This window comes from Natrialba asiatica DSM 12278, assembly GCF_000337555.1.
Taxonomy (GTDB): domain Archaea; phylum Halobacteriota; class Halobacteria; order Halobacteriales; family Natrialbaceae; genus Natrialba; species Natrialba asiatica.
In genome coordinates this window covers 1-115343 of the sequence record NZ_AOIO01000007.1, presented here as the reverse complement: position 1 = coordinate 115343, position 115343 = coordinate 1, and the positions used below count along the sequence as shown (strand labels likewise).

Here is a 115343-nt window from a genome sequence, read left to right as displayed (position 1 = left end):
GCCGTTCGCGTGAACAGGATATAGAGCACGAGCAGCGTTGCGATCGCAGCCCCCGCTAACAGCACCCGGTACAGCGAGTACGAATAGGAACCGTAACTGATCGCGCCGAACGGCGTCGAAACCTGATCGATCGAGTTCCCGAACAGTATCCGGGTCAGTTGCACTAGTACGAGGCTAATCCCGAATGTGGCAACCATCGAGTCGAGCAACCGGCCGTAGAGACGGCGAATAATCGTTCGCTCGAGAACGATCCCGAAGATCGTCGTCGCCACGACCCCGACGAGCATCGCGACCGGGAGCGGGAGCCCCTGATGGGCGGACAACGTCGTCGCGTACGCACCCACGAGGATGAACTCGCCGTGAGCGAGATTGATGATGCCCATCATCCCGAAAATGACGGCCAACCCGACGGTCGCCAGAACGATAAACGCGAAACTCTCGAGGAACTGGAACGTGACGTTTAGTAGTTCGTAGCCGTTCATATTAGATCTCGTCGTAGAACTCGTCCGGTTCGTACTGGGTCTGTTCCGGGTCATCGGGCAGATTACAGCCTACCTCGTGGAGGAACGACGGTTCGATGTACTGTTCGTCACTGAACGTAACCTCGTGCTCCCCGTCAGCGCGACCGATCCGCATATGATGAGTCATGTGATGTGTTTCGGGATCGAGTTCAACGTCGCCTTCCGGCGCTTCGACTTCGATACCGTCCTCGAGTTCGGCGATGACGGTCTCCTGGTCGAAGGTGCCAGCTGCCTCGACGGCCTCGGCCCACATGTGGATCGAGAAGTAATTGTTCTGCGCTTCCTGGTTGAGGTAGTCGGCGTCGGGGAATTGCTCGTAGAAGGCGTCGACGAACGCCGCGTTGCGGTCGGTCTCGAGTTCCTCCATGTAATTGACGCCGACGTACATATCCTCGAGTGCCGGCGGGTCGAGCCGTCGATGTTCGTATCCCTGGGCCATCGTCGTCGACGAGGCCATCGGAACGTCCAGTTCGTTGTCGGCACGCTGTTCGTAGAAATTGGCGTGACCGTTGCCGACGAGCATCGAGGCGATGAAGTCGGGGTCCTCGCCCTGGATTGCGTTGATCGTCGACCCGAAATCCGTCTCGCCGAGCAGGATGAACTCTTCGCCGACGACCTCGGCGTCGTGTTCGTCGGCGAGCAGTCGGACCCAGTCGCCCGAGATCTGTCCGAAGTTGTAGTCGGCGGCGATGGTGTAGATTCGGGGGCCGTACTCCTCGATCATGTACGGGATCACCGCGCCGAGTTGCTGGCGAGCGGTGGCACCCATCGCGAAGGTGGTCCGATCACAGACGCCGCCCTCGTACTGGGTGGTATAGAAGTACAGTTGCTCTTCCTCGTTGACGATCGGGCGGATCGCTTCGCGGGTCGCGCTCGAGTAGCCCGCCCAGAGCGCGTCGACGCCCTCGCGATTGAGGGCTTCACGTGTGAGTTCCTGATAGCGCTGGTTATCCGACTGCGGATCGGGATCGTACACGTCGAGTTCTTCGCCGAGGACGCCACCGTCCGCGTTGAGTTCTTCGACGGCGAGAAGCGACGCCTGCCACTTGGCCGTCCCGTTGAGCGCGAACTCGCCCGAGCGGTCCTCGAGAACGCCGATCATCGGCCCGTCGGAGCCGCCCGAGCCGTTGAGAATCCCGCCCTCGGAAAGGCAGCCGCCGATCGCGGCCAGTCCGCTAGCGACACCGCCAGCGAGTGCTGAGCGACGGGAGATCGAGCGCCGAGTCACTCGCGGTCACCCCTGCCGGTTCCGCCACCCAATAGTTGTACAGTAGGGAACGCTACCACGGAAACTAGCAATGAACGTCCAAACATCGTCTACACGCTGCGAATCCCGATCTAATATAAAAGTATTCCCTACAGATACTACAAATTCTATCCTGTATCAGAGGGGTGACTAACCAGATAGTGTCTCATTTCCCCTCCTAGTATAATCGGTGAATGTCTACCATACTGTCGAATAGATAGCGGTATTTATATTCTCGATCAGCGTCGCGCTCACGGTGTGGCTCGAAAAGGGCGCGCTATCACGGTAGTAGCTAGTGGACGATTGTGAATCGAGGTGAAAGCCGCGGATCGACACGCGGTTGTTCGACGCCGAAGCAACGGCCCCTATTATTAATCCAAATCAACGGTTAACTACGCAAGTATTGTCGATCACGGGAATGCTTACGTTGATTGTCCCGATACTACGCGATATAATGGTCGATACTAAACGACGTCTCGTCATCCGGTGGGAACACGGTATCGGAGCGATCAGCGAATGACCGCGTTCGTCCCGGGCGAGATACTTCCGGCCGACGAGCCGCTACTGATAAACGACGGGCGACCGACGGCGACCGTTACGGTCGAAAATACCGGCGACCGGCCCGTCCAGGTCGGCTCGCACTTTCACTTCTTCGAGGTTAACCCGGGCCTCGCGTTCGACCGGGAAACCGCCTACGGAATGCGACTCGACATCCCCGCGGGGACGGCCATCAGATTCGAACCGGGCTGCGAACGCGACGTCGACCTCGTCGACATCGGCGGTGATCGAATCGTCCACGGCATGGGCGGCCTGGTCGACGGTGAACTCGACGACGAGGACGTGAAAGCAACGGCGCTCGAGCGCGCCCGAGAACGAGGGTATCTATCCGCGGAGGGGAGACAGTGAGTCGAGAACTCCCGCGAGAAGAGTACACGGAACTGTTCGGGCCGACCGAAGGGGATCGAGTTCGGCTCGGCGATACGAATCTGCTGGCGAGGATCGAAACCGATCACGCCGTCCCCGGCGAAGAAGCGGTCTTTGGCGGCGGAAAGACGATGCGCGACGGGATGGGGATGCAATCGGGTACGACGCAGGCCGACGGAGCTCTCGACTGGGTCTTTACGAACGTCGTGCTCATCGATCCCGTACTGGGCGTTCGAAAGGGCGACATCGGCGTCCGAAACGGGAAAATCGCCGGCGTCGGGAAGGCCGGCAACCCCGATACGATGGACGGCGTCGACATGGTGATCGGTCCGAGCACGGACACGATTCCGGCGGACGGGTTGATTGCGACGCCGGGGGCACTCGACATCCACGTTCACTTCAACAGTCCGCAACTGGTCGAACACGCGCTCGCGTCGGGAATTACGACCATGCTCGGCGGTGGCTTCGGCGGCGGCGCGACGACCTGTACCCCCGGGCCGCAAAACGTGCAGCGGTTTCTCCAGGCCGCCGAGGACTGGCCGGTTAACGTCGGCTTCTACGGAAAGGGGAACAGTAGCAAGCCCGAGGCGCTCGTCGAACAGATCGAGGCCGGTGCGGCCGGGCTCAAACTCCACGAGGACTGGGGGTCGACCCCCGCCGCGATCGACACCTGTCTCGAGGTCGCCGACGAGGAAGACGTGCAGGTCTGTATCCACACGGATACGTTAAACGAGTCGGGGTTCGTCGAAGATACCTTCGCAGCGATCGACGGCCGCGCGATTCATACGTTCCACATCGAGGGTGCCGGGGGTGGCCACGCGCCCGACGTGCTCGAATTGATCGGCCACGAGCACATGCTCCCGTCGTCGACGAACCCTTCGATGCCCTACACCGAGAACACGTTCGACGAACACCTGGACATGGTGATGGTCTGTCACCACCTCAATCCCGACGTTCCCGAAGACGTCGCCTTCGCCGAATCGCGCATTCGCGCGGAGACGATCGGCGCGGAGGACGTGCTACACGACACCGGCGCGATTTCGATGATGACGACGGACTCCCAGGCGATGGGTCGGATGGCCGAACTGATCTGTCGTACCTGGCAGACCGCCCACAAGATGAAGGCACAGCGGGGTGCGCTCGAGTCGGACGAAGGGACCGACGCCGACAACGCTCGCATCAAACGGTACATCGCCAAGTACACGATCAACCCCGCGATCACCGCGGGGATCGACGACTACGTCGGCTCGCTCGAACCGGGCAAACTGGCGGACATCGCCCTGTGGGATCCGGCCTTCTTCGGCATTAAGCCCAAGACCGTCATCAAGGGCGGCTTCCCGGTCTGGTCCCAGATGGGCGAAGCCAACGGCTCGCTGATGACCTGCGAACCCGTCGTGGGCCGCGAACGCGCCGGCGCACAGGGCCGAGCGAAACACGACCTCTCGCTCACCTTCGTGAGCGAGGCCGCGTACGAGAACGACGTCGGCGACACGTATGATCTCAAAACGCCGGTCCGGCCCGTTAGCGGTACACGTTCCGTCGGGAAATCGGACATGCTTCACAACGATCGCTGCCCCGACGACATCGACATCGACGCCCAGACCTTCGAAGTAGCGGTCGACGGCGAACACGTCACCTGCGACCCCGCCGAGGAAATCCCCCTCGCACAGCGGTACCTGCTCTGAATCAATGATTGCCACCCACACACTGACACCGACGATTACACCGGCACCGACGACGATCACGACCGCATCGACGACGCAATCAGTCCCCGCGACACGATCGGAACCCGCGACTCGACGAGTTCAGTCGCCGACCCAGGCGGAGGTGCGTCGTCGCCGATGAACCTCTCGCCGAAGGAGATGGAGCGTCTGACGGTCTTCATGGCTGCCGAACTCGCCCGGCGGCGCAAGGACCGCGGCGTGAAGCTCAACCATCCGGAGTCGGTCGCCTACATTTCGGACTGGGCCTGCGAGGCCGCCCGCGACGGCAAGTCCGTCTCACAGATTCGCACTGAGGCGGCCCGACTGCTTACACGCGAGGACGTCATGGACGGCGTTCCCGAGATGATCGAGATGATTCAGGTCGAACCAGTCTTCCCGGACGGCACCAAGCTCGTCACCGTTCACGATCCGATCCGGGCCGACAGTCCCGAGCAACTCGAGATGGACCGTCCGCGACCGGGCGAAGAACGGGAGCCAGCCGACGAGCGCAGCGCGAGAGACCGAGAGACGCCAGAAACCGGTGGCACTGGTACGCCACGGGGGGAACGCTGATGGGCTACCGCGATGTCGCAAAAGTCGGACTCGGTGGCCCCGTCGGCTCGGGCAAAACTGCGATGGTTCGCCGGCTCGTCCCTGAACTCGTCGAGCGCGACTACGAGGTCGGCGTCATCGCCAACGACATCATGACCCAGGAGGACGCCGACGTGTTTCGGGAATCCTTCGACGGACTGATCCCGGACGAACTCGTCGAGGGCGTCGAAACCGGCGCCTGCCCGCACACGGGTATCCGCGAGGACCCGTCGATGAACCTCGCGACGATCGACGAGTTCACCGAGCGCCATCCGGAGTTGGACGTGGTGCTGATCGAGAGCGGCGGCGACAACCTGGCTGCGACCTTCAATCCGGAACTGGCCGATTACTTCCTGTTCGTCATCTCGGTTGCAGAGGGAGAGGACATTCCGCGAAAGCGGGGACCGGGCGTCACGCAGGCCGATCTGCTGGTCGTCAACAAGACGGACCTTGCGCCCCACGTCGATGCCGATCTAGACGTGATCGACGAGGACGCCGCAGCGGTCCGGGGTGAGGACCCGTTCGTCTTCACGAACTGCAAGGACGGGGAGGGGGTCGATGCGGTGCTCGAGCACGTCGAGCGGGAGGTGTTGTTCGCGTGAGGGCGGGCGGGTCGAGCGTGGGGACGGTCGACTCGGCGCGACTCCCTCCGGCGTTCGAGGACTACGCCGACGAATCTCTCGCGCAGGCACCCGCCGGCGGGCCGGGAAAGAACGGCCTGCTCGAGGCGACGGTCGCCCGCGCCGGCGACGGGCCGACGCGGCTAATTCGGGACCGCGTGAAGGTGCCGTATCATCTGACCGGCACCCTCGACACCGATCCGGCACCGGGGCTCGCAACGCTGATCGCGCAGGAGCCAACCGGCGGCGTCGCACAGGGGGACCGCCACCGAATGGCTATCGACGCACACCCCGGCGCTCGTGTGCACGTAACGACCCAGAGTGCGACGAAGGTCCACAGCATGGCGGCAAACTACGCCCACCTCGACGCCTCGCTCCGAGCGGCGGCGGGAAGTTACCTCGAGTACATCCCGGGACCGACGATCGTCAACGAAGACGCCCGCTGCCTCCAGACGGTGACGGTCGATCTCGCCGACGAGGCGGTAGTCGTCGTCGCGGACGTGCTCGTTCCGGACGGCTTAACCGATCACGAATCGTTCGGCTTCGATCACTACCACGCGCGCGTCGAGGCCGAACACGACGGCCGTCTGGTCTGCGCCGACGCCGTCGATCTTCGGCCGGCCGAGCGCGACCCGCGGGATCCGGCCAGTATCGGCGAGTTCAGCGTCGTCGGGTCGCTGTACGTTTTCGCGCCGAGCGAGGACGGGACTGCTACCGAGCAGGCCGCCGAAACGGCTGCCGATACGCATCGGCCGGCCCTCGAACCGCTCGTCGACGCACTCCGTGAGCGAATCGGCGACCGCGAGCGCGTTCGGGCCGGCGTATCGCGGCTGCCAGCGGACGCCGGCGCAATTGTTCGCCTCCTCGGCCACCGGGAAGCGGACGTCACCGAACTCCTCCGCGAAGCCCGGGACGAAATCAGACACCGGACACTCGGCGTCGGCGTACCCGCCGACCGGCGATACTGATGGAGCGCATCGACACCATCGTCGGCAACGTCCACGCCGATGACGAACTCGCGACGCTTCGTGCGACCCACGAGGAGAACGGGACCCTCGAACGGGTCGTCATCGACGCCGAAAACCGCCGTCGATCCCGGTTCCGAGCGACGACCGATGGGGGAACCGATCTCGGCGTCGTCGTCGACGCCCCGACAGTGGCGGCCGGGGACGTGCTGCTCGTCGAAGACGATCGAATGATCGTCATCGCGTTCGAGCCCCGCGAGGCGATCGGGATTTCGCTTCCCGAAGCCTCTCCGGAGGCGGTATCGACGGCGATCGAACTCGGGCATCGGCTCGGAAACCGCCACTGGGGTCTTGCCGTCACAGACGGAGTAGCCTACGTCCCGCTGGAGGCGGATCAGCACATCATCGAGCGCGTCATCACCGATGTTGCTCCCGATGCGGACATCCGGAAGACGACGGTCGACGCCGACCTGTTCGTGACGGACCGCGAGGAAGGAAACGACGGTCACGCTCACGGCGGCGAGCACGACCACGAGCATACTCACGATGGAGGCCACCAGCATAAGCGCGGGCTTGGTCACACCAGTCACGATACCGATCACCAGCACAGTCATACCAGAGACCACCAGCACGGCACCGAGCACGACTACGAACACGACGGGAACACTGACACGCATGACACCTGATCCCAGTTCGTTTCTGACTGCACTCCGGCTCTCGGACTCGTTTCTTCCGGTCGGGGGGTACACGGCCTCCTACGGGGTTGAGCAGTATCTCAACGAGGATCGGCTCGAAGACGGCGAGGACCTTCAAGCGTTGCTCGCGGCCTACCTCCGGCGCGTGGTCGGACCCTGTGAAACCGTCGCGCTGGCGAACGCCCACGCTGCGGCCGCTGCGGGCGATATCGAACGACTGTTCGCGGTCGACGAGCGCCTGCACGCGGTGACGATGCCGCGCGAGTTCCGCGAGAGTTCGACGAAGGCGGGGGCGAAGCTCTGTGAACTCTTCGGGGCGACGACCGCGACTGGCCCGTCTGCAGATGGGCGCGAGGATCTGTCAGCCGAAACGGGGTCGTCGGTCGCCGAGGACGGTGATCTCGTGGTCCCGTTTGCCGACGCAATCGACAGCGACGCGACGCCGGGGAACTATCCGGTCGTCTTCGGCGTCGTCGCCGCGGCCCGCGGTCTCCCGCAACTGTCGGCCTGCCTCGCGCACGCATATTCGTTTGTTACGGGACTGCTCGGGGCGGCACAGCGACTCGGTCGGTTCAGTCACACCGAGATACAGTCGGTGCTCGAATCGCTAGAACCGGTGATTACCGACGTTTGCGAGCGCCACGTCGACGACGACGTGACGACGATGGCCGCGTTCGCACCGATGGCCGAGATCATGGGTATGCGTCACGAACGGGCCGGTAGACGGCTGTTTATGAGCTAACCGACGCCCGGCTCTCGGTCGCGGAGTCGCGGTCGAACAGGAGGGCGTCGAGGCTGTACCGCCCGCTGCCGTACGCGATGAGGGCGAGAAACGCTGCGGTGTAAAGCAAGCCGAGTTCGCCGCCGTTCTGGATGGGAACGACCCCTTCCGGGAGGTGTTCGAGGACCTGAGCGACGGCCATCTGTCCGGCCGTCACGACGGCGACGACTCGAGTGAGGACACCGAGGGCGATGAGCAGGCCGCCGAGCAGTTCGACGACGCCGGCGACACCGTACATGCTGGCTAGCGAGGCGGTCGCGCCGCTGCCGTCGACGCCGCCGAACAGCCCGAGCAGTTTCTGTGCGCCGTGCTGGAAAAAGAGGAGTCCGACGAGAACGCGGAAGACGGCGTATACCGGTTGTTCGTACGCTTCTGGAGGAGGTGTGAGTGAGTCGTTCATATCCGTAGTACCCCAGCTCCGCTATTCAATGTCGGGACAGCGGACTGTATTGCCAACAGTGATGATCATTGTTGATAGAACGACGGGGCCGTCGTGCACCGGGTGTCGCATTAACTCGCTCGGTGGCGTATCCGGACTATGCCACGCGAGGACATCGCACAGTTTACGATCCGGTCCGTGCAGGTGCTCGCCGAGGACGGGACGGTCGACGAGGACTTGGCTCCGTCGCTCTCCGACGACGAACTGCTCGACTGTTACGAAGCGATGAAACGCGCCCGCCGACTCGACGAGCGCGCGATTTCGTTGCAACGCCGCGGTGAACTCGGGACGTACGCCCCCGCGATCGGCCAGGAAGCGGCGCAGGTCGGCAGCGCGTTCGCGATGGACGAAGACGACTGGATCGTCCCCTCGTTTCGCGAGCAATCGGCGCTCATGGTTCGCGAAACGCCACCGCAGCGGATCCTCGAGTACGCGATGGGAATGGAGGAAGGGGCCGAGATTCCGGCCGACGAGCACGCGCTTCCGCCGGCGATTCCCGTCGGGACCCAGCCGCTTCACGCCGCCGGCGTCGGCTGGGGCGAGGCGATCCAGGATAGCCCGAACGTCGCACTCACGTACTTCGGCGACGGCGCGACCAGCGAGGGAGACGTCTACGAGGCGCTCAACTTCGCCGGTGTTTACGGCGCGCAGACGGTCTTTCTCTGTCAGAACAACCGGTACGCGATCTCGACCAGACTCGAGGATCAGACCGCGGCGGAGACGCTCGCCCAGAAGGCGATCGCGGCGGGTATCGACGGCATTCGAGTCGACGGCAACGACGTCCTGGGCGTCTACCGCGTCGTCTCCGAGGCGATCGAGCGGGCGCGAGACGGTGACCCGACCCTCGTCGAGGCGCTGACCTACCGCCGGTCGATGCATACGACCTCCGACGACCCGTCCGTCTACCGCGAGGCTGCCGAGGAGGACGAGTGGGAGGCCCGCGACCCGATCGTACGCTTCCAGGTGTACTTAGAGAACCGGGGGCTGCTCGACCAGGAGACGAAGGCGACGATCGACGAGCGGGTGGAATCGGAAATCGCCGACGCGATCGACCGGGCGAACGCGGCCCGCGACGAACTCGATCCCGCGGACATGTTCCGGCACGTCTACGCCGAGCAACCGCCCGAACTCGAGCGACAGGCCGCGGCGTTCGAGAGGAAGGGTGATCGCGATGGCTGATCGACTCCGGATGGTCGAGGCAGTTCGCGAGACGCTCCGCGCCGAACTCGAACGCGACGACAGCGTCGTCGTCTACGGCGAGGACATCGGTCGCGCCGGCGGCGTCTTCCGAGCGACCGAGGGGCTGTTGGAAGCGTATCCGGACCGCGTCTTCGACTCGCCTGTCGCGGAGGCGGGCATCGTCGGCGTCGGCGTCGGACTCGCCGCCACGGGACTCCGTCCGGTCGCCGAAATTCAGTTCCAAAGCTTTCTCTATCAGGGGTTTCACCAGCTCGCCCAGCACGTCGCCCGAATCCGAAGCCGAACGCGGGGTACGGTCACCTGTCCGATGACGATCCGGACGCCCTACGGCGGCGGCATCCACGCTTTGGAACTGCACTCCGAGAGCTTCGAGGCCGGATTCGCCCACGTTCCCGGCCTCACGGTCGTCGTGCCCGCTTCCCCGGCCGAAACCGCCGGTTTGCTCACCGCCGCCGTTCGCTCTCCCGATCCAGTCATCTTCCTGGAGCCGACGCGACTGTACCGATCGTTCCGCGAGGAAGTTCCGGCCGATGACGAACTCCCGCTAGGCGAGGCGCGGATCGTCGACTCCGGCGAGGATCTCACCATCGTCGCCTGGGGGTCGATGCTTCGCGAAACGCTCGCGGCCACCGCTGAACTCGACGCCGATATCGAAGTGATCGATCCGCGGACGATCTACCCGCTGGACACGGAGACGATCGTCGAGTCAGTCCGAAAGACCGGCCGCTGCGTCGTCGTCCACGAAGCCCCGCGAACGTCCGGAATGGCCGGCGAGATCATCGCGCGTATCACCGAGGACGCGTTTTACTATCTCGAGACACCAGTCGAACGAATCACCGGCTACGACGTCCCTGTCCCGCTGTTCGCTCGCGAAGACGCGTACCTCCCCGACGCGGATCGAATCGAGGCGGGAATCAGGCGAGTACTCGATCGAAATTGAAGGCCGATCGCTACACAGGAGATGTAAGCCCGTTTGCCAGAACGGAAATCATCGTCTCCTGAATGTGTTCGTAATAGCCCTCGTCTATCATTTCGAGTTCAGCCTCGTACTGCTTGTACTCCGCTTTGTGAACCATCAACCAGCCGAGCGAGGCGGACATGAGCCCGTTGATCGTGAGCAGATCCATCTCGGTAAGCGGACCGTTACACCGTTCTTGGAGGTCTTCGATCAGCGGGATTAACTCCGACCACATCTCCTGTTGAATGTCGTCGAGTGTGTCCCACGAGCCATCGCCGATGATATCCTGGTAGTTCCCCTCGATGACTAGTTGCTGGATAAACGGGTTTTCCTCACCGAACTCGACGTAACACCAGAACAGTCGTTCGAGCCCCTTCTGCGGATCCTCGACCCCGTCCAGAGCGTCGTGTACGTTTTCGATAAACGTCCGGCTCTCTCGCTCGAGGATGACGAGATAAAGGTCCGCTTTGGCGTCGAAGAACTGGTAGAACGTCGGTTTGGCGATCCCGACCGGGTCAGTGATGTCTTTGACGGTCGTTTTCGTCGGGCCGTACGTAAGCACCAGTTCCTGTCCGGTCTGGATGAGCTGCTCTCGTATTTGCTCTCGCTCTTCGTCACTGAATGTACGCATGTCTATACAACCGCGCTACAAACCCATAACCAAATCGGTTTTCAGTTATTACTCCATAACCGAAAACGGTATTTAGTTATAGCCCCTCTGAACGCGTATGGCGACGATTGAAGTGACGGATCTGACGAAGGATTACGGAAGCGTTCTCGGCGTCGACTCCGTCTCGTTCACCGTCGAACGGGGGGAGATATTCGGCTTTCTCGGGCCTAACGGGGCCGGAAAGACGACGACGATCCGAACGCTTCTAGGATTGCTCGCCCCGACCGCCGGAACCGCGACGGTACTCGGTGCAGACGTTCGCGATGACGGCGCGTTCATCGACGCAAAACAACGAATCGGGTACCTCCCGGCACAGTTGGGGTTCAACGAGGAAGTGACCGGCGAACAGGTCCTCGACTACCACGCGTCGGTCAAAGGCGATCGTCGCCGCGACGAACTCCTCGAGATATTCACGCCGCCCGTCGAGCGTCCGATTCGAGAGTACTCGACCGGGAACGAGCGAATGCTCGGCATCGTCCAGGCGTTCATGCACGATCCCGAACTCGTGATCATGGACGAACCGACCGCCGGGCTCGACCCCCTCAAACAAGAAGAGTTCAACGAGTTCGTTCGCAGCGAACGCGAGCGCGGAACGACGATTTTCTTCTCGTCGCACGTCCTGAGCGAGGTGCGACGCGTCTGCGATCGCGTCGGCATCCTCCGCGACGGTGAACTCGTCGGACTGGAGGATATCGAGACGTTACTCGACCAGGGTGGCAAGCGGGTCCAGGTCGAGACGACCGACGACCTCGAGTCGGCGCTGCCGGCTCTCGACGGAGTCGTCGACGTGAACTCGTTCGCCGACGGCGTGCAGTTCATCTACACCGGCGATTACAACACGCTACTCCGCGAGCTTGCGGCCCACGACGTTCGCGAGATAGAGATCAGTGAGCCGCCGCTCGAAGACGTGTTCATGCACTATTACGGCGACGGCGAACCGGCGCAGAGCGGCCAGGAGGTAGAATCCAATGTTTGAGACGACGCGGTACGAGGCGAGTCGGCGGGTGCGAGGAACGGCGATCCTCACGATCGCGATCAGCCTCTATGCTGCCTTTATCGTCTGGTATTTCACCGTCCTGGAGGGCGTCGATTACGAGGCCGTGTTCGAGTCGATGCCGCCGGCGATGATCGAGGCGTTTGGAATCGAGGCCCTAGCGACGATCGGCGGCTTCCTCGGGACGCAAATATACAACTTCGTGTGGTTGCTCGGGCTAGGACTGTACTTCGCGTACGCGGCAGGAGGGCTCATCGCGGGTGATATCGAACACGAGCGCATGGACCTGTTGCTCTCGTTTCCGGTGTCTCGCTCGCGGCTGCTCGTCGAGAAGACGCTCTCGTTGCTGCTCCCGCTCGTCACGCTCAACGTCGTCGTTGGAGCCGTCATCTACGTGCTGGTCCAGGCGATCGGCGAGTCGATCGATCCGATGTACCTCGTGTTGGCTCACGCGCTGTCAATCCCGTATCTACTCGTCTGTATCGCGATCGGCGTCGTCCTCTCGGTCCTCGTCGATCGGGCGGCGATCGCAGAGCGGGCCGCCATCGGACTCATATTCGTGCTCTTCCTCGTCGAATCGGTCGTCGGCGGGGCGAGCGAGTTCGAGTGGATTCAGTATATAAGCCCGACGTATTACTACGATCCGACGCCGATCCTCATCGACGGTTCGTACGAACTACTTGATACTGGCGTGTTACTCGTGGCCTTCGTCGTGTTACTCCTTATCAGTCAGGTGCTGTTCCAGCGACGGGACATCTAGCACGCAAACTGCCTCGGGGCCACCCCCGAGACGTACCCCCGTTTTTGTAGCGTGATCAGCGCATCCAGTTCCCCTCTGAACCCGCGACGGGCATCGTCATTTCGAACGTACTGCTAGTCAGTATCGGCTAGTAACGACGAACGACAGGAGAACGATTATTGCCGTACACGATTGTCCGGATAGATGGTCCGTGATAAACGCCGGGAAGAAGACGCGAGACCGCTGATCAAGCATCGAGAGTTCCGTGAAATCGTCCCGCTGTGTGCCGCCTACGACATCAAGCGTGCTATGAGCTAGACAAATCCTACGCTGCATGGCGATTCACCACAGCCGAGCCACGCTAAGCCGGTGAACCGGATGATATCGGCCCTCTAAATCCGCCCCGATATAACAAACCCACGTTGCTACCATTATAACGGATTATCTTAGGTAGTATTTTCGATTGTGATAGCCCGTTCTAAAATAGCGATCAATACATACATACATACGACGGATATTGTGATTTTTGCTATGATGTTTGTTACATCCATGAGTGAGTGTATTATCGTGGATACGCCCATGCCAATAGACATCCCCACTATATGCGCTAATGTTTTCTTTGACCAAAAATACCCTTATTAGATGCCACAATATTCATTTTACCCCCTATTATATAACTATCCCGGTCTTTATACTTGCTTTCTGGACCAGTCGTGAATGCTGGTCGACTTCGTGAAACAACCATGTTTCAAGTCATTGGTGAGATCCGACAGTCGCACTGAGAGATGGATAGAAGGTAGAGTTACTCCCTTCATCACTGGAACCGACGTCGGTGATTCGCGCCTTTGCCGGCGGACAATGCTTGGGCGTTAGCCGACGGCACGATGCCCGACGCGTCTCAAAAAGTCGGTCCGACCGCGTCGCAATTCCATCGGCTGCTGGCAGTCTCACGACGTTCGCAATCTCGCTCAGCTAGTAGTGGCTAGCAGCGCTGCATTTACACGGACACAGAGGCGTGTGTACTTCGGTACGGAGTACTAGAACCGCCATGGACTGAGAGGTGGGTCAATTGGCCCATTAAGTACCTCAAGCTGATGAGATCTATCATCGTAGTTACTTACACCGATCCAGCCGATTCTGCTTGAACTATCAACCATATCAGGGGAAGGTTCCACACAACCGGCGCTACCCGCGGTTATACCGAGTCCAATAGAAGCGAGAACGGACCGGCGCTGCATGCTGAACGTGTTCCGACCCCACCAGGATATGTGTTCTTATCGGAATGACTGGTTTCCCTATCTGTGACCGTCTTCGGAAGCAACGCTGACCGGGTCGTTCAACGGTCGTCTCACGTTGATTTCCCGGTACTCGTGTATGCCAGTGAAACGGGGCTCCGCGGCCGCCTCCAGTCCGTATTGTTCACGCCCTATCGGTATCTCCTCAAAATCAGACGTAGATAACGTATCTGCCGACCGGGACTGTATTCGGATAACCGACTGGTCTAACTTGTAACTCTCCAAGAGGTTCAACAGAGCCGGTCAGTTCGAGTTCCGTGCAAACACGAGTTCGGCCGCGTGTTGGTGGGGTTCATCCCCGGAATCGTCGTCGAAGATGAGACGGTCCGTCTCGAGGACGGTCCACCCGTCGTAGTACTCCAGCAACTCGCCCGGTGCGTAGAAGAACTCGTTTTCGGTCCAGTCCGGCGGCGTCGGCACGTCGGGGTGATCGACGAACGCGAACATCGCGTGGATTCCGTTTTCGGCGGTGTTCCGTTTGAGGTGAGCGAACTGTTGGGGACGATTTTCCGGGACGATATACTGGATCGCACCCGCCGAATAGATCACGTCGACCGGACCCGAGATCGAAACGTCGTTCGCATCGGCCCGGATCGGCTGAACCGTCACGCCCCGCCGGTCGGCGAGTCGCTGAGTCTTCCGAAGGCCGTTCGGGGAAACATCCGCCGCACAGACGTCCCAGCCCTGCTCGGCGAAGAACACGGCGTCCCGTCCTTCGCCGGCACCGAGATCGATCGCCGTTATCGAATCGGCCGTTTCCGGTGCGAACTCGACTGTTTGTGCCGCCATCTCGTTCGGTTCCGTTCCCCAATAGTACTCCGCTTGCCCGTAAACTCGCTCTCTGTCTGCGAAATTCATACCAGCCGGTTTCACGGGAGAGGGGATAAAATCAGCCGTCGCACAAATCGCCACCCGCGCGAGCCGGCGGACGCACGCGGCCGAACGCATGACCGATCCAAACGGACTCACGGCTAACGGGACTTCGTTCCGTCACAAGTCGCGAAAAAATCGGCGTCGAAACGGGTGAACGGGTGGTGTGTCAGAACCCGCTCAGCCGAGCAGCGCGGTTCCGACGGACTGCATTCCGTGCCCGCCGCGGACCGGAAGGATCGAGACGTCATCGGGCGCTTCCACGGTAACCTCGCCGTCGACCATCTCCTGCAGCGTGGAGACCGTGTACTGGTAGGCACCCGGTTCGGTGTCGTTCTCGACCGCATGTGAGAGCGACACCGTTTCCGATTCGCCGCCGTCGAGTTCAACCGTCGCCATCGAGTCGGCGCCGGCCTCGCGGCGTTCGTCGGCCGAGCGATCGCCGTCTTCGAGATCGATCTCGGCCGCCGTGGTGTTCCAGAACAGGAACACGTCCTGTTCGTCGAGTTCGTCGCCGGTGTTGGTGATCGTCGCGTTGATCGTCAGTTCGTCGCCAGCATCGACGACATCCGGCCCGTCGAGTTCGGTGACTTCGAAGTACGCCGGGTCCGGCTCGCTGTCGTTCTCGACGGTCGTCTGTGCGGTCGCCGACGCGTTTGCCGAGGCGACGACGTGCTCGTACGTTCCCTCGGCGCTTGGAAGGTCGGCGGTGAACTCGAGCATCGCCGTCTCGTTCGCGTCGAGCGAGAGGGTCGTCTCGTCGACGGTTTCGTTATCGAACGCGTACGTCACGTTCTGCGTTCCGGCAGCGTCACCCGTGTTCTCGACCGTGGCGTTGACCGACACGGTCTCGCCTGGGTTGGCCGTCGCGGGCGCGTCGAGTTCACTCACGTCGAAGGTTGCGTCGCCGCCGTCGTCGCCTTCGATCGTGATCGTCGTCGACTCGACCTCGTCGGCCGAGATGCCGTGTTCGTACTCGCCCGGCTCGTCGTCGGCGGGAATCCCGTAGGTGAACTCGACCGTCGTCGAGTCGCCGCCCTCGAGCGTGACCGTTTCGGACAGTCCGTTCTGGGTGTCGATCACGTCGGGACCGAAGTCGGTACCCGGCGGGAAGTAGAACACCGTTCGGGTGTCGGTCTGCTCGCCGGTGTTGGTGACCGTCGCATTGACGGTGATATTTTCTCCCGGTGCAGCGGTCTCGGGTGCCGCGAGGTCGCCGACCTCGAAGTAGGTGCCGAGCGTGAGGTTGGCGGTCGTCGTTTCGCCGGTCTCGACCTCGACGAACTCGACGTTCGAGTCGTCGTAGCCGTCGGCGGTCGCCCGGAGCGCGTTCGTGCCGGGCGTGACGTTCGTGATTTCGTAGTAGCCGCTCTCGTTCGTGGTCGCGTTGAACGCGCCGTCGTCGGCGTCGACGACGTTCGCGTCTGCGATCGGAACGCCGGCGGCGTTCGTGACGTAACCCTCGATCGAGCCGGCGGTGCGGTCGATCTCGAAGTCGACGCCGTCGACGTGCTCGCCGGGTGCAACGGTGATGACTTCCTCAGGTTCGAAGCCCGGCGGCGTGTCGGCGACATCGACGACGTACGTGCCGGCCGAGACGCCGTCGAGTTCGTACGTGCCGTTCTCGTCGGTCGTCGTCTCGTAGACTTCGCCGTCGCCGTTCTCGGCGACGACCGTGACGTTTTCGACGGGTTCGCCGTCGTCACTCGCCGTGACCTCGCCGCTGATCGTTCCCGACAGCGTGTCGAGGGCGACGTCTTTCGTGACCGTCTCGTTTTCCGGTACGTCGACGGAGACGGTCCGTTCCGCGTAGTTCTCGGCCGTGACCGTGAGCTCGTGTTCGCCCGCGGGGACGTTTGCGAGCCCGTACTGTCCGTCGGCGTCGGTCACGTTCGAGAAGGTTTCGTTTCCGGCGTCGAGTTCGACGCTGGCGTTTGCGATCGGTTCGTCGGACGCAGCGTCGGTAACCGTTCCCTTGACGGACCAGTTCGGACCGTCGTCGATCGTGACCGAGACGAAGTCCTGTTCGTCCTCGCTGGCCACGATGTGGCTCGCATCGCCCGCCTCGGCGTCAGCGGGCACGGTATCCGAGAACGTCAGCTGTTCGACCTCTCCCGGCTCCAGGGAGACGAGGGTCGTATTGTCGACCGTCTCGGCCTCGGCCGTCACGCCGCCGGTCGTGGCGAACTCGACGGCGTTTGTCAGCAACTGGTTGGCCTCGTCGGTGAAGTCCGGTTCGTTGGTGAAGTAGTCGCGGCCGGCCGCGGTGAGCAAGACTTCGCTGCCGTCGTCGCTGACGGCGACCGACGGGCCGCCGTAGTCGCCGCCGTAGTCGGCGGTCGCAAGCGTCGTCCCGCTGTAGTTGTCGAACCAGCTTCCCCAGGTCGTGGTCCCGGTGTACATCTCGACCGCGTCTCCGGGCTCGCCGACGCCGGCGAAGATGGCGTGGTCTTGGTCGATGTCGATCGTGACGGGATCGCTCGACGTGCCGAGTCCCTCGGAGTCGCGCTCGGCGGGATCTTCGCGGACGTTGTTAAGACGGAAGACGCCGTCAGCGTAGGTCGCTGCCGTGCCGCCCTGGTGCGAGTCGAGGTAGACCGCGCTCTGGGTCTCCTCGAGTTCGTCGAGGAAGTCCGAAGCGATCGTGTCGTTGCCAAAGCGCTGGATGACGAACGTATCGTAGTCGTCCATCGCGTCGAGCAGCGTATCCGCAGTGACGACATCGACCGAGTAGGTGTCGTTGTTGAGCCGTTCGTCGAGCACGCTAGCGACGGCCTCACCCTGCGTGGTGTCCGTTGCAACGTCGACGACGGCGACGTCGCCGCCGCCCTCGCCGAGTTCGTAGACGACCTCCTGGTCGCCCGGTGCGCCGCCGGTGTTCTCGACGACGGCGCTGACGTTGTAGGACTCGCCGGGCGCGAGTTCGGCCGGCGCGTCGGTGATGTCGACGCTGAAGAACGCTTCGTGGATATCGATCGCGTCCGTCGCCGCGTCGTCCTCGGTGAAGACGCCGTGATCGTAGGTACCCGCCGAAACGTTCGCCGTGTCAGCTTCGAAGGTGACCGTCGTGTCGGCACCGGGTGCGAGCGTGACGTTCTGTGCGAGGAGCGCGTCGTCCAGGTCGTCGAACCGGTACTCGACGGACTGGGTGTCATCGACGTTCCCCGTGTTTTCGACCGTCGCGTTGACGGTAATCTGCTCGCCGCGGTCGGCTTCGGCCGGCGCATCGAGGGACGTGACCTCGAAGTTCGAAGCCCGGACGGTGAACTCGGCGGACGCGTCGTCGTCCTCGCTCGTGAGCGAAAGGGTGTAGGTATCGCCGTCCATGGCCGCGGTGTCGAGTTCGATCGTGATCGTCGTCTCGGCCGGGTGGTCGACGGGATCGTCGACGCCGGGTGCGGCCACGTCGACGACTTCGGTTGCGACCGGCTCATCGCTCGTGTCGTTCAGCGAGAGGGTGAGCTCCTGTACTGCCCCTTCGTCACCGGGGTTTTCGAGGTCGGCGGTGACCTCGAGCGTCTCGCCCTGGTCGACCTCGTCGGGAACGTCGAGGTCGGAAATCGTGATCTCGCCCTCCGCAAGGGTGCCCTGGACCTTCTGCTGGAGCAGGTTCAGGTCGGTCGTGGTGACCTCGCCGTCACGGTCCAGATCGCCGAGATCCTGGGCGAACGGTTCGGGCTCCATATCCTGCAGGTACTGCTGTGTCAGCTGCACGTCCTGCACGGTGAGTGATTCGTCCTGATCGACGTCGCCGAGTTCGTACTCGAGCGCGCCTGCAGCGACCTCGTCGACGGCCGCGTGGGCGTCGATGATGCCGTGGCCGTAGCGAACGTCTTTCTCGTCGGGCGCGTCGTCGGGTTTCCAGGCGGTTTCTTCGAGCGTCGACTGGACCTCCTCGGCGGTGAGATCGTCGTTCGCCCCGAGCATGAGCGCGATGACGCCCGACGTGTGCGGGGCGGCCATCGACGTGCCCGAGAGCGTGTCGTACTCGCCGCCGGGTGCGGCGCTCAGCACGTCCGCGCCGGGGGCGGAGACGTCCGGTTTGATCCACTCGTCGGGCCACTCCGGATCCGGTTCGTCCCAGTTGTCGCCCGCGATCGTGTCGCCGCTCGAGAAGTCGGCGATGTTGCCGTCCTCGTCGGAGGCACCGATGCCGAACGAGTCGTAGATGTTCGCCGGCGAACTAACACAGCCCTCACCGGAGTTGCCGGCCGAGGTCACTGCGACGACGCCGGCGTCGTTGGCGTTCTGAATCGCCGGAATCCAGGCGTCGTCGTAGACCGGGCCGAAGAGGCCACAGCCCGCGCCGAAGCTCATGCTGACGACGTCGGTGTCCATCTCTTCGATGACGTACTCGAAGCCGGCGAGCGTGTCCGAGTCGGCTCCCGACCCGCCGGGCAAGACGAGTGCGTGCTGCAAGGCGACGTTCGGTGCGACGCCGTACGCGGGCGTCTCGCCGTCGGTCGGCGCATCGGCACCGACCGTACCGCCGACGTGCGTTCCGTGATAGTGCGTATCGTGCGGCTCGGAGCCCTCGATCGGCTCACCGTCCGGGCCGATCTCGACCCAGCCGCCCGGATACGTCGGATCGTCCGCATCCTCGGTGTAGAGATCGAGGTCCGGGTGGCTGACATCGAAGCCGGTGTCGAGCACTGCGACCTTGACGTCCTCGCCCTGCGTGCCGAAGTCGTTCCACGTCTCGGACGCGTTGACCTGTTCGAGACCGTAGGTGAACTCGTCCGCGTCGGGAGTTACGTCGGCGGCGGACTGGTTGGCCGGTTCCGGCACCTGGTACTCCGGCTTGAGCTGAATCGTCCGCACGCCCTCGATCGACGCGAGTTCAGCCGTGTCGACGGCGGTCGTATCGACTTCGGCGCGGACGGCGTTCGTGATCCAGTAGGTGTTTATCACCTCGACGCCGGACAGAGTGTCTAAATCCGCCGTCACGGTGGCCTGTGACTCCGCCGCGAACTCCTTGAGGCGGGCGATCGCCTGCTCGCGGTCGTCGCCGAGTTCACCGTCGTACTGATCGAGGATGATGTATACTTCCTCGGTTCCCTCCGCAGTTTCGAGCGCAGGATCGACCGTTGCGGGGGAGGCCGATGTATCGGTTGATTGTGTCTCGATTCCCTCTGTTGCGACTGCGCTGCCTGCTAGTCCGGCACCGGCGATCGCGACGAGCGAAAGCACCAGTAGCACGGAGAGCACCACAGCCATGAACCGTTCTCGTGTGTCTGTCATGTAGATGTGTCTCTTGAATCCCAGTAATTGCCACACAACGCGGACCTCACGTCTCTTCGGGTATTATTGATTTACTGCTGTTATTTCACACTGCGTGATCACACTCGGAGGGAATCACGAACTGGGTGATATAATTAACGGAAATTTGAATTACCAATTCTGTCTAGACATGCCCATTGATATCCAATGGACGACATCACGTGATCGGATCGTGGATGGAGTCACACCCCCGCAACGCAGGAGAGGAGCAAAGTCACACCTCTGGCGAGGAAAGCAGGCCGAAAGAGATTGAAGACAACACAAGACCACGCAGTACGCCACTTGTCGAGTCGAACAGGCTACTCACTCGGCCTTGGTGAGAAACACAACGGGTGAGTGGCGCGAGACAAGATGGATACCCTCACCTGCCACGAAGTGCATTACTCCCCGCCCGCATGCCTGTTATCGCCGCCAAGTAACTCACGCATAGCTAGTCAGGAGACTCGACGAATCGGTCCGTGATCTTTCGCCAGAGTGGTGAGAACCGTTCGATGAGCAAGAGGCCGAGCGTTGTTTTCCGATCGGGCGTGATTACCGGTTGCGTCGATTCGACGTTACTGGCCAACTTGCGACCGACCGCATCGGGTTCGGACGTCATCCACGACGGGTATTCAAGTCCGGCCACCATCCGCGTATTCGTCGTCGGTGGCACCATCAGGGTACACGATACGCCGGTGTGTTGCAGTTCGAGCCGTAGTGAACGAACGAACGCCTTGATCGCTCCCTTCGTGGCGGCATACCCTGACAGTCCGAGATGACCGACATCGCCCGTCCCGGACCCCATGTTGTGGATGATACCGTCGCCACGCTCACGCATATGTGGGAGTACCGCCCGAATCATCCGCAAATAGCCGAAGAAGTTCACCTCGAATTCGCGACGCGTCTCCTCCATCGCCAGCTCGCCGAACGGAGCGACGGTGGAGATTCCGGCGTTGTTGACGAGAATGTCGATCCGATTCCACGTCTCGATGACGCCGGAAACGGCGTCTCGTACGTCGTCCGGATTCGTCACGTCACATTCGTAGTACCGGACGCGCTTCGGTTCGGTTTCCTGGAGCGATTCGAGGTTTGCGACGCTACTGTCCAGCCCAGCGACCCGGTAGCCGTCGGCGACCAGCGACGTGAGCATGTGATAACCGATACCCTCGTTCGCGCCGGTAACGACAACGACTCTATTACTCTCAGACAATTGTATCCCGTCTGTTTCGCGTCCGGGATAACTATTCTACCGGTGGTGATGAACGCACGCTATCCTCGGGTGCACTCCTCGATCGCCTCACAGATGATCTCCGTTCCGACCTCGGCCTGTCGCCGGGTGAGCACCAACGGCGGAATTAATCGCAAGACGTTGCCGTGACGCCCCGCACTCCACACCAACACGCCGTTCTCGTAACAGTTCGTCTGGACCGCTTTGACGAGTTCATCGGCGGGACTGCCATCGTCGTCGACGAACTCGACGCCGATGAACAGGCCCTTCCCGCGAACGGCGGCGATTTCGGGCGTCGTCTCGGCGAGTTCCGCGAATCGACCGCGGATGAACTCGCCGAGGTTCGTCGCGTGGGACAGCAGATCGTGTTCCTGGATGTATTCGATGGCGCGAATACCGCCGACCATCGCGGGCGCGTTACCGCGGAAGGTGCCGACGTGGCCGCCGGCCCCCCACGTGTCGAAGTCCTCGTGATAGAGCATCGCACCGATCGGCAGTCCGGAGCCGCCGAGAGCCTTGGCCATCGTGATGGCGTCGGGGGTGACGTCGAAGTGGTCGGACGCGAACCACTCGCCCGTGCGGCCGAGTCCGGTCTGGATTTCGTCGACGATCAACAGCGCATCGTTGTCGTCGGCGATGTCCCGAAGGCCGCCCAAGAACTCGGCCGGGGGGACGTTGATACCACCCTCGCCCTGGATCGGTTCGACCCAGATTCCGGCGGGGGATTCGTGACCGCCGTACGGGTCCTCGAATTTTCGTTTGACGGCGTCGAGTGCTCGGGAACAGGAGACGTCCTCGCCATCGCCGTCCGTCCCGGTAGTCGCGTCCGGGTAGGGCACGTGAACGGCATCGGCGAGCAGCGGGCTGTAATCGGTCTTGTACTTCTTGGCGGCGGTGAGGCTGAGCGCGCCGGCAGTCGTCCCGTGGTAGGCCCCTTCGAACGCCAGTAGGCCGTGGCGACCGGTGTGCTGTTTTGCGAGTTTGATCGAGCCCTCGATGGCGTCGCTCCCGCTCGGACCGCCGAAGACGACGTTGCTCGATCCCCGAAGCCCACCGGGGGCGATTTCGCGCAATTTATCGATGAGGTCGATCCGCGCCTCCGTCGGAAAGTCGATCGTGTGCGTAACGGCGTCTAACTGGTCTTTGACGCCGTCGAGAACGTAGGGATTGGAGTGACCGACGTTCAACACGCCGATGCCGGCGAAGAAGTCGAGGAACGTATTCCCGTCGGCGTCACGGACCGTCGCACCGCGTGCTTCATCCAGTGCGATGGGAATCCGGCGCGGATACGCAACGGCATTGCTATCGACCTCGCGCTGGCGCTCTAACAGGTCGGTTGATCGAGGACCGGGAACGTCGTCGACGGCGGGTTCGTCACTGAAGTGTAGGTCGTCGATTGCTGGACCGATAGGCATACCAAAACGATCTCACGCAACCCACATATAGTTGGCTCTTATTCTAAATGGATAGATATAGTGGAACAGTATCCAACAGAAGACGGAGACGAACTGGTCATCCCCGCAGGTTCGGCCGAGAGATTGGATCGGATAGTCACGCATCGAACGACCAATCAGGACACAACTAAGACGTGTGCGTTCACAGGGGAAGACGTTTCACTAGACGAATCATAATTGAAGGTCTGCGCTCTGGATTGTACGGGCCGTATACTGCCGTTAGGAGGAGATTCAAAACGGACAAACAGCCGCAACCGATGGTCCTGAAGAATCCCTGAATTCACCACACGCATTGACAGCCATCGAGGAACCAGTTATTACTCTGTCACCCACCTACTCGTAGTGTTTAGCGTTTCCACGGATCCTCACATCAGCGGAAATACTTTCTCGGGTCGAAATTCGTTCCCCACGGAAGACTACTGGGTAGTTTAACCGGACGTGAATTCTCACCACAGTGGCCTGATGGACAGGTATTTTTCGGCGGTCGACGACCACCCGGCGGGGAATCCGCTCGTGGAGCAACTTCGCTGAAGAAGTTTCGTCCTTCCGCTGCCAATTCTGCGGCCGAGTACTCGCGGTACGTCCACGCTTCGGTCACGACCATCACAGCATCGAACTCGTCGTTGATGAACGCGTACGCGGTACCGTCTGTGCTGCTCGACCGTGTCGTATCTGGATACGAGAGTGAATGAGACGCGATCGAGTCGATCGTGTCGAGATCGTCGTCATCGACAGCATCCTCGCCGTAGACTACGGCATCCCAGTCGGAGTTCGTTGTCGAATGGAAGTCGAATCCCCAATGGACATCGTCCAGATTCTCCCGCATATAAGATGTCATGTTCTCGATTTCAACCGGTGACTCCGTATGCCACTCACGGTTCAAATCGTATCCTTGCGGAGTGTGCCTGTGATGTCCCTCGTACATTCCGTCTGGATTCGCATTCGGAATGAAGTGGAAGCAGAACTCGTCTTCGAACGTAGTCTTCGTACTACGGAGGGTTTCGAGCGCGTAGTCGATCGCGGCATCCATATGCCACGATCCCTCCACTTCTCCGGGGTGTTGTCTCGCGATAGAAATGATATCCGCCTTTTCTTCGTCGGGGACGGTCGGATTAGTGATACGAACTGCGTGCATATCCCGGCCATTCGCACTCTGGCCGATCACATCCGTTTCAACAAATCTCGGATATTTACGCTCGAGTTCAGCCACTCGCTGCACCGTCTGCTGATACGGATAGGCTCTGTAGCTCGATATATATACCTCATCGGAGTCGAACGTCTGGGAAAAACCGTCCCCGACTTCATCGTCCATCCGGGTCCAGTCTCCGGATTCGAGGCTCGACGTATACAGAAGCCTGTAGTTCGCAGGCATTCTCGACTCATCGAGGTTTGTGATCTCAAAGGAAATATCAGAGTTCGCTGCTCCTTCAAGCCTGAAATGCATATACCCGAGGTAACTGTATCCTCCGTCGTCGATATTGGTTAATTCTACGCACCCATTTTCCTGATCGATTTCAACGCCGCCGCCCGAATCGAAGTCCGTGGTCGCAGTTATCGAAGTTCCATCCTCGGTTCCGCTTGTGATACCACTCATCCCTACTGCACCCGTGAGACCCGCCACAGTCGTCCTACGAAGGAATCGTCGTCGGTCGAGTTCAGTGCTGATCGTATCTTTCATTCCGGAGAAAGTCAACCGCGGCGATATAGTTAGTAAACATCCTATTACAAGTCGATATGAATCATGCCAATCAAATAATAGCGATCTACCGCCGGTATTCGGTTACGGTTCAGAACAGCAATAGAGATCGACGCATCTCCTCTAAGACTGCATTCGCGCCGGGGAGGTTACGTAGCGTCTTGACTCGGTGTCTGACGTACCGTAGCGGAGTATCCTGCCGACGCCGAAGACGATCGCCGCTGAGAGCAACTCGGCCGGAATCGCGTAGTACTCGACCCCGATGACCGAGACCACAACGAGACTCAAAACGGCGACGGCGAACCTGGTCAGGACCACACCGACATTTCGCACGATCGGATCGTACCACCGTCTCTGAGAATCGTCGATATCCCTATCCGTTCTCTCAAGTGCATTATCCCTCCGCGAACGCCGACGATTGGTCGTCGGCCGCCTGCGGATGATCGCGGTCGATCACCTGTCCGTACAGTTTCGTAAACGGCGTCGCCGTAACGCCGTGAACCAGCACCGAACTCGCGATGACGAGAGTTGCCACGCTCCAGACGAGTTCGATACCGAGGATCCGATGGGCCACCGTCGCGTAAAAGAGCGCCGCGATGCCGATCGGGCCGAACCAGCCCGCGAAAAGCGCATCACGACTGTCGTTGATCGGACGAATGTACCGGTGGAACAAGAGCATCATCGGCAGTCGTCGTAGGAGCAAGATACTTGCCGCGAGGGCGACTCCCGCCCAACCTAGGGCAAGCCACTCGGATATCGGGATCGCCATCCCGAAGAAGACGAATATCGGGAACGTAAACAGCCGAAGCACCGTCTCCTGGACCTTTTGCTCGTCGGCCTCATCGCGGGCATCTGCGAACCGGTTGAACAACAACCCGGCTACGAACGCCGCCAGGATCCCGTCGCTTCCGAGCAGTTTGACTCCGCCCAGGACGGTAAACGTGAAGGCGACAGTTACGCTAAGTAACGAGGTCTCCTCGAGAAAATCGTGCTCGCGGGACTTGCGTTCGATCCGGCCGGCAACCGTCCCGACGGTAGCGCCGATCACCACGGCGGCACCGACTTCCCAGAGCAACGTCGAGAACAACCACTCGGTAATCGCTCGCTCCGACGAGTGCTGGAGGACGAGAAGCGGGAGAAACACGATCGGATACGCGAGTCCGTCGTTGGCTCCCGCTTCACCGCTGAGAAAATTTCTGATCGATGCCGGAATATCCTGCTCCGCTACGGATCCCGTAACGATCGTTCCCGCGAGAACCGGGTCGGTGGGCGTGACGATCGCCCCGATAAGCAACGCGGTCCAGAGCGGGACGTTCAGGAAGAGATAAACGAGTATCCCACTCACAAGCCACATCACGATCATTCCCGGGAGAAGAACGACCGCCATCGGACGCACGTTCGCTCTGAAATATCGCCGTGGAAGCCGGAGCGCCGCGGCCATGACGGCCAATCCCACCGTAAGCCGAGCGGACTGTTCCAGAATCGTGAACGGATCTCCCCACCCTGCAAGCGCGAGAAGATCCACACCGAAAGGACCGATCACCATTCCCAGAATCACCGCCGCCATCGGTTCAGAAACGACGTAGACCTTGTTTCGCATCAGTCCAGCAACGAGGCTTAATAGCAGTGTGAGCGCACCGATCGTAACGAGTGCGATGTTTAACTCTTGCATACGGAGTGAACTCGGCATCGATCGTCGTTTGAGGGCAGGCTGTCCAGAAGGCGGACGTACGGCGAAAAGTACTGCGGGTTTCGGAATAGTAGTGACCCTTGCAAACGTCGAATCACGTGCCTTCTGCTCGTTACCTCGGCGACCGAGATGCGAATCCCGACTCCCTCACACGCTGCCAGCGGAACACGCTACCGAAGACGGGCGAAGAGAGGGATTATAACGGCGGGCCCGAAACAAACCGCTGTGACTACGTCGGTGTTCCCCTATCCCGGCGGCAAATCATACCTCGCCCCGTGGATTATCGACCACATTCCGCCCCACAGGTGCTACGTCGAGGTCTTCGGCGGCAGCGCAGCAGTTCTCGTCACCAAAGACGAGAGCCACATCGAAGTTTACAACGACCGTGACGGCGATCTGGTCCAGTTCTTTACCGTCCTCCGCGAGCGCGAGGACGAACTCGTCGAATGGCTCCAGCAAACGCCCTACGCTCGCGAACAACACGAAGCGTGGAAACGGGCGTTTTACGACGGCGAGCGACCCGACGGCCCCATCGAGCGCGCCGGACGCTTCTTCTATCTCCGATACTCCCAGTACGCCGCCAAGTACCGAACCGCTTCCGGCTTCGCCGCCGCCAACCAGCGAAACAAGGCCCGCAAGTTTCGCAACGCGACCGAACACCTCCACGAGTTCGCCGAGCGCTTTCAGAACGTGCAGATCGAGAACCTCGATTACGCCGAGCTCATGGCCCAGTACGACGGGGAGCAGACGTTCTTCTACGCCGATCCACCGTACGTCGACGAGGGCGACATCCTGTATCGCCACGGCGAGTTCGATCACGAGCGATTCGTCGAGACGCTTTGTGAACTCGAGGGACGGTGGGCAGTATCGTATCAGCGGTTACCGGCGCGGCTGGAGGAGTATACGGTCGTCGAACAGGACCGCTCGCAGTTTATGAACAAGCAACACGACGACGCGAGTCGGTCGACGGCGGCGACGGAGCGATTGGTGATGAATTACGACGTCAAGGAGACGGGACGCTTTCAGCGGGGCACGCAGACGACGTTACCGGGGGTTAACGGGGGTTTCGGTCAGTCCGATCGGATCGATCGGAGCGAGTAGCATCGGCCGTGAGTAGTGGCTAACGATGATCGCCTCGACTCCACGGGCGATCATCCGCGGACGAGGACAGCATTCGGAAATCGCTATCGTCGCCGCCGTGGATATCGTGGAAACAGGGAGTACCGGAGACAGTAGAGTAGTGACGATAGGAAGCACGACAGCTACTGGTCGGCAGATGCAACCGGCTCAGATTCTGATTCTGACTCCGATTCCGGTTCCGGTTCAACGGCGTACGTCTCGCTGAACTCGGCGATCAGCTGGCCCATTTTTGCGTACCAGTCGTTGAGCAGTCGTTGCATCTCCTGGGAGATGTCCTCGGCATCTCGCGGGTGATAGACGTGATAGTATCCGCCCTGTTCGTAGTTGATCTGCTCCTTCTGGAGGAAGCCGGCCTGTAGCAAGCGGTTGACGGAGCGATAGGCCGTCGAGCGCTCACGATCGATGTGGTCGCCGATTTCGTCGACCGTCAGCGGCTCCGCTTCGTCGCTGAGCAATTGGAATACCTCCTTGTCAATCTCCTTGAGGTCGTGGAAACACTCCAGCAGCCCCTCACACTGCATGTCCTGGCGGAGCATTTCGCTCATTGAGTCAGCCATCTGTTACCCGTACTAGGGTCGCGGCGCTCAAAAGTATTCGCATAAAGAGCACAATACTGGCAATAGAGCGACGAGAGCAGGCGAGATAGCGGGCCAGGTTCACTCGCCCGTTGTGCTATGGCAGGGGCAGAATCGATCGGTTCTATTGAAATTTCCCTCCTTATAAGGCGAGTCGTGACGATCTACGGCTCCGGCGGCAAGGATCGCTTGGGGATTGCACTCCCGTGAAGTCTGCTTTTCTGTCCCACCAGGAGGAATACGGCTCTCCGCTCCCCCAGAACCGGGGAATATTGATAAACTACTACCACGTGTAGGTGAGTGACTATGAGTGTGTCTGACTCACTTACGACCCAGCGAGTCTCCGAACTCGTGATGGCGAATCGGGCAATCAGAGCGCCCAACTACCGTGCCGACCACGACGAAGGGGTTCGTTTCACGGATCTGGAACGGGGACTTCAATGGGGTGCCGACGCCATTCCAGCCTTGATGGGGCTTTTCCGGGTCGAACAAGACGCCCGGGACGACCACCCCGACGGCTGGGTTGGCTTTGCCCGCCACTGGCGAGGAGGGACGTTGCGGCTGGACTTCGACCTGTTTTCTGCTCCCGAAGAGCCAGACGAAATCTTGGTCGTGACCGCGATATCAGGTCGAGAGGGAGAGAAAACCATCGTGGACGAGAACGTCGGGGAAATCGAGCTGTCGGACAAGGTCCCGACGGAGGAGGAATGGGAGGAACGGAGGAAACGATACCAGGCGACGCGGAGGAAGGATGATACCGATGGATCGGCAGCGGTGAAGGCGTACATTGCAGCGCTGCCGGATTGGAAGCATGAAGTTGCGGCACAATTCGACCAGATCGTTCAGCAGGAAGCGCCCCATGTGCGTCGCGCCGTAAAGTATCACCAGCCGTTCTACGGCGTCGAGGACCAAGGATGGTTCGCGTCATTCAGTGCGTTCTCGAAACACGTGAAACTGACATTCGTGTGTGAAACGTACCTCGATCCAGAGCCGCCCAGCGGGACGGGCCCGGATAGACAGGCACTGGACCTGAAGAAGACGGACACGCTGGACGAGGAGCAAGTCGCTTCCTGGGTCCGGCAGGCCGCCGATGATCCGGGGATGGGCTGGTGAGCCTCTACGATCCGAAACGACTGTGAACTCGGGAGAGTCTGCGTTCGGTCACACTACTGACCGAACTTGTAGCTCCGCACGGGTTGAACGGAGCCGATCGATCGACGGAGTTAGCTAGACGCTGTCTCGGGAGTGCTCTCGGTACTGGGTGACCGACGTGTTCGACAGCGAGCCGACTCCGCAAGCGCCGTGGCCCGACGTACAGCCCTTTCCGAGGCGTGTTCCGACGCCGACGAGGACGCTCCGAGCACAGGAAAAACAGCAGGAGTGCACTCGGAACCGCCGTTCGGTCTCAGTACCTACTGCTCGCTGACTAGTCAGCGAACGTAACGAAGAGTTGCCAAGCCGAGCGTTCTGCAAGCATTTATTTCCCGGTAAACTCATCTGTGAGGTACTCATGCCAGGAGCACGCATCGAGAGCGGCGAGCGGGTCACACTTCGGACACTCGAACACGAGGACATCCCGTTCGTTCAGCGCGCGTATGCGAATCCCGAGATTCGCTACCCCGGAGGCGTCCCCCTCCGGAATCAAGAGCAGTTAGAAGATTGGCACGAGGAGAACAGCGGGGATCAATTCCTCGTCTGTCTCGACGAGGATCATGCTGACCCCGGTCAACCTAATGAGGACGATGTACGGCCAATCGGCGCGATTTCGCTGAAGGACGCCGACTGGCGGCGACCCGAACTCTCCTACTGGCTGGTTCCGGAGGTCCACGGCGAAGGGTACGGACAAGAGGCCGTCTCTCTCGTCATCGAGTACGTTTTCCGGGTGTACGCCACCCCTGCCGTAGGTGCGAGAGTCTACGATTTCAATGACGCTTCCCGTGGTCTGCTAAAATCGCTCGGGTTCACCAAAGAAGGATGCATGCGGAAGGACCGCTTCGTCGACGGTGAGTACCGCGATACGTTCCAGTACGGATTGCTCCGTCAAGAGTGGCAAAATCGCAAATAAATGAAAGCTAATTTATTGGGATGATTCGACGCTACTGTGTTGGAATTGTTCCTTAACTCTGACACAGACATCTCGATGCTGAGGCGACTCTCTCGTGCATAGATCTGGGGTATTTGCAGCGGCAGAAACACGGTATCTGTCGCATTTCCCATACATAGTCTATTTATTCTCGATTTCGAAGCAGATGATCGTGTTTCCGCCTCAGGTGGAGATGGCAGTATTGTTACTTGAATGCAGTACAGCGAACATTCATATCCGCTCCGCGTATAGTCGAGTATGCGAGAAACATGAGCAATCACGAACTACCACCGCTTCCGTACGACTACGACGCGCTCGAACCACACATTAGCGAACAGGTTCTGAACTGGCACCACGATACGCACCATCAGGGCTACGTCAACGGCTGGAACAGCGCCGAAGAAACCCTCGAAGCAAACCGCGAAGCGGGCGACTTCTCCTCGTCGGCGGGGGCGATCCGGAACGTAACGCACAACGGCTCCGGCCACGTTCTCCACGACCTCTTCTGGCAGTCGATGAGCCCGGAAGGCGGTGCCGAGCCGACGGGCGACCTCGCGGCTCGCATCGAAGCGGACTTTGGCTCTTACGAAGCCTGGAAGGGAGAGTTTGAGGCCGCCGCCTCCGCTGCAGGTGGCTGGGCGCTCCTCGTCTACGACTCCTTTAGCAACCAGCTTCGCAATATCGTCGTCGACAAGCACGACCAGGGCGCACTCTGGGGCAGCCACCCGATTCTGGCCCTCGACGTCTGGGAGCACTCCTACTACCACGATTACGGCCCCGACCGCGGCGACTTCGTCGATAACTTCTTCGAGGTCGTCGACTGGGACGAGCCATCGACCCGCTACGAGCAGGCCGTCGAACGCTTCGAGTAAGCCGGTACGTGGGCATCGTTCCGGTCGTTATTTCTTCGTTTTTCAGTTTTCAGCAGCAATTACGTTGCAACACGCTACTCGGTAGGCGAAGCCATCACTGTGAAGACCGTTCAACAACAGCCGTTTCGATCACCGAGACCGTCTCGTCGAGCCGTACCACGAGTTCAGCGCCGGCACAGGGGAGGGTCAGTTGAACGCGAAGCGGGTCGTCCGAGACGATCGTCGTCTGCGTATCGCTTACGCACCAGTCGAATTGCCAGAACGGGTCGGTATTCAGGTCGACGCCGCGCTCGGAATGGAAGACGAGCACCTCGGCGTTGTCGAGCAGGGTGAGCCCGACGGTCGACTGGAGGCGGTAGCCACAGCGTTGACAGACGTGGGTAACGGCGACGTCCTGATCGTCCGGTTCCGGATCGCGAACGAGAGTGGTCTCGACCGCGCCGGTGCACTCGGGACAGACGCCGTCGGCGGCGAGGCAGTAGTGGTGGCGGACGTAGTGGTGAAAGGCCTGGAGGAACTCGTCGGGTGATCGGTCGTCGAGGCCGCCGGTCGGGAACGGATACTGCACCTGAATCGTCCCGCAGTCGGTACAGCCGATGGTGAGCGTATCATCGACGTACCAACCGTGAAGTGACCCATCACAGGCGTAACACGACCCATCAACGGGGAAAAATCCCAACTTCGCGCGATCGGTAAGTGTGCCGCTGAAGATCGAACTGACGACTTTCCGCCCCGGATGGCGGAACTCGTATCCGCCATCGCTCTGCGTGATGAAATGGCCGGTGAGCTGGTTGAGATGGTAGCTGAAGTTCGCACTGTCCTGCATATCGACTTCTTCGAAGAGAGCCGTGAAGCTGACGGGAGCGTCGTCCGCGCCGAGTTCGAGCAGCGCCTGGAGGATGGAAACTCGCGTATCGTTGCCGAGAATCGAGAACACTTCCGCAGGGAGCAGCTGGGATTCAGTTCGGACGCTGGACGCTGACTCGAGTGTCCGATTCCGGTCAGCGTCCGTCCCTGATTCCGCGCTGGAATCGACAGTCCGGTCGAAGTGGCTCATACGCGTCTCATTGGCGACCCAACGATAAAACCTGTCGGAGATACTGAGGGGACACAACGAATCGAGCGCAGTCGACCGGGATAGCGGTCACGGCTGGATGCTGCATCTCGCTCTCTACCGTGGCTGAAGAGACAGACGAGTTCCGGTGTGCGGAGAGAACGCGTGCGTGTGAACTCGTTCTGTTACTCGGAGAGAAGCCGGTTGGGAGGGTGACGGTGGGGAGTCCCGTTAGTTCTCGCTCGCTCGTCTGAAGAAGACGATAGCAGCACCGAGCAGCGTTAGGTTTTGGAGGAAAGACGTGAGTTCCGCATCGCGTGATTCCGAATCGACGGCCCAGAAGTCGTGCATAACCGGTGTCACGCCTGCAAGGAACGCCGCGACGCTTCCCGCGGAAAGTTTCGGGAATTTCCAGGTGCCGATACCCAGACTGCCACCGAGGAGGAGTCCGCTCGCCGCCGGAACGAGTCTGTCCGCAGACGGGACCCCCTTGGCATCTGCATAGGCGATACGCCCCTCAAGGTCGGTCAGGTTTCGAATCGCGAGTATTGCAAGCCCACCCGCAAAGAGGAGTCGGCCGAATCGAGACGGTGTCCCGTTGTCTGCCACGTCGGTCTCGGACATTATCGGACTTCAGGAAGGCTACCGGGTTAACTTCCCCTCTTACCGAAGCCACTGCCGCTACTCCGGTTAACAGGAAATATTCCCTGCGAGAAGCGATGGACGCTCTGGATCGGGTCCTGCCGACGAGTTCGGCAGTTCGAAAGCCCGTCAGTGGAGATCGCTCTCTCGAAGGATCCGTCGCCCCGACTGCACGAGCTGATCGCGGTGCTTTCTCGCGGGATCGTTGTACAGGACGCCGTCTTTCTTGACGATCCGTCCGTCGACCAGGACCGTATCGATATTCGCAACGCCCGCCTGAAAGACGACCGTTTCGACCGGATCGTGGACCGGCGTCGTATTGATATCGGTCGTCCGAACGAGCGTGATATCCGCTCGCTTGCCGGGCGTCAGCGAGCCGATCGTGTCGTCGAGTCCAAGTGCTCGAGCGCCGTCGATCGTCGCGAGTTCGAGTGCGCGTCTGGCGGACAGCGAGACCGTTTCGATCTGTTCGTTTTGCTCGACGGTCGGCTGGGTATCGAGAGCGCGCTGAACCTGCAGCGCCGTTCGCGTCTGCGTGAACAGGTCGCTGCTGACGTTCGAGACGATGTCGACGCCGACTGCTGGCGTTGCGCCTCCATCGATGGTTTCCCGCAGCGCCGGCATGCCCATTCCCATCTGCATTTCGACCTCGGGAGTCGTCGATACCGAACCGCCGGAGTCGCCGATGCGGTCGAACTCCGCTTGCGTCAGACGGTTCGCGTGAACGTAGTTGAGGTCGTCGCCGAGGAGCCCGAGTTCGTCGAGCGTCGAGACGCCGCCGGGGCCGAGCGAGCCGATGTGCATCGAGGCGGGAAGTCCGAGTTCCCGGGCGAGTTCGATGTCGTGCGTGACGACTTCGTCAGTCGAGTAATCGGGGCCGCGGATCCCCATCGCCAGCGTGAGTCGTCTATCGGCCGAGGGAAAGCGCTCGCGGTGAAGCCGGCGGATATCGTCCGGATGCGGTTCCGCACTGTCTTCCCACCACGTCGCACTGTCGTCTCCGGGCGGTCCGTGGGCGAAGACTGCGCGGATGCCGGCGTCTTCGAGGCCGTCTATCGCACGATCGGTGTGTGACGGCGAGTTCGCGATGTGGAACCAGTCGAGAATCGTCGTCGTGCCGGCGTTGAGTTGGTCGACAGCGCCGAAGAGGTTTCCGAGGTACGCGTCGGCGGGTCGGTAGTGACGACTGATCTCTCCGAGCATCGTTTCGAGGTATTCGGAGAACGACCAGTTCCCCGCGATTCCGCGAACGCCCGCTTGCCACGTATGCAGGTGCGAATTAACGAATCCGGGAAGGACGATTGCATCCTCGGCGTCGAGGTGGGCAGCGCTCGGTTCGTCGATCGACTCGTCGATCCGTTCGATCGCTCCGTCCGCGATAAGCAGGTCCGTATCGTGGAGAATACCGCGATCGGGGTCAACCGTAACGAGCGTCCCGTTTTTGATCACGATCCGGTCGGGACTCCCCTGGTGCTGATCGGAACTCTCCATCCGTGCTGTCGCAGTTGCGCTGTCGATAGCTCCGATCGAAAGTGCTGTTGCGCTCCCGAATTTGAGGTAGTTTCGGCGCGAGACGCCGCGGCGTTCAGCGTCGTTCTGCTTGTTCATGGGCTTGCAGTAACTCGGGTTCAGCCGCTGACAAGATAGTGGTTCAGTTGGGATATCTCAAATAAACTCGAAAATACGATATCTTGTAAAGAGAAAATTGGGTTCTATGAGTGTGCTACGTCCGGCATCTAAACCGTCAGACCGATAACGATCACCATGATCGCGGCTAAGGCGAAATACCCCTAATCCCCAACGTCGCCGGTAGTCGCTGGCGAGTTCCTCCGGCGGAATCTCGGTCGGGTTGAGGTTCGTGTAGAAGTACGTGTAGTCGTCCCCAATCCCTTGATTTTTCCGTTCGGTTATCAATCGTTGGTAATGAGATTTCTTTATCCGGAGTTAGCCGTGAAATCCGCGGCAAGTACAGCGGGCTCAGTTATCGGATTCGTCTGCTGCCGGAAGAGTACAAGAAAACGTCGTTCCCTCGCCAAGGCCGGATTCAACCCAGATTTCGCCGCCGTGGCGCTCGATGATGCGCTCGCACAGCGCCAGTCCGATACCTGTCCCCGCTGCCTCCTCTTGCGTGTGGAGGCTCTGGAACACGTCGAAGACGCGATCGGCGTCCGCGGGGTCGATACCGATGCCCTCATCGCGAACCGATACCGTCCACTCGTCGCCCGTCCGCTCGGCCGAGACGTGAACCCGCGGTGACTCCTCGCCGCTGTACTCGATGGCGTTGTCCAGCAGGTTTTGGAACACCTGCCGGAGTTGGTCGGAGTCACCTTCGACGCGGGGGAGTACCTCCGTGACTATCTCCGCATCCGTCTCCTCGATTTTCACCTGAAGGTCCTCGCAAACGTCTTCGAGAACGGCGTCCAACTCGACTGGCTCCAAGGGGTCGCCGCGCGTGTCAACCCGCGAATATTCAAGCAACCCCGCTATCATGTCGCGCATCCGGTCAGCGCCATCGACGGCGAAGTCGATGAACTCTCGGCCGTCCTCGTCGAGGTCGTCGCTGTAGCGCTGGTCGATGAGCGTGAGGTAACTCGACACCATCCGTAAGGGCTCCTCGAGGTCGTGGGAGGTAGCGTAGGCGAACTGCTCTAATTCCTTGTTGGACTCTTTGAGCTCTCGCTCATACGCCTTGTGCTCGAGTTCATTGCTCACCCACTGACTGAGCAGGCCGACGAATGACACTTGCCAGTCGGAAAACGCCTCGGTCCGTGGTTCCATCCCGTAGAAGCAGAACGTCCCATACACGTCTCCGTGGACGATGACCGGTGTCCCGAGATAACAGGCGATGCCCCATTCGGGGTCGGCCAGTTCCGGAGCCTCTGCCTTCACGTCCTGCAAGACGAGTGTCTCCTCGGTCTCGACGACGTGCGAGCAGTTGGGGAGGGTTTCCATCGGCGTTGTGTCGCCCGGTTCGAGGTCAACCTCCTCCGGCGTGGCCACATGCTCGAAGATGTATTCCCCAGCGTCTTCCTCGACCCGCGAGAGCGTCGCAAATTTGGTCCCGACTGCCGTGCGGACCACATCGAGGAGCGAGTTAATCTGCTGGGAGAACGGTTGGTCTGGGGCCGCCATCACCTCATACGCACGCCGGAGGGCTTGCTCACGTTCTTCGAGTTCCTGCTCGTAGTCATCCGGGGCAGTGATGTCGCGCACGTACACTGATAGGTCGGTTTCAGAGGGGTAAACACGCACCTCGAACCAGCTATCCTGCGGCGGATAGTGTGCCTCGAACGTAACGGGTTCTTGGGTCTCCATCGCACGTTCGTGCTCCCACTGGAACGGCGAGTCGGTCATCACGGGAAACTCCTCCCAGATGACCTTCCCACGGAGTTCCGCTCGGTCTCGCTGGAACATAGTTTCGGCTCGGTCGTTCAAATACGTGAACCGCCAGTCCTCGTCGAGCGCAAAGACGCCGTCAGTTACACGCTCTAAAACGTCTTCTGGAGAACTTTGACGAGAGGTTTCACCCGGCGTCTCGGACCCGGTCATCAGATATGTCCACTGTTTCAAGAGGTATGGTCGTTACGCATACGTAGTTACCGAATTTTCCGGTTAGTTTCGGTAATCTCCATGGGTGAAGAAATCGTGCTACTATTTACTGTTACTCTTCCTCGCAGACGGCGTCGTAAAGCTCTTCGTAGAGTTCCAGGTGGTGTTCCTGAAGTACTTCGGCGTCGTCTTCTACTTCCTCGATTCGCTTGCGAATTCGGCTTGTAGCCTCGGCGAGGGTGTGCTGGAGGAGCTCCAGTTCGGCGGTAAGCGGAACTACGGCTACGGCGGGGTTCAGTTGAAGGACACGCAGATGGTTGACCTCGACGAACTGGACTATTCACGGCTCGAAGGCGCGGAGACGTACCTCATCGAGTTGGTAACGCCGTTCGTCCTGGCGTCGGAGTATCCAGAGGCGAACGACCGCACTATCCCTGGTGGTGGGCCGAGAACCGTGACGATCTCCGGCTCCGCGAGGAGAAGATACTGGAGCAACGCGGGGTGTTCCGGCTGGAAACGGTCGATCACGGCCAGGTCGTGAAGTACCTCGGTGACCGCCCGGTGGAGACCGCGAGGAACGGCCTCCAGCGGGTCGGGTCTTACTCTCGATACGGCTTCGGAGAACTGCGGCTGAAACCCCTCGGTGAACAGTGTCAGGAATTGGCGGGAAAGAACGGATTACGCTCGTGAGTAAATTCATGAACGACGATGAATCGCCCGGTAAATGTTCGCGGTGCAGACTGAATAAAGAACTCGTATTACCAACAACTGGTACACGCGACGTCTTACCCGGGAGGCTATAGTGGCTGGTTTCCGTCCTCCATCGTTCCGCTTCTCAACGGACCAACGTCACGGCCAGCAGCGAACAACGACCGGTGCCCGACGTGGCACGAGTTCGAGTTCGTCTCTGACGAGCACTCGTGCAGGGAGATACAGGGGTCACTGAAAGTCAGTGCACCCGCTCGCACAGCTGTCGGGCAATCCGTGTGGAAACAGATTCGGGTGTTATTAGAGAGTCGGTTCCGACAACGAGCCTCACTGATCGTGTTCTCCTGTTCGTATCAGTGTGCCATCGGTATCGGCCAACGTGAATCGTTATATGGCCTGTCGAATTGCAGGTCAACGCATAGAACGGGTCCCGACTAGAGCAAGGTACTCATGGCGACCGTTGAAACGATCCTCTCGTCAATTTTCAGCACTATTCCCGAACTTCATTCGGGTCAACTCGGATTACTCGCGGGTGCCCTTGTCGGCGTTCTCTATTGGCACGGGTATCGCCGGTCCTCGCTTTGTCTCCTCACCCTGTTCTATTTGCTGGCGCTGGGTATTGTCCCCGCTTCGACGAGAGGGCTTACAGTGGTTCAGGCCAAGCCGTGGTACTTCTGTTCGCTGCTGCTTATCAACTCGATCGGCGCGATCATCGGACGTGCCGTCTGGACGCGGCTACCGCTCTCGAACCAGCCTCGATCAGTAGAGGTCGAACGACAGGATTTCTGACGCTACTGTTTGCGCTTGCTTGTGGAGCCATCGTTTGGCTGGAAACCGGCCTAGATCAGCCCCGTAGAAACCCGAGAGTACTGGTAGCAGCCTCGTTTTTTTGTAGCGGAAAGGCTGCGTTGGGCCGACAAAGATGAGACGACATATGGATACTCGCTAGATGAAAATGATCATAGTGGTTGCTGCTGAAGAATTATGTAATGGAAGTAGCTGCCCCATTGGTTCTCTCCCTCGGTAGTGGTATCGAAACGGTCATTGAATCGGTGACAGGTTGGCCGGGAATGGGGATTATTTTCGTCTACTCGTTTCTCATCGCATTTGCCCTCCCAGGCCCCAGCGAGGTCGTTCTCGGTGTCCCACTCGATCTCGGTCTCCCCGCATGGGGACAACTCGGGTGTATTATGATCGTAAGTGCGACTGGAAAGGCTGCAGGAAGCGTTTTCGCGTTCCATATCGGACAGGAAGCCAAACAAGCCGGGCCGCTTATTCGGTGGTTACGCCGATCCAGATGGAACATACTGGAGTGGTCAGAGAAACGCTCAGTGCAGCTCGCACAGCAGTATGGGTACGCCGGGCTCGCGCTGGCACTGTCCGTCCCCTTCTTTCCCGATACGATATCGATATACGCGTTCGCCGCGCTCGAAACGAACTACGTGCGGTTTGCTATCGCGACCTTTCTGGGAAGTCTCGGTCGGTTGCTCGTCACGGCCGGCGTCGTTGGATGGCTCATTACGGTGTTTTAAGGCACTCCCCTCACTTCGGGTCGTCCCACGATCGTTCGAAAGAACACGACCACCCGATGGGCAGCCCCCAGGCACGAATCGATCCGAGTTTTCCACGTGCTCCGCAAACGTCTCGAGAAATCGAGCCGCGTCTGCACCGTCGACGAGGCGGTGATCGAAACTCGGGTCGACGGGCAACTGATTTTGAACGCGACACCGTCAGACCAACGCTGTGCGCGCTCGCGGATCTCCATGCGGTCGACGCCGAGAATCGCAATCTCCGGCGGGGTACTAATCGGCGTGAACGAGTCAACGCCAAAGACGCCGGGATTTGAGACGGTGAACGTGCCACCGCGAAGATCACGCATCGAGTACTCTCCTCCTGAACGCGCTCGGTCAGTCGTCGCCGTTCCGTTGCGAGTTCAGCGAGGGATTTTGAATCGAGACGACGGAGTACGGGGTCGCCAACCCGACCTCGGTATCGACGCCAATACCGACATTGTGCTCCTCGTACAGAACGTGCGTCTTCGAACGTCGCGTTAACGGCCGGGTGTTCGGCAAGGGTTGCAGAAACTGCGCGGCGGACGAGGTCAAAAACGGAGCTGTTCACATTGAGGGTCGTCGCTGCACTCTCGCCTCGGAGACGGTCCGGCCGAGATCGGATTCGCTGGCGTTCGTCGCTGGTGCGTTGACGGTCCGGTTCGAATCTGGGTTCGAATGCGGGCCCGGGCCTGAGTCTGAATCAGGGTCCGAGTCGATGTCGGTGTCTGGATCAGTGGCGGTCATACTCTCTGGAAACGAGTTCTGGATGGGGGCGGAACTACTCGCGGCGAATCCAGGCGATCGTCTCGCCCTTTTCGAACTCGTCGTCTTCGTCGAGGGCGATTTCATCGAGGATGCCGGACACCGGTGCCGGAACGTCGACGCTCACCTTTTCGACCTGAAATTCACAGAGGGGATCACCCTCGTCGACGCGGGTCCCCTCGCTCGTGAACCAGTTGACGACGACGCCCTCGTTCTCGTCGCTATCTTCGGGCCAGACGTCGGCCGTCTCGACGGCGACGCGGGGTGTGTTCGAGCTCATTCGTCCGATCGAACGCGTCGAATCGCCGCTGTGATATCGTCGGTATCCGGAATGACTTCGTTCTCCATCGGGCGCGCGTAGGGTATCGGGACGTCCGGAAGTGCAACCCGTTCGACGGCGTCGAGAGCGGCGAGGTCACCTTCAGCCACCCCTGCGATGATTTCGCCGGTGAGACCGTACGAACGGTAATCTTCGTCGACGACGACGAGTCGACCGGTCTTCGCGACCGAGTCCCGGATCGTCTCGATATCGAGCGGAGCCAGCGTCCGAAGATCGATGACTTCGGCATCGATCCCGTCATCGGCAAGCGAGTCGGCGGCCGCAAGCGCACGGTGAACGTGCAATCCGAGTGTGACGACGGTCGCGTCAGCGCCCTCGCGTTTGATGTCGGCACGGCCGAACGGGATCGTGTACGCCTCCTCGGGGACGCCGGTTTTCGGACCGTCCGGTGCGGGAAGCCATCCGATACCCATCAACCGCTTGTGAAACAGGTAGACGACCGGATCGTCGTCACGGATCGCAGTGTGCAGCAGTCCCTTTGCATCGTAGGCCGTCGACGGGACCACAACTTTCATCCCCGGAAGGTGAGCAAACGTTCCGTAGAGCGTCTGTGAGTGCTGTGCAGCGTCGTTGTACGTCCCACCGACGGCGGCCGTGAGGACCATCGGAACGGAGAGGGCCCCGCCGCTCATGTAGGTGTTCTTCGCCATCTGATTGTAGATCTGATCCATGCCGACGCCGAAGAAGTCGACAAACATGAGTTCGGCAATCGGCCGCATCCCCCCCTGTGCGGCACCGACCGCAGCACCGATGTACGCCGTCTCGCTGATGGGCACGTCCATGATACGGTCGCGGCCGAACTCGTCGAGGAGCCCCTCGGTGCTATCGAAGATACCGCCGTAGTCCGCGACGTCCTCGCCCATGTAGAAGACGGCATCGTCCTCGCGCATTTCGTGGGCGATCGCCTCGACCATCGCCCGGCTCATCGTCAGCGAGCGCTCCGTTTGTCGGTGCTCCTCCGGCCGGGCCATCAGTCCTCACCTCCTGTGTCCGCGACGGACGGAGCGCGCTCCGGTTCCTCGGACGGTGGCGACGAGAACACGTCTTCGTAGGCCGCCGACGGCTCGGGTTCGGGTTGTTCTTTCGCCCACTCGATGGCCTCTTCGACGCGGTCGCGGGCACGAGAGCGGAGTTCATCGAACGTCTCGTCATCGATGTCGTTGGCTCGCAGTTTCGTTTCGAGACGTTCGATCGCGTCTCGACGGGTAGCCGCATCCTTGTCCGCATCCGGGCGATATCCTTCTGCGTCTCCCATGAAGTGGCCCATGCGCCGATGGACCTGGACCTCGAGTAGCGACGGGCCGTTCCCGTCGCGAGCGCGTCCGATGGCGTCAGTAGCGGCATCAGAGATTGCGATCACGTCGTCGGCGTCGACGCGAGTGCCTGGAAGATCGAATCCGGCTGCTCGTTGTGCCCCGTTCGTGACGTCGGTGACGCGTTCTTTTGGCATACTGATCGCCCAGTCGTTGTCCTCGATGACGAAAACGACCGGCAGGTTTTGGACGCTCGCCAGGTTGAGCGATTCCAGAAACGCGCCCTGGTCGATCGCACCTTCGCCGAGGAAAGCGACTGCCACGTCGTCAGCATTCCGTTTTTTCGCGTCCAATCCGGCACCGACCGCCGGCGGACAGCCCTCGGCAATGATCCCGCTACACGCGAAGTTGACGTCGGGATCGAAAAGGTGCATGTGGCCGCCTTTTCCACCACTGAGACCGGTCTCTCGCCCGAATATTTCGGCGGTCATGGCTTTCAAATCGACGCCCTTTGCAATCGCGATGTGGTGGGGGCGATGGGGCGCTGTAACCGAATCCTCGGCTCGTAAGTGATGACAGACGCCAACGCCGGATGCCTCGTGACCGGCCGCCAGGTGCAGTTCACCCGGGATGGGGCCAGCGGAAATATCGAAGGCGGGCTGTTTTCCCTCGAGATACTCCTCCTGCAGCCGTTCCTCGTAGTGACGCGCCATCACCATCGTTTCGTACATGTCTTGTAATTCGGTAACACCCAACATGGTTCCGCTACAACTGAGGGCGTGATTCGCCAAATAGCTATGCTAAGTAGTCGTTCAAATTCACAAAACGGATTCTCTACAACAACAGGACCTTCCCCAGCAATTCCGATACTCGATTCGACTGAGAGGCGGAACTCGAAAGTTGACACGGAGGACGGAAACAATATTACCACGGAGACGGGGATCGAAACGAGTTCGGAACGCTGGCAGGGCGCTGAGGGGAGCGGGCGCTGGTGTCCGAGCCGCCGCAATTCGACGCTCCCGGTAGGGAGGCGGTCAGTCCGGGTTGGCGACAGTCATGACTGGCACTGGCGCAGAGCGGACTGTCTTTTCGGCGACGCTTCCGAGCAGTATTCGTTCAGTGCCGCGCTGTCCCGTCGTTCCCATGACGACGGCGTGGATAGCGGTCGACTCGATGGTGTCGAGAATCCCATCGATCGGCGTGCCGCGTTCGATGTGCGTGACGACGTTGGAAATGCCGCGTGCCTCCGCCTCCGACACGATGTCGTTGATCGCATCGGTTGCGGCCTGTTCGCTATCTAGCCCGGAGACTGTCGATCCGAGACCCAGTTCAAGGAGCGTCTCATCGACGACGGACAGGACGTGGACGGTTGCATCGAGTGACTCCGCGAGCGAGAGCCCGTAGTTGGTGGCGTGCGCTGCGGCGGCGCTCCCGTCCGTCGGAATGAGGATAGCCTCGTAGGGGAACGTCAACTGCTCGTCGGGTTGCATCCGTACTGTAAGCACCGGAAGCGAAGCGAGACGAACGACCTTCTCGGAGACGCTCCCGGCCAGGTATCTCGAAATTCCGTCGCGACCGTGGGTTGGCAGGACGATCAGGTCGTGCTCGTAGCGGTCGGCGTACTCGACGATCGACCGGGCTGGATTTCCCTGGACGACATCGGTGTCGTACGGAACGCCGAGACTATCCAGGGTCTTCGCCGCTTCATCGACGATCTCGTCGCCTTTCCGAGCGAGTGCGTCGACGACCTGGCCGTCGACGACGGTGACGCTATCCCGGGTCGTGTCGGCAACGAACAACACGTGGAGCGTCGCATCGGCCCAGTGTGCGACCTCGGCGGCGTGGTGGATCGCCTCTGCAGCCCCGTCGCTACCATCGTACGGAAGAAGGATATCCTCGTACATGCTCACGAGGGGGGATACGACCGCCATCGCTACAAACTTTGCACCAAAATGGGAGACTAGTTGATTGAATTATGTGATGTCTTTCACAGACTATGGGCGCTTTGATTCGATAAGTACAGTGACCTACACAGCGCAGGAACTAACGGAGTCTATGGATTTTGATAGAATAATTCGATCATCAATGGCCGTCTATACTGACATCTATTGAATTGAACACGCTTTTCTCATCAGTAATTCTGATAAGGAGAGTATGTGTGATAAGGTCATCATGGTCGGGGATTAGTGGTTTATCTATAGAAATAGCAACCTGAAGACCGTCTTCAATGCGGTTAATTGAACCTAATTCAAGATCGTCTTCTGATCGCATTCCGTTTTGAACAACAAGAATATATGATTCATCAAAATTTATCCCCTCGGTGAAATCAGATAGCTGTTCAACGTCTCTAAATTCACTGGCAGCCGTTTCTTCGTCAGTTATGAGCGTGTGTGACTCTTCTCTCGGCCCAAAAACATCACGTGCATCGAAAATATTCCCTTCGTAGTATAGCGTATCTATAGTCATACCACTGGGGATTGACGGAGATCGAGACCTGTTCCATGCATATCCCGCTCCAAGACCGAGACCCCCAATAGCAAGGAATTTCCGTCGCTTCATAGTCAAATATTTGATGTGGGTCACTATATATCTTCGTGAAGTTCAACCAGTGGTTTGACTAATCCGCACACCTATTTATCGGCCAATGCGCCGTCGAAGTGGCTGTAATCAACACCGCGGGACAACTTCGATACCCGCCTAGTTGGCCGCGCAGTTGTTCGGGTCGAGTTCGAGTTCAAACGCCGTCACGTCATCGAGCGACTCCGCGCCGAGGCTGGCGGCGATGACCGTCTCGTAATTGGCCGGTCGCGGGGGCAGATCCGCGGCGACGAACTCGGCTTCGTCCATCGACAGTGCAGCCAGCGTTTCCGTCAGTTCGCCGAGTGTCGCAGTGACCGTCCCATCGTCGGTCGGTGTTGCGGAATCGCTACTGTGTGCGGGGGCGACGATCGTCTCGAACGGCCGCGTCGATACCGTCCGGGTCAGTGATTCGTACAGGGTCTGGGCTGCGTTTCTGGCCGCCGCAGGGTCTTCGAAGTCGGGGCGGACAACGCGATCCGTGAAGAGGCCATCGCCGGTGAACAGCACGTTCTCGACCGCGTATGCGGTCATTCCCTCCGTGTGGCCAGGCGTGTGAATACCGTCGATGTCGACGGTGCCGACCGAGAGCGTCTCGCCGTTTGCGAGGGTATCGAAGGCGACATCGTAGTCGTCGCCCCGAGCCGCAGCAGCCTCGGGGACGACCGCCGTCGCCCCAGTCCGACCGGCGAGTTCACGAACGCCTGAGAGGTGGTCCGCGTGGATGTGGGTATCGAGCGCGTACGTCAGCTCGGTATCGAACGCCCGCACATCCGCCAGATACTCGTCGGTGAACGCCCGTAGCGGATCGATAACCGCGGCTTCACCGTCCGAAACGACGAGATACGCGAGGTAGCCGCTCGAGGAGCGACGGTACTGTGCTATCGTTGCATTGCTATCGGTGTCGAGCGTCGTGAACTCGTAGACGCGTGTCCAGCCTCGCATTCCGTGTTCGAGGTAGATTCTGTCATAGCCGCCGCTTCGAGGCGTTCAGCGACGAGTTCACTGGAATCGCCTTTCGCACAGACGACCGCGATAGGCTGGTCCTCAGGGAGTTTCGCGTGGAGCGTGTCCGGAATTCCCATCAGGAGTTAGAAGTGTGGGCAGTTGACGACTTCGACGGTGGGACCGTCGATGTACCACGCTTCGAAATCCGCTGTCGAGCGGACATCGTGGAGGAAGGCGTCCTCGTCGCTGTCGATCCGCGCGTGCAGTTCTGTCGGCGTGATCGATTCGACTGCGTCGGTGACACCATCAGCTGTCATCGTCGTACCACACTACAGACAGCACACGGATACGGGCCCGTATAGAAGTCCAAATAGCACACAATACTACTCGGTGCCGGCTGGCGACGACACCGGTGAGAGAGACGCGAATCAGTCCGCCGGTTCCGGGGACCGAGAACTGGAGACGCCGGGGAGACTCGGGCGGTCCAGATCGGTTCGGCGAAGGAACTGCGCGTTGATCGCGACGATGACCGTACTGAGTGACATGAGCAACGCGCCGACTGCGGGCGAGAGGAGGATGCCGATCGGGGCGAGGATACCCGCCGCGAGCGGGAGTGCGAATACGTTGTAGCCGGCGGCCCACACGAGGTTCTCCTGCATCTTTCGATAGCTTGCCTTGCTCAATTTGACGAGGCGAACGACATCCATCGGATTGTTCTGGACGAGGATGATATCCGCTGACTGGACTGCCACGTCCGTCCCGGAGCCGATAGCGATGCCGATGTCGGCTCGCGTCAGCGCGGGCGCATCGTTGACGCCGTCGCCGACCATCGCGACGGATCGGCCCTGCTCTTGAAGCGCGGTTATGTTCCCGTCTTTGTCCTCCGGCAGCACTTCGGCGAAAACCGTGTCGATCCCGAGGTCGTCGGCCACCGCGGTGGCAACGTCCTCGCTGTCGCCGGTGAGCATCGCGACTTCGATGCCGAGTTCGTGAAGCGCGTCGACGACCTGATAGCTCTCCTCGCGAATAACATCCGCGAGTGCGAACGCAGCGATCACTGTTGCTTCGGTGCCCGCGGCAGCGCCGCTCGTTCGAGACGCAGGTTCGCTGCGCTCCTCCTCGTTGGTCGCCCGTTGTGTCGCGTTCGGTTCTTCCTCGGAACGACCGGGAATATCCTCGCGCACGAGATAGACCACAGTCTGTGCGTTATCACCGGCGCGTTCCGCGAACGCGGTTAACTCGGACGGAGCCTCGACATCGAGTGCAGAGAGGAGGTTCGGACCGCCGACGGAGATCGCGTCGCTGTCGACAGTTGCCCGCACGCCGCGGCCTTTGAGCGCCTCGAAATCCGTCGCGGCGTCCACCGAAACGTCTCGTTCGTCGGCAACCTCGCGGATCGCCTGGGCGATCATGTGCTCCGAATCGCTCTCGACAGCAGCCGCGAGCGCGAGGGCGTCATTCTCGGAAACGGTACCGACGGTTTCGATGCCGACAACCCCCTGTTCGCCTTTCGTGAGGGTCCCCGTCTTGTCGAAGACGATCGTATCCAGGTTGCGGGCTCGCTCCATGGCGATCCGGTCTCGAATCAGCATGCCGTTCCGTGCGGCGAGTGACGTATTGATCGCGACGACGAGGGGGATGGCGAGCCCGAGCGCGTGCGGACAGGCGATCACCAAGACGGTGACGACTCGTTCGACGACCGTGGCGTCGAACGAAATCGCGACGGTCCACGCGATAGCAGTGACGATTGCCGCAGCCAGGGCGACGTAGAACAGCCATCCCGCTGCGCGGTCGGCGAGCTGTTGAGTCCGGGACTCGCTCTCCTGGGCCTCCTCGACCAAGCGCATGATCCCTGCAAGCGTCGTCTCGTCTCCCGTCGCGCTGATCCGAACGCGAAGGCTGCCGTCGCCGTTTAGCGTGCCGCCGATTACTTCGTCACCCGGTTCCTTCGACACCGGCTTTGACTCGCCGGTGATCATCGACTCGTTCACGTCGGAATCCCCCTCCTCGACGACGCCGTCGGCTGGCACGCTCGCGCCGGGTCGCACGAGAACGAGGTCGCCCGCAGACAGATCGCTCACGGGGACTTCCTCAGTATCGCCGTCGTCGGTGAGCCGCTCCGCCGTATCCGGCAGCAGTTTCGCCAGTTCGTCGAGCGCACTGGAGGCTCTGCGAACGGAGCGCATCTCGATCCAGTGACCGAGCAACATGATATCGATGAGCGTCACGAGTTCCCAGAAGAACGCCGATGTGGTAGGAAAGACGACGCTCGCGAGGCTGTAGACGAACGCGACGGTGATCGCCATCGAGATGAGCGTCATCATTCCCGGCGTTCGGTCCGCGAGTTCAGGGACGGCCATTCGAAGGAACGGCACCCCGCCGTAGGCGAAGACGATCACCGCGAAGACGGGGGTGAGCCACTGGCTGCCGGGGAACGCGGGGACGGAGAAACCGAGCCAGGCCTGTAGCGTCTCGCTGTAGAGCAACACCGGAATCGAGAGCAGCGTCGAGACGAAAAAGCGCCGCCGGAACAGCTGTTCGTGGCCCTCGTGCATGCCGGAATCACCGCCGTGGTCACCGTGTTCGTCACGAGCATCGTGACTGCCGGTTGATCGCCCGTCGTACTGCTCGTCGATCGTTCGGTGGCCCTCACTGGCGTCGTCGGCCTCGGATTCGAGCATCGACTGTTCGACGCCCGACTCCTCGCGCTCGGCGTCGGGTATCGCGCGTTCGTCGGTCCGGTCGTGAGTATCTTGCTCGTCGCGGGCGTCGCGAACTGTACGATCCGGGTCCGAACGAGGACCGGAGTCAGTGGTGTCACCGTCACCCGGTTGGTCGCTGTGATCGTCCATACGGCAGCCTCACCGGTACGGATACACGCTCGCAGGTGAAAGTTTCCGGCTTGCGCTGGCCACAGTGCAATCGAGTTCGCTGCGAGCGAGACGAACGAGACGGCGAGTAAACGAGAAGAACTCGTTTCCCCTGAGACACAGCCACGTGCCCTCGTCATGGGGTTACACGACATTGCGGTACCGGTTTCCGAACTCTTTTGACTGACCGGTTAGTAAGTCCTATACCAACCGACATGGATGACGACACAGCAAATGAAATACTAGATGGGACATATCGTGCCCTTTGTAAACACGGTTATGCAGAGCTTACACTGCAAGATATCGCCGATGAGACGGACAAGAGCAAGGCGTCGATTCACTACTACTACGACACGAAAGAGGATCTCTTTACGGCCTTTCTGGAGTTCCTGTACGGCCGCTACACCGACAAAGTAACGGGGGTCACCGGAGCGTCCCCGCAAGCGCGGTTGTTGTCGCTGCTCGATGTCTTGCTTGCAGACGGAGAAGACGGACCGGATACGGAGTTTCGGACCGCAATGTTGGAGATACGAGCGCAAGGCCCGTACAACGACGGGATACGGGAACAACTCACCAAATTCGACGAGTTCCTGTACGGGGAACTGCACTCGATCATCGAAGCGGGCATCGAGCGCGAGGAGTTCAACGAGCACGTCGATCCCGATCTCGCCGCGGAGTTTCTGACGACGATGATCAGCGGCGCACACACGCGCCGCGTCGCCGTCGACTACTCGATGGATCGACTCCACGAGACGGTACGAACGTACGTTGAGCAACACCTCTCGCCCGAACCGCCGGAGGTGTCTCACTGATGGGGATTCGGCAGTTCGTCAGCAAGTTCTTCAAGGGCCCCGACGAGTTCAACCTCACCGAGGGCGGGATCGGCAAGCCGCTGTTCTACCTCTCCCTGCCGATCGTCCTACAGAACCTGTTCCAGGTCACGTACAACCTCGCGGACACGTTCTGGCTGGGGCGACACAGCACGGCGTCATTGTCGGCGATTACGTTCGCGTTCCCGATGGTCTTTCTGATGATCTCGCTCGCGCTCGGTCTCTCGGTTGCCGGCAGCGTCCTCGTCGCCCAACATATCGGTGCCGGAAACGACCGGAAAGCCGAGTACGCGGCCTCGCAGACGATGGCCTACGCCGCCGTGGCGTCCATCGTGCTCGGTGCGATCGGGTTCGTCTTCGTCGACGATTTCCTCGTGATCCTCGGGACGGGACCCGAGATCTCGTCGCTGGTCGCGGACTACATGCGGGTCTATTCGGTCGGCCTCGTCGGAGTGTTCGGCTTCGCCGTGTTCATGGCGCTCATGCGCGGCTACGGCGACACGATCACCCCGATGTACGTGATGGGCGGTTCGGTCTTCCTCAACGTCGTGCTCGATCCGGTGATGATCTTCGGCTTCCAGAACAATCCCCTGTTCGGGTACCTCGGGGCCACGGGCCTCGAAGCGTCGCTGCTCGAACTGACGGGCTACACTGGTTCGGGGGTCGCCGGCGCCGCGATCGCGACGGTGTTCTCGCGGGCGCTCGCTTTCGTCGTCGGACTGGCGATCATGTTCCGCGGGAACCGCGGCGTCCGAATCCGACTCGGACAGATGGTTCCCGATCTCTCGTTCGGGCGGAAGGTCGTCGACATCGGTCTGCCGGCGTCGATCGAGGGAACGGCCCGCTCGCTGTCGATCACCCTCCTGTTGTTCGTCCTGGCGATGTTCCCCGAGGAAATCAGCGCCGCCTACGGGATCGGGACGCGAATCTTCTCGGTTATCTTCCTTCCGGCGCTTGCGGTCTCCCAGGGGATCGAAACGATAACCGGACAGAATATCGGCGCTGAGAAACCCGATCGGGCCGCTAAGACGAACCACTTCGGCGCTCGTGCGATGCTCGCCGTGCTAACCGGTCTCGGAATTATCACCATCTTGGCTGCACGGCCGATTTCGTCCATCTTCACGGACAACCCGACGGTCGCCGCAGAGAGCGCATCGTTCCTCCGATATACCGCACTCACGTTCGGATTTATCGGAGTTATGCGAGCCTACACGGGCGGCTTCCGCGGTGCCGGAAAGACGCTGTTTGCCGCAGTGATCTCCGTCGTAACGCTTGGACTCATACGATTGCCCGTCGCCTGGCTCGGCGCGGAAGCGATCGGCGCTACCGGCCTCTGGATCGCGTTCCCGATCTCGAACGTCATCGGCGGCGTCATCGCGTACCTCTGGTTCAAGCGCGGCACCTGGCGGGAGGCGTCGCTCACCGAGTCGGATATCGGCGCAGACGTACCCGGCTCGGAGACGCCGTCCGACGACTAGTACCAGTATAGAAACTACTTTTCTTGGCGAAGTCAGACAGGTAGCGGAACAGAGTATACGGCGCGAATCCGAACCAGAAATACAAACCGTTGTCTTCTTCCGGATACTATTTTCAGAAGGAACACGATTGGCGTTCGAGTAGAATGATTCAAACCTATATCCGCCGTTCAAATCCGGGTTCAGTGACGGCAAGTTAGTATGTAGGAATGCAAATCTGATACCACACTAGTATCTGATACAGGTACGAGTTCGCTGCGACGATCGCAGCACCGACGGTCACTCATCCCGAACTCGCGACCGACATGACCGGGTCCACGGCAGCGCGTAGGACGGCTCAGTGACGAATCGATCGAGTGACGCCGCGACCGTGAGCCGCGTTCCGCTCGGGAGCGACACCCGAACGCACGTCGACTCAGGACGTACCCGTTCGTCCTCGAGTTCTATCGCCGCGAACTCGTGTTCGCCGTACGCGCCGGCCTGGACGATCACGTCGCGGTCCCGTCCACCGACGTTAACCAGCGTCAGCGTCACGCCGTCCCGGGTCACGTTCTCGACCAGCGCGGCGACGCCGGGCGGCAGTCCCGGCCGCTCCCGCTCGGGGTCGAAGTGGCGAAGCTGCGCCATCACGAGCCCGCCGTAATAGACCGGCTGTGGGGCACCCATCGTCAACTGGAGTAGTCCGCGGTGAACGATCGGATTCCGGTCGCGAAGGTAATCCTCGTCGACATCGTCCGGGACCCCGCCCTCCTCGCGCATGAGCGCGAGGCGGTCCTGTACGTGGGCGTGGCTCGCTTCCAGCCGCCGCTGGGGATAGTCCGGAAACTCCCCATCGAGGTACGCCAACCAGGCGTACTCCTGGCCTGCACCGTGCTTGTTCGACGGCCGGTAGTCGACCTGCGTCCAGTCCCGTGACCCCCAGTCGCGAAGTCGATCGACCCGCTCCCGATCCGCTTCCGACAGGGACAGATACCAGAGGTGAAAGACGTACGGATCGTCCCGGTGCGGCTTGAACTCGTACCACCCGTCGCGCCACAGCACCTCCCCGTCGTTCTCGGTCAGGACGCCCGAGGCGTCGTAGTGGTAATCGCCGGGACCGCCGTACTTGTGCGGAACGTACAGCGTCTCGTGGACCGAATCCTCGGCGACCTCGATTCCGTTCTCGATCAACACGTCGAGTTGCGACCGCGGAAACGCCAGATGCTCCCGATCCCCGGTGAGCAACACGGCGTTCTCCGCGGCGACCGTCGGCCCGATGCCGACGTAGTGCCACCCGCCCCACGACCAGCCGTAATAGCCGCCGTACCACGAGCCGTCAGTGTACTCCCCGATCTCACCCGACCGACCGACGTTGTCCGGAATGATGCCGCCGTTTTCGGCCGTCCGCTCGCGCCACGCCTCGAGATACTCGAGGACCCACTCGCGATACCGGGCCTCGCCGGTGTGGAGGTAGGCGTTCGTCATCAGGCTCGTCACGTTGAGATTGAGCGGAATATCCCCCTTCGAACACCGCTCGTCGAGCACCTCGAACAGTCGCTCCTCGTTGTCGGGGTCGCACAGTTCGGCCGCCTCGTCGAACTCGAGATCACGCCACGGCAGACCGTGGCTCGCCCAGCGGTACTCGGCCCCGTAGGGGTGGTGTTCGTACGCGGAAAAATCGCAGCGATCCGGCCCCATACTACCGTTCATCGGCCCGCGGACGAGTCGCCGCTCGCCGTCGTAGTTCCCCGCGTCCGCCTCGTCGTCGGTATCGAGATACAACCGAGCGAACCGTTCCGCGCGGTCGACGACGGTCTCGTCAGTCGGCGCTGCAAGGCCCATGTTGTACGTAAAGAGATTTCCCTCCCCCAGGTGAAACCAGTCGCGACACTGCTCGAACTCGTCGACGACCATCGGGTGACCGAACGGGGTGTCAGTGTTCCTCCCGCGTCGAAGCGCGCCCGCATAGACATCCTGGGCGTGTTCGAGAAATCGCTCGTCGCCGCCCAGCGCGTAGACGAGCGGCCAGTTGTAGAATCCCTCGAGCACGTCGTCGAACCCATCGACGCCGGTGTAGCCCCTGGGTGGCCAGTACGGTTCGCCGTTCTCGTCGACGTACTCGTCGACGAAGCGGTCAACGGCGTCCGCCATCGTCTCGAACAGTTCTCGTTGCAAGAGCGCCCACTCGGGCGGCCGACCGATCGAGTGCTGCGCCGCTAGCTCGAACATACCTCGTGTGGTGTCGTTCGGGATGATTAATATTTGGGTCGAGGAGAGAGGCGAGTCGCGGGTGTCCGTAGACCCGAACCCGTCGCTACCCGTCGAGATTCCCCTTCGAATCCCAAATTTCGGTGATGAGATCGACGAACAACGCCGTTCGCTTCGGCTCCCCGTCCGGCGTCGTCTCGTCGAGCGGACAGTTTTCGAGGTTCGCGACGAACTCTCGGGTGTGGGTCATCTCGCCGACGACCTCGCGAACGTCGAACGTGATCGTGTTGTCGCTGTCGGTCCGGAGCCACGCGGCGGCGCTTTGCTCTTCGGTGTACTCGAGCGTGTACGTCTCGCCGATTCGATCGACGATGTGCTCCATCGGACCGACTTCCAGGCGATCCCCATCGTGGTCTAGGTAGAGCGTTTCGTCCTCGATCCGGGGTTCGTATCGCGGTTGGGCCGTCATTGTGTGATACGTTGGGACACGGCCGAGGATCGTATAAATGGTGTGCTCTCGGCCGTGAACCTGCGAGACGGTGAAGCTACAAAGCGAACGATCGCGGAACGGCGAACCGACTCGACCGAAGATCAACCGAGCTAGCGGCGCGTCGGCAAGCGGGTCCGCGAGTTCAGCGACGGCGGCCGTCTGCTATCGGCGGTCGGTTCTTCGGTTCTTCGGTTCTTCGGGGTCGAGTAGTGACTATTCGACGGCGCGGGCTTTCGCTCGAAGCCAGGCGCGCGTCCCGCTCTGAGGAACGGAGATCGGGCGCGTCCGAACCGGGAGGTCGGGATAGCCGCCGACTTCCGACTGGCTGTCGATGTAGGTCCCGTCGCCGGCGTCGAGTTGGGCGAGGATTCGCTCGTCGGTGGCGGTGCGGTCGGCCGGTCGCGCGCCGGCGTTGGCGAGGTTGTGATCGACGACGGCCGCCGACTCGAGGGGCTCCAGTGCAGCGGGCCAGAGCGGCCGTGAGTCGAGTTCGGTGATCCCGTCGCCGACGATGGGATTCGACGCGTCGTCGAGGACGGTATCGGCGACGAAGGCGTGGCCGTCGCCGAAGACGACCGGTTGGGCAGCGACCGGGCGTCGGAAGACGTTGCCCTCGATGCTCGCCGTCGTTTCGGGGTCCATCCAGATGCCGTCGTTGTAGTGGTAGACGAGGTTGTTCGCGACGACGGAGTGCGTTCCCTGTTTGAGTCGCGGATTCCGGTCGTAGTTGTGCGCCCAGACGTTCCCGGCGAGCGTGACGGAGTCGGCGCCGTCGCCGATCAGCGAGCCGTAGCCGTGGTCGCCCTTGTGGTGGGTGGCGTCCTGGAGCGGTTCGGCGATCAGACAGTTCGAGACGGTCGTTTCGGCGGTGTCGTAGCCGACGGAGAGGTTCTCGTCGACCGCCCAGGTCGCCGTACAGTGGTCGATGACGTTGTTCTCGGTGCCGTCTTCGGTTCGAATGCCGTCCGGCTCCCAGTCGCTTTCGCTCGTCAGGTTGGCATCGCCCGGTCGAACGCGGAGGTGTTGGATCACGCAGTCGTTGGCATCGATCCAGAGGTCACCCTTGATGAGCGTGATGCCCGGCGAGGGAGCCGTCTGGCCGGCGAGGTAGAGTTCGTCGGTGGCGACGGTGAGGCGCTGTTGTTCGAGGTCGATGACGCCGCTGGTCTCGAAGACGACCAGGCGAGGGCCGTCGACCTCGAGCGCGGCCGTTAGTTGGCGTCGCGTCGGCTCCGTGATCGGGATGACCGGCGTGTCGTCGTCGAGCCACGGTGCCGGGTCGGCGAACCCGTCGGCGAGATCGATCTGCGATGCGCTTTGCGGGCCGCGGCCGGGAGCGGTACCGTTCGAACGACTCGGCGTTCCGACCGTCGCGGGCGAACCGACCGCCACGTCGCCATCGCTCGTTTCGACGACCGTTCGATACTCGTAGTAGCGCCTGCTCGTGAGTCCGTCGAGGTCCACGCTGAACGCGGTCGGCTCCTCGAGCGTCTGTCCCCGGGTCGCCGTCCAGGAATCGTTCGGGACGGCCCGATACTCGACGTAGCACTCGGCCGAATCGGCACCGCCGAGATCCGTCAGTTCGCCGTGGAGCGTCGCCGAGGTCGCCGTCACGTCCGTGGCGTCGCCAGTCGTGACGAACGGGACGCCGGTTTCGACGTCGACGCCGCCGGAGACAGCAACGTCGCCGATATCCTGATTCCCGGTCGGCGAAATTCCCGTTAGATCGCGTAGTTCGGCGGTACAGCGCTCGCCGACGGAGTGGCTCGTAACCGGGATCCCGACGGACGCCTCGTCGCTTATCGCGACCTGCTCCGTATCGATGTCGGCGAGGAGCGTCCAGTCGTCCCCGTCGGACGACCCGTACGCTTCGAAGGTGTCGCCGCGCCTGCACAATCGCAGCCACTCGGCCTCGAGACTGCCGCCGTCGACCTCGCTCTCGTCCTCGCCGCCGGAGGTCGTACTCACCGTCTCGGCTCCGGATTCAGGACGCCACTGAAGCGATACCGCCCCGTTCGGCGTCCGGCGAAGCATCACGTTCGCCGCGTCGGGTGCCAGCGACTCCCGAACCATGATTCCGGTCTTCGCGTTCGGGTCGGTGTGTTCCAGCGCTGTATTGCGCACTCGAACGTCGATGTCCCCGCTGAACTCGTCGTGGTAGTAGTGAAACGCGTCCTCCGTGTTCCAGATGTCCGCGCCACCGCCGCGGATCGTGATGAGGGTCGCTGCAGCAACCGTATCGCTGAACAGCGGTATTGTCGCGAGGCCGAGACTCCCTGCACCGACCGTCTGCAGAAACGTCCGTCTATCATGTGTCATTGGCTCACACCAACCAGGGAATCAAGTCGGAAACTGGTAAGTGTTTCTTCAACGAATACACAGGTAGCCGAGAGGAGGTGAGTGCAGCGACAACAATGGGAACTGGCCAGAGAGACGCCGAACGGCGGCTGTCGTTAGGAAAATTTGGTATTGAGTTCGATCACGTTGGCGGTCCGTTGCACGCTTTCGGCGAGTTCACCGTGGAGGACCTCGTCAGTGCTGCGACTCACTGGACCGGAGACGCTGACGGCGCCGAGGACCGTGTTCTCGTTTTTAACGGGAGCGGCGACACACCGGAGCCCCTCGATGTTTTCCTCGTCGTCGATCGCGTACCCCTGGTCGGTGATGACATCGAGTTCATCAGCGAAGCGCTCGGGGTCGGTGATCGTTTTCGGCGTTTTCGGGGCGAACGAGACGTGTTCGAGAATCTCTCGGCGTCGGTCGGCCGGGAGGAAGGCGAGGATGGCCTTCCCGAGCGATGTCGAATACATCGGCTGTTTGCCGCCGGGGCGCGAGACCGTTTCGACGGCCTGCGTACCCATCGCCTTGTAGAGGTAGGCCACTTTGCCGTGTTCTTCGAGCCCAAAGTGGGCGATTTCGCCCGTTTCGGACGCCAGTTTATCGACTTCGTCGACGATGACCTCGTAGTTTGCAACCTGCTCTCGAACGTCGTTTGCCATATCGAGGAGTTGCAGACTGAGTCGGTAGCCATCGTCCTGCCGAACGATGATCTCCTGACTTTCGAGGGTTCGAAGGTGACTGTGGATGGTGCTTTTGGAGTGACCGAGCTCGTCGGCCAGTTCGGTAACGCTCGTCGCCTCGTTCGCACGGATGGCGTCGAGAATCGTAAATGCGATTTCGACCGACCGAATGCGCCGTCCCGTGCGTTTATTGGGGGTGCTTGCCATACAAAGTGGTATCATAGTTCAGCATTATAAGTCTGTTCCCCAGAAGGGAACCAAAATGGGTCGTCTGGATCGATCGATCCAGCACTGACTACTCGCTGGGTGCGTTCGTCCGTCCCTGTTAGCGGACCGCCCGTCGCAGGCCGACACCCACAACGTCGTCCGACACAGTATCGCTGAACCGGTCGTCATTCCCGTCTCGCGAACAGATCTGAACACCGGATAAACGGCGTATTCAGTGTGTAGAAGCGCTACAGTGCCGCTATTCGACACTACTACGTGAGGACCGGTCGATATCATTTACAAGTGTACGATTGAAATGTTTCCGCACATTCATTACAACAGTACGCTTGTCAATATTCGGCGAGCGGGAACTCACTGCTCTCGGGGAGAGAAACGAAGGGTAATCGATAATAGCCGTAACGGAAACCAGCAGGGGAGAACTCACCGGAACGAACAAATACCGACCGCTGGACTGGGTACCAGGCACGGTGAACGCAGGAGCAGCGGAGCTGATCGACACCGTTCAGCGACGCGTCGAGACAGTTCTTGCAGACGGTCGCGATCGATACGACGACACGGAGACACCGCTTTTCGCCGACGTGATCGATCCGGGATCTGGCGTTGCAGTCGCTGCCGATGCCCGCGGTGTTAGCAACGAAACGCGACTTGCAAACGTCGCCGTCCAGCAAGAGTTCTTCAGAGCGCTCGGCGGGCTGGCGTCAGCTACGACCTCGACGCGGCGGCTCGTGTGGGGGCAAACGTCCGAGAAGTGCGGCCGTCTGGCAACGCGTCCGTGGACGAGGAGGACCACATTCGTCTCGAAGACCCGGTGCCGCTGGCGTTTGCGACGTTGCGTGGCGAGCCGGTCACAGCCCGTCCGACACCGATCGGAGGCCGTCGGTCGCCGCGTGGCGGCATCTAAACGCGAGGTACAGCCGGTCCATTAGGAGGAGAGCCGGCAGTTTCGACCCCAATCACCAACGCTTTTGCGCGTTCCGTTCGGGTGAGACGTATGCATCACCTCGGCAGACGGTCGAGCGACGCAATTCCGGAAGTTCGGATCGGCTACATCGGCGGCGGCAGTCAGGGCTGGGCGCACACCCTCATCAACGACCTCGCGCAGTGTACGGACATCGCCGGCACCGTTGCGCTGTACGATGTCGACTACGAGGCCGCGAGGAAGAACGCCGAACTCGGAACGCAGGTAACGGATCGCGCGGACGCCGACGGGGACTGGACGTTCGACGCGGTTCGGGACCTGTCCGCCGCGCTCTCGGGCGCGGATATCGTCATCTGCTCGATCCAGGACCCGCCGGCGGAGACGTTCGTCCACGACATCGACCTGCCCAAGCAGTACGGCATCCACCAGCCGGTCGCCGATACCGTCGGCCCCGGCGGCATCCTGCGCTCGATGCGGGCGATTCCACAGTACCGAGAAATCGCGGCGACGATCCGCGAACAGTGTCCCGATGCATGGGTGCTCAACTACACGAACCCGATGACCGTCTGCACCCGCACCCTCTACGAAGAGTTCCCCGAGATCAAAGCCATCGGCCTCTGTCACGAGGTGTTTCAAACGCAGGAGTTGTTCGCCGAACTCGCGGCGACGCACCTCGACGGGGTCGACGCCGTCGATCCGGACGAGGTTCACGTCACCGTCAAGGGAATCAACCACTTCACGTGGGTCGACGAGGCCCGCTGGCGTGGCCGCGACCTCTATCGGTTCCTCGACGCCGAACTCGCGGCCCGAACGCCGCTTGCCGACTTCGATCCCGGTTCGATGGCCGACGCATCCTACTGGACCAACAACTACCGCGTCGCGTTTGACCTCTACGACCGGTTCGGCTGCTTCCCCGCTGCCGGCGACCGCCACCTCGTCGAGTTCGTCCCGTGGTATCTCGAACTCGACGATCCCGACGAACTCCACCGGTGGGGAATCCGATTGACGCCGAGCGAAGCGCGGCTTCCGGCCGACGGACCGACGCCGACGGAACGGTATCTCTCGGGGGCGGAGACGTTCGAACTCACCGAATCCGGCGAGGAAGCCGTCGACATCATCCGGGCGCTGCTCGGGCTCGAACCCCTGGAAACGCACCTGAACTATCCCAACCGGGGACAGGTCGCCAACCTGCCGGACGGCGCCGTCGTCGAGACGAACGCGTTGCTCACCGGTGACGCCGTCACGCCGCTGACCGCGGGCTCGCTTCCCCGGTCGCTCCGGTCGCTCGTCCTCGCGCACGTCCACAATCAGGAAACGCTCGTCGAGGCCGGCTTCGACGGCGACCTCGACCGGGCGTTCCGGGTATTCCTCTCCGACCCCCTCGTGACTCTCGAGCGGGAGGCGGCCGAATCCCTCTTCAGTGAACTCGTCGAGCGCGAACGCGAGTTCCTTGATGCGTGGGACAGAGAGAACGCGGCGATTCTCGAGACGGGACCCGATCGGCGTCCGTAAGGAGAGCGATAGAACCTCGGTCACGAATCGCCGACGACGCAACGTTTATTTTCGTACTGCGAAATAGGCAGACGATGGCAGTCCCCGACACGGGCCGATACGACATCCGCGAGTTCGGCGCACAGAGTGGGTCCGACGATTCCAATACCGAGGCGATTCAGACGGCGCTCGACGAGTGTGCCGGAACCGGCGGAACGGTGTCCGTTCCCCCGGGAACGTACGTGACGGGTCCGCTTCGCGTCGGCGATCGGACGACGCTTCATCTGGAGGCTGGAGCGACACTGCGATTCGTCGGCGACTACGAGGCGTTCCCGACGGTAAAGAGTCGCTGGGAGGGGTGGGATCAGGTCGGCTTCCACCCGTGCCTGCTGGTCGATGGAGCCGACACCGTTTCGATTACCGGTCGGGGAACGATCGACGGGAACGGCGAGTACTGGTGGCAGTTCTACGGCGAACCGGAATCGACGCTTCCCGACGGACTGCAGGACCGACTGGCCGAGTTCGAGGCGCAAAACGACAAGCAAGATGACGTGAGCAGTTTCACGCACCGGCCGCCGCTGCTCCAGGTTTTCGACGCCGAGAACGTCACCGTCTCGGGCGTGACGCTACGGAACTCGCCGTTCTGGAACACGCACGTCGTCTACTCGGAGAACGTGACGATCACCGACGTGAACATCGAAAACCCGGCCGGCGCGCCGAACGGCGACGGGATCGACATCGACTCCTCGCGGTACGTCCGGATCAGCGATGCGTACATCAACGCGGGCGACGACGCGATCTGCATCAAATCCGGGAAGGACGCGGAGGGGCGTGAGGTCGGCGAACCGGCCTCGCAGATCACGGTCACGAACTGCACCGTCGAGGCCGGTCACGGCGGCGTCGTCATCGGCAGCGAGATGTCCGGCGACGTCCGGGACGTGACGGTGACGAACTGCACGTTCACCGACACCGACCGCGGGATCCGGATCAAGACCCAGCGAGGCCGCGGTGGCGTCGTCGAGGACCTGCGATTCGACCAGATCGTCATGCGCCGCATCGCGTGTCCGTTCGTCATCAACGGCTACTACTTCACCCCGTTGGACAGCGATCCCGAACCGATCGACGAGGGGACGCCGCTGGTCCGCAACGTCTCGTTCAGCAATATTACCGCCCGCAACGTCGAGACCGCCGGCTTCTTCGCCGGACTCCCCGAGCGGTACTTCGAGGGCATCTCGTTTCGCGACGTGCGGATCGACGCAACCAGATCGCTCGATGCGACGGACCTCGATCCCGCGATGGCCGACGGCTACGAGCAGACCCACGGCCTGTTCTGCAAGTCCATCGCCGACATCTCGTTTCGGAACGTCGAACTCCGAACGCCCGACAGCCCTGCACTGCGCGTCGAAGAAACCGACGACGTAACCATCGACGGACTCGATGTGCAACGCTCCGCGGACTCATCCGCCTCATCCGACGAACCCGCTCTCTCACTTTCGAACGCCGAGCGCACCCGCGTGAGCGGCTGTACCGCGCCGTCGGACGGACAGTTCCTGCGCGCGAGCGGTCCGAAGACCGACACGATTTCGCTGGCGGGCAACCACGGTTCGCTGGCCGACTCGATCGAAATCGACGATGGGAGCGATGTGCGGCTCGATCTGGACTGACCGCTGAGCGCTCCCCTAGTCCGGCATCACCGGTCACCGCGATCACCGACCACGACGAACCGGCTGCAGGACTGCAGGGCAAGACCGCGCCACAAGAGACGGCAAACACCCACCGAACAAAACAATTATACGCTATTTACCTGTATGCGTGATTACGACATGGTTGACCCATCCGAATCGCCGCTTCGCGTCGGACTCGTCGGACTCGGCAGCCTCGGCGTCCGACTCGGCCGGCAGTTCGAAACCGTCCCGAACGCCGAATTGGTCGCCTTGGCCGACATCAACGAACCGAACCTCGCCGATGCGGGCCGCGAATTAGACGTTCCGCAGTCGGCCCAATACGCGGACTACGAAACGATGCTCGACGAGGCCACCCTCGATGCGGCGGCAATCGCCACCCCGAACGGCCTGCACTACGAACAGATCCTGGCCGCGCTCGACCGCGACCTGCACGTCCTCTGTGAAAAGCCGCTGGCGACGGCCGTCGACGACGCGGCTGAACTCTATCAACGCGAGCAGGAGACCGATCGAGTGGTGATGCTCGGCTACCAGCGTCACCTGAACCCCGCGTTCATCATGGCCCGCGAACGGTGGGCGACGGGCAACAACGACCCGACATCGATCACGGCCGAGATCACCCACGACTGGCGCTCGTACTACGAGACCATGGACGACTGGCGAATGGACCCCGAACTGAGCGGCGGCGGTCACCTCCTGAACGTTGGCTCACACGTTCTCGACGCTATTCTCTGGGTAACCGGCCTCACGCCGACCAGCGTCGACGCCACCGTAGAGTTCCACGACGACGACCAGTACTTCGACACGCAATCGTCGATCACCATCGAGTTCGCAAACGGCGCGCTCGCCACCGTCTCGGACACGGGGATCGTCGCGTGTACCCGGGAACACATCCACATCTGGGACGACGACGGCGCGGTGTATCTCGAGGGCCGCGAGTGGGACGAACGCACCGGCTACACGATCGACGCGGAGGGAACGAAGCACGATCCGTATCTCGACTATCACGGCCGACGGACCAAGGCCGAAGCGTTCACCGAATCGGTGCTCGAGGGAACGGAACCGCCGATTTCGGTTCGAGACGCGTTTCGAACGTTGGTCGTGACGATGGCGGCGTACGAGTCCGGTCGCACCGGCGACCGCATCGAACTCGCCGATCGGTACGCGTTCGGAGACGACGCGCTACTGGGCTAACGCCGCGTTGTGATGAGCGTACGGACACGAGAGACGATCCGCGTACTCGTCTGTTCGGCCGGGAGCAACGGCGACGGCATCGTCGATATCGAGTTGGCGGCCGACGGAACGGTAACGGAGCGCACACGAGTTCCCGCGGCGAATCCGGCGTTTCTTTCGGTCCACCCCGACGGGAAGAGTCTCTACACGGTCGAGCGAGCGGCGGGCGGACGACTGGTCGCCTACCGACTGAACGACGGTTGCGGCGATCTGTCGCGGCTCAACGAGCGCTCGAGCGAGGGGGCCGCCCCCTGTTACGTCAGCGTCGATGCGACCGGACGCTACGCGTTCGTGGCGAATTACCGGGGCGGAACCGTCGCCGCGTTTCCGATCGAATCCGACGGGCGGGTGGGCGAGGCCAGCGATGTCGTCCGCCACGAGGGGACCGGTCCGGATCAGGACCGGCAGTCAGCCCCGCATCCCCACGCGATCGAACCGGGTCCGCGGAATCGGTTCTGCTACGCACCCGACCTCGGAACGGATCGCATTGCGATCTACCGCCCGGACGCCGACGCCGGCGAACTGAAAGCGGCCGAAACGGAGCCCGCAACGGCCCGTGCGGGGGCGGGACCGCGTCAGATCGCATTTCATCCGACCGCCTCCGTCTGTTACGTCGTCGGCGAACTCGAGTCGACGGTGAGCGAGTTCAGTCGCGACCGCGAGTCCGGTGCGCTCACGGCGGTCGGTCGGACGAGCACCCTCCCCTCGGAGTTCGGTGGAGACAACGCACCCGCAGCCGTTGGCGTCCACCCGTCGGGCCGGTGGGTGTACGTCTCGAACCGGGGCCACGACAGCATCGCCGTCTTCGCGGTCGACCGGGCGAGCGGGAGTCTCGAACGCATCGGTCACCAGTCGACGCGTGGAGAAACGCCCCGAGACATCGCGCTCTCGCCCGGTGGCGAGTTCCTGCTTGCGGCCAATCAGCACGGCGACTCGCTCGTCGCGTTCGCGATCGACGGCGACGGACGCCTCGACGCGCGCGCTGAACTCGCGGTGCCGAAGCCGGTCTGCGTGACGGTTCTCGATCCGCGGTAGAGAGCACCCGGCGTCGAACGCGGATCGCCGTCCCGACGGATCGTCGGCTGCCGCGGCGTCAAGCTTTATTCTCCCGGCCGGTCCACGGTGAGACGATGAACTCGTTCGAATCCGACGACGGGCACGTCATCGTTCGCCTCGATCGCGGCGATATGGCGCTCGAATCGATCGAGCGCGCCTGTACAGCACACGAGGTTGACACCGGTGCGGTCGTCACCGGGATCGGCACCTTCAGCACCCTGCACATCCATTACGTGGATCGGACCGACCTCCCCGACGAGCAGGCCGATCGGAACGCCTCTCGGGAGTTGACGGGTGCCTGGGAAGTCACCGATATCAACGGCGTCATCGCGAACGGCGAGCCCCACCTCCACGTGACCGCGTTCGACGGCGACCGAACCGTCGGCGGGCACCTGGAACAAGGCTGTGAGATCAACGTTCTCGGCGAGATAACGATCAGAAAACTACCGGGTCTCGAATTGGAGCGGCGGCCGAACGACCGGCAGATCTCACAGCTCGAGCGTCGCTAAGAAACGACCGCCGACGCGTTCTGAACTCGGGCGGACCGATTACCGGCGTCGCCACCAGATGAATCCGTAGAAGCCGAGGCCGACAAGTGCCAGTCCAGCGCCCCAGACGGTGATAACGGCGGCCCAGACGCCTTCGTTTATGAGCGCGCCGAGTGCGATCAACAGTCCGCCTAGCAGTGCGAGTTTCAACAGGATTGAGTTCCGAAGCGATCCGCGCCGCACTCCGCGGGGATGTGCGACCGACTCCGAGTCGTCCGTCTGTTGTGTGACCTCCATTACCACGAATGGTACGCATACTCGTATAAAGTAATTCGGGTTCGTCGCCGACCCAACGGCGATACCGCGTCACCGTCAGCATCGCGAAGACGGCCGAGAGAAAAAGAGAGAACACAGCCACAGCGGATCGTCGCGCGAGAGGAGAGTTTTGCCGGAAGACCAACGTTCGTATCGGGAAACGCGAAATCACTAGTCCGAATGCCGACAGCATACCGTAATTACGTCGACGGCGAGTGGATCGAATCGCGTGCGGGCGAGACGTTCGAGGTTCGGAATCCCGCCGACACGGGCGATATCGTCGGGGAGTTCCAGGCTTCGACGAGTGCAGATACCGACGCGGCGGTCGAAGCTGCGGTCGGTGCACAGACGGAATGGGCGACGACGCCGGGGCCGGAACGGGGCAACGTGCTCGCGGAGACGGCCCGGATTCTCGAAGAGCAGCGGGACGAACTGACCGAGACGCTCGCGCGCGAGGAGGGCAAGACGCTCGACGAAGCCGGCGGCGAGGTCCAGCGCGCGATCGATATCTTCTGCTACTACGCCGAGAAGGCCCGCGATCTCGGCGGCACCGTCAAATCGCCGAGCGGCACGGATACGGAACTGTACACCAAACGCGAGCCGCTCGGAACCGTCGCGCTGATCACCCCCTGGAACTACCCCATCGCGATTCCGGCCTGGAAACTCGCGCCGGCGCTCGCAGCCGGGAACACGGCGGTGCTAAAGCCGGCTTCCGCAGCGCCGACGGTCGCCCGGAAGCTCCTCGGGGCGCTCGACGACGCCGGACTTCCCGACGGCGTCGCCAACTACGTCACCGGCTCGGGCAGCGAGGTCGGGGGGACGCTCGCGTCACACGAGGACATCGACGGCGTCTCGTTCACCGGCAGCACGGCGGTCGGAACGGGCGTCGCGCAGGCCGCCGCCGACGATCTGACCCGCGTGCAGTGCGAGATGGGCGGCAAGAACCCCACCGTCGTCATGCCGAGCGCCGACGTGGCCGAGGCGGTCGACATCGTCGGGGCCGGCGCGTTCGGCGTCACCGGACAGGCCTGCACCGCCTGCTCTCGAGCGATCGTCCACGAGGACGTCTACGACGAGTTCGTCGCGGGCATCGTCGACTACGCCGCGTCGATCGAAATCGGTCCCGGCCTCGAGAACCCCGATATGGGCCCCCACGTAACGCAGAGTGAACTCGAGTCGACGCTCGAGTACGTCGATATCGCGACCGAAGACGGCGCGAACCTCGAGACCGGCGGCCGCCAGCCCGAAGGGAGGGCCTACGAGGACGGCCACTACGTCGAACCGGCCGTCGTATCGGGTGTCACGAGCGACATGCGGATCGCCCAGGAAGAGGTGTTTGGACCGGTACTCGCAGTGCTGAAGGTCGACAGTTTCGAGGCGGGCGTCGACGTGGCAAACGACGTGGAGTACGGCCTCTCGGCGAGTATCGTCACGCAAGATCTTTCGGAGGCCCACCGGTTCACCGAGGAGATCGAGTCGGGCGTCGCGAAGGTCAACGAGAAGACGACCGGCCTCGAACTGCACGTTCCCTTCGGCGGCTACAAACAGTCGTCGACGGACACCTACCGCGAGCAGGGCGACGCCGGCCTCGACTTCTTCACGTCGACGAAGACGGTTTACATGAACTACTGAGACAGCTGCTCGACGGACTCCGGCGGTGCGGTCCACTCCTCGCCGTCGTCCTGCGGATCGTAGCCGAGAACCGAGCGCGCGTGTTCGAGATCGAACCACCGCCGCCGGTTGTCGCTCACGCCGCTGAAAATATCGAACTCGACGCGGTCGTCCGCCAGGCAGCACTCGATCTGGTGGGCGAAGTCCCGGCGTGACTGCCAGGTCGCTTTCATCCGCGCGACCTCCCGTTCGTACTCGGAGCTGCCGCGCTCCCACTCGCCGTTTTCGACGCCCGCCTCGGCGTCGCCGTAGGGATGGTCGTACTCCGGCATCCGGACGCTGCAGATCCGAAGCGCGTAGAATCGGTTCGGATACGCACAGTCCTCGACGTAGTACCGTCCCAGATCCTCGCCGAAACTCTTGGAGGCTCCGTAGTAGGAATCCGGACGCACGGGGTCCGTGTGGTCGAGCACGAGTTCGTGCTGGCGGTCGTAGATGTCGGGGGCGAACTCCTGTTCGTACTGTCCCATCACGTGGTTGGTCGAGCCGAAAATGACCGAGTCGACTTCGGCCTCGCGAGCGGCCTCGAGCACGTTGTACATCCCGATGACGTTCGGTTCGAAGATGTCGCTCCAGTCGCCGTCGGTGTAGGGGTAGGCGGCGAGGTGAACGATCGCGTCCTGACCGGTACAGGCCTCCCGAAGCGTCTCGTAGTCCGCAATGTCGCCGATAACGGTTTCGTAGCCGCCGTAGGGATCGTCTTCGTCCCGTCCGGATCGGTTGTAGTAGGTGAACTCGTACCGATCGTCGTCGTGCAGGTGATCGATGATCGCGGTTCCACAGCGGCCGTACGAACCGGTCACTAGTACGTCCATGCCTCTAGTCCCACGCGGAGCCACCATCAAAATACCGGTCCGGCCAACCGTTCACTCCATCACGGTACCGATCCAGCCGAACCTCACTCCATCATGACGGTTACCGGCCCGTCGAAGTTCAACAGCACGCGCTGAGCGATGTTCCCAAAAATCGCCTTACCCGTCGGCGAGCGCTTTTGCCCCACGAGGAAGACGTGATCGCACCCCTGGCGGTCGGCCGCCGAGAGGATCGCATCGTCGCGCTCGTCGTCCGGCGTGATGACGACCTCGGTCTCGACATCGACGTCGGCGTCGACCCCCGACAGCGCGTCATCGCTGAACTCGCGGGCGAACTGCCGCGTCATGGCCGTCGCGTCGGTATCCTCGAACGTGGTCCCCTCCATCTCCTCGACCCACTCGATCGCGTCGTTGCCATCTTCGGCCGCCTCGGGAGTCGTCCACGCGAAGACGACGAGTTCAGCGGCGCCATTGCGAGCGAACTGGCCGGCTTCGGTGAGTAGTCGTCGGTGCGCGTCAGTGTCGTCGATAACGACAAGTGCACGTTGCATACACGTCATCTGGGTGGGCAGTCTGATAAAAGTACCTCCGGGACGAGACCGGACTGGCGGCCGGTTTCAGTCTCGAATCTGCAGGACACAGCACTCGACCCGGAGACCGGTCAGGCGGATTGCTGTACCGATTCTCGGCGCACTCGCAAACTGTCGCGGGTGCGACGGAACTGACTGACAGCAGTCCGTCTCAGTCGGCGCGATACCGCTCGAGCGCCGCCTCGTCGATATCGATCCCGAGTCCTGGCGACTGCGGAACGGTGATCGTCCCACCGGCCGGATCGAACGGCGTCTCGAGCAAGTCGCTTCGCAGCGGGTTCTCGCTGCGGTCGAACTCGATCAGCATCGGTTCGGGAACGTGGCGCGTGTTGGGGTACGACGAGATGCTGGCGGCGAACTGGATTGCGGCGGCCATGCCGACGGCGCTGTTCCAGATGTGGGGTCTGACGGCGACGTTCTCGGTCGACGCCATGCCGGCGATCAACCGCGCCTCGGAGAGCCCGCCGCAGCGACCGAGATTCGGCTGGACGATGTCGACCGTTCGGTCGTCGATCAGTTCCTTGAACTCGAACCGCCCGTAGTGGGCTTCGCCGGCCGCGATGGGAGTATCGATTTTGGACCGAAGCTCGCGGTAGCCCGACCGGTTCTCCGGCGGCACCGGTTCCTCGATCCAGGTCACGTCGTACTCCGCGATGGCCCGCGCGGATTCGAGCGCCTGATGGGGGCGGTAGTTGCCGTTCATGTCGACCATCAGGTCGGTGTCGGGGCCGAGGATCTCCCGCGCCGTCCTGACGCGTTCGATATCGTCCGCGATCCCGGACCCGATCTTGATTTTCGCGGCGGTAAATCCTTCCACGACGGCCACGCGGATCGGATCTTCGATCGGACGATCCGCCTCGGTGAAGTACATCGTCGACGCGTACGGCGTCAACTCCGAGCACTGCGTCCCGCCGAGCAGGCGGTGAATCGGTCGGCCGACGGATTTTCCGATGATGTCCCAGCAGGCGACGTCGATCGCGCTGACCGCGCTCTGGACGAACACGTCGCCGCCGAAGTGGTAGGGATCGGTGTAGGAGCGGTCGGCGAGCGACTCGACGGCGAACGGGTCCATCCCGAGCACGTCGTCGGCGAACAGTTCCTCGACGGTCGCCGTCGCGATCGGTCCGGGGGCGAACGCCTCGCCCCAGCCGACGGTTCCGTCGTCGGTCTCCAGTCGCACCAACGTCGTTCCGCGATCGGTTCCGAATCCCCGCGCATCGCCGAGTCCGCGGCCCTCGGGGAGCGAATGAGCGAGCGGAATCGCGCGAATATCCGTAATCTCCATGGCGTGTACGAGAGACTACCACACAATATAGCTTGCGTTGACGGGAACGTCCCCGACCTTACGCAACCGGGGTCCGAATCGTCGCGATTACGCCGTCTCGCCTTCGTAGTGGAACTCCGTCCACGGACCCTCGACGAACGGATACTCCTCGAGTACGTCGAGATCGACCTCGACGCCGAGCCCCGGTGCATCCGAAACGGACAGACAACCGTCCTCGATGATCGGCTGCCCCTCGATGATGTCGAACGCCAACTCGAACGGATACATTCCCGGATCGACTGCCGTCTCTTCGAGCGCCGGATCGTCCTCGAAAACCGGATACTCGAGCAGCCGAACCTCCGGGGCCGCGGCCACGAGATGGGCGTTAGCCTGCAACCCGAGCCAGGTGCCGAAGTTGTGCGGAACGAACTCGACCTCCCGGCCGGCACAGAACTCGATGGCATCTCGGCAGCCGGTAAAGCCCTCGTGGTGGCGAACGTCTCCCTGCAAGAACTCGACGCCGCCGGTCCGACCGAGGTCGGCGAGCGCGACGGGGGAAGACTCGCTCTCGCCGCCGGCCAACGGCGCACCGGTTTCAGCTAGCTCGACGTAGCCGTCGTGATCGGCGGGTTCGACCGGCTCCTCGATCCAGTAGGCCCCCTGCTCGGCCGCGTGTTCGACGAGTTCACGAACGGTAGCCCGACCGTACCCGTTCTCGAGTTTCCACCAGGTGTGGGTGTCGAGCATGAACTCGGTTTCGTCGAGCGCGTCGGCGAGCAGGTCGATCGTGCGGCGGTCGCCGTCGGGGTTGATTCCGGGGCGGTACTTGTAGCCGAAAAAGCCGAGCGATTCGATCGCGGCGGCCTGTTCGGCGTATCCCTCGGGTTCCATGTACATCCCCGCGCTGGCGTACAGGGGGATCTCCGTCGTCGGATCCGTCTCGTACTCCTCGGCCAGAAGGTCGTAGACCGGCATACCGAGTTCCTTGCCGCGAATATCGTAGAGAGCAACATCGATCGCCGAGATCGCCTCGGTACGGAGGTGTGCCGGGAGGCTGGTCGCCGCGAGCAGGTCGCGGGCGGAACGGCTGTCGTCGATCGACTCGCCCTCGAGTGCGGGGGCGACGTCGGTCTCGATGACATCGGCAAACGTCCCCTGGGAGTCGCCCTCGAAGTACTCGCGCATGGCGGAGCTACTGGCCCCGGCCGTCGCAACTCCCTGATGCCCGGCTTTCGTTTCGACGACGACGAGGACGACATCTCGTTTGCGAAGGCGGCGCGTTCCACCGAAGAACGGTCGTTCCTGTACCGGTTCGATCGGCGACGAGAGGGCGTACCCGCTCACCGAAGTGATGTGCATACACACCGCATCCACCGCCTGGCCTATAAATCATCCGAGTGGCTGCCATCTCGTCGCGTTCCCGCGCCGAGAACGGCGGAGAAGGCGTGTTCACCGCGACCGTTCACTCGAAGAGAACTCGTCCGGTGTCGTCGACGAGGCGGATAGCACTGCTATCGATCCGCTTTCATCCCATTCTTCGTACAGAAACTGTTCTCGAGAGGGGAACGATATGTGATGCGAGAAAGAAATTACCGTGAGACAATACCACGGTGTAGCAGCGACTAACAGTTCGTTTCATAGCGTTTCGCGACTTCAGAAGCGGCGAGTTCAACGACGACGATCGAACGCAACCGCGAATTGGATTCTGCTGCTCCAAATCGGTCGTTTCAGGGCGGTATAGTTGGCTAGAGGGAGCAAAAGTGAGAGTGACGGTCGGTAACTCCGAAGAGGGGTAGACGTAATCTCGTTCGTTCGTAAGGCGTTCCGGCGACTCACAGCGGCAATTACGTTTGTACTCCTGTAATGTTCCCCAGAAGGGAACAGGGGCCGTTGCGAACGGTGAGACGAGTTCGGCGAGCGGGGACCGGCGAACCGAACACTTTTACAGAATGCTGATCTCTCTCCGAAGGAGTATGCTGAAAGACGAGTTCAAAGAGCTCAAAGAGCAGATAGCCGGTGGCATCATTCCCGCGACGGCGAATCCGTGGACGCCGGAGTACGAACTGGTGGAAGCCGATCTCAAAGGTCACGTCGATTCCCTCGTGTCCGTCGATGGGATCGAGGCGGTCATCGCGAACGCCCACACCGGCGAGACGAAGATGCAAGACGAGGAGACCTACCGACGGGTCATCGAGACGCACGTCGAGGCGGCGGGCGACACGCCCGTGTTCGCCGGCGTCTACGGCGAGAGTTCGATCGAGGCGGCGAAACTGGCCCAGACGGCCAAGGATGCCGGTGCGGACGGCGTCATGTTGTTGCCCCTCGACGTCTACGCCCACCAGATTCCCCAGGAAGCGATCAATCACTTCAAGTACGTCGCCGACGCGGTCGATATGCCGTTGATCAACTTCCAGTTCCCGACCTGGGGGAGTCCGGGGCTCCCGATCAGCGCCCACGTCGAAATTTGCAAGCTGCCGCACGTGATCGCGTTCAAGGAGGCCTCGTTCGACCCGATTCGGTACGACCGGACGATTCGGGCGGTCGATCACCTTCGGGACGACTGTACGATCATGACGGGCAACGATACGTTCCTCATGCACGCCTACGAACTGGGGGCCGAAACCGGGCTCATCGGGTACGCGAACCTCGTGCCCGAACTCCACGTGGAGAAAATCCGCGCCGTCCACGACGGCGACATCGAGCGCGCCCGCGAGATCCGCAAACGGCTGTTGCCGCTGACCAACCACATCTTCGGGGAGCCGGAGGGCCGCTACCGCGCCCGCACGAAAGCGGCCCTCCAGATGCAGGGCGTCTTCGAGCACGATACCGTCTTGCCCCCGCAAGAACAGATCGACCACGAGGAACGCGAGGACCTCCGGCGGATTCTCGACGACCTCGATCGTCTGTAACCGTCGTTCGGTCGGTTTCTCGTCGTTCCGAGAACGGAGGGCACGGCGGATTCGGCCGAATAGGTTTCGAGCAGGACTGAACGCCGCGGTGACCCGCTCGAGTCCATCGTGTCGGTGGAGTCTGCCCCGCGCTGCCCAACGGGCGTGGAGCCGGACGAAACATATCTTTCTCGCCAAATGAGTAGATTTAATACAAGTTGTGTGGAGGTCGGTTCCATGGCAGACACCGACAGCCATAGTGAGCAGAGCGTGCTACGGAGACGGCTGCTGGCCGTCACAGGTGCCGGCGTACTCGGCGCGATGCCCGGCTACAGCAACATCGGGGGATCGGCTCCCGGGGCGAACGCGACGGCCGCCACCGACGGGGGCCGCGATATCGCTGCCGCGAACGATAGCGAATCGACCGGACGTTCCGGTGGTGATGACTACGATATCGTCGTCGCACAGGACGGCAGCGGCGACTACGAAACCGTTCAGGCCGCGATCAATGCGGTACAGCCGAACTCGTCCGAGGAGACGCGGGTGTACATCAAAACGGGTCGCTACAAGGAGAAACTGGAGCTCCCCGAAGATCGGATCAACGTGACGTTCGTCGGCGAGCGCGTCGAAGACACGGTGCTTACGTACGACGATCACGCCGACAAACGCGACGAAAACGGCGACGAAATCGGCACGAGCGGGTCCTCGAGTTTCTTCGTCTGGGGAGACGAGTTCAGCGCGAGGAACGTTACCTTCGAAAACGCCGCCGAGCCCGTGGCACAGGCCGTCGCGATCCGCATCGACGCCGATCGGGTCGCCTTCGATAACTGCCGGTTTCTCGGCAATCAAGACACCCTCTACAACTTCGGGCGAAGGACGCGCCAGTACTTCACGGACTGCTACATCGAAGGCGACGTGGACTTCATCTTCGGTCGCGCGACGGCGTTTTTCGACGACTGCACCGTCGTCTGTACAGACGAGGGGTTCATCGCAGCGCCCGCCCAGCCGGAAGATGTCGCACACGGGTTCGTGTTCAAGGACTGCGACATCCGCGGTGGCGCGCCGAGCCAGTCCGTCTACCTCGGGCGGCCGTGGGAACCGTACGGACAAACGGTTTACATCGATTGTGAACTCGGCGACCACATTCGTCCGGTAGGGTGGGAGCCGTGGGACGAACCGGAACACGGCGACAAACGGGAGACGGCCTACTTCGCGGAGTACGACAACCACGGGCCGGGGTACACGCCGGAGCAGCGCGCGGACTGGAGCCACCAGCTCGGAGAGGACGAGGCCGCGGCGTATACGGTCGAAACCGTCCTCGACGGCTGGGATCCGCGGCGCTGTTCGGGTCGCTAACCGTACAGCGGGGCGGAGGACTTATCCCGAATCGCCGGAAACACCGTGGGCATGCCGGTACAGGTCACGGTCTGGAACGAGAACGTCCACGAACAGGAAGAACAGGCGGTCGCCGAGCGCTACCCGGACGGAATTCACGGCGCGATTGCGGATGCGGTCGCCGGCGACGAGCGAACCGTCCGCACGGCCACGCTTCAAGAGCCGGACCACGGGCTAACCGAGTCCGTCCTCGCTGACACCGACGTCCTCCTGTGGTGGTCTCACTGCGCGAACGATGAGGTCACCGACGAGGTCGCGGACCGCGTCGTCGATCGCGTCCACGAGGGCATGGGCTTCGTCCCGATTCACTCCGGGAAGAACTCGAAGCCGTTTACGCGCTTGATGGGGACTTCCTGTAACATCAAGTACCGACACGGCGGCGAGACCGAACGGCTCTGGGTCGCTGATCCGGGCCACCCGATCGTCGACGGCCTCCCGGAGTCGTTCGAGATTCCCGCGACGGAGATGTACGGCGAACCCTACGACGTTCCGGAACCGGATCGAACCGTGTTTATCTCGTGGTTCGAGGGCGGAGAGGTGTTCCGTTCGGGCGTCTGTTATCGTCGCGGTCGCGGACGTATCTTCGCGTTTCGGCCGGGGCACGAGGAGTACCCCATCTTCTACCAGGACGAGATCCGAACGGTGCTCGATAACGCCGTCGAGTGGGCCGCCCCGACCGACGGAAGTGAGGCGGTGTGGGGCGAAGTCGAACCGGCCGAACCGCTCGAAGACTGATCGTTCGCCGCCGCAGATCGCCGTTCTGGTACACCCGTCCAGCTGGTTCACCCTTCGATACCGAAGCAACGACGTAAACTGAGTCCGAGAGTTGGTAGGTATTGGTTATTTTCAGGAAAAATTATTTATGGAGTTGTGTTGTTTCTCGGGGTGCGGTACCATGAGACAGACGAGACGAACCTATCTGAAAGGCACGGCAGCATCGGCACTCATCAGCATGGGAGCGCTCGGCGGACTCGCAGGGTCAGTAACGGCCCAGTCCGGCGGGAGTTCACACTTCGGCCTCGACGACGGCTTCGCGGATACGTCGTGGTTCGACGACGACGTCGACGTCTACACGATTACCGAGCCGACCCGCGCGGCCGTCGAAGCGGCGTTTCACGCCAGCGGCCCGCGGCTGGTGGTCTTCGAAACCAGCGGGACGATCGACCTCGGCGGCGAAACGCTACGGATTACGGAAGACAACTGCTGGGTTGCCGGACAGACGGCCCCCTCACCGGGAATCACGTTCATCAAGGGTATGGTGCAGGTCGACGCCAGTAACTGCGTCGTCCAGCACGTCCGTTCGCGGATCGGCCCCGGCGACGGCTCGATTCAGGGCAACGACGCGATCAACACCCAGGACGATACCCGGAACAACGTCCTCGACCACGTGACCGCCTCGTGGGGGGTCGACGAGTGTCTCTCGGTTGGCTACGATACACAGGCGACGACGGTCACCAACTGCCTCATCTACGAGGGGCTGTGGGACCCCTACGGCGACGGGGCGGACCACAACTACTCGACGCTCATCGGCGACGGCGCGTCGGAGGTCACGTTCGCGGGGAACGTCTGGTCGAAAACTCGCGCCCGAATCCCCAGACTCAAAAACGACACCGAGACGGTCATCGTCAACAACTTCGCGTACTTCTTCGACGAATCGGCAAACGCCGACAGCTCGGCCGTCACGAGCTTCGTCGGCAACGCCTACACCGGGCTGACGGACACGGGCGACCAGATTCTCGAAGGCAGTCCGACGGCCTACTACGCGGACAACTACACCGCCGACCCGCCCCAGGACGACGACACCGACTTCGCCGGCACCGACAGCGAGAGTTCACCGCCGCTGTGGCCGAGCGGCCTCGACGAGTTGTCCGCTTCGGAGGTCGAGAGCCACAACCTCGCAAACGCCGGCGCGCGGCCGGCCGACCGAACGGGCAACGACGATCGAATCGTCCAAGAGATCCAGAACCGCGCCGGAAACGACCGCCTCGATTCGCCCTACGAGTACTGGGTCGGCCACCAGGACGAGGTCGGCGGCTATCCCGAACTCGCGGTTAACACGCACTCGCTCAGCGTGCCCGACAGCGGGCTGCGCGAGTGGCTCGCGAGCTGGGCGCAATCCGTCGAAGGAGGGCAATCGCCACCGGACGACGGCAACGGCGGCGACAGCGGCCCGATTCCGACGGGAACCTACGAGATCGCGAACGCTAACAGCGGCAAACTCCTCGAGGTCGCAGACGGCGAAACCGCCGACGGCGCGAACGTCCAGCAGTGGGGCGCGACCGACCATCCGACGCAGCAGTGGTACGTCGAAGAAGTCGGTAACGGGGAGTATCGACTGGAAAACGAGAACAGCGGCAAGTTCCTCGAAGTCGCAGACGGCGAAACTGCCGACGGCGCAACCGTCCAACAGTACGCGGCGACTGATTGTGACTGCCAGCGGTGGTACATCACCGACGACGGAAACGGCGAGTACACGCTCGAAGCCGTCCACAGCGGCAAACTTGCGGATGTTGAGGGCGCATCGACGAGCGACGGCGCAAACGTTATCCAGTGGCCGGACACCGGCGGGGCGAACCAGCGCTGGACGTTCGAGTCGGTATAACTACGTGATCAGGTAATCCCGAGCGGTCGCGCCACTCACCGCGCACTGCTCGCCAGCAGGCCTCATCCCTCACCTCACCGTACCCATCACTCGTTACTCACTGTTCGCCACTCACCACTCGTTACTCACCGCCGGCTACTCACCGCTCGCCGATACTCCCGTCGGCGCGGTGTCCCGGTGACCGATCGAAACCCAGATTCGTTCCCGCGAGTTCACGAACGCGATCCTCGTCAATTTCGATGCCGAGTCCGGGGCCGTCGGGAACGTCGAGGAAGCCGTCGGTCAGGTCGAACACGCCGTCGTTTTCGACGTATCGCATCGCCGCCGCGTCGTCGAGGATAACCTGCTCCTGAATCAGGGCGTTCGGTGCGACCGCGTCGATCTGGAGCGACGCCGCGAGCGCCAGCGGCCCGATCGGACAGTGGGGTGCGATCGAGGCGTCGTAGGTGTCGGCCATGTCCGCGATCTTCTTCGTCTCGGTGATGCCGCCCGCGCTCGAAACGTCCGGCTGGACGACGTCGACCGCGTCCGCCTCGAGAATCGGACGGAACTCCCATCGGGAGTAGAGCCGCTCTCCCGTCGCGATCGGGGCCGTCGTTCCCTCGGCGAGCCGAGTGAGTTCGCGGTCGTGTTCCGGCGTTACCGGCTCCTCGATAAACAGCGGGTCGAACGCCTCGAGTGAACTCGCCAGCCGGCGGGCCATCGCCTTCGAAGTGCGGCCGTGGAAGTCGAGCGCGAGGTCGACGGACGGGCCGATCGCCTCGCGGACCGCGCCGACAACGTCGCGAGCGCGCTCGACGGTCGCCGGCGTGTCGATGGGTTCGAGTCCGCCCGTCGGGATCAGCTTCACGGCGGTGTACCCGGCCTCGACGGCGTCGCGTGCCTCCGCGGCGGCAGCGGCCGCCGGGTCCGAAACGCCGTCTTCGCCGTGGGCTCTGACGTGGCGATAGGTCCGAATGCGGTCGCGGGCAGGGCCGCCCAGCAACTCGGCGACGGACATGCCGGCGGCCGTTCCCTTCAGGTCCCAGAGGGCCTCGTCGATGCCGGCGATGGCGCTCATGTGCACCGGGCCGCCGCGGTAGAAACTGCTTCTGTACATCGCCTGCCAGAGGTACTCGATGCGACTGGGATCCTCCCCGAGGACGTACTGGTGGAGCAACTGATCGACCGCGTTCTCCGTCGCCGGTTCGCTGTCGCCCGCGAAGTGCCACTTCGTGTAGACCTCGCCCCAGCCGACGCGGCCGTCGCTGGTTTCGAGTTTGAGGAACTGCCACCGCGGTGGCACCGCGTAGAGTTCGTAATCGGTAACGCGCATGCAGTGGCGATGCGAGCGGGCGAGTATTGAACGTTCCGACGGCGAGAAAACCGCAACGGACCGGCGAAGCGGCGAGTTCGCTTCGAGCGCGGAACCGTGGACCCCGTGGGGACAGCCGTCCCATACCTTGAAACTGATGTACTGCGAACCACCGGCTACGAACACATGGGACCACGCCACCACGATACCGCCGACCGACGAACCGCGGCGGTCGACTGTCTGACCGCGGGAATCGACGCCGCCCATCCCCGGCGCGTCGTCGAGGAAACGGTGACGCTCGACGACCGGGGCCGGACGCTCGTCGTCGACGACACCCGGATCGATCTCGCGGCCATCGACGACGTGCTCGTCGCGGGCGGCGGCAACGCCGCTGGGCACGTCGCCGCGGCGCTCGAATCGATCCTCGGCGACGAACTCGACGGAGGTGCGGTCGTGACGGACGATCCGGTCGCCGTGGATCGGGTATCGATTCGCGAGGGGACCCACCCGTTACCGAGTTCGGAGAACGTCGACGGAACGCGCGACGTGCTCGCGGTCGCGGACGCGGCGGGGGCCGACGACCTCGTCCTCGCGGTCGTCACGGGCGGCGCCAGTGCGCTGTTGGCCGCGCCCGCAGCGGACGTCGCGCTGTCCGACCTGCGGGAGGTGACCGAGGCGCTGCTCGAACGCGGAGCCGACATCGAATCGATAAACGCCGTCCGGAAGCACTGCTCGGCGGTAAAGGGCGGCCGGTTGGCCGGACGGGCGGGGCCGGCCCGCGTGGTCGGCCTCGTCCTCAGCGACGTTATCGGCGACCCGCTCGGCGTCATCGCGAGCGGTCCGACGGCGCCGGACCAGACCACATACGCGGACGCGATCGCCGTCCTCGAGGAGTACGACGTGACGCCCCCCTCGAGCGTCGAGGCGCACCTCGAACGGGGTCGCGACGGCGACGGGGAGACGCCGGACGCGGACGATCCGCGCGTTCGGACCGTCGACAACCACGTGCTCGCAAACGCCGACACGGCGATCGAGGGTGCCGCCCGGGAAGCCGCAGCCAGCGGGTACGACCCGGTGGTCCTCTCGACTCGCGTTCGAGGCGAGGCCCGAGCCGCTGCAACGACCCACGTCGCCGTCGCCGAGGAGATCGCCGCGACCGGCCGCCCGGTCGAGCCGCCGGCGGCCGTGCTCAGCGGCGGCGAGACGACGGTGACGGTCCGCGGCGACGGCGACGGCGGTCCGAACCTCGAGTTCAGCTTGCAAGGGGCGCTGGAGTTGGACCCCGACGCGCCGATCGTTCTCGGCAGCGTCGACACGGACGGCTTCGACGGGGGAACCGACGTTGCGGGTGCGGTGGTCGACGGCGAGACCGTCACCGACCGCAGGGCCGCCACGACCGCGCTGCGAGAAAACGATGCCGGCGGCTTCTTCGCGGGCCGTGGCGAACTCGTCCGAACCGGTGCGACGGGGACGAACGTCAACGACCTTCGGATTCTCGTCGTGGACGACCCGGACGATTACGACGACGAGTAGCGATACGCAGGTGACGGAGACACGAGACCGGAGGTGGTCGCGTAAACACCGATTCCGCGATGGATATCAACCCACCAACAGAAAATGTAAATACGTGCTGCTCGCACTGTCACATCGTAGCGTATGAAATTCGGGATTTTCCCAGTCGAAGGCGGACAATCGTGGGACGGCGTCGTCGAACAGTGTCAACTCGCCGAACGGGTCGGCTTCTCGTCCTGCTGGGTCAACGACCACCAGGCGACCGAGGGCGACAACTACTGGCCTTCGCCGCTGACGCGACTGACCAGCATCGGCACCGGAACCGAGGAACTCGAACTCGTCACGTCGGTGTTGATCCTCCCGCTCTACCACCCGTTGCACGTCGCACAGCGGGCGGCGATGCTCGATAACATCTCGAACGGACGGCTCACGCTCGGCGTCGGCCTCGGCTACGTCGAGGAAGAGTTCGAGGCGTTCGACGTCCCGATGGACGAACGGGCGGGGCGCATGATCGAGGGACTGCAATTCCTCGACGAGTTCCTCTCCTCGGACGAGCCGATTTCCTTCGAGTGTCCGTTCTTCGAGGTCGAGGACTGGCAGCCGCTGCCCGAGACCGTCCAGGAGCCCCGACCCGACCTCTGGGTCGGCGGCTGGGGCGACAAGCAGATCGCCCGCTCGGTGCGGTTCAGCGACGCCTGGGTACCCGGCGTCGTCGCCGACCTGGGAATCGTCGAGGACCGCAAGGAAGCCCAGCGCGAGCACATCGAGGACAGCGACCAGGAGTGGGACGAGATTGAACACCCGCTGATGCGCGAGGCGGTCATCGCCGAGACCGAAGCTGAAGTGATGGAGCGCAAGGAGTACCTCCACCGCACTTACGTCGACGAGTACGGCGGCGAGTTCTCCCACCCGCTGATGAACGCCGACGCCGTCGAAAACTTCGACGAACTCGCCGACGACCGGTTCATCTACGGCACGCCCGAACAGATCGTCGAGCAGATCGAATCGATCCGCGAGCGCTTCCCGCTCGATCACCTCACACTCCGGTTTCACCACTCCGGGATGCCGAAAGAACTCGTGGAGAAGCAGATTCGGTTGTTCGGCGAGGAGGTTGTCCCTGCGTTCGAGTGATCGATCGACTGCGACACCGTTCGAGAGCGTCGTCGCTCAATCGACTTCTGCGTCGGGACCCCAGGCGTCGGCGAGCCAGCCGCCGTCGGCGCGGATGACCTCGCCGGTCATGTAGTGATCGCCGGCGGCGAGAAAACTGACGCAGTTTGCGATTTCTTCCATCGTGCCGAATCGGTCGAGCGGCGTTCGATCGCAGACGTCCGCATCGGTGTAGCCGGCGGCTTCCTGGGTCTGGTCGGTGATTTCCGTGCGGACGAACCCCGGGGCTAGCGCGTTGACGTGGACGTCGTGCTCGGCGAGTTCAGTCGCGAAGACGCGGGTGAGGTTGTTGACGGCGGCCTTTGAGGCGCAGTAGGGTGCGCGCTGTGCGAAGCCGCGTTCGCCGATCATGCTGCTGATCGTGATGATCTGGCCGCCGGTTCCCTGCTCGACGAACTGTTGGCCGGCCGCTTGCATCCCGAAGAAGACACCGGTGAGATTGACCTCGATCACGCGCCGCCAGTCCGCGGGGTCCATCTCGAGGGCGGGATCGATGACGGTGGTACCGGCGTTGTTCACCATGACGTCGAGCGATCCGAACGCGTCGACGGCACCCTCGATGAGCCGCTCGACCGCGTCGCGATCGCTGATGTCGGCCTCGATTCCGACCGCTCGGCCGCCGTCAGCCCGAATTTCCTCGGCGACGCGCTCGGCGCGCGACCCGTCCCGCGAGTTCGTGACGACGGTTGTGCCCTCGGCGGCGAAGCGTTTGGCGAGTGCCTTGCCGATGCCTTTGCTCGAACCGGTAACGACGACTGTTCGCTCGTCCATCGATAGAGGAGTGGACGGACCGGTGGGAAAACGTTTCGGCGTTAGCCGGGCGACGAGTCGGTCGAGAGAGACACCGGCCGAGTGCGGGGTAAAGTTAAGTGCGACTGTCTGGCAGTAGAGACTATGCCAGACGGTGACAAACAGTGGCAACAGCCGAGTCGGCGCGACGTGCTCAAGTACGGAACTGCGGGCGGGGTTTCCGTCCTCGCCGGGTGCCTCGGCGGTTCGAATAGTACCGATCGATTTCGCATGTTCGATGCGGAGACCAGCGGCGCACTACCGTCCCAGCGTCACTGCAATCCGTGGAACTTCGCACAGCGCGGGGCGTGGCACCCCGGGGCGCTCATTCACGATCGGCCCGTCGTCTATAGCCCCGCTGCGGACGAGGTGTACCCGTTGATCGCAACCGACTGGGAGATGGTCGACGACACGACGCTCGAGTTCACCTTCAGCGACGAGTGGACCTGGCACGACGGCGAGCAGGTCGTCGCCGACGACTGGGTGATGCAACTGCAGCTAGCGCTTGGCATCATGGAGTATCAGGCGGAAGACGGCGAGCGACCCCACCAGTTCATCGAGTCGGCGGAAGCGGTCGACGAGCGGACGGCCCGCGTGTCGTTGTACGACCCGTTGCTGTCGACCTACGCGGTGCGAACCGCAGTTGCGGATCTCGTGGGAGACGAGAGCCGGGGGATCTTCACGCAACACACTGACGACCAGTGGGCCGACTGGCATCAGCGGCTCCACGAGGGCGACGAAGCGGAGGCGGAAACCGTCGTCGAGGAGATTACGACGACGAACTATCCGTTGCTCGAGGAGGTCGTCGGCAACGGCCCGTTCGAAGTCGCGGATGTCGGTGACAACGTCGTCGTTTTCGAGCGCTACGATGACCATCCGAACGCCGATAATCTCAACTTCGAGACGTGTTCGGTACGCGTCTTCGAGAACGACGATCCGACGCAACCGTACACGAGCGGAGAAGTCGACGCCGCCCACATCCAATTTCCGGTCAGAGACGACGTCAAATCCCAACTACCCGAGGAGCACACGCTCGTCAGGGAGGACTTATCGATCAACCTGCTGTTTACGTTCAACTGCGGGAGCGGCGTCAGCTACGACACTCCCTTCGAGAGCGCGAACGTCCGCAAGGCGGTCTGTCACGTCTTCGACCGCCAACAGGTCGTCCAACTCCTCGAGGGCGTCAACCGCATGTTCGAGTGGCCCCCCTGTCGCGTCCCGGGGAGCGTTCTGGACGAGGGGTCACACGACGCCACCGACTGGGTCGAGGACTTCACCCTGTACGGCCAGAACGATACCGGCCGCGCCACCGAACTCCTCGAAGCGGAGGGGTACCAACGCGACGACGGCAAGTGGTTCACGCCCGACGGCGACCGATTCGAGATCGACGTCATGAACGGAGCCGACCGGAAGGATATCGGCGTCCTCAGAGAGAACCTGGAGAACTTCGGCATCGGGACGAACCAGGAACAGGTCGACGACGCGTCGTTCGACGAGCGTCGCCACGCCGGCGAGTACGACATGATGCCCGACAGATCCTCCGCAAACGGCGTCGTTCCCCTCTGGGGACTCGACCTCGTCCCCCGATGGCTCCAGTCGATCGCTCACTTCGAACTCGAGGCGGAGATTCCGATGCCGGTCGGCGATCCCGACGGCGCGGACGGGACGAAGACGATCAACGTCGAAGAACACATCAATCAGTGGCAGGTCACCGATGATAGCGAGTACCACCGGGAGCTGATGTGGTGGTGGAACCAGACGGTCCCCCAGATGGAGGCGATGTTCCAGCCCGACGCCGGCGCGTACAACGCAGCCAACTGGACGCTCGACGCGCCCGAGGGCGTCATCGATGGCACCGAGGACGCGCTGTACCTCATTCCGAAGATGGAAGACGCCACGATGGAATATACCGGACCATAACGGACGCCGACTGTCGACAGCAAGCTGGAAGCGACGGACGGCCGGAGATCAAAAGCGAGTTCACCCTCGGCGGTAGCGTCGTCGGTCGCCGAGACGAATATTGTATTTTTTATAGTTAACTATATGTACTACCTTCCAACATTAGGGAGTATGCCAGAGGGTAACAGCTGGCGGAGCAGTGGATTGAACCGGCGAGATGTACTCAAATACAGTGCTGCGGGCGGAACGGCGTTGATGGCGGGGTGCCTCGGCGGTTCGAGTAGTACCGATCGATTCCGTGTGTTCGACGCAGAGACCAGCGGGACGCTGCCGTCGCAGCGTCACTGCAACCCGTGGAATCCGACGCAACGCGGCACGTGGCATCCGGGGGCGCTCATCTACGACCGACCCGTCGTTTACAGCCCGTCGAGGGACGAGGTGTACCCGTTGATCGCAACCGACTGGGAGATGGTCGACGACACGACGCTCGAGTTCGCCTTCAGCGACGAGTGGACCTGGCACGATGGGGATCAGGTCGTCGCCGACGACTGGGTGATGCAACTCCAGATGGCGCTGGAGATTCTGGACTACCAGGCGGAAGACGGCGAGCGGCCCCACCAGTTCATCGAGTCGGCGGAAGCGGTCGACGAACGGACGGCCCAGGTTACGTTCCACGATCCGCTGTCGACGAAGGTTGCAGTCCAGAACGTCGTCGCCGACCTCGTGGGTGATGAGAGTCGCGGGATATTCACCAAACACACCGACGATCAGTGGATCGACTGGCACGAACAACTCCGGAATAGCGACGACGGGGAGATGGAGGGTGTCTTAGAGGAGATGACGACGACATCGTATCCGTCGCTCGAGGATGCGGTTGGGAACGGGCCGTTTCAAGTCGCCGATATCGGGGACAACGTCATGATCTTCGAACGGTACGATGACCATCCGAACGCCGGCGAACTTAATTTCAGCGAGTACTCGGTACACCTCTACAATAACAACAACCCGGCACAGCCGTATTCGAACGGCGAGATCGACGCCGCCCATACGCAGTTCCCGGTCAAGAACAAGCAGCAGTTACCGGAAGAGCACACGCTCATCAAGGAGGGCTTCTCGACGAACAAACTCTTCACGTTCAACTGCGGGTACGACGTCAGCTACGACACTCCCCTGGAGAGCGCGAACGTCCGCAAGGCAATCTGTCACGTCTTCGACCGACAACAGGTCGTCCAACTCCTCGAAGGCGTCAACCGCATGTTCGAGTGGCCCCCCTGTCGCGTTCCGGGGAACGTCCTCGATAACGGCTCGCACGACGCCGCCGACTGGGTCGAGGACTTCACCCTGTACGGCCAGAACGATACCGACCGCGCCACCGAACTCCTCGAGGAGGAAGGATTCCAGCGCGACGACGGCGAGTGGTTCACGCCCGATGGAGACCGGTTCGAAGTCGATATCATGAACGGGACCAAGCGGAAGGATATCGGCGTCCTCAAAGAGAACCTGGAGAACTTCGGCATCGGGACGAACCAGGAACAGGTCGACGACGCGACGTTCGACGAACGTCGGCAGGCGGGCGAGTACGACATCATGCCCGATGGCTCATCCGCGAACGGGATCAGGGCGCTCTGGGCGCTCGATCTCGTCCCGACCTGGGTCCAGTCGATCTCGCACTTCGATCCCGACACGGAAATCCCAATGCCGATTGGCGACCCCGACGGCGCGGACGGGACGAAGTCGATCAACGTCGAGGAGCACATCCGTCAGTGGCAGGTCACCGGCGACGACCAGTACCACCAAGAACTGATGTGGTGGTGGAACCAGACGGTCCCCCAGATGGAGGCGATGTTCCAGCCCGACGCCGGCGCGTACAACGCAGCCAACTGGACGCTCGACGCGCCCGAGGGCGTCATCGATGGCACCGAGGACGCGCTGTATCTCATTCCGAAGATGGAGGGAGCGACGATCGAGTACAACGGGTGACGACCGCGACGGTCGAACGCTGCCGCCGGTTTCGAGTTCAGTCCCGACTTGGACGAACGTTTATTAGCATCGATGCAAACGGTTTCGCATGGGATTCCTGCAGGCTATTTCACAGATCGTCCTCGGCGTCAACTTCGTCTTCCTCCTCCTCCTGGGATTCTCCCTCGCCTTCGTCGACCCGGGAACGGGACCGTACGTCGTCGCGCAACTCGCTCTCATCCCAGTTATCCTCTCGCTCGCGGGAAGCATCGCCGTGCTCTATACCGGCTGGGAGCCGTTCTAACGCCGGACGATAGCTCCCGACCTCGAGACGGTTCGTCTCCGACCCCCCGCCGAATTCGGCCGAAATGATAATATATATTATACGATTGCAAACCTTCATTACGAATTGTTTTGAACAGCTATACAGCCATGGTAACAGTGGACTGGCGTGTCAGACGATTAGGGCAAGCAGCCTTCACCGTGTGGGCCGTTCTCACACTATCGTTCGTGTTGATCCGGATGATGCCCGGAAACATTATGGGCGCGATGATTACGCGGATGACCCAACAGGGAATCAATCCGGGCCGCGCGCGTGAACTCGTTGAGCTTCGCATGACGATCGATCCGGACGAGCCGCTCCTCACGGCCTACGGGAGCTATGTTGTGGACACGCTGCAGGGTGATCTTGGACAGTCTGTCTATTACGGCGAGCCGGTGACAGATGTGCTCGCGGGAGCACTGCCGTGGACGTTGTTCGTCCTAAGCTGGGCGGTCTTCATCAGTTTCTTCATCGGCATCAGCGTCGGCGCGCTGATGGCCTATTGGGAAGGTGGGAAATTGGACGTCGGACTCACCTCGTATGCCGTCTTGATGGGATCGATCCCGTTCTACGTACTTGCAATCCTCCTGCTGATCTTCCTGTCGTACCGGTACGGACTGTTTCCAAACGGCGGCCGCCAACCGATCGGAGCCGACCCGGGATTCAATCTGGTATACATCAGCGGGATCATCCACCACGCAGCCTTACCGATCATCTCGATGTTAGTCGCCTCCGGCGTCGCCTCCCTCGGCATGCGCGGAAACAGCATCCGCGTGCTCGGCGAGGACTACCTTCGCGTCGCCCGCCTCCGCGGCCTCTCCGATATCACTATCTCGACCCAGTACGTCGCTCGCAACGCCGTGTTGCCGATGTACACGACGCTGCTGATCAGCATCGGCGAAATGTTCGGCGGTTCGATCGTCCTCGAACAGGTGTTCCAGTATCACGGTCTCGGCTGGTACATGCTATCAGCCACCCACCAGCGCGACTACCCGCTCATGATGGGGGGCTTTATGGTCATCACGCTGGCAATCGTTACCGCACTGCTGCTGGCCGACCTGACCTACGGCTACGTCGATCCGCGTGCACGGAGGGCCCAATGACACGAGAATCACCCAGTCCAACCGACCCAGGAGACGAACACGAACTCAGTACCGATATCAAGTCGACGCCCGAAACCGAACGCAACGGGGCAGCCGACAGGCCCGTCGAAACCGACGGCGGAAACGTGAACTCGCCGTTCGAAGTCGTCTCGGAGTTCGAGGAGACGCGCCGTGATCGCTATCGAAAGCTGTACGATGCCTACGTCTACGCGCCGGTTTCGATCATCTGGCGCGACTGGCGGGCGCGGATCGGATTGACGATCGTCGTCCTGTACCTGTTGATGGGAACCGTCGGAACGGTGCTCGTCGAACCGACGAACGTCGCTGAAGGATCCGCGCTCATCAATCCGTTCGAGAACGCGGAGTACATCCTCGGAACGGACGGACACGGTCGCGACCTGCTCTCGCAGACGGTTCACTCGACAGCAACGATCCTCAAGATGGTCGTCTCGGGGGCGGTCTGTACCGTCGGCATCGGGACCACCGTTGGCGCTATCGCCGGGTACAAAGGTGGCATGGTCGATACGGTCCTGAGTTCGATTACGGACGTCTTCATCAACATCCCCGGCTTCCCGCTCGTGATGGTCCTCGGGCTCATGTTCGACGACATCATCCTCGGCAATCCGTACGCAGTCGGCGTACTGCTGAGTGTCGCGGCGTGGGGCGGACTCGCTCGCGCCATCAGATCCCAGATGCTCACGCTCCGAGAAGAATCGTTCGTCGAAGCATCACAGGCGATGGGAATGCGTACCCACACGATCGTCTTCAAGGAGATTATCCCCCACCTGATGCCCTACGTCGTGATCAACCTCACCAACGCCGGTCGACGGGTTATCTTCGAGGCCGTCGCCCTGTACTACCTGGGCATCCTGCCGTTCGAGAACCTGAACTGGGGGAGCACCCTGAACCTCGCCTATCAAGAAAACGCCCACGTACGGCCCGGCGCACTGCACTGGTTCCTCGTTCCCATGGTCGCGATCGTCTTCATTTCGGTCGGGCTGACCCTCCTCGGGCAGTCACTCGACCGCGTGTTCAACCCCCGCGTTCGAGCCCGACACGAAAAGACGACTTCCCCGGCCGACCCCGAGGGCGAACCCGACGACACAACGAACGCGAACGACATGATGGGAGGTATCTAACATGACCGTCTCAGAAACTGCACACCACGACCTGGACCAAACCGATTCGATCCTGGAGATCCGGAACGCGTCAGTCACCTTCGACATGGACCGCGGAGAATCCCGCGTCCTCGACGACGTCGACCTGGACATCCAGCGAAACGAAATCCTCGGCGTCGTCGGCGAGAGCGGCAGCGGCAAATCGATGCTCGCCTCCGCGCTCCTCGACGCCATCGTCGATCCCGGCGTCCTCTACGGAGACATCACGTACTACCCCGCCGACGGGGGCCCGATCAACATCCTCGACCTCGATAAACAGGGACTCAAGGAACTCCGCTGGGAGGAGATTTCGATGGTGTTCCAGGGCGCAATGAGCTCGTTCAACCCCGTCCGCAAGCTCCGCACCCACTTCGTCGAGACGCTCGACGCCCACGACTACGACATCGACGAAGGCATGGACCGAACGTGGACGATTCTCGAAGACCTCTACCTCGACCCCGAGCGCGTCCTCGATTCCTATCCGCACGAACTCTCCGGCGGCATGAAACAACGCGCGCTGATCGCGCTCAGTCTGGTCCTCGAGCCGGAGGTCCTGGTGATGGACGAGCCTACCGCCGCGCTCGACTTGCTGATGCAGCGCTCGATCATCTCGCTCATCCAGGAGATCAAGACGGAGTACGATCTGACGATCGTCTTCATCACCCACGACCTGCCGCTCGTCGCCGACATCGCGGACCGCATCGGCGTGTTGTACGCCTTCGAGTTCGTCGAACTCGGGCCGACCGACGAAATCCTCGAAGACGCGGCCCATCCGTACACGCGGTTGCTCTTGAAATCGACACCGAATCTCAACGCGCCGATCGAGACGATGCAACCGGTCGAAGGTAGCGCACCGGACCCGGTAAACGTCCCCACCGGCTGCTCGTTCCACACCCGCTGTCCGCTCGCCGATCAGCACTGCCGCGCCGAGGACCCCGTGGCGTACGAGGTCCATTCGAGCCATCACGTCCACTGTCACCACTGGGAAGACGCGCGGGAAGACATCCCGATGAGTTACGAGATCGACGACGCAGAACTCGACGATGAGCAAACAGCGACGGGGACGCCCGAGACGATCGCCCGGACTGCCTCAACAACGTCACCGTCGAGCGGAACTTCCGCATCGACGGCGGCTGAGCCGGTCGTCTCGCTCGACAACGTCGAAGTTCACTTCGAGAAAGAGCAGGGCTTTCTCGACATTTTCTCCGAACCCGACGTGGTCGAGGCCGTCGATGGCGTCTCGCTGGATATCTACGAACAGGATGTCGTCGTCCTCGTCGGCGAGTCGGGCTGCGGCAAAACGACGCTCGGTAAAACGACGGTCGGCCTGCAAGAGCCCACCGGCGGAGAGATCACGTACCGGGGACACAGTATCTGGGACGTCAAGGCAGGCAACGGGAACGGCATCTCCTGGGGCGAGATCCGCCAATCGCTCCAGATCGTCCATCAGGACCCCGGCAGCGCGTTGAACCCCCACCGACGCGTCAAGGCGAGCCTCGAAGCCCCCCTCAAACGGTGGAACGACGACCTCGACGGCAACGACCGCAAACAGCGGATTCTGAGCCTGCTCGAACACGTCGGCATGACGCCCCCCGAGGACTACATCGAGCGCTATCCCCACCAACTCAGCGGCGGCGAACAACAGCGCGTCGCGCTCATTCGAGCGATGCTGATGAATCCCGACCTCATCATGGCCGACGAACCGGTCAGCGCACTCGACGTCTCGCTGCGCGTCGAAATGATGGACCTCATGATCCAACTCCAGCAAACGTTCGACACGTCGTACCTGTTCGTCTCGCACGACCTCTCGAACGCCCGGTACATCGCCGAGAAAACCGGCGGCCGAATCGGCGTCGTCTACCTCGGTGAACTCGTCGAAATCGGCCCGCCGGAACAGATCATCCACAACCCACAACACCCCTACACGCAAGCCCTTTGCTGGGCCACACCCGAACTCGGCGTCGACACGGATGCGGCCGACTCGCCGATTCGAAAGATCGACATTCCGGATCCTACCGATCCACCGAGCGGCTGCCGCTATCACACCCGGTGTGCAAACGCCCGCGAAGTCTGTAAAACACAGCAACCGGAGTCGTTCAGCGTCCCGGACGAAGAGGTCCACAACGCCGCGTGTTTCCGGGTTACGGACGACCACGAATACTGGTCCAGTGCGTCGATCACCGACGACGAAAGCGACGCGGAAGCGACGGCCGAAGAACCGGCAGCGACGGACGGCGGTGGCGACACGAACGATGGCGCGTCTGAGCCGCTTACACAGGACGAGTGACGGCTGATCGGTAGGCGACCGAATTCGGAGAAGAGACGCCACCGGATCGACGGTCCAACGCGCGTGATCGCGAAGGTCGTCACACCGCTGTTTTCAGCGCACGTTTGCTCCCCGTTGAGAGCGTCCTGAGCGTCGCCAGCAGTGCTTCCAGTGTCGTCTCTTCAGCGAGAGATCGACATCGTCCGACAGCGTCTCGACCGGTGTCTCGCCGGCTGCGATGTCGTCCGCGACCGCACTCGCTGCGACTGATGTCGGCAGGACGACGATACGATTGCGGACGCCGATTTGGCCATCGTCACGCCCGTATCCGGCAAACATCTGCATAGGCGGTCGTACAATAGGGCGTGGAATCATCGTTCCGGTTTGCCGGAACACATAATCGAAACGACCGTCTCGTGGCGGCCGGGCGATGGATTTATACTATCCGCGATACATCGACACGCTATGTCATTGTCAGCGCAGCAGGTGCGGAGCCACCTCCGTGGCGTTGCCGTTGGACTCCTGACGCCGTTCGACGACGATCTCGAAATCGAACACGAAAAGCTCGCGGAGAACGCCCAGGATCTCTATCAGAAGGGGATTCGGACGTTTCTCTCAGTTGCGAACATCAGCGAGTACCATTCGCTCTCGGAGAGCGAACGCGTCTCGGTCGCCGAGACGAGTGTCGACGCGCTCCCGTCCGATGCCTGTGTGCTCGCCGGCGTCGGCGGCAGCACGGCGGCGGCACAGGACCTGATCCGGGCCTACGACGCGGTCGATGTCGACGCGTTGATGGTTATGCCGCCGGATCACACGTATCTTCACGAACAGGGGCTGCTCGAGTACTACCGCGACCTCGCGTCGGTCACGGTAACGCCGCTCGTCCCGTACGTCCGCGGCTTCGACCCCTCGGTCGAATACCTCGCCGCCCTCACTCGCGTCGAGGGCGTCATCGGCATCAAGTACGCCCTCGAAGATCCCGTCAAGCTCGGCGCGGGCGTCGCCGCCGGTGCCGACGATGTGGTCTGGGTCGACGGCCTCGCGGAGCCGTTTGCGGTCTCCTTCTGGGCGGAGGGCGCAGAGGGCTTTTCCGCCGGCGTCAGTAACTTCCGCCCGGAGATCGGACTCGAACTCTTCGAAGCGCTCTCCGACGGCGACTGGGAACGAGCCTGCCAGCTGCGAAACATCTGCCTTCCCTACCAGAACTTCCGGAGCGAAACGGGACAGCAAAACACCATCCCCGGCGCAATCAGCGTCTCCGCGGTCAAAAAGGGACTCGACCTCGCCGGCCTCCACGGCGGCACCGTTCGCGAACCGATCCGGCCGCTCGCCCCCGAGGAGGCGGACAAAGCCGAGCAACTGTACGCCCAACTCGAGGACGACATCGAATCGCTCGTTCAGTGAGCAGCCAGCCGCGACCGGATAGCGCCGCAAAGCGGTGCAACAGCTCCAGCACAGCTACGGTTCTGGGACGGAGACTCAACCGAGTCAGTGGAAGCGGTTGGGCCGCCTGCGATGCCGCGAGAACGAAACGACCTCGTGAGTCGCTCAGCTACGACGGCCTCACCGACGAGTTCAGGAATACTGACGGGTCGTTCCCGGACGGGGAACAGCGACCGATCTGCGATTCCAGCCGATACGGCGAGCTGAGAGGCTATCGTGTTCGGTCGCTCGCGCGTTGCTGGCCATCGATAACCCCGGTTTGTGACTCGGATCGCAGATTGGGGCTCCGAGGGCAGAAGAAGAGCGATTCGGTCGTCGGGAACGATCAGGATCAGAGCGACTCCCTCGAAGCGCCGAGCCGAGTCGGAACGGCGGATTTGGCAACGCTGAACTCGAGCGGAGAAGGAGATGTTCGGAGGAGCCGCGAGTCGCGGTTGCCAACGGCCACGTAGCCGCGCTGTTCTCGGTACGGGAACAGTCGAGAGGCGCGACGAGTTCGGGTTGTGCGGCGAATGGCGAGGGGACGAGCGGTGCGATCGGCGGACCGACTCGAAAAGCGCACAATGAGGGGCTGACGGGGCGGTTTCCCGGGTGACAATTAGTGGAGACGGACGGCACTCGGTACGGGAAGCACATCGATACGGGCGTTCTCGTCGGCCGAGCGATCTAAACTCACGCAGAGCGCCATTAGCGTTCCCGAGAAGGGAATAGATCTTCCGTACCCAACAGACCAATTACATACATACGGGTGTAAAACGAGTCGCGCTACCGAGCGGTATGGCCGGAGCAGAGCACGGAAAAGTGACCGCCCGAAAGGCTATGGGACGACGGGCGGCGCGGTCTCAGTCGTCGGATTTAGCGACGGCGCGCGTGGAATCGTCCGCAGCTACCTCGTAAAGTGCGTTCGTAACGGTTCCGTACTCGGAGGCGTGGGGACGCCCGGGTGCGTCGTCGTAGCCGGAGTCGAAGATGCGATTCCGGTTGAGGGTGAGTTTCGTGAACTCCGGCTGCAACAGGTCGAACAGCTCGAATCGGTCCTCGAGTTCAGGGAACTGCGCCTGGTAGTCGAGGATAGCCGTTCTCGCGTGCATCCAGAACGCTTCCTCGGGGTAGTCCTCGTGAGTTTCGAGGATGTCGGCGACGTACCGGAGGACGCAGACGAACAGGCCGGAGAAGATGAACTGACAGAGTCCCTCCGGCGGTTCTTTCCGGAGGACCTCGTGCATCTCGTCCGGGAGCGCCTCCAGTTCCGGCAGCGGCTGGTCGCTCACGTTCACGTCGTCGACGAAGTCCTTGACCGCCAGCCGGGTCGGAACGCCATCCTTGACGACGAGGATGGTGTTCTGACCGTGCGGGGAGAACACCGTCCCGTAGCGATAGAGGAAGTGCAACAGCGGCGGGAGGACCGTGTCGAAGAACGTCTCGAGCCACTCGTCCGTCGTGAGTCCGGACTGCTCGACGAGACGGGCGATGTAGGGTTCGCCGTCGCCGTCGACGTGCATCAGCGCCGAGAGCGTGATCGCCCGCTCGCCGTCGTCGAGGAAGGTGTAGATGGATTCGCGCCAGACGGCACCCAGCAGTTCGTGGTACTGGTACGGCGAGTTCTCGATGTCGGTAAAGTCCCCGTGGTCGTAGTTGATGCCGGCGATCTCGCCCGGCAGGACGAGCCCCTGCTCCTGGAGGAACGCGTCGTCTTCATAGATCCCCTTGACGTACTCGGTGACCGTCGGCGCGAGTTCGGTTCGCTCGCCGGGGAGGCCGCGCCAGACGAGCGTGTTGAGGATCCGCATCGGAACCTTCACGTGGTGTTTCTCGGCGTCATCGATGTTGACGAAGGTCCGGACGGACTGTTGGGGGAGGTACGCGTCAGGCCCCTCGCCGAGCGGCACGATATCGTCGGCGGCGATATCGTCGGGGAACAGCGGCACGATGCTGTTGTCCCACTGCCAGTCGTGAACCGGCAGGAAGTAGTAGGCGTCCGGATCGAGCCCCTGTGCGGCGAGTCGATCGCGGAACTCGTCGTAGCGAGCGCCGAGTTCAGTGCGAACGAGCGAGTCGTGATCGATGGCGTCGGTGGCGACGAAGGTCGCTTTCTCCCGGCGCACGGCGACCCACGAGAGCGCGACCGGGGTCTGGCGCTCGGGCGCGTACTGGCGGTAGTCGTCGTATCCCCAGCCGAGGCGACCCTTGTTGTAAGTTATCCAGGGGTGGCCGTCCATCTCGCCTTCGAGGTGAGCGTAGTCGAGTTCGAGGGGATCGAACTCGTCTCGGCCCCGCTGACGCGCCTCGACGTGGGCGTCGGCGAGCAGCGTCCGCTTGTACTCGCGAACGAGGTTTCCCTCCGTCAGCCCGTCCAGCGACGTCGTCTTGCCGAGGTCGCGAAGCAATCGAAGCGGGTCCGAAAGGGGCGTCCACTCGTCGTCCGCACGTCGTTCGACGGTCTCACCGTCGACGTGAAGGCTGTCCATCAGGCGGTCGGTTCCTTCGAAGCGATACGCCGCGTCGCCGAGGTCAAATCGGTAGGTGTTGCGGTCGTCGCCGCCCGCCACCACCCGCGGCGCGATGATCTCCTCGTACGCGAACTCCGCGAGCATCTTCGTCAGCAGCCGCCGTTCGGCGGTTTCCCAGACATCCTGCTCGAGTGCGTGCTGTAGCGTTGGATCGTTCGGATTCATGTGTCGTATCAATTATTCTCGTGTTAGTCCTTTTGCGTCGGCGGAGACGGACGACTCGGGTCCGCTCCTGAACTCGATTCGGTCCCGTTTCCGTGCTGGCGGGAGGCATTCGGTGCTCGTTCGACGAACTGTTCGACGGCGAAATCCTGGTAGACGGTATCCGTGTCCTCGGGGTAGGCCTCGTGACCGACCAGCCGATTGACGAACCGCGCGTTGCGATAACAGCCGAGGCCGAGGTCCGGCACGCCGACGCCGTGAGTGTGCATCTCGGCGTTCTGCAGGAAGACGTCCCCCGGCACGTCGATTGCGAGGCGGTGATCCGCCGTCACCTCGAATCGGCCCTGCTCGTCCCAGCCGATAGCGTCCGCGACCGGATCGAGAAAGTCCGGAATCGGTCGTTCGTAGCCCGTTCCGAGGACGACCACCTCGCTCTCGTGAACGAACGACTCCTCGGCCTGCCACTGGCGGCAGTCGAGCGCGTACTCGGCCCCGTCTCCGACGGCCTCGATATCCCGAACCTCGGTCATCGCGAAGAGACCGACGTCGGGGTCCCGGTCGCCGATCGACCGCCGGTAGAGCAGATCGTATATCTCGGCGCTCGTCCCCGGATCGATCCCCTTGTAGAGCAGTTCCTGCTCCGGGATGAACTCGTCTTTGACACCCTGGGGAAGGTCGTAGACGTAGCGGTCGTACTCGGGCGTGAAGTGTTGCAATCCGAGCTTGGAGTACTCCATCGGGAAAAAGCCGTCCGACCGGGTCAGCCAGTCGAGCCGATAGTCGTTGTCCGGATCCGCCTGGCGCTCCAGCAGATCCTGGAACACCTCGGCGGCGCTCTGTCCGGAGCCGACGACGGTAACCGAGTCGGCCTCCAAGACCCGCTCTCGGTTGCCGCGATAGGTCGCCGTGTGGAACACGTCGCGTTCGGAATGGCCCTGCAAATGGTCCGGAATCTGCGGCCGCGACCCGACGCCGAGCGCGAGGTTCTCCCCCCGGTACTCGAAGCGCTCGCCCGTCTCCGGATGCGTCGCCGTGACGACGTAGTGCCCGCGCTCGTCGTCCCACCGGACCGCCGTCACCTCGCGTCCGAACCGACAGCTCTCGAGTTCAGCGACGACCCAGCGCAGGTACTCGTTGTACTCCCGCCGGGGCACCTGGAACGTCTCGTAGAAGTAGAACTCGTAGAGTCGGCCCGTCTCCCGCAGGTAGTTGAGGTAACTGTAGGGGCTCGTCGGGTCCGCGAGCGTGACGAGGTCCGCGAGGAACGGCACCTCGAGGGTCGCCCCCTCGAGCAACATCCCTTCGTGCCAGTTGAACTCGGCCTCGCGCTCGAGGAAGACGGCGTCGACGTCCTCCTCGATGCCGNGATGCCGTCGAGCATGGCCGCGAGGCCGAGGTTGAACGGGCCGATGCCGACGCCGACGACGTCGTGGACGGCCTCGCTCATCGGATCTCACCTCCCGGGGTGGCGTGGTCGGCCGCCTCTCCGGCGTCGCGGGAGTCGGCGAGGAGAACCGACGACTCGAACCGCTCCCGGTCACAGACCAGCAACACGGCATCCTTCTCGGCTTCGTCGAAGTAGAACTCCGATCGCGGCTCGAAGCCGCACCGCTTGAAGACGCGGATGACCCGCTCGTTGCGGGCGTCGGGTTCCGCGACGACGCGATCGGTCTCCGCGTGGCGAAACTGCATGGCAACGACTGCCCGCAGCAACGGTGCCGCGTAGCCGTGTCCGAGGAACTCTTCGGGGCCGATGAGGAGGTGGACGCCCTGATCCGACGGCCGGGCGTCGTAGTGGGCCGCAACATCGTCCTCGGCCGCCCAGTAACACTCCCAGTAGCTCATCGGAACGTGGTCGAGACAGCCGACGTAGGGCGTGAGGTGGTCGTCCGCCAGTTTCGAGGCGAGACGGTCTCGAAACGCCGGGAGCGGCAGGTCGAGCTGCCAGTACGGTTTCACGTGCTCGCGTCCGAGCCACGCGTGGAGTCGGCCCAGATCGCGCTCCAGCGACGCTTGCCGGAGCGAGACCGTCCGGTCGATGCGATCGTCGTACGTCTGATAGTCGTAGTCGGTCGCGATGGTGGCGTCCGGTCCCGTCATGGGTCGAGTTCACCGTCGGATTCGAGGGCGAGCGCGGGGTCGTGTTCCCGTTCGGCGTCGCGGTCCAGTTCGGTGACGATCGGATTTCGCACGTCCGTGTAGACGGACTGGTTCTCGAGGTCGTTCTCCAGTTCGTCGAGCCCCCTGAAGCGGGTGAGCAGGTTCGCCTTGCAGGGGACGGTCGGCGATTCCAGGAGCGGGTCGAGGAAGGCCGACGACGGCCGATCGTAGCGCTCGCGGGCGCGCTCGAGTTCGTCGCGAAGGAGCGCCAGGAGCCGACGCTCCGCGACGAGGTCGGCGCTGCCGAAGGCGTTGATCAGGTCGAAGGCGTTGTTACAGATCACGTAGTAGCGGAGCCGTTCGTCGGCGATGGCGTCCGGGCAGACGGTTCCCGCCCGCTCGCCGACGCCGGGGAGGTACCGCTCGACGCCGTCGACGAGCGATTCGGGGAAGTAAAAGCCCTGGTTGTCCCGGTAGCGGAACCCGTCGGGATAGCCCGCCTCGTCTATGAGCAGGACGGAGTTTTGCTGGTGCGCCTCGACGCCGACGCCCTGAACGAGGTAGAGCCAGAGCACTGGCCGAACGGAGAGCCGAAGGTAGCGGTGGAACCAGTCAGTGCTCACGGCGGCGGTCGAGCGACCCTCGCGGTCGGCGATGGACTCGATAAGCCGGCCGAGCCGCGAGTGGCCGGTGATCGCGTCCTGGCAGAGCGAAACCAGCGGCGTGGCGTTCGCCCCGCTCTCGCCGCGGAACGGGTTCGCTCGGAGGACCGTCTCTAACCCCGACTCGCGTCCCTCGCCGGCGTCCAGCGCGAGGTAGGCCGGATCGCGAACGATGTCGAAATCCGGGAACGCGGCCGCGAGTTCGTCGCCGAACTCGGTCGCGAGGAGGTCGGCGACGGCGACGCCGCGCTCGAGTTCCGGGCGTTTGTTGGTCCGCACGGAGTTGGTGATCGTCACGTTCAGCGACGACTTGACCATGAACGGGGCGGTTTCGCCGTACAGCGTTCGCACCGAGGTCGTCGGGATGAACTCGCGGCCGACGGGACCGAGATATTCGAGGCCGTCGCCGAGCAGGGAGCGGATGTGTGCTTGGTCGCGGAGGTAGTCCGCCTGCCACGGGTGGACCGGCAGGAGGACGTCGTCGCTCTCGACGTGCTCGGCGACGAAGGACGCAGAGACGGCGGGATCGTCGCGGAGGGCGTCTTTCACCCACATCGCGGCGGTGCAGTCGAGCGCCGAGTCGGCGGAGACGAGCGCCGGGTCCGCCCGGAAGTAGTGCAGCGGGAACGACCCGCGCAGTTCCGGCGCGTACCGCTCGCGGTTGCGTGCGGCGATTCCCTGTCTGCTCTTCGGCGTCGGGTGTCGGTGGTGGCCGAAGACGAGGGCCTGCTCGGCGTCGCGAAACGACAGCGTCTCGGCGTACAGGCGGTCTTCGTCGCCCGCACGCGCTGCGACGAACGCCTCGGTGGCTCGCTTGCTCCGAAGCACGCGCTCTAACAGTTCGTCCGGGACGGCCTCGCCGTCCTGTGCGAGGCTGAGATCCTTGATCACGAGCGCGGCGAGGGTCGCCGCATCGAGCGGGCGGCCGCCATCGCCGCCGAGCCGGTACCGGACCGGCGTCTCGAAGCGGTGTCGCTCCGTCGGAGAGCGGTGTGCGAGCGGAGCCAGGAGGTCGATCTCCTGTGCCGGCAACGTCGCGCGAAGCAGCCCGTCCGGACCGGGATCGACGCCGGCAACGGGTTCGTCGCGAATCTCGTAGTCGCCCGTCTCGCGCAGGTAGCAGTTGAGAAACGCGTGAACGGTGGCGTCGTCGGCTCGCACCGCCGGATCGACGCTGCGGTCGCGGTCGGCGCTGCACTCGGTGCCGGCGCTCATGCCGTCACCTCCCGGGCGTCGGCAACCCTGTCGCCACAGTCCCGGACCGCGTCGAGCATCGCCGCCACGTCCTCGAGCGTCGCCGTCGGGTTCAGGAGCGTCACCTTCAGGCTGGTCACGCCGTCGACGGTGGTTCGGGCGACGAGCGCCCGCCCGTCGTCCAAGAGTTCACGTCGGACGGCCGCGTTCAGGTCGCTCACGGCCTCGTCGCTCATCCCCGGCCCCGGACGGGGACGGTAGCGAAAGACCACGGCGTTCAGCGTCGGCTCGCCGAGCAGTTTGAAGTCGTCGGCCTCGCGAACGAGTGCAGCCGCGTCGTCGGCCAGTTCGAGCGTGTGCTCGACGAGTTCGGCGAGGCCAGTTCGGCCGAGCGTCCGGAACGCGACGTAGGGTTTGAGCGCGTCGAACCGGCGCGTCGTCTGGACCGACTTCGAGACGAGGTTCGGAATCCCGCCTTCGTCGTGGGCTTCCGGATTGAGGTAGGCCGCGTTGCGGGCCATCAACCGGAAGTCCGCGCCGTCGCGAAGCAAGAGCGCCCCGCAACTGATCGGCTGGTAGAACAGCTTGTGGAAGTCAACGGCGATCGAATCGGCCCGCTCGATGCCCGCAAGGTGGTCGCTGAACTCGTCGCTCACCGCGAGCGCGCCGCCGTAGGCCGCGTCGACGTGGAACCAGAGGTCGCGGTCGGCGGCTCGGTCGGCGAGGGCGGGAAGCGGGTCGATGCTGCCGAAGTCGGTGGTGCCGGCGGTCCCGACGAGCGCGAACGGGAGTTCGTCTCTCCGATTCAGGTCATCGAGGGCCGCGTCGAGTTCATCGAGGTCCATGCGGCCGTCGGCGTCCGTCGGAACGGTGTAGACGGCCCGCTCGCCGAGTCCGAGGTGGTGTGCGGCCTGTTTGCCGGTGAAGTGGGCCGCTTCGGAACAGAGGATGCGAAGCGACGGGGCTGCCGCGGGTAAGCCGTCGGTCTGCACGTTTCGGTCGAACTGCTGGTCGCAGTAGCGGTCGCGGGCGAGCAACAGCGCCTGGAAGTTCGACTGCGTCCCGCCGCTGGTGAAGACGCCGTCGGCGTCCGCGGGCAGGTCGAACAGGTCACAGAGGGCGGTCACGACCCGTTCTTCGAGGACCGTCGCAGCGGGTGCCTGGTCGAACGAGTCGAGCGACTGGTTCGTCGCGGTGAGCAGCGTCTCGGCGGCCAGCCCCGGAATCATCGGCGGACACTGGAGGTGGGCCGCACAGCGGGGGTTCGACGGATCGACGGAGTGTCGAAGAACGCGCTCGGCAACCTCGTCGATCGTCATCTCGAGGCGTTGGCCCTCCTCGGGAACGACGGGGTCGTCGAACTGGGCGGCGAGTTCCTCCGGCGACGCTCCCGAGTGAGGCCGCTCGCGGTCCGCGACCGTCTCGATCACCGTCTCGACCGCCCGGTCCATCGCGTCCCGATAGCTCGTCTCGCCACGCCCGGTCCCAAGGAAGCACTCGTCGGCGCTCATGTGGATGCGGCCCCCGCTCGTTGGGTGGCTGAGCCGTCGACGGCCGCCGCGACGGCTTCGTCGAAGCATGCTGCGATGTCGTCCACCTGCGAGGCCGAGACGATCAACGGCGGGAGGAATCGCGCCGTCGCACTCTCCCGGCCGCCGAGTTCGATCACCAGCCCGCGGTCGAAACACGCCGCCTGGACGGCTTCGGCGAGGTCTCCGTCCGGCGCGGCCGGACCCGCACCCTGCCAGTCTGCGCTCTCGTCGACGAACTCGACGCCCAGCATCAATCCGCGGCCGCGAACGTCGCCGATCGCGTCGAATCGGTCGGCGGTGGACTCGAGGTGATCGCGCAGGCGCGATCCGACATCGGCCACGTGGTCGTCGAGGTCGTTCTCGAGGACGTAATCGATCGTCGCCTCGCCGGCCGCCATCGCGAGCTGGTTCCCGCGGAAGGTGCCGGCGTGGGCACCCGGTTCCCAGGCGTCGAGGGACTCGTCGTAGACGACGACGGCGAGCGGGAGCCCGCCGCCGATCGCCTTCGAGAGCGTCACGACGTCGGGGACGATATCAGCGTGTTCGAACGCGTATAGTTCGCCCGTGCGACCGAGCCCCGCCTGGATCTCGTCGACGATTAACGGCACGTCGTGCTCCCGGGTGATTCGACGGATGTCTTGCAGCCATTCTGCGGGCGCGGGTACGGCACCGCCCTCACCCTGGACCGGCTCGAGTATCATGCCAGCCGGGTCCGTGATCCCGCTTTCGGAGTCCGTGAGGAGATGCTCGACGTACCGGCTGGCGGTTCGGTGACCCTCCTCGCCGCCGATTCCGAACGGACAGCGATAGTCGGCGGGATACGGCAGATGGTGGACCTCGCTGACCGCACCCGAAACCGGCTCCTTGGCGGCCGTATCGCCCATCAGACTGAGCGCCCCGCTCGTCATCCCGTGATAGGCACCCTGGAATCCGAGGACGCTTCGGTTCCCCGTCGCCGTCTTGACCAGTTTCAGGGCCGCCTCGACGGCGTCCGTTCCGGCAGGACTACAGAACTGCACCCGGGCCGAGCGGGCGAACTCCGAGGGAAGACTCTCGAAGAGCGAATCCACGAACCGCTCTTTGGCCGGCGTCGAAATGTCCAGCGTGTGAAGCGGCCGATCCGCCTCGAGAACGCGCTCCATCGCCTCGCGAACTCGGGGGTGGTTGTGTCCGAGCGCGAGCGTCCCCGCGCCCGCGAGGCAATCGTAGAACTCGTTCCCGTCCATATCCGTCACCATCACGCCCTGAGCTTCGCGGATGGCAAACGGAAGATGGCGTGGATACGTTCGCGCGCTCGACTCGCGCGCCGTCTGCTGTGCCAGAATCTTCTCGTTTCCGGAGGAGAGATAGCTCACAACGCATCACCGCCAGAACCGGCGTTCGATGGCGTACAGCGATAGTGTCGGTGCAAACGTTCTCGCATACAACCTTTAGGCCAACCTAAAACATTGTAAAAGCACCGGTTTTAGCCCAGCCTAAAAGACGGTTCAGATAGCATTTTTGATAAGACGGAGTCACTAAACTCGGTCTGGCGGCCAGTAGTCGTGCACATGGAATGCAATTCTTTCAGAAGGGACATTCTCAATATACCGGCAATTTACCGAAGGGATAACCGGTCCGCTTTGTGAACCAGTCCTGGGCGATACTGGTCTCTGTTCCGGGCAGATGGTGGCTCATCCGATTTTATATATCGAGAATAGTAGAAAGAAGAAAAAGAAGACGGGGCGGTGGAGAACGGGTTAGTTATAAGTTGTTCACCTAATCGATGATAACAGATGACATATGATTCTAGCATGGATATTCACAGATATAGCACGATTGATGCTGAAGAGCGACGTAACGTCAGACATCTAATAAAATATCGATCTGTAAACACCATCATGTGAGTGGCGGGTAACGTTCGGGGCAGCAACGAACGCACCCACATCTTCGCAGTTACGGTAGACTGCGAGTTCAACGAGTTCACCGAGCGCGTTCACGGCACGACTGTGCGCAAGGAGACGACAACCTGCCGCGCCCAGTTATGTCGGCCCCTAATATCGTTTCATCAAGCCACCCTAGCGAACGGATTCAGGACCAGGATCTGGCGCGGACGGAAGCGGGGTCACTGGCACCGTTCGCTCAGGTGAAATCGATCACTCGCTTGATACGGTCGGGGGAATCATCGAAGGCCGCCTCGAGTTCAGTCGGCGAGTACACATCGGTGATGATCCGTTCGAGGACCCAGTCGGGAAGCGATTCGAGCGATTCCTTCGCGGTCTCGAAATGGCGGATATTCGAGTTCACGCTGCCGAGCAACGCCTTGTTTCCGAGGACCAGCTCCCGGTGGAGACACCCCCCGTCGATATCGAACGTCCACTCGGTTGGAATCCCGAGCAAGACGCCGACGCCGTTCGGGGCCAGGACGTCGATCGTATCGTAGGCGTGTTTAGCGTGGCCGGTCGCCTCGTAGACGAGATCCATCGGTTCGTGGATGTCCGCGATATCCGAAACGGGCGTCGTTCGCGAATCGACGTACGTCGCACCGAACTCCTCGATGATATCGATCGTCGGGTCGGGTCGATCGCGCCGCCCGAGGCAGTACGATCGCTCGACCGTCGGTTGCAACATCGCGAGCGTGAGCAGTCCCAGCGGTCCGTTACCGAGGACGAGCGCCCGTTCGGGTTCCCACTCGAATAGCGACCGCGACGCGAACGCGAGTTCGAGCGCCTTTACCGTATTGCTCATCGGTTCGATCAACACGCCCGTCTCGGCGAACGCGTCGGGAATCGGAACCAGAAACTCGGCGGGCGTCGTCACGAACTCCGCCATGAACCCGTGTGCGCCCTCGATACCGCGCTCGCGGTACGTCCCCGGCGGAGCCATATCCGGTTCGCCTCGGTCGAAGAACTCGCGGGAACCCTCGGCCGGTCGCCTCACAGTCGGAACGACGAGTTCACCTTCCGTCAGATCCGTGCCGTTCGGATCGGCGACGGCGCAGACGGCTTCGTGACCGAGAATCTGGTACTCGTCTCCTGCGGGAAAGCCGCCGTGGTTTCCGTCAAGCACCTCGAAATCGGTGCCGTCGATGCCAACCCGAAGCGTTCGAAGCAGCGCTTCACCCTCGTCCGGTGTCGGTTCGGGAACGTCGAGTAGCGACGGCTCGGTCTCTCCCCGCTCGACGGCGATCGCGTTCATCGACTTACCCGTGCAACGACCTCGATTTCGACGCCGATATCGACGGGGAGTGCCGCGACCTCGACGGCGCTGCGTGCGGGATAGGGATCGGTCAGGTACGTTTCGTACACGTCGTTGATCGCCTCGTAATCGTCCATGTCCCTGACGAAGACCGTCGATTTCACGATGTCGTCGAGCGAACTGTTCGCCGCCGTCAGGACGGCATCGATGTTTTCCATCGTCCGTCGCGTCTGGGCCTCGATACTCTCGCCGACGATATCGTCCGACTCGGGATCGATCGGCCCTTGGCCCGAAACGTAGACCGTTCCGTCTTCGATGAGGCCCTGTGAAAACGGCCCGATACTGGCTGGTGCACTGGTTGTAGATACCTCTTTCATAGCCGTTCAGTCAATTTCGAGCGGTGGTAATGGAAGTTTCGGTACACGCGAATGTCACTGGTGGGTACGTGAGTCCGACTCCGAACTCGCGTGTGCCCGGATTCGCTCGAGGACGTACGGAACCTCGTCGTCGTCGAGACACATGGGGTTGATCGTAAGGATATCGGCGTCGAGTCGATCCGCGCCGACGAAGACGCGCGGATTCTCGGCGCGGAGCGAGCGGACGAGTTCGGTCGCGGAGCAAGCCGCGTCGGTCGGATCGATCGAAACGACGACCGTCGGGGCAACCGAGACGTCGGTGTCTGCGGTGACGGTTGCGTCGAGCCCCGAAATATCGGCGAGCGACTCGGCGATGCGAGTCGCCGTCCGGTGCCAGGCCTCCGACTGGGCCGTTCGGTCGGTGTCGCGGAACGAGTCGAGCGCGACGAGGAGGCCGACGAGTTCTTCTTTCCCGACTTTCAGCGAGCGCCCGATCCCCTGTCGCGGGACGCCCTCGAGTCGGTCGGCGTCGATGAGTTCGGTCGGCGGGTCCCAGACGGCATCGGCGGCGTGCATGTCGAGGTGTTGCAGTGCGATCGATTCGATGAGATCCTCGCGACCGGCCACGATCCCGGTCGTCTGCGGGCCGCGGATCGCCTTGCCGCCGCTGAAGACGACGAGATCAGCGCCGGCGTCCGTGAACCGCGACAGGTTCTCCGCGGGCGGCAACTCGGCTGCAGCGTCGACGATGACGGGCACGTCGTTTTCGTGAGCGACTGCCGTAACGGCTTCGAGCGGCGGCTCGGTGAACGGTTTCTGGACGTAGCCGACTGCAGCCGTGTTCTCGGTGATCGCCGCCTCGATTTCCCAGGGCTCGACGTTCGTCGCACCCGTCCCGAGGGTGCGGTCGTTCGTCCCAACGTCGACGATCGTCGCCCCCGCGGCGCGAAACGCGTGATCGTACCCGGTGCGGTGGGTTCGCGGCATGACGATCTCGTCGGGGATGCCGTCCGTCTCGGGGAGTCGCTCCATCCGTTCGACGGTACACCCCGCGAGCGCGGCGGCAGCGCTCAAGAGGAGCCCGGCGGCAGCGCCGCTGGTCACGTAGCCAGCCTCCGCTCCGGTCGCGTCGGCGATCCGTTTGCTGGCCGCGGCCTGCAAGTCGGACAGTCGGACGAACGACTCGCCGGCGCGCGCCATCGCGTCGAGCGCGTCGGTTCGAATGCGACTCCCCCCGATACGCGTCTTCGTCCCGGTCGCGTTGATGACCGCGGGGACGCCGAACTCGTCGTAGATAGAGTCGTCTTTCACAGCTCGGTCCATACCGACAGTGCGAAGATGTGAGATAAAAAAGTTCGGTTTCAGCGGTGTTTCGGTGCGGGAAACACTAATGACACCACGTCGGAATAATCGGTGTATGAACGCGGACGGCCACGGAGAGACCATCGATGCGACGGCTCGCTCACTGTCGGTGCTGAACGTTCTCATCGACACCCCGGAACCGGTCGGCGTCACCGAAATCGCCTCGCAGACGGGGATGACGAAGAGCACCGTCCACAAGCACGTGAGCACGCTCGCGAACCTGGGCTACGTCACCAAAGTCGGTCGTCAGTACGAGCCCTCGATCCGATTTCTCGACTGTGCGAGACGAGTGCAGTGGGATACCGATCTCGTCGACACGGCGCGCGAACCGGTCGACGAACTCGCAGCGATGGCGAACGAAGTGGCGGGGTTCGTCGTCGAACAGAACGGCGTCGCGGTCGACGTCTACTGCGCCGATCAGTACGCAAGCGGAACGTTCCCGGCGTACAACACCCGTCACCTCCACTGCAGTGCGGCCGGGAAAGCTATCCTCGCGGCGCTCCCGGACGGACGTCTCGAGTCCGAGCTAGCAGCACTGACCCCCCACACGATCACGGACGGCGAAGAACTGCAGTCTGAACTCGATCGCGTTCGCGAGCGGGGCTTCTCCCTCGATCGCCAAGAACAGTTTTCCGCGGTCAACAGCGTCGCCGTCAGCGTCGAAACCGACTCGCTGACCGGCGCCGTCTACGTCTCCGGACGGGCCGATGAACTCTCCGGAAAGCGCTTCGAGGAGAACATTCCCGGCCTGCTTCTCAGCGCGAGTCGACTGTTGACCGATGCGCTCGAATAACCGCACCGGCGACCGCAGGTTGGCGCGGGAGTAACAATTAACACGGATTACTGTCAACATGGCCGGTGCACATGAAGTTATTAGCAATCGTTGCCCATCCCGACGACGCGGATATCTTCTGCGGCGGGACGCTCGCAAAGCACGCCGACCGCGGCGATTCGATCGCGATCGCTCACATGACTAAAGGCGAGTACGGCGGCTTCGAGACGACAGAAGCGGATATCGCAGCGACGCGGGAAGCGGAGGCGCGACGGTCGGGCGAGCGCCTCGGCGCGAGCGACGTAACCTTCCTCGGCTTCCCCGACGGCCGCATCGAGTACTCGCTCGAGAACCGACTCTCCATCGTCGAAACCATCCGCGCCGCCGACCCGGATCTGATCCTCACGCACTACCGAGACGACATGCATCCGGACCACCGGATCACCGCCCGCCTCGTGACCGACGCCTACTACATGGCATCCCTCCCACTCGTCGAGAGTGACTACGGACCGTGCGATCCGGACAACGTGTACTTCTTCGGTAAACCGACCTCCTCGTTCGAACCGACCGTCCACATCGATATTTCGGGCTACGAAGACCGGAAAGCCGCCGCCATCGGCGAACACGAATCACAGGTGGCCTTTCTCGAAGAGCACGGCGGGATCGACGCCGAGTTCGACAACCTCATCGACGGCGTCGCCGCGGAAGACGCCACCCGCGGCAAGCGAACCGGCGTCGCCAGCGCGGAGGGCTACGTTCCGCTTCACGACCGGGCCGACGCGTTCCTCGGCTGAACTCGGCCCCGTGACAGCCGAGGACGAGTTCGTCGTACTGGCGAATCGAAAGACCACCGCGTAGACGAGAGCGACAAGCCGACGAAAGACCGGCGGCTGAACGCCGATAGCTCGAAAAGAACGCAAAAAGCGGTAGTACGATGATCGAGCCATGGTTTCCTTCTCCGCCGCTCTCGAAACGATAACTGGGCCGAGAAGCCGCCCGTGTCGCCCGAATAGTGGCGAAACTAAACCGCTGCCGTCGAAACGAGACAGCACGTCCAACGGAACGGTCACCTGTCGGACTCGATGTGGCCGGTTGTTTCGGTGAGCGAAATCCAGTGCAGCGACGCCACCAAATTACAATAGTATGTTTGTAATCCCTTGTCCGGTATCTCCCCCCAAGACGCTATTTTCCCTACATTTGTTTCGGACAGCGAAACATCCGATCACGAACACAACCCCGGAGACACGGCGCGGAGGCTGCCGGCACTGCCGTTCGAGTTCACCGGTGCGCGGCACTGGTGCCCCGCCCCTCGGACGCGAGCGTTTCGACTATCGAAACCGCGGGCATTCGGCACGGTCTGCGGCGTTAGCGGGCGTTACCACTCGGCGATACTACCGTCCTCGTGACGCCAGATCGGATTCGACCAGTCGAGATCCTGCCGGGACCGATTCCGAACCGCCGACTCGTCGATGTTGACCCCGAGCCCCGGCCCGTCGAGCGGGGACAGATAGCCGTCGGTGAACTCGAAGACGGAGGCATCGTGGAGGTAGTGATCCGCTGCGCTCTTCGGTGCTGGATAGATATCGAAGCCGTGATCTTGAATCAACAGGTTGGGAATGTACGTGCTCACCTGAAGCGAGGCCGCGAGTGCGATCGGACCGAGCGGACAGTTCGGCGCAACGGCGATATCGTGGGTTTCGGCCATGGCGGCGAGACGGACGAGTTCGGAGATGCCACCGGCGTGTGAGACGTCGGGTTGGATAACGTCGATGCCGCCCCGTTTGAAGAGGGGTTTGAAATCCCAGCGGGAGTAGAGACGTTCACCGGTCGCCAGTGGGACGTCGGTCCGACCCGCGAGTTCGGGAATGTATTCGAGGTTTTCGGGGAGGACCGGTTCTTCGACGAATAACGTGTCGAACGGTTCGAGGGCGGTGATAACGCGCTTTGCGAGTGACTTGGAGATACGGCCGCGGAAATCGACGACGACGTCCATTTCGTCGCCGACGACGCTGCGAACGTGTCGAACGCGGTCGACGATGTCGGTGATTGCGCGCGGCGGTTCGAGGTGGCGCAGCTGGTTCGACGCATCCATCTTCAATGCGGTATAGCCGGCTTCTAACAGCTGTTTCGCTTCTGTCCCGATTTCGCTGACGCGGTCGCCACCGATCCACTGGTAAACCCGGATCCGATCACGAGTTCGCCCGCCGAGCAGTTCGTAGACGGGGATATCGAAGTGCTTGCCCTTGATGTCCCAGAGGGCTTGATCGATCCCGGCAATTGCACTCATCAATACGGGACCGCCTCTGTAGAAACACCCGCGATACATCGCTTGCCAGTGGTCCTCGATGTTGTGGGGATCCTTGCCGAGCAGGTAGCTCGTCAGAATTTCCTCGACGGCGGTGCGAACGGTCTGGGCTCGCCCTTCGACGATCGGCTCGCCCCATCCGACGAGCCCGGTATCCGTCTCGAGTTTCAGAAAGAGCCAACGCGGCGGGACTTCGAACAGTTCGTACCCGGTTATTTCCATAGTGGAACAAGTAGATGAACCACCAAATACCTACGCGATAGCGGCGGCCACCGTGGTGTTCACCGGTGTCCATCAGTGACTGGGTTCGGTGACCGACGGACGCGGAGATCGGCTCAGCAGCCGAGCGGAGAACGTTCAGTCGAGGGGAAACAATTATGTATAATGTATCATAATACGGAGTCGAAGTCTAGCTATGAGAAACCATACCCGTCGGAAGATACTGGCGACGACAGGTGTAGCGACCGCGTTCGGCGTTGCAGGGTGTCTCGGTGGCACCAACAGCGGTGGGACGACGCTCGAGACCCGGTATATGGATGCACCGGGCTTAGAGGAATTTTTCGAGGAACACACCGCACGGTTCGAGGACGAAACCGGAATCGAAGTCGAGTACGAGTTCGTCGGCTGGGGGGAAGCACAGGAGACGATGCTCAGCGATATCATGAGCCGAAGTGGACCGGACGTCCACGAAATCGCCTCGACGTGGATTCCGGAGCAGTACGACGCGAACGGCTGGATGGATCTGGACTCCGGCAGCGTCGTCGACGAACTGCCGTCGACGGACCTGTTCACGGACGGCGCATTGGATGTCGCAACGTTCCAAGATACGCTCGTCGGAATTCCGTGGTTCTGGGGCCCGCGAGCGTACCAGCAGGTCGACGAACGGATCGAAGCCGGTGGGGTCGAGGGGACGCCGTCGGACTGGGACGGCCTGCTCGATCAAGCGGAGGCGTACGACGCGGAGAACAACTACTTCGCCATCATGGGTGCGGATTTCGAGCCGATTCGGAACTTCGCGATGTTCCTCTGGCAAAACGGGGGGCAGTTGCTCACCGACGACGACGGTGCCCCGGCGTTTCACGACGACAGCGGGGTCGAAGCCCTCGAGTTCTACGCGGACCTGTACGCCGAGTACGACGTGTTGCCGTCCGAAACCATCGAGTGGGGGGCAGCCGACATTCAGGGCGCGTTCACCGGCGGGCAGATGGCCAGTACGTGGGGCGCGCTCGGAACGGTCTCCGCCTACGAGGAGGCGGACGGAAACGCGCTCGATGACCTGTCGGTCTCGGCTCCGCCTGCGGGCCCCGACGGCGACCAGGGAACGTTCTTCGGGATGGAACTGCTCGGGATTCACCCGTGGACCGACGAACCCGAGGCCGCCGCGCAGTGGATCGACTATCTCCTGCAAGCGGAGCCAAACGCCGCAGTCTCGAATACGGTCGGGTTCCTGCCGACGAATCCCGACGGACTGGAGACCGACTACTTCGACAACGAACTCTATCGGACCTTCGACGAGGAGGTGTTCCCCCACGCCAGAACGTATCCGCAGGTCCTCGGCTGGGGAGAGATCGAAAGCGAACTCAATAGCACCGTATTCGAGGTTCTGCAAAGTGCCGTTACGGGCGATCTAGCGGCCGGTGACGCCGAAGCGGCACTCGAACGGGCTGCCTCCGTGGCCGAACAAACGCTGGAGTAAAAGCATGAACGATCGAAATAGCGTAATGAACGGATTATCTGTACGTGGCTATGACACGGACGAGTAGTCGGGTCCGGAGCAGCGTCGCCGAGATCGAAATCGGGCGCTATCTCCCGCTGTACAATCGGCTATCGGACGAACAGCAGTACGCGTACAAACTGTTGCTGCCGGGACTGGCGATGATGCTGCTGATTCACTTCATCCCGATCGTCTGGGGTGTCCTGATCAGCGTTCTCGGCGTCGACTCGGGCTACGTTTCCCAGTGGTACGAAGCCCCGTTCGTGTGGGCGGAGAATTATCGGTTCGTGCTCGACCCGCGCACCGTCGTCGGGGAACGATTCTGGTACTCGCTGCGTCAGACGGTCATCTTCTCGGTTGGGACCCTGCTGTTGACGTACGTGTTGGGGCTAACGGCCGCACTGCTGCTCAACCAGCGGTTCAAAGGGCGATTCGCGGCTCGAACGCTCCTGTTGCTTCCGTGGGTCGCGCCGTCCGTCGTTACGCTTCTCATCTGGCGGATGATGTTCCAGCAACAGAGCGGGATCATCAATTCGCTGTTGCTGTCGCTGGGCGTGATTTCGGAGCCGATCTACTGGCTGATCGGTGACAACACGATCTGGACGCTCATCCTCGTCCACTCCTGGACGCAGTTTCCGCTCGTCATGATCATGCTCTATGCCGGGCTCCAGTCGATTCCCGAACAGTTGTACGAGGCCGCATCGATCGATGGCGCGGGCCGATGGGAACAGTTCCGGTACATCACGTTCCCGCAGCTGAAACCGGTGTCCGCGGTCGTCGTCCTGTTGATGATGCTGTGGACGATGATCAACTTCACCTCGCCGTATATCCTGCTCGGTGCACAGCCGCCCCAGTCCGGACAGGTGTCGATCCTGTACATCTACAACTTCGCGTTCTCGAACTACCAGTTCGGCCGCGGGGCCGCGATGAGCGTCGTCCTCTTTGCGATCGCAATGGCGATGGCGATGCTCTACTACAAGTACCTCTTCGATCAGGATTTCACGGAGGGCGACCGATGATTCCCGACGAACTCCATCTCACCGACTCGGGACGAGAGACGCTGTTCAAGCTCCTCTCGAAGGGCGTTCTCGGTTGTCTCCTCCTCTACGCCCTGTTTCCGATCTACTGGATGATCCTCTCGAGTTTCCGAACGCGGGCCGAAATTACGGCCGCCGAGCCATCCCTCTTCCCGTTCACCCTCGACGACGCAGCGGATATCGTCCAGGACCCGAGCGTTCTCCCGACGCTTCTCGAATACGAAAACTACCTGACGATGTGGGATCGGTTTCCGGTGTTCGATTACTTCGTCAACAGCCTCATCATCGCGAGCGTGACGACCGTGTTCGCACTCGCCGTCGGCTGTCTGGGAGGCTACGCGTTCTCTCGCTACCGGTTCCCCGGCAAGATCGGCGTCGGCGGCGCACTCCTCGGCACGCAGATGATCCCCGGAATCCTCATCCTGCTGCCGATGTTCTTGCTGTTCGTCTGGATTCAGGAAACGCTCGCGATCCCACTGATAGACACCTATCACGGGATCATCTTCGTCTACACGACGTTTACCGTGCCCGTCGCAATCTGGATGCTTCGAGGGTTCTTCGATTCCATCCCGAACGCCATCGAGGAGGCTGCCCGAGTCGACGGCTGTTCCCGGTTCCAGGCGCTCGTTCGCGTCGTCCTCCCGATGGCCGCACCGGGTATCGCCGCGACCGGCATGTTCGTCTTCCTCACCGCGTTCAACGAAGTACTGTTCGCCTCGGTACTCGCTCGCGGCGACGTGACTCCGTTCGCGATCGGTATCCAGAGCTTCGAAACGCAGACGACGGCGTACTGGGGCGAGATGATGGCCGCATCGACGGTCGCGACAGCGCCCATCCTGATCCTGTTCATCTTGTTCCAGAAACCGATCGTCGAAGGCCTCACGGAGGGCAGTGTCAAGCAGTAAGCTACAGATGAATCCGCGTACCCAACACACGAGTTCAGCGACCCAGACAAAATGACCACAACAATCAGTATGGTCCGCCCTAAACGGCACGATGAGAGTGAACTCGAGTGTAGCGCCAGCAACGGTGAGCCGTCCCGTCGGGCGTTTCCCGAGCGAGTCCAACTGGCGGCCCACCTCAGTCCCGGTCTCGAAGCGGGGGTTCGATCACGAGCCACCGTCTCGGCGGCCGGAGGATGGACAGGCAGAGAACTAGACAGACCGACACCACACAACTGCATACAATGAGCCGAGTTACCATAGAGAACCTTACAAAAGTGTACGACTCCCCCAGCGGATCGATCGAGGCCGTCGACGATCTCACGCTCGCCATCGACGACGGCGAGTTCGTCGTCTTCGTCGGTCCCTCCGGGTGTGGCAAATCGACGACGTTGCGCTGTATCGCCGGACTCGAGACCGTAACTGACGGGACGATCGAGTTCGGTGCGGAGGACGTGACGAACCGGAAACCGAAGGAGCGAGATATCGCGATGGTGTTCCAGAACTACGCGCTGTATCCGCATATGACCGCCCGAAAGAACATGGCCTTCGGGCTGAAGATGTCGACCGACCTTTCAGCGGGTGAGATCGAAGACCGGGTCGAGGAGACGGCACAAATGATGGGGATCGAGGAGTTGCTGGCCGACAAACCGAAAGCGCTCTCGGGCGGCCAGCAACAGCGGGTCGCGCTCGGCCGTGCGATCGTCCGCGATCCGGCGGTGTTCCTCATGGACGAACCGCTGTCGAACCTCGACGCGAAACTCCGCGCCCAGATGCGGACGGAACTCCAGCAGCTACAGCACGACCTGGACGTAACGACGGTGTACGTCACGCACGATCAGACGGAGGCGATGACGATGGGCGATCGGATCGTCGTCCTCAACGACGGTGAACTCCAGCAAGTCGGTACCCCGCTCGAGTGTTATCATCGGCCGGCGAATCGGTTCGTCGCCGGGTTCCTCGGCTCCCCGCCGATGAACTTCCTGCCGGTCGAGGCCGACCTCGACGCGGGCGCGCTTTCACATCCTAGCTTTTCGCTCTCGCTGTCGGATTCGATCGGTGCCGATCTCGACGCTACTGAACTCGTCATGGGGATCAGACCGGAACACGGGTCGCTGACGACGACGCCGGACGAACATCCAGAGCCCGAGCGGTTAGTCGAGGCGACCGTCACAGTAACGGAACCGATGGGAGACGTGACGAACGTCTATCTCGATATCGGCGGTGAATCAGTCACGGTGACGGCCGGTGGTCATCTGGGGCTGACAGACGGGGAGTCAGTCTGGCTGTACGTCCCGGAAGCAAAGCTGCACCTGTTCGATGCCGAGACCGGGACGGCGATCAAACACAGCGACGAGCCGATCGAATCAACGCGAGTTTCCGAGGCGAGTCGGTACGCCGAGACGGCGTAGACAGCACGGACATCCGGAACGCCCTGCAGACCGGTGTCTCGATAGCACTCGATTGTCTCATACCCTTTTCCGCTAGTTCAACATCCTATATTATATATTACAATACTATTTTATACTCTGAAATGTAGTATTGGAGTGGCTGTAGACGAGCAGCCATCGGACGCGACGACGCCAACAGCGAAGGCTAGCAACTATGAAACGAACACGTCGACACGTACTACGGAACGCAACGACACTCTCGACCGTCCTCGCCGGACTCGGGACGAGCACGCTGACAGCAGCACAGGCGCAGGAATATCCCAGCTGGGACCCGGAGACGGTCTATACCGACGGTGACCGCGTTATCCACGCTGGCTACGTCTGGGAGGCACAGTGGTGGACGCAGGGCGACGAACCTGGGACGAGCGACTGGGGTCCCTGGGAGGAGATCGAAGAGCACGACGATGACGACGGCGATGACGGCGACGACGGCGTAGTGGCCCGTCTCTCGGTTAGCACGCAGTTCCCCGATCCCGGCGAAACGATCGAGTTCAACGCCGGCGACTCGACGGGCGACATCGAAGACTACGAGTGGGACTTTGGCGATGGAACGAGCGCAACCGGCGAGACTGTCACCCACGCGTTCGATGCGGGACAGTACGACGTTACGCTGACCGTCGAAAACGGTGCCGGCGAAACCGCCAGTACGTCGATCCAGGTCACTGCCGGTCGGAGCTCGTCGGACGAGAAACGCGTCGTCGCCTACTACCGCCAGTGGGCACAGTACGACCGTGACTTCGTCCCGGGAGACATCCCGTTCGAGCAGGTCACACACGTCCAGTACGCCTTCGCTCGCCCCGCGGAAGACGGCTCCGTCGAACTCGTCGGTGATAGTCACGGCCAGCAAGTATTCTACGCCGAGGAAGACTGGCAAGGGCCGGACCGCGGCAAGACGTTCGCGGAATATGCCGCCGAACGGGACGATACGAAGTTCGTCCTCTCGATCGGTGGCTGGGGCGACTCGGAGTACTTCTCCGACGCCGCGTTGACGCAGGAGAACCGAGAACGGTTCGCCAGCGACTGCGTCGATCTCGTCCAACTGGCGAACCTCGACGGTATCGATATCGACTGGGAGTTTCCCGGTGGCGGCGGCTGCACCGGAGACGATCCCGTCTGCGATATGGACAACGTCGTTCGCGACGGCGACCAGGAGCGCTTTACGCTCCTCTGTCAGGAAGTTCGCGACCACCTCGATACCGCCGCGACGAACGATCCGGAGAGAGACGAGCCGTACGAACTCACTGCGGCCGTGAGTGCAAATCCCGAGATCGTCGAGGGAACCGCCGACGGGAACGACGGCCTCGAGCACGACGAACTCTCGAATATCCTCGATTTCGTCCAGGTGATGACGTTCGATTATCGGGGTATCTGGAGCGACACGACGGGCCACCACGCGCCGCTAATGGAGAACTCGGACGACACGTTCGAGGACGCAGACGTCTGGAACGCCGAATACGCGCTCCAGTACTGGGCGAATCAGGGCTGGGACCCCGACCAACTCAATATGGCCGTGCCGTTCTACGGGCGGAGCTGGACGGACGTGCAGCCGCCCGCGGACGGAATCGGGACCGGCGAGGACGACGGCCTGTTCCAGCCGTACGAGGGGACCGGCCGAGATGCGAGCGGTGAGGGCTCCTATCCCAGCTGGGATCCGTCACAGGGAACCAGCTATGCGGGCGTCTGGGAGTGGTTCGACCTCGAAAGCGACGGCCGCGAGGGCAGTAACCCGGTCGATCTCGACGGTCCCGGCTGGGAGACGTACTTCGACGAGGACGCGGTCACGGCCTGGAGTTTCAACGCCGACGAACGGCTCATGATCTCCCACGATACCGAGCAGTCGATGGCGGCGAAGATGGACTGGCTTCGCGACTCGCCCTACGGCGGTACCATGCTATGGGCAATCGGTGGAGACACGTACGGCGGAGCCCTCATCGGAACGCTCTGGCAGACGCTCAACGGCTGATGGCGACCGGCGGCCCGAACTGCGATGACGGCGTGGACGACACACATGCACACACATATACAGATACACAGACGGACAACACACAACAGGCCGACGGCTACAGGGAACGAGTGCAGCACGCACGCGCAGACGCACAGTGCAGAACTCAGTACGGACGGCGAACAGTGCGCAGAACGACCGCAGACCGTCCCCATCGACTCATACCCACAAACGAGCGATCACGCACGCATGAAACGAAACCGATCACGACGCGACGTACTCCGAAACGTATCGACAGCGCCCGTCCTGTTTACCGGGCTGGCCACGAGTTCAGTAGCGGCCCAGGACGGGGACTATCCAGCCTGGGATCCCGACGCGGTCTATACGGACGGCGACCGCGTCGTTCACGATGGTACCATCTGGGAAGCGAACTGGTGGACCCGTGGCGACGAACCCGGAACGGGCGAATGGGGACCCTGGGAGCAGGTCGAACCCGGCGAGGAACCCGAACCGGGGCTGCGGGCGCAGCTTATCGCGAGCGCGACCCGCATCGAAGTCGGCGACGACGTCGAGTTCGACGGCAGCGACTCCACCGGCGAGATCGCCACCTACGACTGGGATCTCGGCGATGGAACCGAAGATACCGGCCAGGTTGTCACTCACACGTACGAAGAGCCGGGTGAGTACGCCGTCGAACTCACCGTCACCGATGCCGATGGGGAAACCGACACGGCGCTCGTCGAACTCACCGTCGAAGACGAGATCGACGGTCCGGGCGACGAGTTCAAGGTCATCGGCTATTATCCCGGTTGGAAGGCGAACGACGAACAGGACTACTACCCCAGTGACATCCCCTTCGAGAAGGTGACGGACGTACTCTACGCGTTCATCGGCCTCGACGAGGAGGGCAACGTCTTCCCGCCCGAAGACGACGAAACCGAGTTCGATATCCCCCGCCAGTCACACGAGGAGAACTTAGCGGAGTTTGCGGACCTGGCGGGCGACATCGACTGTCGGCTCCACCTCTCGGTCGGCGGCTGGACGCTCTCGGACAACTTCCACGTCGTCGCCGCCGACCCGGCTCTCCGACAGACGTTCGCCGAAAACTGCGTCGCGTTGCTACGCGAGTACAACTTCGACGGGATCGACATCGATTGGGAGCACCCCGGTCCCGAACAGGGCCAGTGCCAGTGTGGCAACGCCGACGACTACGACAACCACGTCCGATTGCTCGAAGCCCTTCGAGCTGAACTCGATACCGCAGGCGACGAGGACGGCCAGCACTACTACCTCTCGGTCGCCAACGGCGGCTCCGACTGGAACGCCGGCGGCCTTCGACACGGCGAGATCGGCGATGTCTGTGACTACGCGATGGTCATGGCCTACGACTTCACCGGCTCCTGGCACGACACGGCTGGACTGAACGCGCCCATTTACGGCACCGATCATCCACTCGGGACGAGCGACTACGGCGAGGATCACCACGACCAGTACTACGTCGAGTACGCCGTCGACGAACTCTGGGCGGGCACCCACAGCGAGGAGGGATACTGGCCCGGACAGTGGGAGTATCCACCCGCCGAACCCGCCGCGTACGACGAACTCGTCCTCGGAATGCCCTTCTACGGGCGCGGATTCAACAACGCCACCGAGCCGTACGACGGAATCGGGTTCGGACCCGATGCGCTCCCGGAAGGAACCTGGCATCACCTGCTTGCGGACGGAGCGGATCCGACCGGCGCGTTCGACTTCGGTGATCTCGAAGCCAACTACGAGGGAGTCGAGGGCTGGGAAAAACACCGTCACGATCTCGGCGCAGTACCGTATCTCGTCAACGAAGACGAGGAAACGCTCATCGGCTACGACGACGAGCAGTCTATCGCCGAAAAAGTCGAGTTCGCCAAGGAACGTGGCATGCAGGGTGTGATGTTCTGGGAACTCTCCCAGGACTGGAACGAATCGCTACTGGATACGATTCTCGAGACGATCTAAGAGGCAAACCAATGAAACGAACACGACGAGACGTACTACGGAACGCATCGACACTGTCAGCACTCGCCGCCGGCGTCGGACTGGGTACTTCCGTCTCAGCACAGGAGTATCCAGCGTGGAATCCCGAAACCGCCTATACAGAGGGCGACCGAGTGCGCCACGATGGCGTCGTCTGGGAGGCGAAGTGGTGGACCCGCGGCGACGAACCTGGCGAGGGCGGTGAGTGGGGGCCGTGGAACGAAATCGGTCCTGCCGACCCTGGTCCGAGCGCCTCAATTACCACGAGTACGACGAACCCTGAACCAAGGCAGGAAATCGAGTTCGACGGCACTGACTCCACCGGCGAAATCGCCACCTACGACTGGAGTTTCGGCGACGAAACCGGAGCCACAGGCCCGATTGTCACCCACACGTACGGCGAGAGCGACAGGTACGACGTCGAACTAACCGTCACCGACACCGACGGTGAAACCGATACTGCCAGAACGATCGTATCCGTTGGCGACACCGCACCGCCAGCATCCGACCAATGGTTCGCCCCGTATCAGGGTACCTGGGAAGATATCGTCGGCGATACGTTGAACGCGAATACGGATCGGGTCGTCCTGTCGTTCGTCGGCGACGGAACCGACGGCGGCGGCGTAACGCCAGGCTGGTTAGCCGGCTGTAATCAGCCACCCTGTGACGACGAGCCGCTCGAGACGTATCTCGATGAAATCCAGACGCTCCAGAACGAAGGTATCGAGGTCGGCGTCGCGATTGGCGGCTGGCAGGGCCGCGTCGTTGCCCGCGACGCCGAAAGCGCAACTGAACTCAAGGATGCCTATGCCGAACTCCTCGACACCCTCGGCGTGACACACCTCGATATCGACGACGAGAACGCCCACCGCCGTGATCGGACGATCTACGAGTTGCGAAACGAGGCGCTCGCGATGTTACAAGCCGAGCGGCCGGACGTTACGGTCGGTTACACGGTCCCGGCTACCGAAAACGGAATCGCAAACTCCGAACACGCCCAGGCCAGAACCTGGGTCGAAGACGCCGCAGCGAAAGGCGTCGACCTCGCATACGTGAACATCATGACGATGGGTATGAATCCTGTCTCTTATACACATCTCTG

Annotated in this window: 90 protein-coding genes and 5 pseudogenes (1 of these 95 running past the window's edge); 48 read left to right on the top strand and 47 right to left on the bottom strand. The window is 62.2% G+C overall.

All coding sequences use genetic code 11. The features are described from left to right. Both urtB and C481_RS02140 read right to left on the bottom strand, forming a co-directional pair. Positions 1–482: the 5' portion of an urea ABC transporter, permease protein UrtB gene (gene urtB / locus C481_RS02145; protein WP_006107210.1), read on the bottom strand. It extends 409 nt beyond the left edge of the window; only the first 482 of its 891 coding nucleotides appear in the window; it begins with the start codon at positions 480–482; its stop codon lies beyond the left edge, outside the window. Between the two features lies 1 nt (position 483). Continuing rightward, positions 484–1749 (bottom strand): urea ABC transporter substrate-binding protein, encoded by a 1266-nt coding sequence (locus C481_RS02140; protein WP_006107209.1) that lies wholly within the window; start codon positions 1747–1749, stop codon positions 484–486. Between the two features lie 534 nt (positions 1750–2283). Here C481_RS02140 and C481_RS02135 point away from each other — a divergent pair. The 7 genes from C481_RS02135 (at position 2284) to C481_RS02105 (ending at position 8007) form a co-directional block, all read left to right on the top strand. Then, positions 2284–2673 (top strand): urease subunit beta, encoded by a 390-nt coding sequence (locus C481_RS02135; RefSeq protein WP_049904348.1) that lies wholly within the window; start codon positions 2284–2286, stop codon positions 2671–2673. Next, complete coding sequence (gene ureC, locus C481_RS02130) at positions 2670–4376, top strand: urease subunit alpha (protein WP_006107207.1); 1707 nt, start codon at positions 2670–2672, stop codon at positions 4374–4376. Before C481_RS02135 ends, ureC begins: the two co-directional genes overlap by 4 nt. A gap of 156 nt (positions 4377–4532) precedes the next feature. After that, the gene (locus tag C481_RS02125) at positions 4533–4967 is read left to right on the top strand and encodes an urease subunit gamma (protein ID WP_006107206.1); all 435 of its coding nucleotides are present in this window, start codon (positions 4533–4535) and stop codon (positions 4965–4967) included. After that, positions 4967–5587, top strand: coding sequence for an urease accessory protein UreG (gene ureG, locus C481_RS02120; RefSeq protein ID WP_006107204.1), 621 nt, complete (start codon positions 4967–4969; stop codon positions 5585–5587). Before C481_RS02125 ends, ureG begins: the two co-directional genes overlap by 1 nt. Positions 5588–5604: 17 nt before the next feature. Beyond that, complete coding sequence (locus C481_RS02115) at positions 5605–6573, top strand: urease accessory protein UreD (RefSeq protein WP_006107203.1); 969 nt, start codon at positions 5605–5607, stop codon at positions 6571–6573. Next, complete coding sequence (gene ureE, locus C481_RS02110) at positions 6573–7256, top strand: urease accessory protein UreE (RefSeq protein WP_006107202.1); 684 nt, start codon at positions 6573–6575, stop codon at positions 7254–7256. The genes C481_RS02115 and ureE overlap by 1 nt, the downstream gene beginning before the upstream one ends. Continuing rightward, on the top strand, positions 7246–8007 hold the full coding sequence (locus C481_RS02105) for an urease accessory protein UreF (protein WP_006107201.1): 762 nt from the start codon (positions 7246–7248) through the stop codon (positions 8005–8007). Before ureE ends, C481_RS02105 begins: the two co-directional genes overlap by 11 nt. Here C481_RS02105 and C481_RS02100 read toward each other — a convergent pair. Beyond that, a complete protein-coding gene (locus C481_RS02100) occupies positions 7997–8446 on the bottom strand; it encodes a DoxX family protein (protein WP_006107200.1) in 450 nt (149 codons plus the stop codon). The genes C481_RS02105 and C481_RS02100 overlap by 11 nt on opposite strands. A 138-nt stretch (positions 8447–8584) precedes the next feature. Between C481_RS02100 and pdhA the strand changes: the two genes are divergently transcribed. Both pdhA and C481_RS02090 read left to right on the top strand, forming a co-directional pair. Next, positions 8585–9664, top strand: coding sequence for a pyruvate dehydrogenase (acetyl-transferring) E1 component subunit alpha (gene pdhA / locus C481_RS02095; protein WP_006107198.1), 1080 nt, complete (start codon positions 8585–8587; stop codon positions 9662–9664). Next, positions 9657–10625 carry an alpha-ketoacid dehydrogenase subunit beta gene (locus C481_RS02090; RefSeq protein WP_006107196.1) on the top strand — a complete coding sequence of 323 codons (969 nt, stop codon included), beginning with the start codon at positions 9657–9659 and terminating at the stop codon, positions 10623–10625. The genes pdhA and C481_RS02090 overlap by 8 nt, the downstream gene beginning before the upstream one ends. A 10-nt stretch (positions 10626–10635) precedes the next feature. Here C481_RS02090 and C481_RS02085 read toward each other — a convergent pair whose 3' ends face one another. Next, positions 10636–11274 (bottom strand): TetR/AcrR family transcriptional regulator, encoded by a 639-nt coding sequence (locus tag C481_RS02085; RefSeq protein ID WP_006107195.1) that lies wholly within the window; start codon positions 11272–11274, stop codon positions 10636–10638. A 97-nt stretch (positions 11275–11371) separates the two neighbouring features. On the opposite strand from C481_RS02085, the gene C481_RS02080 reads away from it, so the two are divergent. Both C481_RS02080 and C481_RS02075 read left to right on the top strand, forming a co-directional pair. Then, on the top strand, positions 11372–12289 hold the full coding sequence (locus C481_RS02080) for an ABC transporter ATP-binding protein (RefSeq protein WP_006107194.1): 918 nt from the start codon (positions 11372–11374) through the stop codon (positions 12287–12289). Further along, a complete protein-coding gene (locus tag C481_RS02075) occupies positions 12282–13067 on the top strand; it encodes an ABC transporter permease subunit (RefSeq protein ID WP_006107192.1) in 786 nt (261 codons plus the stop codon). Before C481_RS02080 ends, C481_RS02075 begins: the two co-directional genes overlap by 8 nt. A gap of 1517 nt (positions 13068–14584) precedes the next feature. Here C481_RS02075 and C481_RS02070 read toward each other — a convergent pair. The 7 genes from C481_RS02070 to C481_RS02040 form a co-directional block, all read right to left on the bottom strand. Further along, a complete protein-coding gene (locus C481_RS02070) occupies positions 14585–15199 on the bottom strand; it encodes a methyltransferase domain-containing protein (RefSeq protein ID WP_049904347.1) in 615 nt (204 codons plus the stop codon). Positions 15200–15391: 192 nt separating this feature from the next. After that, positions 15392–20452 carry a S8 family serine peptidase gene (locus C481_RS02065; protein ID WP_241434632.1) on the bottom strand — a complete coding sequence of 1687 codons (5061 nt, stop codon included), beginning with the start codon at positions 20450–20452 and terminating at the stop codon, positions 15392–15394. 469 nt (positions 20453–20921) lie between these two features. Continuing rightward, positions 20922–21680 carry an SDR family NAD(P)-dependent oxidoreductase gene (locus C481_RS02060; RefSeq protein WP_083860872.1) on the bottom strand — a complete coding sequence of 253 codons (759 nt, stop codon included), beginning with the start codon at positions 21678–21680 and terminating at the stop codon, positions 20922–20924. 59 nt (positions 21681–21739) lie between these two features. Next, positions 21740–23113 (bottom strand): aspartate aminotransferase family protein, encoded by a 1374-nt coding sequence (locus C481_RS02055; RefSeq protein WP_006107186.1) that lies wholly within the window; start codon positions 23111–23113, stop codon positions 21740–21742. A 409-nt stretch (positions 23114–23522) separates the two neighbouring features. Beyond that, the gene (locus tag C481_RS02050; RefSeq protein WP_006107184.1) at positions 23523–24830 is read right to left on the bottom strand and encodes a M14-type cytosolic carboxypeptidase; all 1308 of its coding nucleotides are present in this window, start codon (positions 24828–24830) and stop codon (positions 23523–23525) included. Positions 24831–24971: 141 nt separating this feature from the next. Then, positions 24972–25166, bottom strand: a complete 195-nt coding sequence (locus tag C481_RS22050) for a hypothetical protein (RefSeq protein WP_006107182.1) — start codon at positions 25164–25166, stop codon at positions 24972–24974. A 76-nt stretch (positions 25167–25242) separates the two neighbouring features. Further along, complete coding sequence (locus C481_RS02040; protein WP_006107181.1) at positions 25243–26520, bottom strand: cation:proton antiporter domain-containing protein; 1278 nt, start codon at positions 26518–26520, stop codon at positions 25243–25245. Positions 26521–26763: 243 nt separating this feature from the next. On the opposite strand from C481_RS02040, the gene C481_RS02035 reads away from it, so the two are divergent. Further along, on the top strand, positions 26764–27639 hold the full coding sequence (locus C481_RS02035) for a DNA adenine methylase (protein ID WP_049904345.1): 876 nt from the start codon (positions 26764–26766) through the stop codon (positions 27637–27639). A gap of 161 nt (positions 27640–27800) precedes the next feature. Here the strand turns inward: C481_RS02035 and C481_RS02030 are convergent, their stop codons facing one another. Continuing rightward, positions 27801–28235, bottom strand: a complete 435-nt coding sequence (locus tag C481_RS02030; RefSeq protein ID WP_049904344.1) for a helix-turn-helix domain-containing protein — start codon at positions 28233–28235, stop codon at positions 27801–27803. Positions 28236–28559: 324 nt separating this feature from the next. Between C481_RS02030 and C481_RS02025 the strand changes: the two genes are divergently transcribed. From C481_RS02025 to sod, 3 genes are all read left to right on the top strand, one after another. Further along, the gene (locus C481_RS02025; protein WP_006107178.1) at positions 28560–29366 is read left to right on the top strand and encodes a DUF1801 domain-containing protein; all 807 of its coding nucleotides are present in this window, start codon (positions 28560–28562) and stop codon (positions 29364–29366) included. A 397-nt stretch (positions 29367–29763) separates the two neighbouring features. After that, the gene (locus C481_RS02020; protein WP_006107177.1) at positions 29764–30318 is read left to right on the top strand and encodes a GNAT family N-acetyltransferase; all 555 of its coding nucleotides are present in this window, start codon (positions 29764–29766) and stop codon (positions 30316–30318) included. A 287-nt stretch (positions 30319–30605) separates the two neighbouring features. After that, positions 30606–31208 (top strand): superoxide dismutase, encoded by a 603-nt coding sequence (gene sod / locus C481_RS02015; RefSeq protein ID WP_006107176.1) that lies wholly within the window; start codon positions 30606–30608, stop codon positions 31206–31208. Positions 31209–31302: 94 nt separating this feature from the next. Here the strand turns inward: sod and C481_RS02010 are convergent, their stop codons facing one another. The 4 genes from C481_RS02010 to C481_RS01995 all read right to left on the bottom strand — a co-directional run bounded on the left by C481_RS02010 (position 31303) and on the right by C481_RS01995 (position 36453). Then, on the bottom strand, positions 31303–32265 hold the full coding sequence (locus tag C481_RS02010; RefSeq protein WP_006107175.1) for a winged helix-turn-helix domain-containing protein: 963 nt from the start codon (positions 32263–32265) through the stop codon (positions 31303–31305). A 228-nt stretch (positions 32266–32493) separates the two neighbouring features. Beyond that, positions 32494–32886, bottom strand: a complete 393-nt coding sequence (locus tag C481_RS02005) for a hypothetical protein (protein ID WP_006107174.1) — start codon at positions 32884–32886, stop codon at positions 32494–32496. A gap of 147 nt (positions 32887–33033) precedes the next feature. Continuing rightward, positions 33034–34512: an amidohydrolase family protein gene (locus C481_RS02000; RefSeq protein WP_006107173.1), complete on the bottom strand. Its 1479-nt coding sequence runs from the start codon at positions 34510–34512 to the stop codon at positions 33034–33036. A gap of 369 nt (positions 34513–34881) precedes the next feature. Next, on the bottom strand, positions 34882–36453 hold the full coding sequence (locus C481_RS01995; RefSeq protein WP_049904343.1) for a sensor histidine kinase: 1572 nt from the start codon (positions 36451–36453) through the stop codon (positions 34882–34884). A gap of 229 nt (positions 36454–36682) precedes the next feature. On the opposite strand from C481_RS01995, the pseudogene C481_RS01990 reads away from it, so the two are divergent. From C481_RS01990 to C481_RS01980, 3 genes and pseudogenes are all read left to right on the top strand, one after another. Further along, positions 36683–37143: pseudogene (locus tag C481_RS01990) on the top strand (hypothetical protein); the annotation flags it as partial. Positions 37144–37611: 468 nt separating this feature from the next. Then, positions 37612–37950 (top strand): hypothetical protein, encoded by a 339-nt coding sequence (locus C481_RS01985; protein WP_049904342.1) that lies wholly within the window; start codon positions 37612–37614, stop codon positions 37948–37950. A 281-nt stretch (positions 37951–38231) separates the two neighbouring features. Continuing rightward, on the top strand, positions 38232–38693 hold the full coding sequence (locus tag C481_RS01980) for a YqaA family protein (protein WP_006107166.1): 462 nt from the start codon (positions 38232–38234) through the stop codon (positions 38691–38693). Positions 38694–38825: 132 nt separating this feature from the next. Here C481_RS01980 and C481_RS22880 read toward each other — a convergent pair. The 9 genes and pseudogenes from C481_RS22880 to C481_RS01935 form a co-directional block, all read right to left on the bottom strand. Continuing rightward, positions 38826–38870: pseudogene (locus C481_RS22880) on the bottom strand (hypothetical protein); the annotation flags it as partial. Between the two features lie 92 nt (positions 38871–38962). Further along, positions 38963–39040, bottom strand: a pseudogene (locus C481_RS22875) (2-oxo acid dehydrogenase subunit E2); the annotation flags it as partial. A 452-nt stretch (positions 39041–39492) separates the two neighbouring features. After that, positions 39493–39756, bottom strand: coding sequence for a lipoyl domain-containing protein (locus C481_RS01965; RefSeq protein WP_006107164.1), 264 nt, complete (start codon positions 39754–39756; stop codon positions 39493–39495). Then, the gene (locus tag C481_RS01960) at positions 39753–40787 is read right to left on the bottom strand and encodes an alpha-ketoacid dehydrogenase subunit beta (RefSeq protein ID WP_006107162.1); all 1035 of its coding nucleotides are present in this window, start codon (positions 40785–40787) and stop codon (positions 39753–39755) included. The genes C481_RS01965 and C481_RS01960 overlap by 4 nt, the downstream gene beginning before the upstream one ends. Further along, positions 40787–41800, bottom strand: a complete 1014-nt coding sequence (locus C481_RS01955; protein WP_006107161.1) for a thiamine pyrophosphate-dependent dehydrogenase E1 component subunit alpha — start codon at positions 41798–41800, stop codon at positions 40787–40789. The genes C481_RS01960 and C481_RS01955 overlap by 1 nt, the downstream gene beginning before the upstream one ends. 303 nt (positions 41801–42103) lie before the next feature. Next, the gene (locus C481_RS01950; protein ID WP_006107160.1) at positions 42104–42973 is read right to left on the bottom strand and encodes a universal stress protein; all 870 of its coding nucleotides are present in this window, start codon (positions 42971–42973) and stop codon (positions 42104–42106) included. Positions 42974–43151: 178 nt separating this feature from the next. Continuing rightward, the gene (locus C481_RS01945) at positions 43152–43628 is read right to left on the bottom strand and encodes a hypothetical protein (protein WP_241434630.1); all 477 of its coding nucleotides are present in this window, start codon (positions 43626–43628) and stop codon (positions 43152–43154) included. A 138-nt stretch (positions 43629–43766) separates the two neighbouring features. Continuing rightward, positions 43767–44911, bottom strand: a pseudogene (locus C481_RS01940) (MBL fold metallo-hydrolase). A gap of 111 nt (positions 44912–45022) precedes the next feature. Beyond that, a complete protein-coding gene (locus tag C481_RS01935) occupies positions 45023–47446 on the bottom strand; it encodes a heavy metal translocating P-type ATPase (protein WP_006107157.1) in 2424 nt (807 codons plus the stop codon). Between the two features lie 233 nt (positions 47447–47679). Here C481_RS01935 and C481_RS01930 point away from each other — a divergent pair, with 233 nt between their 5' ends. Together C481_RS01930 and C481_RS01925 are read left to right on the top strand one after the other, a co-directional pair. Continuing rightward, on the top strand, positions 47680–48276 hold the full coding sequence (locus tag C481_RS01930; RefSeq protein WP_006107155.1) for a TetR/AcrR family transcriptional regulator: 597 nt from the start codon (positions 47680–47682) through the stop codon (positions 48274–48276). Continuing rightward, complete coding sequence (locus tag C481_RS01925) at positions 48276–49772, top strand: MATE family efflux transporter (RefSeq protein WP_006107153.1); 1497 nt, start codon at positions 48276–48278, stop codon at positions 49770–49772. Before C481_RS01930 ends, C481_RS01925 begins: the two co-directional genes overlap by 1 nt. 276 nt (positions 49773–50048) lie before the next feature. Here the strand turns inward: C481_RS01925 and C481_RS01920 are convergent, their stop codons facing one another. The 4 genes from C481_RS01920 to C481_RS01905 all read right to left on the bottom strand — a co-directional run bounded on the left by C481_RS01920 (position 50049) and on the right by C481_RS01905 (position 55673). Then, positions 50049–51977 carry a hypothetical protein gene (locus tag C481_RS01920; protein WP_006107151.1) on the bottom strand — a complete coding sequence of 643 codons (1929 nt, stop codon included), beginning with the start codon at positions 51975–51977 and terminating at the stop codon, positions 50049–50051. 85 nt (positions 51978–52062) lie between these two features. After that, positions 52063–52425, bottom strand: coding sequence for a hypothetical protein (locus C481_RS01915; protein ID WP_006107149.1), 363 nt, complete (start codon positions 52423–52425; stop codon positions 52063–52065). Positions 52426–52659: 234 nt separating this feature from the next. Then, a complete protein-coding gene (locus C481_RS01910; RefSeq protein WP_006107147.1) occupies positions 52660–54765 on the bottom strand; it encodes a hypothetical protein in 2106 nt (701 codons plus the stop codon). A gap of 134 nt (positions 54766–54899) precedes the next feature. Beyond that, positions 54900–55673 (bottom strand): IclR family transcriptional regulator, encoded by a 774-nt coding sequence (locus tag C481_RS01905; protein WP_006107145.1) that lies wholly within the window; start codon positions 55671–55673, stop codon positions 54900–54902. A gap of 1012 nt (positions 55674–56685) precedes the next feature. On the opposite strand from C481_RS01905, the gene C481_RS01895 reads away from it, so the two are divergent. From C481_RS01895 to C481_RS01875, 5 genes are all read left to right on the top strand, one after another. After that, positions 56686–58125: a family 4 glycosyl hydrolase gene (locus tag C481_RS01895; RefSeq protein ID WP_006107144.1), complete on the top strand. Its 1440-nt coding sequence runs from the start codon at positions 56686–56688 to the stop codon at positions 58123–58125. A 74-nt stretch (positions 58126–58199) separates the two neighbouring features. Further along, the gene (locus C481_RS01890; RefSeq protein ID WP_006107142.1) at positions 58200–59768 is read left to right on the top strand and encodes a glycoside hydrolase family 28 protein; all 1569 of its coding nucleotides are present in this window, start codon (positions 58200–58202) and stop codon (positions 59766–59768) included. A gap of 144 nt (positions 59769–59912) precedes the next feature. Next, positions 59913–60980 carry a Gfo/Idh/MocA family protein gene (locus tag C481_RS01885; RefSeq protein ID WP_049904338.1) on the top strand — a complete coding sequence of 356 codons (1068 nt, stop codon included), beginning with the start codon at positions 59913–59915 and terminating at the stop codon, positions 60978–60980. Between the two features lie 12 nt (positions 60981–60992). After that, positions 60993–62054 carry a lactonase family protein gene (locus C481_RS01880; RefSeq protein ID WP_006107139.1) on the top strand — a complete coding sequence of 354 codons (1062 nt, stop codon included), beginning with the start codon at positions 60993–60995 and terminating at the stop codon, positions 62052–62054. 95 nt (positions 62055–62149) lie between these two features. After that, the gene (locus C481_RS01875) at positions 62150–62584 is read left to right on the top strand and encodes a PPC domain-containing DNA-binding protein (protein ID WP_006107138.1); all 435 of its coding nucleotides are present in this window, start codon (positions 62150–62152) and stop codon (positions 62582–62584) included. A 39-nt stretch (positions 62585–62623) separates the two neighbouring features. Here C481_RS01875 and C481_RS01870 read toward each other — a convergent pair whose 3' ends face one another. Then, positions 62624–62860: a hypothetical protein gene (locus C481_RS01870; RefSeq protein WP_006107136.1), complete on the bottom strand. Its 237-nt coding sequence runs from the start codon at positions 62858–62860 to the stop codon at positions 62624–62626. Positions 62861–63058: 198 nt separating this feature from the next. Here C481_RS01870 and xacF point away from each other — a divergent pair, with 198 nt between their 5' ends. Further along, positions 63059–64510, top strand: coding sequence for a 2,5-dioxovalerate dehydrogenase (gene xacF, locus C481_RS01865; protein ID WP_006107134.1), 1452 nt, complete (start codon positions 63059–63061; stop codon positions 64508–64510). Here xacF and C481_RS01860 read toward each other — a convergent pair. The 4 genes from C481_RS01860 to C481_RS01845 form a co-directional block, all read right to left on the bottom strand. Then, positions 64504–65364: an NAD-dependent epimerase/dehydratase family protein gene (locus C481_RS01860; protein WP_049904337.1), complete on the bottom strand. Its 861-nt coding sequence runs from the start codon at positions 65362–65364 to the stop codon at positions 64504–64506. The genes xacF and C481_RS01860 overlap by 7 nt on opposite strands. A gap of 83 nt (positions 65365–65447) precedes the next feature. After that, positions 65448–65912: a universal stress protein gene (locus C481_RS01855; RefSeq protein WP_006107131.1), complete on the bottom strand. Its 465-nt coding sequence runs from the start codon at positions 65910–65912 to the stop codon at positions 65448–65450. Between the two features lie 190 nt (positions 65913–66102). Continuing rightward, positions 66103–67236, bottom strand: coding sequence for a mandelate racemase/muconate lactonizing enzyme family protein (locus tag C481_RS01850; protein WP_006107130.1), 1134 nt, complete (start codon positions 67234–67236; stop codon positions 66103–66105). Between the two features lie 87 nt (positions 67237–67323). Further along, the gene (locus tag C481_RS01845; protein WP_006107129.1) at positions 67324–68574 is read right to left on the bottom strand and encodes a mandelate racemase/muconate lactonizing enzyme family protein; all 1251 of its coding nucleotides are present in this window, start codon (positions 68572–68574) and stop codon (positions 67324–67326) included. Between the two features lie 614 nt (positions 68575–69188). Between C481_RS01845 and C481_RS01840 the strand changes: the two genes are divergently transcribed. The 4 genes from C481_RS01840 to C481_RS01825 all read left to right on the top strand — a co-directional run bounded on the left by C481_RS01840 (position 69189) and on the right by C481_RS01825 (position 74100). Continuing rightward, positions 69189–70124, top strand: coding sequence for a dihydrodipicolinate synthase family protein (locus C481_RS01840; RefSeq protein WP_006107128.1), 936 nt, complete (start codon positions 69189–69191; stop codon positions 70122–70124). 216 nt (positions 70125–70340) lie between these two features. Beyond that, positions 70341–71459, top strand: coding sequence for a pectinesterase family protein (locus tag C481_RS01835; protein ID WP_006107127.1), 1119 nt, complete (start codon positions 70341–70343; stop codon positions 71457–71459). A 51-nt stretch (positions 71460–71510) separates the two neighbouring features. Continuing rightward, on the top strand, positions 71511–72233 hold the full coding sequence (locus tag C481_RS01830; protein ID WP_006107126.1) for a ThuA domain-containing protein: 723 nt from the start codon (positions 71511–71513) through the stop codon (positions 72231–72233). A gap of 217 nt (positions 72234–72450) precedes the next feature. After that, on the top strand, positions 72451–74100 hold the full coding sequence (locus C481_RS01825) for an RICIN domain-containing protein (protein ID WP_006107125.1): 1650 nt from the start codon (positions 72451–72453) through the stop codon (positions 74098–74100). Positions 74101–74239: 139 nt separating this feature from the next. Here C481_RS01825 and dgoD (C481_RS01820) read toward each other — a convergent pair whose 3' ends face one another. Continuing rightward, positions 74240–75415, bottom strand: a complete 1176-nt coding sequence (gene dgoD / locus C481_RS01820; RefSeq protein ID WP_049904336.1) for a galactonate dehydratase — start codon at positions 75413–75415, stop codon at positions 74240–74242. A 165-nt stretch (positions 75416–75580) separates the two neighbouring features. On the opposite strand from dgoD (C481_RS01820), the gene C481_RS01815 reads away from it, so the two are divergent. Together C481_RS01815 and C481_RS01810 are read left to right on the top strand one after the other, a co-directional pair. Continuing rightward, positions 75581–76927 (top strand): glycerate kinase type-2 family protein, encoded by a 1347-nt coding sequence (locus tag C481_RS01815; protein WP_006107121.1) that lies wholly within the window; start codon positions 75581–75583, stop codon positions 76925–76927. 123 nt (positions 76928–77050) lie between these two features. Next, positions 77051–78037: an LLM class flavin-dependent oxidoreductase gene (locus tag C481_RS01810; protein WP_006107120.1), complete on the top strand. Its 987-nt coding sequence runs from the start codon at positions 77051–77053 to the stop codon at positions 78035–78037. Between the two features lie 36 nt (positions 78038–78073). Here the strand turns inward: C481_RS01810 and C481_RS01805 are convergent, their stop codons facing one another. Continuing rightward, complete coding sequence (locus tag C481_RS01805) at positions 78074–78847, bottom strand: SDR family NAD(P)-dependent oxidoreductase (RefSeq protein ID WP_006107118.1); 774 nt, start codon at positions 78845–78847, stop codon at positions 78074–78076. Positions 78848–78970: 123 nt separating this feature from the next. On the opposite strand from C481_RS01805, the gene C481_RS01800 reads away from it, so the two are divergent. From C481_RS01800 to C481_RS01775, 6 genes are all read left to right on the top strand, one after another. After that, positions 78971–80785: an ABC transporter substrate-binding protein gene (locus tag C481_RS01800; RefSeq protein ID WP_006107117.1), complete on the top strand. Its 1815-nt coding sequence runs from the start codon at positions 78971–78973 to the stop codon at positions 80783–80785. A gap of 234 nt (positions 80786–81019) precedes the next feature. Further along, positions 81020–82744, top strand: coding sequence for an ABC transporter substrate-binding protein (locus C481_RS01795; protein WP_006107115.1), 1725 nt, complete (start codon positions 81020–81022; stop codon positions 82742–82744). 88 nt (positions 82745–82832) lie between these two features. Beyond that, entirely contained in the window at positions 82833–83027 is a 195-nt protein-coding gene (locus tag C481_RS01790; protein WP_006107114.1) for a hypothetical protein, read from the top strand. Positions 83028–83155: 128 nt separating this feature from the next. Further along, complete coding sequence (locus C481_RS01785; protein ID WP_193787822.1) at positions 83156–84148, top strand: ABC transporter permease; 993 nt, start codon at positions 83156–83158, stop codon at positions 84146–84148. Further along, positions 84145–85287 (top strand): ABC transporter permease, encoded by a 1143-nt coding sequence (locus C481_RS01780; RefSeq protein WP_006107111.1) that lies wholly within the window; start codon positions 84145–84147, stop codon positions 85285–85287. Before C481_RS01785 ends, C481_RS01780 begins: the two co-directional genes overlap by 4 nt. A 1-nt stretch (position 85288) precedes the next feature. Further along, on the top strand, positions 85289–87592 hold the full coding sequence (locus tag C481_RS01775) for an ABC transporter ATP-binding protein (RefSeq protein WP_006107109.1): 2304 nt from the start codon (positions 85289–85291) through the stop codon (positions 87590–87592). Positions 87593–87685: 93 nt separating this feature from the next. Here C481_RS01775 and C481_RS01770 read toward each other — a convergent pair whose 3' ends face one another. Further along, the gene (locus tag C481_RS01770; protein WP_006107107.1) at positions 87686–87916 is read right to left on the bottom strand and encodes a UxaA family hydrolase; all 231 of its coding nucleotides are present in this window, start codon (positions 87914–87916) and stop codon (positions 87686–87688) included. Between the two features lie 120 nt (positions 87917–88036). Between C481_RS01770 and C481_RS01765 the strand changes: the two genes are divergently transcribed. Beyond that, entirely contained in the window at positions 88037–88975 is a 939-nt protein-coding gene (locus C481_RS01765) for a dihydrodipicolinate synthase family protein (protein ID WP_006107106.1), read from the top strand. Positions 88976–89856: 881 nt separating this feature from the next. Here C481_RS01765 and C481_RS01760 read toward each other — a convergent pair. The 9 genes and pseudogenes from C481_RS01760 to C481_RS01720 all read right to left on the bottom strand — a co-directional run bounded on the left by C481_RS01760 (position 89857) and on the right by C481_RS01720 (position 102030). Beyond that, positions 89857–91689, bottom strand: coding sequence for an IucA/IucC family protein (locus tag C481_RS01760; protein ID WP_006107105.1), 1833 nt, complete (start codon positions 91687–91689; stop codon positions 89857–89859). Positions 91690–91712: 23 nt separating this feature from the next. Continuing rightward, positions 91713–93133 (bottom strand): annotated as a pseudogene (locus tag C481_RS01755) (lysine N(6)-hydroxylase/L-ornithine N(5)-oxygenase family protein). Continuing rightward, the gene (locus C481_RS01750) at positions 93130–93786 is read right to left on the bottom strand and encodes a GNAT family N-acetyltransferase (RefSeq protein ID WP_006107102.1); all 657 of its coding nucleotides are present in this window, start codon (positions 93784–93786) and stop codon (positions 93130–93132) included. The pseudogene C481_RS01755 and the gene C481_RS01750 overlap by 4 nt, the downstream one beginning before the upstream one ends. Further along, on the bottom strand, positions 93783–95663 hold the full coding sequence (locus C481_RS01745) for an IucA/IucC family protein (RefSeq protein WP_006107101.1): 1881 nt from the start codon (positions 95661–95663) through the stop codon (positions 93783–93785). Before C481_RS01745 ends, C481_RS01750 begins: the two co-directional genes overlap by 4 nt. Then, positions 95660–97153, bottom strand: a complete 1494-nt coding sequence (locus C481_RS01740) for a pyridoxal phosphate-dependent decarboxylase family protein (RefSeq protein WP_006107099.1) — start codon at positions 97151–97153, stop codon at positions 95660–95662. The genes C481_RS01745 and C481_RS01740 overlap by 4 nt, the downstream gene beginning before the upstream one ends. Then, positions 97150–98529 carry a diaminobutyrate--2-oxoglutarate transaminase gene (locus C481_RS01735; RefSeq protein WP_006107098.1) on the bottom strand — a complete coding sequence of 460 codons (1380 nt, stop codon included), beginning with the start codon at positions 98527–98529 and terminating at the stop codon, positions 97150–97152. The genes C481_RS01740 and C481_RS01735 overlap by 4 nt, the downstream gene beginning before the upstream one ends. 766 nt (positions 98530–99295) lie before the next feature. Continuing rightward, a complete protein-coding gene (locus C481_RS01730; protein ID WP_006107097.1) occupies positions 99296–100351 on the bottom strand; it encodes a glucose 1-dehydrogenase in 1056 nt (351 codons plus the stop codon). Next, complete coding sequence (locus tag C481_RS01725) at positions 100348–100728, bottom strand: Rid family detoxifying hydrolase (RefSeq protein ID WP_006107096.1); 381 nt, start codon at positions 100726–100728, stop codon at positions 100348–100350. Before C481_RS01725 ends, C481_RS01730 begins: the two co-directional genes overlap by 4 nt. Before the next feature lie 54 nt (positions 100729–100782). Beyond that, on the bottom strand, positions 100783–102030 hold the full coding sequence (locus C481_RS01720; protein WP_006107094.1) for an aminotransferase class V-fold PLP-dependent enzyme: 1248 nt from the start codon (positions 102028–102030) through the stop codon (positions 100783–100785). A gap of 94 nt (positions 102031–102124) precedes the next feature. Between C481_RS01720 and C481_RS01715 the strand changes: the two genes are divergently transcribed. Next, the gene (locus C481_RS01715; protein ID WP_006107093.1) at positions 102125–102862 is read left to right on the top strand and encodes an IclR family transcriptional regulator; all 738 of its coding nucleotides are present in this window, start codon (positions 102125–102127) and stop codon (positions 102860–102862) included. 71 nt (positions 102863–102933) lie between these two features. Continuing rightward, positions 102934–103635, top strand: coding sequence for a PIG-L deacetylase family protein (locus tag C481_RS01710; RefSeq protein ID WP_006107092.1), 702 nt, complete (start codon positions 102934–102936; stop codon positions 103633–103635). Between the two features lie 581 nt (positions 103636–104216). On the opposite strand, the gene dgoD (C481_RS01705) is transcribed toward C481_RS01710, so the two are convergent. After that, entirely contained in the window at positions 104217–105368 is a 1152-nt protein-coding gene (gene dgoD, locus C481_RS01705; RefSeq protein ID WP_006107091.1) for a galactonate dehydratase, read from the bottom strand. 193 nt (positions 105369–105561) lie between these two features. On the opposite strand from dgoD (C481_RS01705), the gene C481_RS01700 reads away from it, so the two are divergent. From C481_RS01700 to C481_RS01670, 7 genes are all read left to right on the top strand, one after another. Next, positions 105562–106842: an extracellular solute-binding protein gene (locus C481_RS01700; protein ID WP_241434628.1), complete on the top strand. Its 1281-nt coding sequence runs from the start codon at positions 105562–105564 to the stop codon at positions 106840–106842. Positions 106843–106892: 50 nt separating this feature from the next. After that, positions 106893–107879, top strand: coding sequence for a carbohydrate ABC transporter permease (locus tag C481_RS01695; protein ID WP_006107089.1), 987 nt, complete (start codon positions 106893–106895; stop codon positions 107877–107879). After that, positions 107876–108802 carry a carbohydrate ABC transporter permease gene (locus tag C481_RS01690; protein WP_006107088.1) on the top strand — a complete coding sequence of 309 codons (927 nt, stop codon included), beginning with the start codon at positions 107876–107878 and terminating at the stop codon, positions 108800–108802. Before C481_RS01695 ends, C481_RS01690 begins: the two co-directional genes overlap by 4 nt. 281 nt (positions 108803–109083) lie before the next feature. Continuing rightward, positions 109084–110250: an ABC transporter ATP-binding protein gene (locus C481_RS01685; protein ID WP_049904333.1), complete on the top strand. Its 1167-nt coding sequence runs from the start codon at positions 109084–109086 to the stop codon at positions 110248–110250. Positions 110251–110443: 193 nt separating this feature from the next. Then, on the top strand, positions 110444–112252 hold the full coding sequence (locus tag C481_RS01680) for a glycosyl hydrolase family 18 protein (protein ID WP_006107085.1): 1809 nt from the start codon (positions 110444–110446) through the stop codon (positions 112250–112252). Positions 112253–112480: 228 nt separating this feature from the next. Further along, a complete protein-coding gene (locus tag C481_RS01675; RefSeq protein ID WP_006107084.1) occupies positions 112481–114223 on the top strand; it encodes a glycosyl hydrolase family 18 protein in 1743 nt (580 codons plus the stop codon). Positions 114224–114234: 11 nt separating this feature from the next. Next, positions 114235–115343: PKD domain-containing protein (locus tag C481_RS01670; RefSeq protein WP_006107083.1), on the top strand; the 1109-nt coding region annotated here is incomplete at its 3' end.

Bases quoted from the DNA above. Each gene is read 5' to 3' on its own strand.
- C481_RS02135 (WP_049904348.1), top strand. From the start codon at position 2,284: ATGACCGCGTTCGTCCCGGGCGAGATACTTCCGGCCGACGAGCCGCTA.
- C481_RS02125 (WP_006107206.1), top strand. From the start codon at position 4,533: ATGAACCTCTCGCCGAAGGAGATGGAGCGTCTGACGGTCTTCATGGCT.
- ureG (WP_006107204.1), top strand. From the start codon at position 4,967: ATGGGCTACCGCGATGTCGCAAAAGTCGGACTCGGTGGCCCCGTCGGC.
- ureE (WP_006107202.1), top strand. From the start codon at position 6,573: ATGGAGCGCATCGACACCATCGTCGGCAACGTCCACGCCGATGACGAA.
- C481_RS02105 (WP_006107201.1), top strand. From the start codon at position 7,246: ATGACACCTGATCCCAGTTCGTTTCTGACTGCACTCCGGCTCTCGGAC.
- C481_RS02100 (WP_006107200.1), bottom strand. From the start codon at position 8,446: ATGAACGACTCACTCACACCTCCTCCAGAAGCGTACGAACAACCGGTA.
- pdhA (WP_006107198.1), top strand. From the start codon at position 8,585: ATGCCACGCGAGGACATCGCACAGTTTACGATCCGGTCCGTGCAGGTG.
- C481_RS02090 (WP_006107196.1), top strand. From the start codon at position 9,657: ATGGCTGATCGACTCCGGATGGTCGAGGCAGTTCGCGAGACGCTCCGC.
- C481_RS02085 (WP_006107195.1), bottom strand. From the start codon at position 11,274: ATGCGTACATTCAGTGACGAAGAGCGAGAGCAAATACGAGAGCAGCTC.
- C481_RS02080 (WP_006107194.1), top strand. From the start codon at position 11,372: ATGGCGACGATTGAAGTGACGGATCTGACGAAGGATTACGGAAGCGTT.
- C481_RS02075 (WP_006107192.1), top strand. From the start codon at position 12,282: ATGTTTGAGACGACGCGGTACGAGGCGAGTCGGCGGGTGCGAGGAACG.
- C481_RS02070 (WP_049904347.1), bottom strand. From the start codon at position 15,199: ATGAATTTCGCAGACAGAGAGCGAGTTTACGGGCAAGCGGAGTACTAT.
- C481_RS02065 (WP_241434632.1), bottom strand. From the start codon at position 20,452: ATGACAGACACACGAGAACGGTTCATGGCTGTGGTGCTCTCCGTGCTA.
- C481_RS02055 (WP_006107186.1), bottom strand. From the start codon at position 23,113: ATGCCTATCGGTCCAGCAATCGACGACCTACACTTCAGTGACGAACCC.
- C481_RS02050 (WP_006107184.1), bottom strand. From the start codon at position 24,830: ATGAAAGATACGATCAGCACTGAACTCGACCGACGACGATTCCTTCGT.
- C481_RS02040 (WP_006107181.1), bottom strand. From the start codon at position 26,520: ATGCAAGAGTTAAACATCGCACTCGTTACGATCGGTGCGCTCACACTG.
- C481_RS02030 (WP_049904344.1), bottom strand. From the start codon at position 28,235: ATGGCTGACTCAATGAGCGAAATGCTCCGCCAGGACATGCAGTGTGAG.
- C481_RS02025 (WP_006107178.1), top strand. From the start codon at position 28,560: ATGAGTGTGTCTGACTCACTTACGACCCAGCGAGTCTCCGAACTCGTG.
- C481_RS02020 (WP_006107177.1), top strand. From the start codon at position 29,764: ATGCCAGGAGCACGCATCGAGAGCGGCGAGCGGGTCACACTTCGGACA.
- sod (WP_006107176.1), top strand. From the start codon at position 30,606: ATGAGCAATCACGAACTACCACCGCTTCCGTACGACTACGACGCGCTC.
- C481_RS02010 (WP_006107175.1), bottom strand. From the start codon at position 32,265: ATGAGCCACTTCGACCGGACTGTCGATTCCAGCGCGGAATCAGGGACG.
- C481_RS02005 (WP_006107174.1), bottom strand. From the start codon at position 32,886: ATGTCCGAGACCGACGTGGCAGACAACGGGACACCGTCTCGATTCGGC.
- C481_RS02000 (WP_006107173.1), bottom strand. From the start codon at position 34,512: ATGAACAAGCAGAACGACGCTGAACGCCGCGGCGTCTCGCGCCGAAAC.
- C481_RS01995 (WP_049904343.1), bottom strand. From the start codon at position 36,453: ATGACCGGGTCCGAGACGCCGGGTGAAACCTCTCGTCAAAGTTCTCCA.
- C481_RS01985 (WP_049904342.1), top strand. From the start codon at position 37,612: ATGGCGACCGTTGAAACGATCCTCTCGTCAATTTTCAGCACTATTCCC.
- C481_RS01980 (WP_006107166.1), top strand. From the start codon at position 38,232: ATGGGGATTATTTTCGTCTACTCGTTTCTCATCGCATTTGCCCTCCCA.
- C481_RS01965 (WP_006107164.1), bottom strand. From the start codon at position 39,756: ATGAGCTCGAACACACCCCGCGTCGCCGTCGAGACGGCCGACGTCTGG.
- C481_RS01960 (WP_006107162.1), bottom strand. From the start codon at position 40,787: ATGGCCCGGCCGGAGGAGCACCGACAAACGGAGCGCTCGCTGACGATG.
- C481_RS01955 (WP_006107161.1), bottom strand. From the start codon at position 41,800: ATGTACGAAACGATGGTGATGGCGCGTCACTACGAGGAACGGCTGCAG.
- C481_RS01950 (WP_006107160.1), bottom strand. From the start codon at position 42,973: ATGTACGAGGATATCCTTCTTCCGTACGATGGTAGCGACGGGGCTGCA.
- C481_RS01945 (WP_241434630.1), bottom strand. From the start codon at position 43,628: ATGAAGCGACGGAAATTCCTTGCTATTGGGGGTCTCGGTCTTGGAGCG.
- C481_RS01935 (WP_006107157.1), bottom strand. From the start codon at position 47,446: ATGGACGATCACAGCGACCAACCGGGTGACGGTGACACCACTGACTCC.
- C481_RS01930 (WP_006107155.1), top strand. From the start codon at position 47,680: ATGGATGACGACACAGCAAATGAAATACTAGATGGGACATATCGTGCC.
- C481_RS01925 (WP_006107153.1), top strand. From the start codon at position 48,276: ATGGGGATTCGGCAGTTCGTCAGCAAGTTCTTCAAGGGCCCCGACGAG.
- C481_RS01920 (WP_006107151.1), bottom strand. From the start codon at position 51,977: ATGTTCGAGCTAGCGGCGCAGCACTCGATCGGTCGGCCGCCCGAGTGG.
- C481_RS01915 (WP_006107149.1), bottom strand. From the start codon at position 52,425: ATGACGGCCCAACCGCGATACGAACCCCGGATCGAGGACGAAACGCTC.
- C481_RS01910 (WP_006107147.1), bottom strand. From the start codon at position 54,765: ATGACACATGATAGACGGACGTTTCTGCAGACGGTCGGTGCAGGGAGT.
- C481_RS01905 (WP_006107145.1), bottom strand. From the start codon at position 55,673: ATGGCAAGCACCCCCAATAAACGCACGGGACGGCGCATTCGGTCGGTC.
- C481_RS01895 (WP_006107144.1), top strand. From the start codon at position 56,686: ATGCATCACCTCGGCAGACGGTCGAGCGACGCAATTCCGGAAGTTCGG.
- C481_RS01890 (WP_006107142.1), top strand. From the start codon at position 58,200: ATGGCAGTCCCCGACACGGGCCGATACGACATCCGCGAGTTCGGCGCA.
- C481_RS01885 (WP_049904338.1), top strand. From the start codon at position 59,913: ATGCGTGATTACGACATGGTTGACCCATCCGAATCGCCGCTTCGCGTC.
- C481_RS01880 (WP_006107139.1), top strand. From the start codon at position 60,993: ATGAGCGTACGGACACGAGAGACGATCCGCGTACTCGTCTGTTCGGCC.
- C481_RS01875 (WP_006107138.1), top strand. From the start codon at position 62,150: ATGAACTCGTTCGAATCCGACGACGGGCACGTCATCGTTCGCCTCGAT.
- C481_RS01870 (WP_006107136.1), bottom strand. From the start codon at position 62,860: ATGGAGGTCACACAACAGACGGACGACTCGGAGTCGGTCGCACATCCC.
- xacF (WP_006107134.1), top strand. From the start codon at position 63,059: ATGCCGACAGCATACCGTAATTACGTCGACGGCGAGTGGATCGAATCG.
- C481_RS01860 (WP_049904337.1), bottom strand. From the start codon at position 65,364: ATGGACGTACTAGTGACCGGTTCGTACGGCCGCTGTGGAACCGCGATC.
- C481_RS01855 (WP_006107131.1), bottom strand. From the start codon at position 65,912: ATGCAACGTGCACTTGTCGTTATCGACGACACTGACGCGCACCGACGA.
- C481_RS01850 (WP_006107130.1), bottom strand. From the start codon at position 67,236: ATGGAGATTACGGATATTCGCGCGATTCCGCTCGCTCATTCGCTCCCC.
- C481_RS01845 (WP_006107129.1), bottom strand. From the start codon at position 68,574: ATGCACATCACTTCGGTGAGCGGGTACGCCCTCTCGTCGCCGATCGAA.
- C481_RS01840 (WP_006107128.1), top strand. From the start codon at position 69,189: ATGCTGAAAGACGAGTTCAAAGAGCTCAAAGAGCAGATAGCCGGTGGC.
- C481_RS01835 (WP_006107127.1), top strand. From the start codon at position 70,341: ATGGCAGACACCGACAGCCATAGTGAGCAGAGCGTGCTACGGAGACGG.
- C481_RS01830 (WP_006107126.1), top strand. From the start codon at position 71,511: ATGCCGGTACAGGTCACGGTCTGGAACGAGAACGTCCACGAACAGGAA.
- C481_RS01825 (WP_006107125.1), top strand. From the start codon at position 72,451: ATGGGAGCGCTCGGCGGACTCGCAGGGTCAGTAACGGCCCAGTCCGGC.
- dgoD (WP_049904336.1), bottom strand. From the start codon at position 75,415: ATGCGCGTTACCGATTACGAACTCTACGCGGTGCCACCGCGGTGGCAG.
- C481_RS01815 (WP_006107121.1), top strand. From the start codon at position 75,581: ATGGGACCACGCCACCACGATACCGCCGACCGACGAACCGCGGCGGTC.
- C481_RS01810 (WP_006107120.1), top strand. From the start codon at position 77,051: ATGAAATTCGGGATTTTCCCAGTCGAAGGCGGACAATCGTGGGACGGC.
- C481_RS01805 (WP_006107118.1), bottom strand. From the start codon at position 78,847: ATGGACGAGCGAACAGTCGTCGTTACCGGTTCGAGCAAAGGCATCGGC.
- C481_RS01800 (WP_006107117.1), top strand. From the start codon at position 78,971: ATGCCAGACGGTGACAAACAGTGGCAACAGCCGAGTCGGCGCGACGTG.
- C481_RS01795 (WP_006107115.1), top strand. From the start codon at position 81,020: ATGGCGGGGTGCCTCGGCGGTTCGAGTAGTACCGATCGATTCCGTGTG.
- C481_RS01790 (WP_006107114.1), top strand. From the start codon at position 82,833: ATGGGATTCCTGCAGGCTATTTCACAGATCGTCCTCGGCGTCAACTTC.
- C481_RS01785 (WP_193787822.1), top strand. From the start codon at position 83,156: ATGGTAACAGTGGACTGGCGTGTCAGACGATTAGGGCAAGCAGCCTTC.
- C481_RS01780 (WP_006107111.1), top strand. From the start codon at position 84,145: ATGACACGAGAATCACCCAGTCCAACCGACCCAGGAGACGAACACGAA.
- C481_RS01775 (WP_006107109.1), top strand. From the start codon at position 85,289: ATGACCGTCTCAGAAACTGCACACCACGACCTGGACCAAACCGATTCG.
- C481_RS01770 (WP_006107107.1), bottom strand. From the start codon at position 87,916: ATGCAGATGTTTGCCGGATACGGGCGTGACGATGGCCAAATCGGCGTC.
- C481_RS01765 (WP_006107106.1), top strand. From the start codon at position 88,037: ATGTCATTGTCAGCGCAGCAGGTGCGGAGCCACCTCCGTGGCGTTGCC.
- C481_RS01760 (WP_006107105.1), bottom strand. From the start codon at position 91,689: ATGAATCCGAACGATCCAACGCTACAGCACGCACTCGAGCAGGATGTC.
- C481_RS01750 (WP_006107102.1), bottom strand. From the start codon at position 93,786: ATGACGGGACCGGACGCCACCATCGCGACCGACTACGACTATCAGACG.
- C481_RS01745 (WP_006107101.1), bottom strand. From the start codon at position 95,663: ATGAGCGCCGGCACCGAGTGCAGCGCCGACCGCGACCGCAGCGTCGAT.
- C481_RS01740 (WP_006107099.1), bottom strand. From the start codon at position 97,153: ATGAGCGCCGACGAGTGCTTCCTTGGGACCGGGCGTGGCGAGACGAGC.
- C481_RS01730 (WP_006107097.1), bottom strand. From the start codon at position 100,351: ATGAACGCGATCGCCGTCGAGCGGGGAGAGACCGAGCCGTCGCTACTC.
- C481_RS01725 (WP_006107096.1), bottom strand. From the start codon at position 100,728: ATGAAAGAGGTATCTACAACCAGTGCACCAGCCAGTATCGGGCCGTTT.
- C481_RS01720 (WP_006107094.1), bottom strand. From the start codon at position 102,030: ATGGACCGAGCTGTGAAAGACGACTCTATCTACGACGAGTTCGGCGTC.
- C481_RS01715 (WP_006107093.1), top strand. From the start codon at position 102,125: ATGAACGCGGACGGCCACGGAGAGACCATCGATGCGACGGCTCGCTCA.
- C481_RS01710 (WP_006107092.1), top strand. From the start codon at position 102,934: ATGAAGTTATTAGCAATCGTTGCCCATCCCGACGACGCGGATATCTTC.
- dgoD (WP_006107091.1), bottom strand. From the start codon at position 105,368: ATGGAAATAACCGGGTACGAACTGTTCGAAGTCCCGCCGCGTTGGCTC.
- C481_RS01700 (WP_241434628.1), top strand. From the start codon at position 105,562: ATGAGAAACCATACCCGTCGGAAGATACTGGCGACGACAGGTGTAGCG.
- C481_RS01695 (WP_006107089.1), top strand. From the start codon at position 106,893: ATGACACGGACGAGTAGTCGGGTCCGGAGCAGCGTCGCCGAGATCGAA.
- C481_RS01690 (WP_006107088.1), top strand. From the start codon at position 107,876: ATGATTCCCGACGAACTCCATCTCACCGACTCGGGACGAGAGACGCTG.
- C481_RS01685 (WP_049904333.1), top strand. From the start codon at position 109,084: ATGAGCCGAGTTACCATAGAGAACCTTACAAAAGTGTACGACTCCCCC.
- C481_RS01680 (WP_006107085.1), top strand. From the start codon at position 110,444: ATGAAACGAACACGTCGACACGTACTACGGAACGCAACGACACTCTCG.
- C481_RS01675 (WP_006107084.1), top strand. From the start codon at position 112,481: ATGAAACGAAACCGATCACGACGCGACGTACTCCGAAACGTATCGACA.